The 88,410-nt window shown below is 30.3% G+C and carries 87 protein-coding genes and 4 pseudogenes; 61 read left to right on the top strand and 30 right to left on the bottom strand.

The window, feature by feature from the left end; all coding sequences use genetic code 11:
- Positions 1-73: pseudogene (locus tag AJ932_RS11015) on the top strand (autotransporter outer membrane beta-barrel domain-containing protein); the annotation flags it as partial.
- 231 nt (positions 74-304) lie between these two features.
- Here AJ932_RS11015 and AJ932_RS03265 read toward each other — a convergent pair.
- Together AJ932_RS03265 and AJ932_RS03260 are read right to left on the bottom strand one after the other, a co-directional pair.
- On the bottom strand, positions 305-1,270 hold the full coding sequence (locus AJ932_RS03265; RefSeq protein ID WP_044794329.1) for a DNA polymerase III subunit delta: 966 nt from the start codon (positions 1,268-1,270) through the stop codon (positions 305-307).
- The gene (locus AJ932_RS03260; protein ID WP_070233148.1) at positions 1,263-3,197 is read right to left on the bottom strand and encodes an RNB domain-containing ribonuclease; all 1,935 of its coding nucleotides are present in this window, start codon (positions 3,195-3,197) and stop codon (positions 1,263-1,265) included. Before AJ932_RS03260 ends, AJ932_RS03265 begins: the two co-directional genes overlap by 8 nt.
- A 118-nt stretch (positions 3,198-3,315) precedes the next feature.
- Here AJ932_RS03260 and ilvC point away from each other — a divergent pair, with 118 nt between their 5' ends.
- From ilvC to AJ932_RS03235, 5 genes are read left to right on the top strand one after another with little or no spacing between them, the layout of a single operon-like run.
- Entirely contained in the window at positions 3,316-4,338 is a 1,023-nt protein-coding gene (ilvC, locus tag AJ932_RS03255) for a ketol-acid reductoisomerase (RefSeq protein WP_070278468.1), read from the top strand.
- 3 nt (positions 4,339-4,341) lie between these two features.
- The gene (locus tag AJ932_RS03250; RefSeq protein WP_070278466.1) at positions 4,342-5,424 is read left to right on the top strand and encodes a divergent polysaccharide deacetylase family protein; all 1,083 of its coding nucleotides are present in this window, start codon (positions 4,342-4,344) and stop codon (positions 5,422-5,424) included.
- Complete coding sequence (locus tag AJ932_RS03245) at positions 5,414-6,187, top strand: DNA-processing protein DprA (RefSeq protein WP_070278464.1); 774 nt, start codon at positions 5,414-5,416, stop codon at positions 6,185-6,187. The genes AJ932_RS03250 and AJ932_RS03245 overlap by 11 nt, the downstream gene beginning before the upstream one ends.
- On the top strand, positions 6,184-6,567 hold the full coding sequence (ruvX, locus tag AJ932_RS03240; protein ID WP_002871352.1) for a Holliday junction resolvase RuvX: 384 nt from the start codon (positions 6,184-6,186) through the stop codon (positions 6,565-6,567). Before AJ932_RS03245 ends, ruvX begins: the two co-directional genes overlap by 4 nt.
- Before the next feature lie 28 nt (positions 6,568-6,595).
- Entirely contained in the window at positions 6,596-7,435 is an 840-nt protein-coding gene (locus AJ932_RS03235) for an RsmB/NOP family class I SAM-dependent RNA methyltransferase (RefSeq protein WP_079860623.1), read from the top strand.
- Between the two features lie 164 nt (positions 7,436-7,599).
- Here the strand turns inward: AJ932_RS03235 and msrA are convergent, their stop codons facing one another.
- Genes msrA through aspS form a run of 4 tightly spaced genes read right to left on the bottom strand, consistent with a single transcriptional unit; the run spans position 7,600 to position 10,992 of the window.
- Positions 7,600-8,097: a peptide-methionine (S)-S-oxide reductase MsrA gene (gene msrA / locus AJ932_RS03230; RefSeq protein ID WP_002855174.1), complete on the bottom strand. Its 498-nt coding sequence runs from the start codon at positions 8,095-8,097 to the stop codon at positions 7,600-7,602.
- Between the two features lie 40 nt (positions 8,098-8,137).
- Entirely contained in the window at positions 8,138-8,656 is a 519-nt protein-coding gene (ppa, locus tag AJ932_RS03225) for an inorganic diphosphatase (protein WP_002855031.1), read from the bottom strand.
- Positions 8,657-8,665: 9 nt separating this feature from the next.
- Entirely contained in the window at positions 8,666-9,244 is a 579-nt protein-coding gene (locus tag AJ932_RS03220; protein WP_002855137.1) for an adenylate kinase, read from the bottom strand.
- Entirely contained in the window at positions 9,241-10,992 is a 1,752-nt protein-coding gene (gene aspS, locus AJ932_RS03215) for an aspartate--tRNA ligase (protein WP_070278470.1), read from the bottom strand. Before aspS ends, AJ932_RS03220 begins: the two co-directional genes overlap by 4 nt.
- A gap of 90 nt (positions 10,993-11,082) precedes the next feature.
- Between aspS and AJ932_RS03210 the strand changes: the two genes are divergently transcribed.
- The 12 genes from AJ932_RS03210 to mrdA all read left to right on the top strand — a co-directional run bounded on the left by AJ932_RS03210 (position 11,083) and on the right by mrdA (position 21,857).
- On the top strand, positions 11,083-11,943 hold the full coding sequence (locus AJ932_RS03210) for an NAD(+) kinase (protein WP_002855276.1): 861 nt from the start codon (positions 11,083-11,085) through the stop codon (positions 11,941-11,943).
- Positions 11,943-13,466, top strand: a complete 1,524-nt coding sequence (locus AJ932_RS03205; protein WP_002856955.1) for an AAA family ATPase — start codon at positions 11,943-11,945, stop codon at positions 13,464-13,466. Before AJ932_RS03210 ends, AJ932_RS03205 begins: the two co-directional genes overlap by 1 nt.
- A 102-nt stretch (positions 13,467-13,568) precedes the next feature.
- Complete coding sequence (cbrR, locus tag AJ932_RS03200; RefSeq protein WP_070278460.1) at positions 13,569-14,813, top strand: bile resistance response regulator CbrR; 1,245 nt, start codon at positions 13,569-13,571, stop codon at positions 14,811-14,813.
- Complete coding sequence (locus tag AJ932_RS03195) at positions 14,804-15,619, top strand: TatD family hydrolase (protein ID WP_052801328.1); 816 nt, start codon at positions 14,804-14,806, stop codon at positions 15,617-15,619. The genes cbrR and AJ932_RS03195 overlap by 10 nt, the downstream gene beginning before the upstream one ends.
- Positions 15,619-16,737 carry a lytic transglycosylase domain-containing protein gene (locus AJ932_RS03190; RefSeq protein WP_002855040.1) on the top strand — a complete coding sequence of 373 codons (1,119 nt, stop codon included), beginning with the start codon at positions 15,619-15,621 and terminating at the stop codon, positions 16,735-16,737. The genes AJ932_RS03195 and AJ932_RS03190 overlap by 1 nt, the downstream gene beginning before the upstream one ends.
- The gene (locus AJ932_RS03185; protein WP_002852227.1) at positions 16,697-17,524 is read left to right on the top strand and encodes a septal ring lytic transglycosylase RlpA family protein; all 828 of its coding nucleotides are present in this window, start codon (positions 16,697-16,699) and stop codon (positions 17,522-17,524) included. The genes AJ932_RS03190 and AJ932_RS03185 overlap by 41 nt, the downstream gene beginning before the upstream one ends.
- A gap of 5 nt (positions 17,525-17,529) precedes the next feature.
- Positions 17,530-18,018, top strand: a complete 489-nt coding sequence (locus AJ932_RS03180) for an HAD-IIIA family hydrolase (protein WP_070278458.1) — start codon at positions 17,530-17,532, stop codon at positions 18,016-18,018.
- Positions 18,009-18,524, top strand: a complete 516-nt coding sequence (locus AJ932_RS03175) for a hypothetical protein (protein WP_070274942.1) — start codon at positions 18,009-18,011, stop codon at positions 18,522-18,524. Before AJ932_RS03180 ends, AJ932_RS03175 begins: the two co-directional genes overlap by 10 nt.
- Positions 18,506-18,967 carry an LptA/OstA family protein gene (locus AJ932_RS03170; protein WP_002852252.1) on the top strand — a complete coding sequence of 154 codons (462 nt, stop codon included), beginning with the start codon at positions 18,506-18,508 and terminating at the stop codon, positions 18,965-18,967. Before AJ932_RS03175 ends, AJ932_RS03170 begins: the two co-directional genes overlap by 19 nt.
- Positions 18,964-19,560, top strand: a complete 597-nt coding sequence (gene yihA, locus AJ932_RS03165; RefSeq protein ID WP_070278456.1) for a ribosome biogenesis GTP-binding protein YihA/YsxC — start codon at positions 18,964-18,966, stop codon at positions 19,558-19,560. Before AJ932_RS03170 ends, yihA begins: the two co-directional genes overlap by 4 nt.
- Complete coding sequence (locus AJ932_RS03160) at positions 19,557-20,051, top strand: membrane protein (RefSeq protein WP_002855248.1); 495 nt, start codon at positions 19,557-19,559, stop codon at positions 20,049-20,051. Before yihA ends, AJ932_RS03160 begins: the two co-directional genes overlap by 4 nt.
- Positions 20,052-21,857 (top strand): penicillin-binding protein 2, encoded by a 1,806-nt coding sequence (gene mrdA / locus AJ932_RS03155; RefSeq protein ID WP_002859991.1) that lies wholly within the window; start codon positions 20,052-20,054, stop codon positions 21,855-21,857.
- Positions 21,858-21,977: 120 nt separating this feature from the next.
- Here the strand turns inward: mrdA and AJ932_RS03150 are convergent, their stop codons facing one another.
- From AJ932_RS03150 to AJ932_RS03110, 9 genes and pseudogenes are all read right to left on the bottom strand, one after another.
- Positions 21,978-23,768 (bottom strand): aminopeptidase P family protein, encoded by a 1,791-nt coding sequence (locus AJ932_RS03150; RefSeq protein ID WP_032589467.1) that lies wholly within the window; start codon positions 23,766-23,768, stop codon positions 21,978-21,980.
- A gap of 15 nt (positions 23,769-23,783) precedes the next feature.
- Positions 23,784-25,292: pseudogene (locus tag AJ932_RS03145) on the bottom strand (peptide MFS transporter).
- A 126-nt stretch (positions 25,293-25,418) separates the two neighbouring features.
- Positions 25,419-25,967: a hypothetical protein gene (locus tag AJ932_RS03140; RefSeq protein ID WP_002855032.1), complete on the bottom strand. Its 549-nt coding sequence runs from the start codon at positions 25,965-25,967 to the stop codon at positions 25,419-25,421.
- Complete coding sequence (locus tag AJ932_RS03135) at positions 25,960-27,066, bottom strand: hypothetical protein (protein WP_074468912.1); 1,107 nt, start codon at positions 27,064-27,066, stop codon at positions 25,960-25,962. Before AJ932_RS03135 ends, AJ932_RS03140 begins: the two co-directional genes overlap by 8 nt.
- Positions 27,053-27,928, bottom strand: coding sequence for a GTPase Era (era, locus tag AJ932_RS03130; RefSeq protein WP_070278454.1), 876 nt, complete (start codon positions 27,926-27,928; stop codon positions 27,053-27,055). The genes AJ932_RS03135 and era overlap by 14 nt, the downstream gene beginning before the upstream one ends.
- A complete protein-coding gene (hslU, locus tag AJ932_RS03125; protein ID WP_002852226.1) occupies positions 27,925-29,244 on the bottom strand; it encodes an ATP-dependent protease ATPase subunit HslU in 1,320 nt (439 codons plus the stop codon). Before hslU ends, era begins: the two co-directional genes overlap by 4 nt.
- Positions 29,241-29,783, bottom strand: coding sequence for an ATP-dependent protease subunit HslV (gene hslV / locus AJ932_RS03120; RefSeq protein ID WP_002776411.1), 543 nt, complete (start codon positions 29,781-29,783; stop codon positions 29,241-29,243). The genes hslU and hslV overlap by 4 nt, the downstream gene beginning before the upstream one ends.
- Positions 29,783-30,226, bottom strand: a complete 444-nt coding sequence (gene rplI / locus AJ932_RS03115; protein ID WP_070210743.1) for a 50S ribosomal protein L9 — start codon at positions 30,224-30,226, stop codon at positions 29,783-29,785. The genes hslV and rplI overlap by 1 nt, the downstream gene beginning before the upstream one ends.
- A gap of 12 nt (positions 30,227-30,238) precedes the next feature.
- Positions 30,239-31,459 (bottom strand): argininosuccinate synthase, encoded by a 1,221-nt coding sequence (locus tag AJ932_RS03110; RefSeq protein WP_070278452.1) that lies wholly within the window; start codon positions 31,457-31,459, stop codon positions 30,239-30,241.
- A gap of 154 nt (positions 31,460-31,613) precedes the next feature.
- Here AJ932_RS03110 and AJ932_RS03105 point away from each other — a divergent pair, with 154 nt between their 5' ends.
- The 10 genes and pseudogenes from AJ932_RS03105 to AJ932_RS03065 all read left to right on the top strand — a co-directional run bounded on the left by AJ932_RS03105 (position 31,614) and on the right by AJ932_RS03065 (position 42,453).
- Positions 31,614-31,859 carry an RNA-binding S4 domain-containing protein gene (locus tag AJ932_RS03105; RefSeq protein ID WP_070210754.1) on the top strand — a complete coding sequence of 82 codons (246 nt, stop codon included), beginning with the start codon at positions 31,614-31,616 and terminating at the stop codon, positions 31,857-31,859.
- The gene (gene tsaE / locus AJ932_RS03100; protein ID WP_044778954.1) at positions 31,856-32,263 is read left to right on the top strand and encodes a tRNA (adenosine(37)-N6)-threonylcarbamoyltransferase complex ATPase subunit type 1 TsaE; all 408 of its coding nucleotides are present in this window, start codon (positions 31,856-31,858) and stop codon (positions 32,261-32,263) included. The genes AJ932_RS03105 and tsaE overlap by 4 nt, the downstream gene beginning before the upstream one ends.
- Positions 32,256-32,984, top strand: coding sequence for an LPS export ABC transporter ATP-binding protein (lptB, locus tag AJ932_RS03095; RefSeq protein WP_002855252.1), 729 nt, complete (start codon positions 32,256-32,258; stop codon positions 32,982-32,984). Before tsaE ends, lptB begins: the two co-directional genes overlap by 8 nt.
- Positions 32,984-34,234, top strand: a complete 1,251-nt coding sequence (locus tag AJ932_RS03090) for an RNA polymerase factor sigma-54 (RefSeq protein WP_044778953.1) — start codon at positions 32,984-32,986, stop codon at positions 34,232-34,234. Before lptB ends, AJ932_RS03090 begins: the two co-directional genes overlap by 1 nt.
- Before the next feature lie 165 nt (positions 34,235-34,399).
- Positions 34,400-35,824, top strand: coding sequence for an anaerobic C4-dicarboxylate transporter (locus tag AJ932_RS03085; RefSeq protein WP_004305519.1), 1,425 nt, complete (start codon positions 34,400-34,402; stop codon positions 35,822-35,824).
- Positions 35,825-35,965: 141 nt separating this feature from the next.
- Positions 35,966-36,153, top strand: a pseudogene (gene kdpF, locus AJ932_RS10045) (K(+)-transporting ATPase subunit F).
- Between the two features lie 9 nt (positions 36,154-36,162).
- Entirely contained in the window at positions 36,163-37,854 is a 1,692-nt protein-coding gene (gene kdpA, locus AJ932_RS03080; RefSeq protein ID WP_070210739.1) for a potassium-transporting ATPase subunit KdpA, read from the top strand.
- 9 nt (positions 37,855-37,863) lie between these two features.
- Positions 37,864-39,909, top strand: a complete 2,046-nt coding sequence (gene kdpB, locus AJ932_RS03075; RefSeq protein WP_070278450.1) for a potassium-transporting ATPase subunit KdpB — start codon at positions 37,864-37,866, stop codon at positions 39,907-39,909.
- Position 39,910: 1 nt separating this feature from the next.
- Positions 39,911-40,519 (top strand): potassium-transporting ATPase subunit KdpC, encoded by a 609-nt coding sequence (gene kdpC / locus AJ932_RS03070; RefSeq protein WP_070278448.1) that lies wholly within the window; start codon positions 39,911-39,913, stop codon positions 40,517-40,519.
- A 2-nt stretch (positions 40,520-40,521) separates the two neighbouring features.
- Positions 40,522-42,453, top strand: a complete 1,932-nt coding sequence (locus tag AJ932_RS03065) for a sensor histidine kinase (protein WP_070276194.1) — start codon at positions 40,522-40,524, stop codon at positions 42,451-42,453.
- On the opposite strand, the gene uvrB is transcribed toward AJ932_RS03065, so the two are convergent.
- Complete coding sequence (gene uvrB, locus AJ932_RS03060) at positions 42,448-44,421, bottom strand: excinuclease ABC subunit UvrB (protein WP_070278447.1); 1,974 nt, start codon at positions 44,419-44,421, stop codon at positions 42,448-42,450. The genes AJ932_RS03065 and uvrB overlap by 6 nt on opposite strands.
- Before the next feature lie 153 nt (positions 44,422-44,574).
- Between uvrB and AJ932_RS03055 the strand changes: the two genes are divergently transcribed.
- Genes AJ932_RS03055 through AJ932_RS03040 form a run of 4 tightly spaced genes read left to right on the top strand, consistent with a single transcriptional unit; the run spans position 44,575 to position 47,306 of the window.
- Entirely contained in the window at positions 44,575-44,805 is a 231-nt protein-coding gene (locus tag AJ932_RS03055; protein ID WP_002852327.1) for a hypothetical protein, read from the top strand.
- Positions 44,795-45,037: a hypothetical protein gene (locus tag AJ932_RS03050; protein WP_002854947.1), complete on the top strand. Its 243-nt coding sequence runs from the start codon at positions 44,795-44,797 to the stop codon at positions 45,035-45,037. The genes AJ932_RS03055 and AJ932_RS03050 overlap by 11 nt, the downstream gene beginning before the upstream one ends.
- Positions 45,034-45,471 carry a prepilin-type N-terminal cleavage/methylation domain-containing protein gene (locus tag AJ932_RS03045; protein WP_002852324.1) on the top strand — a complete coding sequence of 146 codons (438 nt, stop codon included), beginning with the start codon at positions 45,034-45,036 and terminating at the stop codon, positions 45,469-45,471. The genes AJ932_RS03050 and AJ932_RS03045 overlap by 4 nt, the downstream gene beginning before the upstream one ends.
- Positions 45,453-47,306 (top strand): primosomal protein N', encoded by a 1,854-nt coding sequence (locus tag AJ932_RS03040; RefSeq protein ID WP_074469951.1) that lies wholly within the window; start codon positions 45,453-45,455, stop codon positions 47,304-47,306. Before AJ932_RS03045 ends, AJ932_RS03040 begins: the two co-directional genes overlap by 19 nt.
- 9 nt (positions 47,307-47,315) lie before the next feature.
- Here the strand turns inward: AJ932_RS03040 and AJ932_RS03035 are convergent, their stop codons facing one another.
- Positions 47,316-48,710 carry a DUF2972 domain-containing protein gene (locus AJ932_RS03035; RefSeq protein ID WP_070233197.1) on the bottom strand — a complete coding sequence of 465 codons (1,395 nt, stop codon included), beginning with the start codon at positions 48,708-48,710 and terminating at the stop codon, positions 47,316-47,318.
- Positions 48,711-48,856: 146 nt separating this feature from the next.
- On the opposite strand from AJ932_RS03035, the gene ispG reads away from it, so the two are divergent.
- The gene (gene ispG, locus AJ932_RS03030) at positions 48,857-49,930 is read left to right on the top strand and encodes a flavodoxin-dependent (E)-4-hydroxy-3-methylbut-2-enyl-diphosphate synthase (protein ID WP_070276190.1); all 1,074 of its coding nucleotides are present in this window, start codon (positions 48,857-48,859) and stop codon (positions 49,928-49,930) included.
- A 29-nt stretch (positions 49,931-49,959) separates the two neighbouring features.
- Here the strand turns inward: ispG and flgH are convergent, their stop codons facing one another.
- Complete coding sequence (gene flgH, locus AJ932_RS03025) at positions 49,960-50,658, bottom strand: flagellar basal body L-ring protein FlgH (RefSeq protein ID WP_052801800.1); 699 nt, start codon at positions 50,656-50,658, stop codon at positions 49,960-49,962.
- 89 nt (positions 50,659-50,747) lie between these two features.
- Between flgH and pta the strand changes: the two genes are divergently transcribed.
- From pta to AJ932_RS03010, 3 genes are all read left to right on the top strand, one after another.
- Entirely contained in the window at positions 50,748-52,253 is a 1,506-nt protein-coding gene (pta, locus tag AJ932_RS03020; protein WP_074469949.1) for a phosphate acetyltransferase, read from the top strand.
- A 13-nt stretch (positions 52,254-52,266) separates the two neighbouring features.
- The gene (locus tag AJ932_RS03015; RefSeq protein ID WP_070276189.1) at positions 52,267-53,454 is read left to right on the top strand and encodes an acetate kinase; all 1,188 of its coding nucleotides are present in this window, start codon (positions 52,267-52,269) and stop codon (positions 53,452-53,454) included.
- Positions 53,455-53,524: 70 nt separating this feature from the next.
- Positions 53,525-54,016, top strand: coding sequence for a hypothetical protein (locus tag AJ932_RS03010; protein ID WP_002855147.1), 492 nt, complete (start codon positions 53,525-53,527; stop codon positions 54,014-54,016).
- Here AJ932_RS03010 and AJ932_RS03005 read toward each other — a convergent pair.
- On the bottom strand, positions 54,004-54,942 hold the full coding sequence (locus AJ932_RS03005) for a hypothetical protein (RefSeq protein WP_004305554.1): 939 nt from the start codon (positions 54,940-54,942) through the stop codon (positions 54,004-54,006). The two genes, AJ932_RS03010 and AJ932_RS03005, sit on opposite strands and share 13 nt — an antisense overlap.
- Complete coding sequence (gene rsmH, locus AJ932_RS03000) at positions 54,942-55,880, bottom strand: 16S rRNA (cytosine(1402)-N(4))-methyltransferase RsmH (protein WP_074469948.1); 939 nt, start codon at positions 55,878-55,880, stop codon at positions 54,942-54,944. The genes AJ932_RS03005 and rsmH overlap by 1 nt, the downstream gene beginning before the upstream one ends.
- A 158-nt stretch (positions 55,881-56,038) precedes the next feature.
- Between rsmH and AJ932_RS02995 the strand changes: the two genes are divergently transcribed.
- The 5 genes from AJ932_RS02995 to flgG all read left to right on the top strand — a co-directional run bounded on the left by AJ932_RS02995 (position 56,039) and on the right by flgG (position 61,830).
- A complete protein-coding gene (locus tag AJ932_RS02995) occupies positions 56,039-57,529 on the top strand; it encodes a peptidylprolyl isomerase (RefSeq protein ID WP_070233211.1) in 1,491 nt (496 codons plus the stop codon).
- Positions 57,526-58,914, top strand: a complete 1,389-nt coding sequence (ftsA, locus tag AJ932_RS02990) for a cell division protein FtsA (RefSeq protein ID WP_074469321.1) — start codon at positions 57,526-57,528, stop codon at positions 58,912-58,914. Before AJ932_RS02995 ends, ftsA begins: the two co-directional genes overlap by 4 nt.
- A gap of 15 nt (positions 58,915-58,929) precedes the next feature.
- Entirely contained in the window at positions 58,930-60,042 is a 1,113-nt protein-coding gene (gene ftsZ / locus AJ932_RS02985; RefSeq protein ID WP_002921956.1) for a cell division protein FtsZ, read from the top strand.
- A gap of 155 nt (positions 60,043-60,197) precedes the next feature.
- A complete protein-coding gene (locus tag AJ932_RS02980; RefSeq protein ID WP_002854829.1) occupies positions 60,198-61,010 on the top strand; it encodes a flagellar hook-basal body protein in 813 nt (270 codons plus the stop codon).
- A 28-nt stretch (positions 61,011-61,038) separates the two neighbouring features.
- Entirely contained in the window at positions 61,039-61,830 is a 792-nt protein-coding gene (gene flgG / locus AJ932_RS02975) for a flagellar basal-body rod protein FlgG (RefSeq protein WP_002852142.1), read from the top strand.
- A 66-nt stretch (positions 61,831-61,896) separates the two neighbouring features.
- On the opposite strand, the gene glnA is transcribed toward flgG, so the two are convergent.
- Positions 61,897-63,327: a type I glutamate--ammonia ligase gene (gene glnA / locus AJ932_RS02970; protein ID WP_002854995.1), complete on the bottom strand. Its 1,431-nt coding sequence runs from the start codon at positions 63,325-63,327 to the stop codon at positions 61,897-61,899.
- Positions 63,328-63,529: 202 nt separating this feature from the next.
- On the opposite strand from glnA, the gene AJ932_RS02965 reads away from it, so the two are divergent.
- The 18 genes from AJ932_RS02965 (at position 63,530) to AJ932_RS02880 (ending at position 76,493) form a co-directional block, all read left to right on the top strand.
- The gene (locus AJ932_RS02965) at positions 63,530-64,225 is read left to right on the top strand and encodes a chemotaxis protein (RefSeq protein WP_002861382.1); all 696 of its coding nucleotides are present in this window, start codon (positions 63,530-63,532) and stop codon (positions 64,223-64,225) included.
- Complete coding sequence (locus AJ932_RS02960; RefSeq protein WP_044778944.1) at positions 64,222-65,475, top strand: peptidase U32 family protein; 1,254 nt, start codon at positions 64,222-64,224, stop codon at positions 65,473-65,475. Before AJ932_RS02965 ends, AJ932_RS02960 begins: the two co-directional genes overlap by 4 nt.
- Positions 65,476-65,970, top strand: a complete 495-nt coding sequence (gene purE / locus AJ932_RS02955) for a 5-(carboxyamino)imidazole ribonucleotide mutase (RefSeq protein ID WP_002866547.1) — start codon at positions 65,476-65,478, stop codon at positions 65,968-65,970. It abuts the gene before it with no gap.
- Between the two features lie 9 nt (positions 65,971-65,979).
- A complete protein-coding gene (locus AJ932_RS02950) occupies positions 65,980-66,516 on the top strand; it encodes a DUF3972 domain-containing protein (protein ID WP_002861385.1) in 537 nt (178 codons plus the stop codon).
- Positions 66,517-66,527: 11 nt separating this feature from the next.
- The gene (gene glyQ / locus AJ932_RS02945) at positions 66,528-67,391 is read left to right on the top strand and encodes a glycine--tRNA ligase subunit alpha (protein ID WP_002861386.1); all 864 of its coding nucleotides are present in this window, start codon (positions 66,528-66,530) and stop codon (positions 67,389-67,391) included.
- Complete coding sequence (locus tag AJ932_RS02940) at positions 67,378-68,103, top strand: Nif3-like dinuclear metal center hexameric protein (protein WP_070278445.1); 726 nt, start codon at positions 67,378-67,380, stop codon at positions 68,101-68,103. Before glyQ ends, AJ932_RS02940 begins: the two co-directional genes overlap by 14 nt.
- Positions 68,104-68,112: 9 nt before the next feature.
- Complete coding sequence (locus AJ932_RS02935; protein ID WP_002861388.1) at positions 68,113-68,829, top strand: zinc ribbon domain-containing protein; 717 nt, start codon at positions 68,113-68,115, stop codon at positions 68,827-68,829.
- Positions 68,826-69,983 carry a lipid IV(A) 3-deoxy-D-manno-octulosonic acid transferase gene (gene waaA, locus AJ932_RS02930; protein ID WP_004305574.1) on the top strand — a complete coding sequence of 386 codons (1,158 nt, stop codon included), beginning with the start codon at positions 68,826-68,828 and terminating at the stop codon, positions 69,981-69,983. The genes AJ932_RS02935 and waaA overlap by 4 nt, the downstream gene beginning before the upstream one ends.
- On the top strand, positions 69,964-70,716 hold the full coding sequence (locus tag AJ932_RS02925; protein WP_070278443.1) for an RluA family pseudouridine synthase: 753 nt from the start codon (positions 69,964-69,966) through the stop codon (positions 70,714-70,716). The genes waaA and AJ932_RS02925 overlap by 20 nt, the downstream gene beginning before the upstream one ends.
- A 67-nt stretch (positions 70,717-70,783) precedes the next feature.
- Positions 70,784-72,121, top strand: coding sequence for a signal recognition particle protein (ffh, locus tag AJ932_RS02920; RefSeq protein WP_070278441.1), 1,338 nt, complete (start codon positions 70,784-70,786; stop codon positions 72,119-72,121).
- 64 nt (positions 72,122-72,185) lie between these two features.
- On the top strand, positions 72,186-72,413 hold the full coding sequence (rpsP, locus tag AJ932_RS02915; RefSeq protein WP_002883092.1) for a 30S ribosomal protein S16: 228 nt from the start codon (positions 72,186-72,188) through the stop codon (positions 72,411-72,413).
- A gap of 2 nt (positions 72,414-72,415) precedes the next feature.
- Positions 72,416-72,658, top strand: a complete 243-nt coding sequence (locus AJ932_RS02910; protein WP_002861392.1) for a KH domain-containing protein — start codon at positions 72,416-72,418, stop codon at positions 72,656-72,658.
- The gene (gene rimM / locus AJ932_RS02905; protein ID WP_004305577.1) at positions 72,651-73,190 is read left to right on the top strand and encodes a ribosome maturation factor RimM; all 540 of its coding nucleotides are present in this window, start codon (positions 72,651-72,653) and stop codon (positions 73,188-73,190) included. The genes AJ932_RS02910 and rimM overlap by 8 nt, the downstream gene beginning before the upstream one ends.
- Complete coding sequence (trmD, locus tag AJ932_RS02900) at positions 73,187-73,891, top strand: tRNA (guanosine(37)-N1)-methyltransferase TrmD (RefSeq protein ID WP_004305579.1); 705 nt, start codon at positions 73,187-73,189, stop codon at positions 73,889-73,891. The genes rimM and trmD overlap by 4 nt, the downstream gene beginning before the upstream one ends.
- Positions 73,892-73,900: 9 nt before the next feature.
- On the top strand, positions 73,901-74,257 hold the full coding sequence (rplS, locus tag AJ932_RS02895) for a 50S ribosomal protein L19 (protein WP_002861395.1): 357 nt from the start codon (positions 73,901-73,903) through the stop codon (positions 74,255-74,257).
- Positions 74,258-74,389: 132 nt separating this feature from the next.
- Complete coding sequence (gene uraH, locus AJ932_RS02890) at positions 74,390-74,803, top strand: hydroxyisourate hydrolase (protein WP_002852246.1); 414 nt, start codon at positions 74,390-74,392, stop codon at positions 74,801-74,803.
- Between the two features lie 23 nt (positions 74,804-74,826).
- The gene (locus AJ932_RS02885) at positions 74,827-76,167 is read left to right on the top strand and encodes a class II 3-deoxy-7-phosphoheptulonate synthase (RefSeq protein WP_002861396.1); all 1,341 of its coding nucleotides are present in this window, start codon (positions 74,827-74,829) and stop codon (positions 76,165-76,167) included.
- The gene (locus tag AJ932_RS02880) at positions 76,164-76,493 is read left to right on the top strand and encodes an ArsC/Spx/MgsR family protein (RefSeq protein WP_070278439.1); all 330 of its coding nucleotides are present in this window, start codon (positions 76,164-76,166) and stop codon (positions 76,491-76,493) included. Before AJ932_RS02885 ends, AJ932_RS02880 begins: the two co-directional genes overlap by 4 nt.
- Positions 76,494-76,505: 12 nt before the next feature.
- On the opposite strand, the gene AJ932_RS10040 is transcribed toward AJ932_RS02880, so the two are convergent.
- A complete protein-coding gene (locus tag AJ932_RS10040; RefSeq protein WP_257841545.1) occupies positions 76,506-76,748 on the bottom strand; it encodes a SelT/SelW/SelH family (seleno)protein in 243 nt (80 codons plus the stop codon).
- A gap of 195 nt (positions 76,749-76,943) precedes the next feature.
- Between AJ932_RS10040 and dnaE the strand changes: the two genes are divergently transcribed.
- Positions 76,944-80,546, top strand: a complete 3,603-nt coding sequence (gene dnaE, locus AJ932_RS02875) for a DNA polymerase III subunit alpha (RefSeq protein WP_044778937.1) — start codon at positions 76,944-76,946, stop codon at positions 80,544-80,546.
- A 12-nt stretch (positions 80,547-80,558) separates the two neighbouring features.
- Here the strand turns inward: dnaE and AJ932_RS02870 are convergent.
- The 5 genes and pseudogenes from AJ932_RS02870 to AJ932_RS02850 all read right to left on the bottom strand — a co-directional run bounded on the left by AJ932_RS02870 (position 80,559) and on the right by AJ932_RS02850 (position 84,497).
- Positions 80,559-81,190: pseudogene (locus tag AJ932_RS02870) on the bottom strand (YggS family pyridoxal phosphate-dependent enzyme).
- A 35-nt stretch (positions 81,191-81,225) separates the two neighbouring features.
- Positions 81,226-81,975, bottom strand: a complete 750-nt coding sequence (flaC, locus tag AJ932_RS02865; protein ID WP_004305585.1) for a flagellin C — start codon at positions 81,973-81,975, stop codon at positions 81,226-81,228.
- A gap of 39 nt (positions 81,976-82,014) precedes the next feature.
- Positions 82,015-82,485: a DUF4149 domain-containing protein gene (locus AJ932_RS02860; RefSeq protein WP_070277474.1), complete on the bottom strand. Its 471-nt coding sequence runs from the start codon at positions 82,483-82,485 to the stop codon at positions 82,015-82,017.
- A gap of 12 nt (positions 82,486-82,497) precedes the next feature.
- Positions 82,498-83,313: a HemK/PrmC family methyltransferase gene (locus AJ932_RS02855; RefSeq protein ID WP_070278437.1), complete on the bottom strand. Its 816-nt coding sequence runs from the start codon at positions 83,311-83,313 to the stop codon at positions 82,498-82,500.
- A complete protein-coding gene (locus tag AJ932_RS02850) occupies positions 83,310-84,497 on the bottom strand; it encodes a M48 family metallopeptidase (protein WP_070278435.1) in 1,188 nt (395 codons plus the stop codon). The genes AJ932_RS02855 and AJ932_RS02850 overlap by 4 nt, the downstream gene beginning before the upstream one ends.
- 124 nt (positions 84,498-84,621) lie before the next feature.
- On the opposite strand from AJ932_RS02850, the gene AJ932_RS02845 reads away from it, so the two are divergent.
- The gene (locus AJ932_RS02845) at positions 84,622-84,807 is read left to right on the top strand and encodes a molybdenum cofactor biosynthesis protein (protein ID WP_070278433.1); all 186 of its coding nucleotides are present in this window, start codon (positions 84,622-84,624) and stop codon (positions 84,805-84,807) included.
- Here the strand turns inward: AJ932_RS02845 and mog are convergent.
- The 3 genes from mog to AJ932_RS02830 all read right to left on the bottom strand — a co-directional run bounded on the left by mog (position 84,804) and on the right by AJ932_RS02830 (position 88,218).
- Positions 84,804-85,346 (bottom strand): molybdopterin adenylyltransferase, encoded by a 543-nt coding sequence (gene mog, locus AJ932_RS02840; protein ID WP_044778931.1) that lies wholly within the window; start codon positions 85,344-85,346, stop codon positions 84,804-84,806. The two genes, AJ932_RS02845 and mog, sit on opposite strands and share 4 nt — an antisense overlap.
- 20 nt (positions 85,347-85,366) lie before the next feature.
- Positions 85,367-86,350, bottom strand: a complete 984-nt coding sequence (corA, locus tag AJ932_RS02835) for a magnesium/cobalt transporter CorA (RefSeq protein ID WP_002861405.1) — start codon at positions 86,348-86,350, stop codon at positions 85,367-85,369.
- A gap of 113 nt (positions 86,351-86,463) precedes the next feature.
- Positions 86,464-88,218: a hypothetical protein gene (locus tag AJ932_RS02830; RefSeq protein WP_070278379.1), complete on the bottom strand. Its 1,755-nt coding sequence runs from the start codon at positions 88,216-88,218 to the stop codon at positions 86,464-86,466.
- Between the last annotated feature and the right edge of the window lie 192 nt (positions 88,219-88,410).

Raw genomic sequence — 88,410 nt, 5'->3', positions numbered from 1 at the left:
AAACTATAATGGAATGTTTGATAAAGATGGCAATACCCATACAGGATTTGCTCAGTTTAATTACCTTTGGTAATCTTATAAAAGATCATACCTTAGTTTAATTAGTTTACTCTCCTACTTGTTAAAAATTTCATCCTGATAATTTTAAAATTATTAGGATGGATGTTTTTAAGGTTGTTAAACTCTTTTTAGATTACAATCATTCTTTTAAAGTATTTTAAAAACTCAGCTAAGATTAACAATAAATCATTTTAAATTATTTTAAGACGATTAAAAAGAAGTGAAGAGGATTGAAGATTAAAAATTAACTTTTTAAAATCCTTGCAAGTTTAAGCAAATTCGAAATCAAAAATTCTTTTTTTACGAGTTTAGGATTGGTTTTAAGTTCGTATTCGCTTTTAAGTAAAAGAGTGAAAATTTCTTTATATTGTTCGATTTTTAAACTAAAGGCTTGAGAGCTTAAATTTTGTCCCACTTGAGGGGGTGGAGTGTAGCCTAAAAGCTCTTTAAAATCAATTTTGCCATTGACTTTAGCATAAAGTGCGATTTTAAATAAACGATAAAAAGAATTATATAAAGAGTTGATTAAAGCAATTTCATTAAAATTATCTAAAATTTTTTCAAGTTCGCTTTTAAAGTCTTGTTTTTTTAAAATTTTATCAAAAAAGCTTTCAAAACTTCCTGTATTTAAACTATAGCAGTATTGTTCTATGGTTTTTTCATCTACTCTTAAACCGCTAAATTTATTAAGTTCGCTTGCAGCAAGATACAAGTTTTCATCAAAACTTGTAAAAAGAGTAAATAAAGCATTTTGAGTGATTTCAACCCTTAGTTGTTTTGCTTTTATGCTTAAAAGCTCCACGCCTTCTTTAGCTCCGTTAGCTTTAAAAAATCTTACAAAATGAGGAGAGAAAATTTTTTCTATGTCACTTTGCTTTGAACTTTCATCATAAAATTCTAAAAGAAAGAAATTGTCCGCATTGTTTTTGCAAAGTTCGACTAAAATTTTAAGATCTTTTATTGGAATTTTTTTAGAGGTTTTAATTTCTAATAATTTTTTTTCGCTAAAAAGCGATCCTGCGCTTAAAAAATCACTTGCATGAGTGAAGTTGTATTCTTCAAAAAAAAGTTTTAAAGTTTCATCGGGTTTATATTTTTCTTTTATAAATTCAGCATAAAGTTCGCTTTGAAAATTATCTGCTCCATAAAGAAAGAAAAAATTAGGTATTGAATCTTTAGAAAGCAGGGTTTGAAGCTCTTTTCTATACATTTTCTTCCTTTATAAGTCTTTGGGTGATTTTAGCATAAATTTTTGCCATAACTATATCCGCTTCCATGATTTGCACTTCAACACTTTCTAGTAAATTTACACGCGTATCATAAAGGATTATATCCGCTCCTTTGATTTCATCATCTAGTTTGGCTATGCAAGCTCCATCATTTTGCACAACTAAAGCTTTAAATTTTTTGCCTATATTTTTAGCTGCCCATCTAGCAAATTTTCTATCCATAAAATCAAAAGCAACCTTATCCGCCTCTCTTTCAAGCGTACTAAGACTCTCGCAAGTGCTTTCTATGTTTAAAAGCAGATAATTAAAAAGTTTTTCATCGTTTTTTTGTTTGGCTTTTAAAAGTCTGTGTAAAATAAGATCAGAATACCTTCTTATAGGGCTTGTAAAATGTGAGTATTTATCAAAACCTAAGCCAAAATGTCCCGCATTTACGCTAGAGTATTCCGCTTTTTTTTGTGCTTTGATGATGAGTTTATCTACTTCTGCTCTTAAATTTAATTCATCGGCTAAAGCTTGTATGTCGCGTATGAGTTCAGGAAGATTGGGCTTAAAATTTACATCGATTCCAAGTTCGCGTAATTCATTTAAAAGTTTATCGATTTTTCTTGCATCAGCACTTAAGTGATTTCTAAAAATACCTATATCTATGAGTTTTGCTGCGGCTTTATTGGCTAAAAGCATACAATCTTCGATCAAATTATGCGAAGGCGTGTCTTTTTCAAAAACTGTGCTTTTTAGACTTAAATTTTCATCTAAATTCATTCTTAATTCTTCGGTGCGAAATTCAAAGGCATTTTTAAGACGCATTTTGCGTAAATTTTTTGTGATTTCAAAAAGCTCATAAAGCCATGAAAGTTCTTTTAAATCAGGTTTTTGTACCAAAATTTCATCAACTTCATCGTAATTAAAACGGCGTTTTGAGTTGATAATACCTTCAAAAAGTTCTTCTTTGATGACTTTATTTTCATGATTGAGCGTGATTTTAAAACAATACGCTAAGCGATCTAAATGAGGTTTTAAAGAACAGATATTTTCACTTAAAGGACGAGGTAACATAGGTATAGCAATGTGCGGAAAATAAATAGAAAATCCACGATTTCTTGCTTCTTTATCTATAGCACTATAAGCATAAACATATTCGCTAACATCAGCAATAGCTACATAAATTTCTCGTTTTTGAGTGTTAAAATAAATCGCATCATCAAAATCTTTTGCATGTATAGGATCTATAGTGCAAAAAGGCAAGGCTCTTAAATCCATGCGATTTTCATACATACTCGCATCAACGCTATCACCGTTTGCTAGAGCTTCTTTGATACAAGCGTCGCTAAATTCGTTATTTTTATTAAAAAGAGCTAAGGAGATTTTTTCATCTATACTTTCATCATCAATATGCCCTAAAACTTCTATGATATTGTTATTTTCATTTTCTATTTTTAAAATTGTCCCTAAAGGTAGTGCTTTTAAGGATTTTTGAGAAGCTTTTAAGGCAGTGCTTAATCCTGTTTTGATATTCATTCCAAGCACGGCTTGGCCATACCTTTTGGTGATCACTAAAGAGGTTTCATTGGCTCTTTTTAGAACTAAAATCACCTTTGCACTGGGGCGTTTTTTCTTTAAAGGTAGAAGTTTTACTGCAACTATATCTTTATAGTTTGCACCTTTTAGGTTTTTGTTTTCTATCAAAAGATCTTTTTTGAAACTTTCATCAAAGCATTGTAAAAAACCTGTACCTTTGCTTGAAATATCAAGCACCCCAAAGGCAAAACCATTGTTAAGATAGTATTTGTTTTTGTGTTCTTTGATGATGTGATTGGCTAAAAGCTCTCTTAAAATTTGTTTAAATTCATTGCTTGCTTCGTGAGAGCTAATACCATAACTAAGACTGTTTAAAAATTCTTTCACTTTTGATACTTTATGATTTTTTGTAAAATTCTTACATAAAGTTTATAAAAAAAATATGAAATTTATACTTTAATTGCTATAATAATACCTTTAATTTTTGAATTTTTAAGGAGTGAATATGGCTATTACAGTATATTATGATAAAGATTGTGATTTAAATTTAATCAAATCAAAAAAAGTAGCAATTATAGGCTTTGGCTCTCAAGGACACGCTCATGCGATGAATTTAAGAGATAATGGCGTAAATGTAATTATCGGACTTCGTGAAGGTAGTGTAAGTGCTGTTAAAGCAAAAAATGCTGGTTTTGAAGTAATGAGTGTAAGTGAAGCTTCTAAGGCAGCAGATGTGGTTATGATTTTAGCTCCTGATGAAATTCAAGCAGATATTTTTAATGTCGAAATAAAACCAAATTTAAGTGAAGGCAAGGCTATAGCTTTTGCGCACGGTTTTAATATCCACTATGGTCAAATTGTTGCTCCAAAAGGTATAGATGTTATCATGATAGCACCTAAAGCACCAGGACATACAGTAAGAAATGAATTTACTTTAGGAGGTGGAACCCCTTGCTTGATAGCCATCCATCAAGATGAAAGTAAAAATGCTAAAAATTTAGCCTTAAGTTATGCAAGTGCGATTGGGGGCGGACGCACAGGTATTATAGAAACAACCTTTAAAGCTGAAACAGAAACAGATCTTTTTGGTGAACAAGCCGTGCTTTGTGGTGGACTTAGTGCTTTGATTCAAGCAGGTTTTGAGACTTTAGTTGAAGCAGGTTATGAACCTGAAATGGCTTATTTTGAGTGTTTGCATGAAATGAAACTCATTGTGGATTTGATTTATCAAGGTGGTATTGCAGATATGCGTTATTCTATCTCAAATACTGCAGAATACGGCGATTACATCACAGGGCCAAAGATTATTACTGAAGAGACTAAAAAAGCGATGAAAGGTGTTTTAAAAGATATACAAAATGGTGTTTTTGCAAAAGATTTTATCTTAGAACGCCGTGCAGGTTTTGCTAGAATGCATGCAGAACGCAAAAATATGAATGATTCTTTGATAGAAAAAACAGGACGCAATTTGCGTGCTATGATGCCTTGGATCAGTGCTAAAAAATTAGTAGATAAAGATAAGAACTAAACATTGTCAAAGAAAAAATTAGTTCAAATTCAGCGTTATTTAATCATAGCTATACTTTTTTTACTTTGTATAGCTTTAGCTTTGGGAATTTTAGTAAAATATCAAAATTCCCAAGATGTTTCTTCTGTTAAGCCGGATTATTTTGTTGATAAACAAGAAGATTTAATTTCATTAAACAAAGATCATTATGAAATTGGTATTTTTCAAGAGAATGAGTTTGATAATAATAAATCTGTAAGTATTTTAGAGCAAAAAATTCAAGAAATTGATGATTTAAATACAAGTTTAAATGAGCAAAATTTAAGCAGCGTGGAGCAGAATTTAAGTTTAGAGCAAAATCAGAGTTTAGAACAAAATTTTATTCCAAAAGATACAAATTTAACCCAAGATCAAAATTTAACTTTTGATGAAGATATTCATTTAAATAAAATTTCTAAAAAACCAAAACTTGCTATTATTATCGACGATATGGCAAATGCAAGTCAGGTTAGAGGTTTAAAAGCTTTAAATTTAAAGTTAAATCCTTCTTTTTTTCCGCCAGATAAAAACCATAGCGAAACGCCAAAACTTGCTTTAAAATTTGATTTTTATATGGTGCATTTACCTTTAGCAGCGATTAATTACAATAAACCCGAGCTTGATACTTTAAATCCAAATGATAGCAAAGAAAGAATTTTTAAAAAAATCAAGCAAATTAAAAAAGATTTTAAGGATTTAAGATATATCAATAATCACACAGGAAGTTTATTTACAAGCAATGAAGAAGCTATGAGAAAGCTTTACGAGGCTTTAAAAAATCAAAATATATTTTTTGTAGATTCTAAAACTATAGGAAATTCTAAGGCAAATAAAATCGCTAAAGAACTCAGTATGCCTTATATACAAAGAGATGTGTTTTTAGATAATGAAGATGATGTTAATTATGTTAAAAAACAACTTCAAAGCGCAGTAAAACTTGCACAAAAAAAAGGTTTTGTTATAGCCATAGGACATCCTAGGAAAAATACTTTTAAAGCTTTAGAGCAAAGTAAGGATTTGTTAAAAGGCGTTGATCTTGTGTATTTGAGTGAAATTTATGGCAAGTGAAATTTTGCCTGATGAATTTTTAGAACTTTTTAAGGATTTAAAAAAGCCTCCTAAAAAATTACACTATAAAGGAAATTTATCTTTATTAAAACAAGATAAAATCGCTATTATAGGTTCAAGGCGTATGAGTGTTTATACAAAAAATTGTGTTTTTTCCTTAGCGAGTATGCTTAAAAATGCTCATCTTTGCGTGGTAAGTGGCGGTGCTTTGGGTGTGGATATCACCGCAAGTATGGCGGCTATGCCAAATACTATAGGTATTTTTGCCAATGGTTTGGAACAAATTTACCCAAGAACTAATGAAAAAATCATTAAACAAATTTATGAAAATGCTTTAGCTTTAAGTGAATACGAAGATGATTATTTGCCAAAAAATTATGACTTTTTACTAAGAAACCGTTTGGTTATTGCTTTAAGTAAGGCTGTTGTGGTTGCACAAGCAGATATAAAAAGTGGTTCTATGCAAAGTGCAAGGCTTGCTTTAGAGCTTAATAAGCCTTTATATGTTTTACCGCAAAGACTAGGAGAAAGCACAGGGACTAATTTGCTTTTAAAGGAAAATAAAGCAAAGTTAATCTGTGATTTTAAAGAATTTGTAAGTGAGTTTGCAAATATAGATATAAATCAAGATGAATTTTTAGAGTTTTGCAAAAAAGGTGTGAGTGTTGATGAGGCTTTAAAAATTTATGGACAAAAAGTTTATGAATACGAACTTGAGGGAAAAATTTCCATAGAAGGGCTTTTTATAAGGGTTTTAGTATGAGAGCTTTGGCTTTAGATGTAGGTTTAAAACGCATAGGTGTAGCACTTTGCGTAGATAAAAAGATCGCTTTGCCTTTAGATGCAGTTTTAAGAAAAAATCGCAATCAAGCCGCTAATGAAATTAAAAATTTACTTAAAATACATGAAATTTCTTTACTCATTGTAGGTATTCCTAAGGGTGGGTCAAGTGAAGAAGAAATGACAAGACGCATTAAGCATTTTGTTTCTTTGCTTGAATTTGATAAAGAAATTTGCTTTGTAGATGAAAGTGGAACAAGTAAAGAAGCTTTAGAATACGGTGTAGCCAATACACGCAAAAAAGATGGTAAATTAGACTCTTTATCTGCTTTTATCATGATAAAGGATTATTTTGCTCTCTAGAATAGAAAAACTTTATACCAAAGATGAAATGCAAAATATTTTATCTTCTTTTACTCAAGAAAAAAATGTTTGTGTATTTGCAAATACTTTAAAAATTAGCATTGAAGAATTAGAAAAAGAATTTTTAAAACAAAATTTAAAATTTAAAAAGATTAATGCTTATTGTTATTTGTTTGACGCTAAAGATAAAGCCATCTTAAGTTCTATGAAAGTTTTTAATGAGGGGTACTTTTATATACAAAATTATTCTTCTTATTTGTGTGCTTTAAATTTAGAGGTCAAAGCAGGGCAAAGTGTTCTTGATATGTGTGCAGCTCCGGGTGGCAAAAGTATCAATCTTGCAAATTTTATGCAAAATACAGGTTATTTAGCTTGCAATGAGATGAGTAGGGATAGATTTTTTATTTTGCAAAAAAATCTTAAAAATTACGGCGTGAATGCTAAAGTTTTTATGAAAGATGGTAAAAATATAGGCAATTTATGTCCTTTAAAATTTGATAAAATTTTACTTGATGCACCTTGTTCAACTTTTGCTAAAATAGGTTTTGATTTGGAAAAAAGTTATAAAGAAATCAAAAATATTGCAAAAACTCAAAAAAAACTTCTACATTCTGCTTTAAAGGCATTAAAAATAGGCGGAGAGCTTGTATATAGTACTTGCACCTTTACCAAGGAAGAAAATGAAGAAGTGATAGAGAATGCTTTAAAAAGCGAGTTTAAATTAGAGCTTTTAGATATTGATTTGGAAAATGTTGAGGCTAAAGCAGGGCAAAGTGAAGAATTTGCTGAAATTTCAAAATGTAGACGGATTTTACCAAGCTTAGACTATGATGGATTTTTTATAGCTAAGCTTAGGAAATTATGTTAATTAATAAAATTATTCACATTTAAATACAAATTCATAAAAAAACTTAAAAAACAATAAATAATTTTTTCTTTATTTTAAAGCTTAAAGTTCTATTTTTAAGTACTTTGAAAAGAAAATCACAGCGTGAAAAGGCTGTGAATAAAGTTGAAATTAAAAAGATGAAATTAGTCTGATTGTATTTTTTGCAGTTTTGGAGCTATTACAGCTTGACAATATCCTTGATTGGGATTATTTATAAAATAATGTTGATGATAGTTTTCAGCTTTGTAGTAAGTTTGCAATCTTGAAATTTTAGTAACTATTTTTTTGCTAAATATTTTTTGCTGTTCTTCGATGAAATTTTGAGCTAAAATTTTATCTTCTTCATTTTCGTAAAAGATTATTGAGCGATATTGTATACCAATATCTCCACCTTGTTTATCTATACTTGTTGGATCATGAATTTTAAAAAAGAGCGTTAAGATTTCAAGAAGAGAGATTTGTTTTTCATCGTAATTTATTTTGACAACTTCTATGTTACCATCACCATTACACACGCTTTCATAGCTAGGATTTGGATTTCCTCCGCTATATCCAACTTCAGTATCGATTACACCTTTTAGGCGTTCAAATACGGCTTCAACACACCAAAAACAACCACCACCTAAAACGATATTTTTCATTGCGAGTTTTCCTTGAGTTTAGCCCTTTGAAGGGCTAGGATTATTTGTAGTTTTTGATTGCTTTTTCTAAAATTTCAATTGCAGCTTTTTCATCTTTAAAATCTTGCACTTTAACCCATTTGTTTGGCTCTAAAATTTTATAAGTTTCAAAGAAATTTTTGATTTTATTTAAAGTTGCTTGTGGTAAATCCGTGTAAGTTTTTATATTGTCATATCTTGCATCTATTTTTGAATTTGGAACTGCAAGAAGTTTTTCATCCATTCCGCTTTCATCTTCCATGATTAAAACACCAATTAAGCGACAAGGAATCACGGCTCCAGCTTGGATAGGATATTCATTAAGCACTAAAATATCCACAGGATCACCATCATCAGCCAAAGTATTGGCAATAAAACCATAGTTTGCTGGGTAAAACATCGCACTAGCCATAACGCGATCTACCATGATAGCACCACTATCTTTATCGATTTCGTATTTGATGCTTGAGCCGTATGGAATTTCGATTACGGCATTGATTTTATTTGGAATATCTCCGATTTTGATTTTGCTTAAATCCATTTTTTCTCCTTATATACTTTGAATTTTTTTAATCAGTTCTTTCATGTCTGCAACGATAGGTTCGATAGTGCGTTCCCCATCGATAATAAAATGAAGTTTTTTCTTTTGATAAAAATCTAAAATTTCATTTAAAGGTTCTGTATAAACTTTCATTCTATTATAAAACACTTCTTCATTGTCATCTGCACCACGATTTCTGCCTAAAACTCTTTCTTTGGCAACTTCTTCGCTTACTCTTACTTCTATAACACCTTTAAGACAAATTTCATTTTGCTCACTTAAAACCTTGTCAAATTCCATCATTTGTTCTACGCTTCTTGGATAGCCATCGATGATAATAGTTTTAGTTGGAGCAGCTTTTAGTGCGCAAACTATAGTATTTACAACAACATCTAAAGGAACAAGATTGCCTTTGGATATAAAACTATCTATAGTTTTTCCAAGCTCACTCCCACTTGCTACTTCAGCTCTTAAAAGATCTCCTGTTGAATAGTGTGTGATATTTGTCGCATCTGCTTGTGCGATTAAACTAGCATCGGTAGTTTTTCCACTACCCGGTGCACCTATGATTAAAAACAATTCTTTCATTTTATATTCTCCCTTAATTTGATTCCCAATTCTCTCATTGCTTCATTGCTAGCAGGCGATGGTGCATCTGTCATTAAGCATTGCGCTCTTTGGGTTTTTGGAAAGGCTATAACCTCTCTTATACTGTTTGCTCCTGTAACTAGCATGATGAGTCTATCAAGTCCTATAGCGATACCTCCATGTGGTGGAGCACCAAAACTTAAAGCATCAAGCAAGAAACCAAATTTTTCTTTTTGTTGTTCTTCATCGATATTTAAAAGTTTAAATACTTTTTGTTGAATATCGTTTTTATGGATTCTTATACTACCTCCACCTAGCTCAACGCCATTTAACACTACATCATAAGCAATAGATGAAATTTCTTCTAAATCAGTCTCATCGATATTTTTTGGCATGGTAAAAGGATGGTGCATCGCAGAATAACTTCCATCATCATTTTGCTCAAACATAGGAAAATCAACAACCCATAAGAATTCTAAGGCATTTGGATCTATAAGATTTAACTCGTTGGCTAAGAAAATTCTAAATCTTCCCATATAATCAAGCACTGTTTTTTTAGCTCCTGCACCGAAAAATACCACATCTCCTACTTCAAGTTCACAGCGTTTGCTTAGCTCATTTAAATCTTCTTCGCTAAAGAATTTACAAAGTGGACCTTTAAGCCCATCTTCTTTAACTTGTATAAAAGCTAAGCCTTGAGCACCAAATTTACGCACAAATTCTTCAAATCTTTGCATTTGTCTTTTTGAAAAAATAGTATCGCCTTTTGGAACGCGTATGGCTTTGATGCGATTTTTCTTTGTATCTTTGGCAATATTTGCAAAAATTTCATTATTTGACTTAGCAAAAATATCAATCACATCAATAAATTTAAGATCAAATCTTAAATCTGGCTTATCAGAGCCATAATTTTCCATAGCGTCTTTGTATTGCATTTGTCTAAAAGGGGTTTGAATTTCTTTGCCGCAAGCTTTGAAAATATCTTTTAAAAAAGTTTCAGCTACATTGATTACATCTTTTTGTTCGCAAAAACTCATTTCAACATCAATTTGTGTGAATTCAGGTTGGCGATCAGCTCTTAAATCTTCATCTCTAAAACATTTTGCGATTTGAAAATAACGATCAAAACCGCTACACATTAAAAGTTGTTTGAAAAGCTGAGGGCTTTGTGGAAGAGCATAAAATTCACCCTGATGCACACGAGAAGGCACGAGATAATCTCTTGCACCTTCGGGAGTAGCTTTGGTAAGAATAGGGGTTTCAACTTCTAAAAATCCCATATTTGCCAAAGAATTTCTAGCTGCTATACAAGCTTTAGAACGCAAGGCAAAATTTTTATAAAGTTTAGGATTTCTTAAATCTAAAAAGCGATATTTTAAGCGTAATTCTTCATTTACACTTTCATCAGCGATAGCAAAAGGAGGTACGGCACTTTCATTTTCTATGGTAAGTTTAGAAACAACTACTTCGATTTCTCCTGTTTTTAATTTAGGATTTACAAGTCCTTCGCCACGCGGACGAATAGCACCTTCTGCAATAAGTACAAATTCATTTCTTGCATTGGAAGCGATTTCATGAGCTTCTTTGCTATCATTTGGATCGCAAACAAGTTGGATAATACCACTTCTATCTCTTAAATCTATAAAAATAACTCCACCATGATCGCGGTAGCTATTTACCCAACCGCAAAGTTTAACGCTTTGACCAACATGGGAAATTCCCAAGTCTGTATTATAATGACTTCGCAAATTTATTCCTTGAAAAAGATTTTTTAAGATAATGAGCAAAATTATAGTATTTTTATTCTTTTGCTTTGCTAAGATTTGATATAATTTTTTATGCAAAATAAAATAGATCATAAAAATATTAAAACAATCGGACTTGTTACACGACCCAATGTGAGTTTAGATAAGGAAATTTTAAAACTTCAATCGATTTTATCTATATATAAAGTTGAGCTTGTATTGTTTAAAGAAAGTTCTGAAATTTTAGATTTGCCAAAGTATGGATTGGATGATTTGTTTAAAATATCTGATTTTGTTATTTCTTTAGGTGGAGATGGAACTTTGATTTCTTTATGTCGTAAAGCTTGTGAATATGATAAAGCAGTTTTAGGAATTCATGCTGGACATTTAGGTTTTTTAACAGATTTTAAAGTTGATGAAGCTGAAAATTTTTTTCAAGCTTTTTTTCAAGGAGAATTTAGAATAGAAAAGCCTTATTTGTTAAGTGTTTTTTTAGAAGATAAGCAAGGAAAAATTTTAGAAAAATTAGCTTTTAACGATGTGGTCATCAGTAAAAACAATCAAGCTTCTATGGCTCATATAGAAGTTTTTAGAAAAGAAAAGAAATTTAATGAATATTTTGGAGATGGGCTTATTGTTGCAACTCCTGCGGGTTCAACAGCTTATAATTTAAGTGCAAATGGGCCCATAGTTTATACTTTAGCTCAAGCTTTTATCTTAACTCCTGTTTGTTCTCATTCTTTAACACAACGCCCTATTGTTTTGCCAAAAGGTTTTGAAATAGAGATTATGGCAAAGGATTGCATACTTTGTATTGATGGGCAAGAAAATTATAAAATGAATGATTTTAAAAGTATAAAAGTGGGTTTAAGTGATAAAAATGTGGCTTTAATTCACCCAAAAAATAGGGATTATTTTCAAATTTTAAAAGAAAAATTACACTGGGGAAATTGATGATAAATAGAATTTTTATGAAAGAAAATCTTGGTTTTAAAAAGGCTGAGCTTGAAATTTCTAAAGGGCTTACCGTTTTTACAGGCCTAAGTGGAGCTGGAAAATCAGTTTTGTTTAAAGGAATTTTATCCGCATTTTCTTTGAGTGAAAGTGAGGCTAAAATTGTCGAAATAGAACTAGATGATAAGTTAGATTTAGAAAGTTTTGGCATAGAAAGCGAAGAGGAGAATGTTTTTAAGCTTTTAAAAGAAAAAAACACAAAATATTTTATTAACAATCAAAGCATAGCGAAAAAAAGTTTGCAAAATTTAAGTAAAACTTTTATTAAGTATTTAAGCGCAAAGGAAAATAACGAATTTGGAAATGAAAAATTTTTAAATCTCTTAGATGCCTTAGAAATGCAAGAAAATACAAATTTTATTTCCTTTTTAGAAGATTTTAAAAAAGATTTTAATGCTTATAGTCAAATTTCTAATGAGCTTAATGCAATTTTAGAAGAAGAAAAAAAAGTAGAAGAATTAAAAGAATTAGCTAGAGTGCAAATTGAAAAAATTTCAAGCATTAATCCTAAAATAGGTGAGTATGAAGAGCTTTTAATACTTAAAAAAAAGCTTTCTAAAAAAGATAAATTAGAAGAAGCTTGGAGTAAGGCAGAGCGTATTTTTGAGCTTGAAAAAGTTGTTATTGAAGCTTTAAATTTAAGCGAAGTTGATGCAAGTTTTTTTAGTGAATGTTTAAATGAATTACGCGTGATTTGTGAAAATCAAAAAATGGAAGATTTGGATTTTGATGTGGAGACGCTTTTAGATCGCATTGAAAATTTATCCTATCTCATCAAGCGTTATGAAAGCATAGAAAATGCTTTAGAAGTTTTAAAGCAAAAGAAACATGAACTAGAACATTATGAAAATTTAAGTTTTGAAAAAAAAGAACTTGAAAAAAAATTTCAAGAATTAAAACAAAAATTAGAAGAAAAAGCACAAATTTTAACTCAAACAAGAAAGAAAAACCTTAAAAAATTAGAAAAATGTTTAAATAATTATCTTAAAGATCTTTATATGAAAGACGCAAGTTTGACACTTAAAGAAAATGAAAAAATTTCAATTTTAGGCAAAGATGAGATGATGCTAGATATTAATTTAGCTCATTTAAAAAATTTAAGTTCGGGTGAATTAAATCGCTTAAGACTTGCTTTTATAGCCACAGAATGTAAAATTTTAAATGCAGGCAAAGGGATATTATTTTTAGATGAAATCGATGCAAATTTAAGCGGAAAAGAGGCTATGAGTATAGCCAAGGTTTTAGAGGAGCTTTCTAAGTTTTATCAAATTTTTGCTATTTCTCATTTGCCTCAACTTTCCTCTAAGGCGCATAATCATTTTTTAGTTGAAAAAAATGGCGAAGAAAGCAAGGTAAAAAAGCTTGATCAAGAAGAAAGAATTAAAGAGCTTGCTAGGATGGTAAGTGGAGAGCTTGTTAGTGATGAAGCAATCGAATTTGCTAAGACCTTGTTTAAGGATTAAGCGGATTTTTTATTTTACTATGTTAGAATATATAACTATAAAATTTCCTTTCTTTGAAACAAATATATTAAAAATTTTAGATATAAAGGTATTTTACACACTATGAATAAGAAAATTTTAATTATTGATGACAATAAAATGCTCGGCAAACTTTTAGCTAAAAAAATTCAAATGACTTTAGATTATGAGGTAGATATTGCTTTTGGTTTTGCCGAAGCTAAGGAATTAATGAATAATGATTATTTTTTAGCTTTTGTGGATTTATGTTTGCCAGATGCCCCAAATGGTGAAGTTGTGGATTATGTTATAGAAAAGAAAATTCCTGCTATTGTTCTTACGGCTAGTGGTGATAAGGCTACTAAAGAAAAATTTATGGATAAAGATATATTAGATTATATTTTTAAAGAAAGTGAAACTTGCATTGATGAGATTATTAGTTCTATTGTAAAACTTAATCAATATGCAAAAACTAAAGTGATTTTAGCTATGAGCAAGCTACCTGAACGTAATGAAATTAAAAAAATACTTACTCAAAGACAATTTAATGTTTTAGCTGCAGCTCATGGTGAAGAAGCAATGAGTTATTTAAATGATAATAATGATGTTAAGCTTATTATAGCAGATGTCAATATGCCAGTAATTAGCGGTTTTGAGCTTTTGACTCAAGTAAGAGAACGTTTTAGTGATGATGAATTAGGTGTGATTCTTTTGGGGGATCATAATGATTCATTTGAAGCGAATTCTTTTAAAAATGGAGTTAATGAGTATTTGTTTAAGCCTTTAAGCAAAGAAAGTTTTAATTGTCGCTTAGATCGTTGTTTATCTTACATGGATGATAAAAAATTTTTAAGCACTTATAATGTTTTAGATCCTGTATCTAGGGTTAAAAATTATAATGCTTTAATCGATGGAATAGATGATTATTTTAACGAAATAGCAACAAAAGACGAGGAATTTGCTTTTGCTTTCTTAGATATAGATAATCTTCAAATGATTAACGATGAATACGGCCGTGAAGTTGGTGATGAAGTAATTAAAACCTGCGCCAATGAAATAGTTAATGAAACTAAAGGAAGAGATCTTGTAGGTAGATATAGTGCAGAAAAAATTTGTATTTTACTTAAAAATATATCCCAAGAAAGAGCGATTAAAATCTTTTCTCGTATACGAGTAAATATAAAAAAAGCTGGTGTTTTAGTTAATTTAGATGAAGTCTTTTTTACAGCTTCTATAGGCGTGGTTTTTGGAAAAAGTGGAGATAAGATTGATTCTTTGGTTGATAAAGCAAGTAAAATATTGTCTCAAGCAAAAGATAATGGCAAGGATAGAGTTGAAGTATGTTCTTAAATCTTGATTTTCAAGATGGTTTAAGGATTGTTGATACGCATTGCCATCTAGACAGTGAAGCATTTAAAGATGATTTAGATGAAACTTTAAATCGTGCTTTTAAAAATGGTATAGAGAAAATCATCATACCTGGTGCTGATATAAAAGATTTGCCCTATGCAGCTACAATTGCTCATAAATATAAAAATATTTTTTTTGCAGTAGGAGTGCATCCTTATGAAATTGATAATTATGATGAGAAAATTTTAAGGCAGTATTTATGCGATGAAAAATGTGTAGCTGTAGGTGAATGTGGGCTTGATTATTTCCGTTTTAAAAGTGATCTTGCTGAAGAAATTCAAAAAGAAAAAGAAAATCAAAAAAAGATTTTTATCGCACAGCTTGAACTTGCTATTGAATTTAAAAAACCTGTTATCATCCACTCAAGAGAAGCAAATCATGATACCTATGAGATTTTACATGGGTATTCTAAGGATCTTGTAGGAGGAGTTTTACACTGCTTTAATGCAAGCGAACATTTGCTAACTCTTTTTGAAGATGGATTTTATTTTGGTATTGGGGGAGTTTTAACTTTTAAAAATGCTAAGAAATTAGTTGAGATTTTGCCTAAAATTCCAAAAGATAGACTACTACTTGAAACTGATGCTCCATATCTTACTCCAGAGCCTTATCGCGGTAAAAGAAATGAACCTTTGTTAACTCAATTTGTAGCAAACAAAATGTGTGAAGTATTGAATTTATCAAGAAAAGAGCTTCTAGAAATTTGTTTTAACAATTCTGAAAAATTATTTTTTAAAGGTTATTAATGAAAAAAAATTTATTGTGTTTTTTAATATGTTTTAATTTTCTTTTTGCACAAATTAATACTCCTGAATTTTATGAAAGACAAATGAATGTTTTAAGAAATTTAGATATTAATCCAAGTTTTATTAGTGATTTGATTTTTGTGCAAACTCAACAAGATATAAAATCAAAACATGCTCAAACTTTAATAGATAGTATGCAAAATTTTTCAAAAGTTACTCCTATGATAAGAAAAATTTTAGCCCAGCAGGAAGTTCCTGATGAGATTTTGTATCTAGCTATGGTTGAATCAGGCTTGAAAACTCATAGTGTTTCTAATGCCAAGGCTGTAGGGGTTTGGCAATTTATGCAACCAACAGCTAGAAATTTGGGTTTAAGAATCGATGCTTATGTTGATGAAAGGCGTGATCCGGTCAAGTCAACTTATGCCGCTACAAATTATTTAAAAGAGTTAAAAGAAGAATTTGGCAAATGGTATTTAGCACTTTTAGCTTATAATTGCGGAAATGGCAAGCTAAGACAAGCTATCAAGCAAGCAGGAAGTGATGATTTAAGTGTTTTATTGAACCCTGATAAGAAATATCTTTCTTTAGAAACTAGAAATTTTATAAGAAAGATTTTAACGCTTGCTTTTTTAGCTAATGATAGGGATTTTTTACTAGATAAAGATGCGTCTTTAATGAATTATGCTTTAAGCAATGAATTTGCAAAAGTTGATGTGCCTTCTTCTGCATCTTTAAAAGAAATAGCTAAAAATTTAAATATGGATCTTGCAACTTTTAAGAAATATAATCCACAATTTAAACATAATTTTACGCCTCCTGGTAAAGGGTATTATATGTATATACCACTTAATAAAGTAGCATTTTTTGATAAAAATTTTAAAGCAGAAAAACTTGCGAAGGTTGATACAACTATACCTATGACAAGAACTTATACCGTTAAGTCTGGTGACTCTTTATATAAAATAGCAAAAAATTATAATATAAGTGTTGATGAAATTCGAGAATTCAATAAAATAGCAAAAAATCATCTTAGCATTAATCAAAAATTAATTATACCAATCAAGGAGAATAAAAATGCAAATAAAAACAATTACACTAAAGTTGTCAGCCGTTAGTCTAGGGGCTTTATTTTTTAGTGGTTGTTTAGGCACTAGTTTTTTTTCTAGCTTGGATAATGCTCAAGTGTATTATCCTTCAAATGATTTTAAAAGCAGTCCTAGTTCTTCAGGGACTAAAGGAACGATGAAGCCTTATACTATCAATGGTAAAACTTATTATCCCACTGTTGTAGCAGTAGGTGAAACTGCTGATGGTATTGCGAGTTGGTATGGGCCAGGCTTTCACGGCAAGAAAACCTCTAATGGTGAAACCTATAATCAAAATGCTTTAACCGCGGCTCATAAAACTTTACCTATGAATACTATCTTAAAAGTAACTAATCTAAATAACAATCGTCAAGTTACCGTTCGTGTAAATGATAGAGGTCCTTTTGTGAATAATCGTATTATAGATTTATCAAAAGGAGCTGCTAGTCAAATTGATATGATTGCTTCAGGAACAGCTCCAGTAAGGCTTGAGGTTATAGGGTTTGGATCAAGTAATTCGGGTAATAATATTGTACATTCTAATGTAAACTATGGAAATAGTGGAGAGATTGCAAATAATGGACAAATTTATGAAGGTGGAAATTTCATGGTTCAAATTGGAGCCTTTAAAAACCCAGCTGGAGCACAAACGATAGCAGCAAGATATAAAACTTATAGAACTTATAGCTCTACTATACGCACAAGCTCAGTGGATGGGTTAAATCGCGTTTTCTTAACAGGCTTTAGAAGTGAAGATGAAGCAAGGGATTTTGCTGCAAGTGGTGCATTTGCAGGTGCATTTGTTGTAAGAGAGTAGAAATTATGACAGAATTGATTTTTTTGGATGTAGATGGCTGTTTAACTGATGGGAAGATTATTTATACTTCTAATGGAGAATTTATTAAAGAATTTGATGTAAAAGATGGAGCGGCTATCGAGGCTTGGCTAAAGCTTGGTAAAAAAATTGCTATTATTACAGGTAGAAATTGTCCTTGTGTTGAAAAAAGAGTTAAAGATTTAAAAATAGAAATTTTATATCAAGGCATCAAGGATAAGTTAGCTTGTGCAAAAGAAATTTTACAAAAACTTAATTTAGATTTTTCTCAGTGTGCGGCTATTGGGGATTATTTTAACGATAAGGCTTTGCTTGAAAGTGTAGGACTTAGTTTTAAGCCAAAAGATGGTCATAAAGATTTAAATGTAGACATAGTGCTTAGCAAAAAAGGTGGTAAGGCTGCTGTAGCACAGATGATAGAAATTTTAGTAGAAAAAAATCATCTAGAAGAAGAATGGAATAAGCTTTGGCTATAAAAATTTTTGGAATTTTAATTGCTCTTTTTACAATTACTTTTACGATTTTAAGTTTGCAAGATCCGTATTCTTTGAATTTGCAAACTAATGCTTTAAATTTTAAAAATATTGAGGCTAAAAATTTGAAAGCTTATGAGAGTAATGCTAGTACAATTAAGGCATATTATAAGGCAAATTCTTGGGTGAGATATGCAGATAGAGATGAATTTAATGATTTTATTACTTTAAATTTAGATTTTAATCTTAGTGCGAATCGTTTAGAGTTTTTCAATAAAGATATGGGCAAGGTTTTGTTTAAAGGAAATGTTACTTATATAGGTTCTAATAATGTCAAAATTATTTCTCAAGAGGTAGAATACCAACCTAAGGATAAAATTTTACACACAAATACTAATTTTAAAGCTCTAATTAATGGAAGTATTATTAATGGAAATACTTTAAACTATGATACAAAAAACAAAATTTTAAATATCCAAGGAGTAAACGCGTGGTTGCAAGACAAATAATTTTATTGTTAGTTTGTGTAAGTGTAACTTGGGCAACTCAAATTGAAGTAAAAGCTTTAAATTTTTACTCAGATGAAAATAAGGGTGAAAGTATTCTTAGTGGAAATGTAGAAGTAATTAGGGGTGATGATATTTTAAATTCTGAAAAATTGATTATTTATACGGATAAAAATCGCAAACCTATTCGTTATGAAGCAATGCAAAACGCTAGGTTTAAGATTGTTTTAAAAGGTAAAACTTATAAAGGTAGTGGAGATAAATTTATTTATAATGTTATTAAAGATACTTACGAGATTAATGGTCATGCTTATATAAATGAGCTTGGAAGCAATCAAAAACTTTTTGGTGATAAAATAATAGTCGATAGAAAAGCTAATATTTATCGAGTAGAGAGCAAGGATCAAAAACCTGCTCGTTTTGTATTTGATCTTAAAGACAAATGATAATTGGTGCTAAATTTATCACTTCTTTAGTGAAATTTGATGAGAATTTGAGCTCAAATTTTAGCGAAGTAGCATTTTTGGGGCGTTCTAATGTCGGAAAAAGTTCTTTAATCAATTCTTTGTGTAAACAAAAAAATTTAGCCAAAAGTTCGGCAACTCCTGGAAAAACTCAGCTTATAAATTTTTTCGAAGTAACTTGCAAAAGAAATGAAGAAAAATTTAATATCAATTTTATCGATTTGCCAGGGTTTGGTTATGCAAAGGTTTCTAAAAATTTAAAAGAAATATGGAATCAAAACTTAGATGAATTTTTAAAATTAAGAACCTCGATAAAGTTATTTATACATTTAATCGATTCAAGACATACTCATTTAGAGATCGATGTAAATTTAAATGACTATTTGAAAAGATTTTTACGACCTGATCAAAAAATTTTAAAAGTTTTTACCAAATGCGATAAATTAAATCAAAGTGAAAAAGCTAAGTTAAAAAATGAATTTAATGACTCTATTTTAGTTTCAAATTTGAATAAATTTGGCCTTGATTCTTTAGAAGATATTATTATCAATCAAACTTTAGGTCTTGATAAATGAGAAGAAATTTAAGTGCTTATAAAGCAAAATTTAATGGAGCTTATGTCTTTTTAGGATTTTTTTTTCTAATCTATCAGATTCTTGGTTCGACTTTTATATATGCTCCGTTACTTTATGGGATTTTTTTCTGTTATATGTTTTGCTTACTAGAAGAGAGAGAAAGAACTTTTTCAAAGCTTGATTTTAGATGGTATTTTTCTTTATTTTTTTTATTTTTTACTGATATAACTTATAATTTTTTTATTTTTTCATCTTGGTTGGCATTTTTTATTTTTTATTATCTTTGTGCAGATTGGATTAAGACAAATTTAAAAATTGGTAAATTTATCCCTGTTGTTTTTGTGCTTTGTGCTTACGGCATTATTTTGTTTTTGGATATGATATTGTCTTATATTGGAGATGAAAAAATTAAAATTTTAGGATGGGCGTATATTGTTTCAGTTTTTATAGAATGTTGTTTAGCTTATGTGTTTTTTAAAGGTAAAATTTAAATGAGAATGCGTTTAGTTGTTGGATTTATACTATTGTTTTTTATATTTTTATTAAGTCGTGTGTATTATTTGAGTATAAAATCAAATGTATATTATGAAGAACTTGCCAAACAAAATGCCATAAAAACTGAATTTTTACCACCTGTTAGGGGTCAAATTACAGATAGAAATGGAACTTTATTGGCTATTAATGATTTGGGTTTTAGTATTTCTATTAAACCTTATTTAAGTATTAAAAAGTCAAATAAAGGAATTTTAGATAAAGAATTATCTGAACTTACAAATTTATTTCCCGATTTAAATGCTAGTAAATTAGCAGAAATTTATAAGAGAAATGATTCTTACTATAATCAAGATTTTATTAAAGTTGTAGATTTTATACCCTACGATGAGATTATTCCGCATTATTCAGAGTTAAATCTTAATAAAACAATAAAAATAGATCCTGTTGTAAAAAGAAAATATCCTTTTGGAAAATTGGCTTCGCATATTATTGGGTATGTAGGTAAGGCAAATTTGCAAGATGTTCAAGAAAATGAAATAGCAAAACTTTCTAACTATACGGGAAAAAGCGGTATAGAACGCTATTATAATGATATTTTACAAGGAGAAAAAGGAACTAGGGTTTATAAGGTTAATGCCTTAAATCAAGAAGTAGAACAGCTTTCTTACACTCCTGCTATGTCTAATGATATAGAACTTACGATAGATATAGAGCTTCAGTCTTATTTAACTTCATTGTTTGAAGGGAATGCTGGAGCTGCTATAATTATGAATGTAAATGATGGATCTATTTTAGCTGCAGGGAGTTTCCCTGAATATGATCTTAATCCTTTTGTAACAGGGATTTCTTTTAAGGATTGGGATGAGCTTTCAAATAGTCTTGATCATCCTTTTACAAATAAACTTATAAATGGATATTATCCTCCAGGTTCTGTTGTAAAAATGGGAGTAGGGCTTTCTTTTTTAAATTCTAAAAATATTAGCCCGTCGACTCAATATGTTTGCAATGGAAGCATTGAGCTTGGAGGCAGGTTTTTTAGATGTTGGAATCGATCGGGCCATGGACCTGTGGATTTAAAACATGCGATAAAATATAGTTGTGATGTTTATTTTTATAATGGCAGTTTGCAAGTTGGAATCGATCAAATAAGTGAAACTTTATCTCGCATTGGCTTTGGAGCGAAAACAGGGGTAGATTTACCTAGTGAATTTGTAGGAACTTTACCAAGCAAAGAATGGAAGATGCAAAGATATAGACAATCTTGGTTTCAAGGTGATACTTTAAATACAGCCATAGGTCAAGGTAATTTTCTTGCAACACCTATGCAAATTGCTAGATATACGGCTCAAATCGCAAAAGGTGGAGAGGTTATACCTCATTTTTTAAAAAGCATAGAAAATAATAATACAACTATAGAAAATCAAATGGATGAAAATAAAAAAGAAATTTTTACTTTATTTGAAAAGAGTCAATTGCCTTATATAAGAGATGCAATGTATGCCGTTGCCAATGAGCAAGGAGGAACCTCTTATCGTTATTTGCATAATCTTGATGTGAAAGTTGCAGCAAAAACAGGAACCGCTCAGGTTGTGGGATTTTCACAAACAGATAAAAATAGGGTCGATGAAAAACAATTTGAGTATTATACTAGATCTCATGCGTGGCTTACTTCTTATGCTCCTTATTCTAAGCCAAAATATGTAGTTACCGTTCTTTTGGAGCATGGTGGGAGAAATATTACTTCAGGGGCAACTGTAGCTAAAATTTATCAAAAAATGATTGAACTTGGATATTTTAAATAATTTTTAGTTGTAAATTGAGTTTTTCAAAAAAAACTTTTTTAGCAATTGGTTTAAAAACCTTGTATTAAATAAATTATAAGTTTAATACAAGGAAAATTTATCTATATTAACAAAAGTATCTTAAAAGATGGCTTTTGTTCTTTTTTCAAGCCAAACTAGAGCTTTTGGATAATCACCTAGCTTAGGAGAAAGTTTTTCAAATACTTCTTTGTGGTAATTGTTTAACCACTCTTTTTCTTTTTCATCTAACATTTTTGTATCAATACAAGATATTTCAAAAGGACAAAGAGTAACAGGTTTAAAGTATAAAAACTCTCCAAAATCTTTATTTTTAGGATTTTCTACTTTGGTATGAATAACTAAATTTTCAAGTCTTATACCCCATTTACCTACTTTATAAATACCTGGCTCTATGGAGGTTAGCATACCTTCTTTGACTTTTGTTTTTTCAAGCACAGGGGATAGATAAGATAAAACTTGTGGACCTTCATGGACATTTAAAAAATATCCCACGCCATGTCCTGTGCCGTGTATATAGTCAATTTGTTCTTTCCATAAAGGTGCGCGTGTAATTGCATCAAGTAAGGGCATAGCTATATCTTTTGGAAAAATTGCACTGGAAATGGCAATATGTGCTTTTAAAACCAAGGTATAGTCATGAATTTGTTCTGCATTAGCCTTTCCTATTGGTACAACGCGTGTAATATCTGTTGTGCCGTTTTTATATTGTCCACCAGAATCAATAAGTAAAAGCCCATCTTTTTTAAGATAAGCAAAACTCTCTTTTGTGGCTTTATAATGTGGATATGCTGCGTTTTCGTTAAAGCCTGCTATAGTGGCAAAACTATCACTTATGTAGTGCTTGCTTTGTGCTCTAAATTCGCTTGCTTTAGCATCTATGTCTAATTCGCTTATTAATTCTTTATTTTCTATCGCTTCTTCAAGCCATGCAAAAAATTTACATAAAGCCACTCCATCTTCTATCATAGCATCTTGTATATGCGCTATTTCTTTTGTATTTTTAACTGCTTTTAAGTGAGTGCTTGGATTAATTTCTTGAATGATTTTTACGCTTTTATCTAAAGAATTTATGAGTAAAGCGGTCATTTTTGAAGGTTCAATAAGCAAATTTGTATTTGCAAGTTTTTCAAGCTCCATGATGATTTCATCATAATTTTTAAGCCAAAGCCCATCTAAATTTAATTTTTTTTCAAGTTCTGAATTTACTTTTTTCTGATCAACAAAAAGCAAAGCTTTGTCTTCCAAGATTAGCAAATGACTTAAAAATACAGGATTATAATTTACATCATTCCCTCTTAAATTTGTAAGCCAAGCTATATCATCAAGGCTGGAGATTAAATGAGAAGTAGCATTTAAATTTTTCATTTTTTGACGCACTAATGCTAATTTTTCTTTTCTTGAGTAAGAGCAGTATTCTAATTCGTGTTCATAAATTTTTTCTTGTGGTAAAGTGGGACGATCTTTCCAAAGTGGACTTATCAAATCTATATGTTTTAAATTTGCCTTGCAATTAATCTTTAAATCTTTTTGCAAAGATAAAGGTAAAAGTGCAAAATCGATGCCTAAAATTTGATCTTCGCTTAAATTTTTTTCCAACCATTTGGTAAAAGTATTTTTAGCATCTTGCTTTTGTAAAAGTATGCCACTACCTTCTAATTCCTTTTGTGCTTGAAGCCAATATCTTCCATCTACCCACAAAAAGCCCTCTTCTTGTGTGATAAGAACTGTTCCAACAGAACCCTTAAAGCCACTGATAAAGACTCTGTTTTTGTAATATTCTGGTAAATATTCGCTCAAATGCGGATCCGCGCTTAAGATGAGATAGGCGTCAATATTATTTTCTTTCATTAATCTTCTAAGTTCTAATACTCTTTGTTTGTAAATACTCATATTTTCTCCTTAATATTAATTTTTTAGTATTTTATTGATAGGTTTTTTGAGTATAAGTAAAATTATAACAGCACCAAGTAATATCCACATACATTGGTAAAATAAATTTGGCAAATAAGCTATATTTTCTTCACTTGCTTTACCACCTATGAATCCAGCTAAAGCATTGCCTAATGCACTTGCTACAAACCAAAGTCCCATGACTTGATTTTTGATTAAATCAGGGGCAACCTTAGCCATTATAGAGAGTCCAACAGGAGACACGCATAATTCCCCAAGTGTTAAAAAGAATATACTTATGATAATCCAAGCCATGGATATTGGCAAACCATTGTTGTTTATTAGATTTTGTGAAGCAAAGGTCATCATCATAAAACCAATGCCGGCAAATAATATTCCTAAAGTAAATTTTCCAATGGAAGAAAAATATATATTTTTTTTCTCTAAAAATATCCAAATATAACTTGCTATAGGAGCAAGTATGATGATAAAAATTGGATTAAAAGATTGAAACCAGTTTGTTGGAATTTTCCAATCAAAAATATTTCTATTTGTAAAATCTTGCGCAAAAAGATTATAAGCGGTAGGTTTTTGTTCAAAAGTGCTCCAAAAAAAAGTGGCTACAAAGAATAAAACAATTAAAATTGTTAATTGCTGTTTTTCTCTTTTATTTAAGGTTTTAAAAACAAAAAGATATATGAAATAAATTACCAAACATAGTAAAATTACAATTAGAAGTTTTTTTGATAGTATTATGGGATTAATATCTGCAAGATTAATAAAAATTAGAAAAAATCCAATAATACTTAACAAGCTTATACTTAGTATAAGAGTCAAATTTTTACTTTTTTTAAATGGTTGTTCCCAGTTTTGCCTTAAAGTACAATTTTTATGAAATTCTTCAAGTTCAGGGATAGCTTTAAAATATAAAATAAGCAAAGAGATTAGCATACCTAAACCTCCTATGCCAAATCCTAAATGATAATTCTATTTTGCTTGAACAAAACCACATATAAGAGGAGCAATGAATGCTCCAATGTTAATTCCTATATAAAAAATCGTATAGCCAGTATCGCATCTTGTATCATTTTGTTTATATAACATTCCAACTGTTACAGAAGCACTAGTTTTAAAAAATCCAGTACCAATAACGATAAAAGTAAGTCCTAGGAAAAATATAGGTGTGCTTAGAATAGATAAGGCTATGCTAATATGTCCTAAAGCTATAATAAAAGAACCTAGAAATAAAGCCTTTTTTTGCCCTAAATAATTATCAGTAATCCAGCCTCCAGGAAGTGCTGCTAAATACAAGCATCCTGCAAAAATGCCATAAATTGCCGAGGCGTATTCAGTGCTTATTCCAAGTCCACCTTTGCTTATGGTTGTTGCCATGAAAAGCACAAGTAAAGATCGTATGCCATAAAAAGCAAATCTTTCCCAAAGTTCTACCATTGATAGAGAGAATAAAGGCTTGGGATGACCTAGGAAATTTGCATCGAGTTTTTGTATTTCTTGTTTAGTCACTTCTCAATACCTTTCTTTTTTATGCTTAAAATATTTTAACTAATAGTAATAGAAAAATAATTAAATTACAATATTTTTAAATATTTTTTTTATAATAATATTTAAAAATATAACATTTTAATATTATTATAAATTAACAAATTTAAACATTAAATCAAGCTTTAATTTTAAACCCTGTGTATTGTATAGTTTTATTTTATCAATTTTTAAAGCTATAGGAAGATTTTCTAAATTTTGTATAAAATTGAGCAAGTCTTTAAAGTTGCCATTTAAACTTAGAGAAACATAATTATAGTGGATAAAATTTTTGTTTTCTTGGGAAAATTTTATTTCATTAATGGTTAAATTTTTGGATAAATTATTGATTTTTTTATTGAAAAAATCTTTATCATAAGAAAATAAATGCAATTTTTCTTTATAGTATTTTAATTTTTCTTCCTCTGTTTTTATCTGTTTTGTTAGCTTTGTTTCTATTTCTTTAAGATGTGAATTTTCTATTTTTGCTTCATTTAATGCAAGGTAATTATGTTCTACTAATGTTTTTTGAAAAATATCTTCCAAAAAGTGATCGTGAATTTTAAAAGCTAAAAACAAAGCACAAAGACAGATAAAAGAAATAAAAAGAAATTTTTCCCTAGGATTTAAATTCTGCAAAAATACTTCTATTTTATTCATGTATGACTTCTAATATGATATTCAATGTTTCTTCATTTTTATCAAGAATTTTAAAAGCAGAATTTAGATTTTCTAATGCTCTTTTAAAGTGGTTTTCATCGATAAAAGAAAGAATGATTTTTGTTTGTTTAAATTCAAGATTTGTGATTTTAAGTTCATTGGAGTTAAGCCATGATATGATTTGATTTAGAATGATTGCTTTATTTTTGTCTAAATTGATTTCTTTTGTTATGGTGGATAAAATATGAAATTGTTGTTGTGTAGATGATATTTTATTAGAAAGAGTAAAGTTTAAATCTTGTATGTTTGTTAATAATTTTTGCTTATCTTGTTTTAGTTTAGAAATTTCTTCTTGTATGATAAAATTTTTATTTTGAATTTCCTTATTTTGTTTGTATTCTATAAAATCTTTAAATAATAAAATCATCATACTAAGACTAAAGCTAAAAATAAATATTAATATAATTTTAAAAGAAATAGATATTTTTATTTTATTATGCTTGATAAAATTACAATTTTGATCTAGATTTTTTATACTATATGAACTTAATTTCAATAAACTATTTTTATCAAGAATATCATTTAGATTTAAACATTTTATTTGAGATGAGAAGTAATGTTTGATTGTATCCAAATCCTGATAAAGTAGCAATTTGCTTTCATAGTGTTTTAAAAGTTCTATAAATCGATTTTGTTTAAAAAATAAATCCATATTACTTGGGTTGAAATTTTCGATTTTTTTAAGATTGATAAATTTTCCCTCTTGGTAAAAATATAAATATAAAGTTTGATCATATAAATTTAAAACACAATAATCACTTTCCTCAATAAATCTTTCATCAAACAAAGCTTGAAAAATTAAAGGCTCAGGAAAGCAAAAACGACTTTTTTTCAATTTGTAAACAGGCGCTAAAAAACAATGATAAATTTCATTATGTTTAAAAAAAGCTATTTGGTAGTCAAAGGGTTTGCTTAGCTTAAAATCTGCAGTTAAATTGTTAAAAAGTTCATCTTCTTTGGATATTCCTGTTCTTTGAGCATAAAGCAAATCTGTAGATTTTATAAAATTTATTTTATTTAATGAATTAATTTTCATCATTTAAAAGTTTTTTTAAAAATTCTTCATCTTTTTGCCAGTTTTTTTTCACTGTTACGAAAAGCTTTAAAAGTACTTTTTTTTGTGCAAGTTTTGAAATTTTAAAGCGTGCATCTTTGCCTATTCTTTTTAAAGTTGCCCCTTCTTTTCCTATAAGCATACCCTTGTGAGAGTTTGTATCTGTGATGATATTGGCTTCTAGGATTAAAAGATTAGGCGTGTCTTTGGTGCGATTGATAAGCACTTCGCTACTATAGGGAAGCTCATCGCTTAAATTTTTATAAATACTTTCAAGTATGAAATCTCTATAAAGTTCTTTTTCGCTACTCGCACTTAAAAATTCAGGATCATAAAAATATTCATGTTCGTCAAGATATTTTACTATCTCATCTAACAAGCCTTTTTTATAGCTTTTTTTCTTAGAAGAATAAGGAATGATAGCTTTAAAATGTTGGCTAAATTTTGCATATTCGCTAAGTTTTTTTAAAAGTGTAGCATTGTCGGTTAAATCTACTTTATTTAAAGCGATGATATGTGGTACTTGTGGGTTTAGACTAAGAAAATTTTCATAGTCTTTTGTACTATCAAAAACACTCGCCACAAATAAAATCACATCACAATCCCCTATAGATTTAATAGCACTTTGGACAAGCAGTTGATTAAGCGTAGCACCGCTTTCGTGAAGTCCTGGGGTATCGATGAAAATGATTTGATTTTTTTCATGCATCACTATGGCTTTGATTTTACGTCTTGTGGCGTTTTGTTTGTGAGAAACTAGGGCGATTTTTTCTTCTAATAAGGAATTGATTAAAGTACTTTTTCCTGCATTAGTACGCCCTATGATACTAACAAAGCCACTTTTCACAAAATATACCTTGCAAGATCTTTATTTTCTATGATATCTCCGAGTTTTTCTTCTACCATTTTTTTATCCACTACGAATTTTTTACCTGCATACTCATCAGCTTCAAAGCTTAAATCTTCAAGTAATTTTTCTATCACAGTATGCAAGCGTCTAGCACCTATATCTTGCATTTCTTCATTGGCTCTTGAAGCTATTTTTGCTATTTCTTTAATGGCTTCATCATCAAATTCAAGTTCTAAATTTTCAGTTTTTAAAAGCTGAGAGTATTGTTTTAAAAGTGAATTTTTAGGGCGTGTTAAAATTTCATAAAGAGCTTTGTCATCAAGACTATCTAATTCCACTCTTAAAGGAAAGCGTCCCTGAAGTTCAGGGATAAGATCACTTGGTTTGCTAAGATGAAAAGCCCCTGCAGCGATAAAAAGAATATGATCGGTTTTTAAAGTACCTATTTTTGTTTGTACATTTGATCCCTCGACTATAGGAAGTAAGTCTCTTTGCACCCCTTCTTTACTTGGATCTTGGCGGTTTGAATTCCCGCTTGAAACAGCGATTTTATCGATTTCATCAATAAAAATAATACCTTCATTTTCCGCTCTTTTTAAGGCTTCGCTTTTGATACTTTCTTGATCTAGGATTTTTTCTCCTGCTTCGTTTTTTAAAGCATTTTTAGCGTCTTTGATTTTCATTTCTTTTTTGACTTTTTTACTGCCAACGCCTATAACCTTAACTATATCTTGCATTGCACCCATTTCAGGAGGTAGGTTAGGATTGGTATCAAACATATTTTGTGAAATTTCTATCTCTATGGTGCTTTCATCAAGATCGCCATTTCTTAGTTTAGTTCTCATTTTTTCAAGACTGTTTTTATATTCTTCTTGTTTTTCATCGCTGATACCCTTTGGTAAAGGTGGTAAAAGTTTTTCTAAAATTTTATTTTCTATAAATTCATCGATTTTATCTTTGTTTTTTTCTCTTTGCTCATTTTTTACCAAATTTAAAGCTGCATTGGCAAGATCTCTTACCATGCTTTCCACATCACGACCTACAAAACCTACTTCAGTATATTTACTCGCTTCGATTTTGATGAAAGGAAAGCCCATCATTTTAGCTAAACGCCTAGCGATTTCTGTTTTTCCCACACCTGTAGAACCTATCATTAAGATATTTTTAGGCACGATATCATCTTGCAACTCAGGGCTAAGTTGCATTCTGCGGTAGCGATTTCTTAAAGCTATAGCTATGATTTTTTTAGCTTTTTTTTGTCCTATAACATAATCATCTAAAAATTTAACAATTTCTTTTGGAGTTAGATTCATTTCTCATCCTCGATTACATAAGTTTTGATATTGGTATTAGTATAAATGCAAATTTCACCTGCGATTTGAAGGCTTGATTTTACAAGTTCTTCTTCATCTAAATTGGCATGTTTTGCTAAGGCTCTAGCAGCTGAAAGTGCATAGTTTCCACCACTTCCTATAGCTGCGATTTGCCCATCTTCAGGTTCGACCACATCGCCTGTACCAGAAAGTAGAAAAATGTGATTTCTATCAAGTACAAGCATCATGGCTTCAAGTTTTCTTAGGTATTTGTCTTTTCTCCATTCTTTAGAAAAGTCAATCGCTGCTTTTAAAAGATCGCCTTTAGAACTTTGAAGGAGATTTTCAAACATATCAAAAAGATTAAAAGCATCAGCTGTTGATCCTGCAAAACCTGCTAAAACTTTTCCATTATTAAGTTTTCTAATCTTTACAGCATTGCCTTTTAGCACCGTATTTCCAAAGCTTACTTGTCCATCTCCGCCGATTACGGATTTATTTTTACCTTTGTAAGCTAAAATCGTTGTTGCGTGAAACATTATTCTGCCTTTATATTTATGTTAAATTTAGCATGGATTGCGTGTCCAAGTTTTACGCTTACTTCGTGGATTCCTAAGCTTTTTAAGGTGTCGCATTCTAAGCTTTTTTTATCGATTTCTATATGGCTTTGTTCTTTTAGGGCGTGAGCGATTTCATCTTTGGTTACGCCACCAAACAAACTTCCATTTGCACCTACGGGTTTTGAAATTTCAAGAGTGATTTTGCCAAGTTCTTCTTTGAGTTTTTCTAAATTTGCGATTTCAAAGCGTAAATTTTCAGCCTCTTTTTTCTTGTCGCTTTCGTATTTTCTTAAAACTTCATTAGTAGCTGCTTTAGCAAAGCCTTTAGCGATTAAGAAATTTTGTCCGTAGCCGTCTTTTACTTCTTTTACTTCTCCTGCTTTTCCAAGTGCTTTTACATCTTTGATTAATAATACTTTCATTTTATTCCTTTATTAAAATTTTCTTCCATTTTTTCCTGCAATGATAAAACGCAAAGCATTAAGCTTAATAAAGCCTGCTGCGTCTTTTTGATTATACACTTCATCTTCTTCAAAAGTACAATAAGCTGCGTTAAACAAGCTATCATTTGCACTTTCGCGTCCTATAACCATCACATTGCCTTTATAAAGCTCGAGTTTTACTCTACCATTGGCATGAATTTGAGACTCATCGATTAAGGCTTGAAGCATCATTCTTTCAGGCGAGAACCAATAGCCATTATAAATTAAACTTGCGTATTTTGGCATGAGTTCATCTTTTAAGTGTGCTGCTTCTTTATCAAGCGTGATGCTTTCAAGAGCTCTGTGTGCTTTTAAAAGTATAGTACCGCCTGGAGTTTCGTAACAACCACGACTTTTCATTCCTATATAGCGATTTTCTACTATATCAAGGCGTCCTATACCATGTTTGCAGCCTAGTTCGTTAAGTTTGGTTAAAAGTCCTGCAGGACTTAGTTTTTCTCCATTTATCGCTACTAAATCTCCTTTTTGGAAATCAAGTTCTATAATTTCACTTTCATTTGGAGCGTCTTTTGGGCTTTTACTCCATCTCCACATATCTTCTTGGGGTGCGTGTGCAGGATCTTCTAAAACAAGTCCTTCATAAGAAATATGAAGTAAATTTGCGTCCATAGAATAAGGAGATTTTCCTTTTTTCTTAGAAATATCAATACCGTGTTTTTGTGCATAAGCAAGGAGTTTTTCGCGACTGTTTAAATCCCACTCACGCCATGGAGCGATGATTTTTAAATCGGGATTAAAAGCAAGATAACTAAGTTCAAAACGCACTTGATCATTTCCTTTGCCTGTGGCACCATGACTTACCGCATCAGCACCTGTTTGCAGGGCAATTTGTGCTTGAGTTTTTGCTATAAGTGGTCTTGCTATACTTGTTCCTAAAAGATATTCTCCTTCATAAATCGCATTGGCTCTAAACATAGGAAATACATAATCTTTAACAAATTCATCTCTTAAATCTTTAATGAAAATATTTTCTTCTTTTATACCTAAAGAAAGGGCTTTTTTTCTTGCAGGTTCGAGTTCTTCGCCTTGACCAATATCTGCTGTAAAAGTTACAACTTCACAATTATACTCATCTTGAAGCCATTTTAAAATGATGCTCGTATCAAGCCCCCCAGAATACGCTAAAACTACTTTTTTTACTTCATTTTTCATAAGATATCCTTTGCTAAAATAGATTTGAAAATTGTAAAATTGTATCCAAATTTCATTAAAGAAAAGTTTTTACTTGCTATTTTCTTAAAAAATAAAGCAAAGGCGTAAGCAAATTTTGTTCCAAAAATTGATTTTTTTTGCTAAAATTGCTTTTATGAGAGTAGATAAATTTTTAAATGTAGTTAATATCACGAAAAGAAGAGCTATTTCTGAAGATATGTGTAAAAGTGGCATAGTGGGGATTAATGGCGTTATTGTTAAAGCGAGTAAAGAGATTAAGGTGGGTGATATTATCACTTTACATTTTATTGAATACACTCAAAAATATAAAGTCCTAGCTATACCTAGCACGAAAAGCATTCCTAAAAATGCACAAAATGAATATGTGGTAAAATTATGAAAGAATTTATTTTAGCAAAAGATGAGATCAAAACGATGCTTCAAATAATGCCTAAAGAAGGTGTTGTTTTGCTTCAAGGAGATTTGGCTAGCGGAAAAACAAGCTTGGTGCAAGCTTGGGTTAAATTTCTTGGTCTTGATGCAAGGGTAGATTCTCCAACTTTTTCCACTATGCAAAAATATGAAAATCATGATATTTGCATTTATCATTATGATATTTATCAAGAAGGTTTAGAAGGACTTTTAGCGAATGGTTTATTTGAAAATTTTTTTGAAAAAGGTTTACATTTGGTTGAATGGGGCGGTGAAAATTTGAAAAAAACTTTAATGAAATTTGGAATTTCTACTATCCAGATTAAAATTAGCATTAAAGATAATAAAAGAAAGTATGAAATTTATGAGTAAATTAGAAATTGTAAATTTAGAAAAAATTATTAAAAAAACTAAGATTATACATGGAATTTCTTTAGAGGTTAATAGCGGAGAAGTTGTAGGACTTTTAGGGCCAAATGGCGCAGGAAAAACAACAACTTTTTATATGATATGTGGACTTATTTCTCCAAGTAGTGGAAAAGTTCTTTTAGATGGTTTGGATGTAACAAAAGATCCTTTAAACAAAAGAGCTAGATCAGGGATAGGTTATCTACCTCAAGAAAGTAGTATTTTTAAGGATTTAAGTGTAGAAGATAACCTGCTTTTAGCGGCTCAGATTTTTTATAAAGATAAAAAAATTTTACATGATAAAGTTGAGCAAATGCTTGAACTTTTAAGTATAGAACCTATTCGTTTAAGGAAAGGTTTAAGTTTAAGTGGAGGTGAAAGAAGGCGTTGCGAGATCGCTAGAAGCTTGATGTGCGAACCTAAGTTTTTGCTTCTTGATGAGCCTTTTGCAGGTGTTGATCCTATAGCAGTGGCTGAAATTCAAACTTTAATTAAAGAGCTTAAAAGATTAGGGATTGGGGTTTTAATTACTGATCATAATGTGCGTGAGACTTTGGCTATTTGTGATAGAGCTTATGTTATAAGATCAGGTTCTTTACTTGCTAGTGGGAATGCTGATGAAATTGCAACCAATAAAGACGTGAAAAAGTATTATTTAGGAGCGGAGTTTAAACTCCTTGATTGATGTTAAAGCAAAAAATCACTCAAGCACCCAAGACTAAAATTTCTCAAACTTTACGCTCTTGGTTGCCGATTTTACAAGCAAACATAGAGGATTTAAAAGAAAATTTAGATAAATTTGCTGAGGATAATCCTTTCTTAAATGTTCAAGATTCGATACAAACTCATGATAAGGGTAAGAATTATTTTGATTCATTTTATAAACATAATGTAAATTCGGCTTTTGTGGATAGTAAAGGACTTGCCAAAAAAAGTGTTTATGAGCTTTTAAAAGAACAGATTCTTCCTCCTTTGTTTCCTACAAACAAATCTCAAGAACTTGCAAAAAAAATTATAGAATGCTTAAATGAGGAAGGATATTTTGAATACGATGAAGAATTTTTAAAAGAGTATTCCTTAGAAGAAATTGAGCGAGTAAGAACAAGATTTAAATTTTTAGATCCTGTAGGAGTGGGAGCTAAAGATTATAAAGAAGCATTTTTATTTGCTCTTGAAAATATGGAATTAGATGAAGATATTGATGAATTTTGTAGAATGTTGATTATGGATTTTGAAAATATACAAAACTATACCAAAGAGCCTTTATATAAAGAAGCATTAGCTGTACTTAAGCGTTTTAGCACTCCTCCTTTTTTGGAATATTTTGAAGATTCTCGTATAATTGTTCCTGATATTTTTGTTTATAAAGAAAATGGTGAAATTAAAGTAAAAATCAATGATGATTATTATCCTGAAATTTCAATCCAAACTGATGGTTTAGAGCATGATTTTTTAAGTCATTACATCAAAGAAGCAAAAAATTTAGTCGATGCTCTAGCGATGAGAAAAGCTACTCTTTATAAAATAGGGCTTATGATAGTAGAATATCAATATGATTTTTTCATGGGAAAAGAGATAAAACCTATGACTTTTAAGGATTTAGCACTTGATTTAGAACGTAATGCTTCGACTATATCAAGAGCTGTGGCAAATAAATATTTAAGTTGTGAAAGAGGACTTATTCCCTTGCGTGATTTTTTTGCTTTTGCTCTTGATGAAGAGGGAGAGACTTCAAATGTAGGTGTTAAAGAATTTGTGGCAAATTTAGTAAAGAATGAAGATCGCAATAAACCTTTAAGCGATAGTAAAATTTTAGAATTAATCAAAGAAGAATTTAAGGTCGATATCGGACGAAGAACTATTACAAAATATCGCAAACATCTTAATATAGCAAGCTCTACAGATAGAAAAAAAATATATGAACTTGAAGGATAAAATTCTATACAATCTGTCAAACCCATTACGCTTGTGTTTTATATTTAAATTTAATTTAAATAATTTAAAAAATTGTTATTTTTATTTTTATAAATATTATTCTTTAATTTAAAAATGTGATACAATAATAACTGTTTTTAAATATCAATTTTCAAAGGAGTTAAAATGGATTTTTTAACAAGCCTTACCGAGGGAGGGCAATTTGCAGTCCAAATCATTATCGTTTTAATTTGTCTTTTTTACGGTGCAAAAAAAGGCGGTATAGCGCTTGGTTTGCTTGGTGGTATAGGTATTTTAATGCTTGTATTTGCTTTTCATATAAAGCCTGGAAAACCAGCCATAGATGTTATGCTTACAATTTTAGCGGTGGTGGTTGCGAGTGCAACTTTGCAAGCGAGTGGTGGTTTAGATGTTATGCTTCAAATAGCAGAAAGAATTTTAAGACGCAATCCTAAGTTTTTAACAATACTAGCACCTTTTGTAACCTGCTTTTTGACTATACTTTGTGGAACAGGACATGTGGTTTATACTATTATGCCTATTATTTATGATATAGCGATTAAAAACGGTATTCGTCCTGAGCGTCCAATGGCAGCAGCTTCTATATCATCACAAATGGGTATTATTGCATCTCCTGTATCTGTGGCTGTTGTGAGTTTGACTGCTTTGCTTTTAAATGCTAATCATAAATTAGCAGGTTTTGATGGTTATATTAATCTTCTTCAAATTACCATACCTAGTACATTATTTGGTGTGTTGTGTATAGGAATTTTTTCTTGGTTTAGAGGAAAAGATTTGGATAAAGATGAAGTATTTCAAGAAAAACTTAAAGATCCTGAATTTAAAAAATATGTTTATGGGGATTCTAAAACACTTTTAGGTGTTAAACTTCCAAAAAGCAATTGGGTTGCAATGTGGATTTTCTTAGGAGCTATTGCTTTAGTGGCTTTATTGGGTGTATTTGATTTTTTGCGTCCAAACTGGGGACAAGTTGTAAAAAATGGCATTCCTCAAGTAGATGCTTTAGGTAACCCTAAAATGGATGTTTTATCCATGGTTTCAGTTATTCAGATGTTTATGCTTTTAGCAGGTTCTTTGATTATCATCTTTACTAAAACAGATGCAAAGAAAATCGGCTCTAATGAAATTTTTAAATCAGGTATGATAGCGCTTGTTGCGGTTTTTGGAATTTCTTGGATGGCTGATACTATGTTTGCAGTTCACACTCCTATGATGAAAGCAGCACTTGGAGATATAGTAAAAGAGCATCCTTGGACTTATGCTGTAATGCTTCTTTTAATTTCAAAATTTGTAAACTCTCAAGCAGCAGCTATTTCGGCTTTTGTTCCTTTGGCTTTAGGAATTGGTGTTGAACCTGGTGTAATTGTTGCCTTTGCGGCTGCTTGTTATGGGTATTATATTTTACCAACCTATCCAAGCGATTTAGCTACTATACAATTTGATAGATCAGGTACTACTCACATTGGTAAATTTGTTATCAATCATAGTTTTATTTTACCAGGTCTTATAGGTGTAATCACTTCTTGTATAGCAGGATATTTTATTGCTATGGCAGCGGGTTATCTTTAACAATTTTTAGCAGGATTTTTCCTGCTAAATTTTTCATTTGTCTTTTTATTTAATATAGATAAAAATTATAAATAAATCATAAAATTAGTATTAATCAAAATATAAGCTTAACAAGGATAGAATAAATCCTATTTTGAATCGATGAGAAAGGGCTATCCTATGGATGTTATCTTTGCTTTGCTTCTGTTTTTAGCTTTTGGTAGTTTATGGTTTTTTATCCGTTTTTGTGAAATTCAAACTAGGACACGCGGATGATATTTTTACTAGTTTTAAGCTTAATACTTGCTCTTTATTTATTTTATGCTCTATTATATCCTGAAAAATTTTAAAGGAAAAATATGCTAGAAATTTTAATAACACTGATTATAGCTTTTATATTAGCTTTAATTTTTGGAAATTATCTTTATAAAATTGCAAGCTGTAAAAAAACTATTTTTGATTTTATTTTTAATCCAATTGATAACTTAATTTATAAAATTTGTGCAATTGATAGAAAAAATATGACTTGGCAAAAATATTCTTTGCATTTAATTGCTTTTAATGCCTTAGTGGCTATTTTTTCTTTCGTAATTTTTTATTTACAAGATAAACTTTTTTTAAATCCCAATTCGATAAATTCTATGAAAGGGGATTTGAATTTAAATACTGTAATTAGTTTTATTACAAATACAAACCTTCAGCATTATAGTGGAGAGAGTGCTTTAAGTTTGCTTTCGCAAAATACAGGCATTTTACTTGCTATGTTTGTTTCAAGTGCAAGTGGATATTCTGCTTGTATGGCTTTTTGTCGTGCTTTATGTGGCATGCAAATGGGAAATTTTTATGAAGATTTTACGCGTATTATTACGCGTTTGATGTTGCCTTTAAGTTTTATTTTGGCTGTAATTTTTATCTCTGAAGGCGTAGTGCAAAACTATCACGCAAATTTTAGCGTGCTTACTTTAGAAAATAAATTTCAAAGTATTGCCACAGGTCCTGTTGCAGCTCTTGAGTCTATAAAACATTTAGGGACAAATGGGGGTGGTTTTTTTGGTGCTAATTCAAGTATGCCTTTTGAAAATCCTACTTCACTTACAAATTTTTTACAAATTTTATCCATGATGCTTATTCCTAGCGCCTGTGTTGTAGCTTTTGGATTGATGGTTTATCATAGAAAAGAAAGACAAGGTTTTGCTCTTATGGGAAAAGAAGGGGGAGTTATTTTTGGTGCAATGGGGATTATTTTTATCATTTCTTTGCTTTTAATTTATTTTAGCGAAAAAATGTCAAATCCAAATTTGGATTCTTTGGGTTTAAATGCAAATTTGGGAAATTTAGAAGGTAAAGAAATAAGATTTGGCACAGATGGTTCGAGTTTATTTAGTGCTGTAACTACTGCTTTTACTACAGGAAGCGTCAATAATATGCACGATAGTTTAAATCCTTTAAGCATCAGTGCTACTTTGTTAAATATGATGTTAAATGTAGCTTTTGGTGGCGAAGGAGTAGGGCTTATGAATATGATTATTTATGTGCTTTTAACCGTGTTTATTTGTGCATTAATGATAGGCAGAACTCCAGAATTCTTGGGTAAAAAAATAGAAAGCGCACAAATGAAGCTTATAGCTTTGGTAATTCTTATCCATCCTTTATTAATCCTTGTTTTAAGTGCATTAGCTGTTGTTTTTGCAAAAGATAGTATAAGCAATCCTAGCTTTCATGGCTTGGCTCAAATTTTGTATGAATTTAGTTCTTCGGCAGCAAATAATGGTTCAGGACTTGAAGGTTTAAAAGATGATAATTTATTTTGGAATTTAAGTACAGCTTTTGCTATGTTTTGTGGGCGTTATTTGGTTTTAATAGCTCAGCTTGCTATAGCTGGATCGCTTTTGGCTAAAAATACACAAGAAAATACTGCAAATTCTTTAAAAACGGATAATTTAACTTTTATGTTTGTGCTTGTTTGTATTATATATATTTTTGCTGCACTTACTTTTTTTCCGGTGCTTACTTTATCAAGCATTGCAGAATATTTATCTTTATGGCATTAAGGAGAGTCAATGTCTAAAAAACAAAATAAACTCATTACAAAAGAAATTTTAAATAATGCCATAAAAGGAGCATTTTTAAAATTTGATCCACGCTTTATGGTAAAAAATCCTGTTATGTTTATGGTGGAAGTTGGATTGATTCTTACTTTGATTTTAAGTATTTTTCCTACTTTGTTTAATGGAAATTCTGATGAAAGAATTTATAACATCTTAATCACTTTTATTTTATTTATAACCTTGCTTTTTGCAAATTTTGCAGAAAGTATTGCAGAAGGAAGGGGTAAAGCCCAAGCAGCTACTTTAAGACAAAGCAAAAAGGATTCTAAAGCTAGACGCATAAAAAGTGATGGCAGTGAAGAAATGCTTAATTCTAGCGAGTTAAAAATAGGTGATATAGTTTTAGTTAAAGCAGGTGAACTTATACCTAATGATGGAGAAATTATAGAAGGCGCTGCAAGTGTTGATGAATCAGCTATTACAGGTGAAAGTGCTCCTGTTATGCGTGAAGCGGGCGGTGATTTTTCTTCTGTTACAGGTGGGACTACGGTTTTAACTGATTTTTTAAAGATTAAAATTTTAGTTGGAGCTGGGGAAAGTTTTTTAGATAAAATGATCAATCTTGTAGAAGGTGCTGCGCGTCAAAAAACTCCAAATGAAATTGCTCTTAATACTCTTTTAATTGTTCTTAGTTTGAGTTTTTTGGTGGTGGTTGTAAGTTTATATCCTTTTATGCAATTTTTAGGCGTGAGTTTGCCTATTTCGTGGTTAGTAGCATTGCTTATATGTCTTATTCCTACAACTATAGGGGGGCTTTTATCAGCTATAGGAATAGCAGGTATGGACAGGGTAACGCGTTTTAATGTGATCGCACTTTCAGGCAAGGCTGTTGAAAGTTGTGGTGATGTTGATACTATGATTTTGGATAAAACAGGAACGATTACTTTTGGAAACCGTTTGGCAAATGAATTTTATGAAGTCCAAGGTATAAGTAAAGAAGAAATGATTAAAGCTTGTGTTTTATCCTCTTTAAAAGATGAAACTCCAGAAGGTAAAAGCATAGTTGCATTGGCTCAAAAAATGGATTATGAATTAGAAGGTAATGATATTAAAGAATTTATCGAATTTAGCGCTCAAAATAGAATGAGCGGTGTGGATTTGCAAGATAATACAAAAATTCGTAAAGGTGCTTTTGATGCTATAAGGGCTTATATAAGCGAAATGAATGGAAAAATTCCTAGTGATTTAGAAACTAAGGTAATGGAAATTTCAAATCTTGGTGGCACTCCTTTGGTAGTGTGTAAAAATGAAAAAATTTTAGGAGTAATTTATCTAAAGGATACAGTAAAACCAGGACTTAAAGAGCGCTTTGATGAGCTTAGAAAAATGGGCATAAAAACTTTAATGTGTACCGGAGATAATCCTTTAACAGCAGCTACTATAGCTAAAGAAGCAGGGCTTGATGGATTTATAGCAGAATGCAAGCCTGAAGATAAAATAGAAGCCATTAAAAAAGAACAAGCTCAAGGTAAGATAGTAGCCATGACAGGAGATGGAACCAATGATGCTCCAGCTCTTGCGCAAGCTGATGTAGGTATAGCTATGAACTCAGGAACTCAAGCAGCCAAAGAAGCAGCCAATATGATAGATCTTGATTCTAATCCTACTAAAATTTTAGAAGTAGTTGAAATAGGAAAAGGTTTGCTTATTACTAGAGGCAGTCTTACAACTTTTAGTATGGCAAATGATATTGCTAAGTATTTTGCTATTTTACCTGCTATGTTTAGTGTGGTTTTACCTCAAATGCAAATTTTAAATATTATGCATTTGGCTACCCCGCAAAGCGCTATTTTATCAGCACTTATTTTTAATGCTATTATTATACCTTTGCTCATACCTATTGCTATGCGTGGAGTTAAATTTAAGCCTATGAAAAGTGAGTATTTGCTTTTAAGAAATTTGAGTATTTATGGTTTAGGTGGTATGATAGCACCTTTTATAGGGATAAAAATAATTGATATTCCTACAGCTTGGATACTTAGAATTTTAGGAGTGTGATATGCTTAGAACTTTGCTTAGTTTTTTTGTGGTAATGCTAATATTGTGTACTCTTATTTATCCTTTTGCTTTAAATACAGTTGCAAAATTTATTTTTCCTTATCAATCAAGTGGAAGTTTAGTGGATAAAGAAGGTCGTCCGACTTTGGATATAAGCAAAGCGGTAGGTTCAAAGCTTTTGGGTCAAGATTTTAATAAGCCTTATTTTCTACATTCAAGAACATCTGTGTCAAATTACAATACAAGTGATACAAATGAAAGCAGTGTAAGTTCAGGTGGATTTAATTATGCTATGTCAAATCCTGCTTTGAAAGAGCGTGTGCAAAAAGATTTGCAAAAATTTTTAGATGAAAATCCGCAAATTACAAAAGAACAAATTCCTTTGGATTTGTTAAGCGCTTCAGGATCAGGTCTTGATCCTCATATCAGTCTTCAAGCAGCCCTAGTGCAAATTCCTAGGATAAGCCAATCTTCAAAAATCACCAAAGAAGAACTAGAAAAAATCATTCAAGAAAATACCGAGTCTAAATTTTTAGGGATTTTTGGGGAAGAAAAGGTTAATGTTTTAGCCGTTAATATAGCTATTGTTAAAGCCATGAAAAAAGAATAAACATGCAAAGACAAAGTCCTGAACAAATTCTTAAAAAACTTGAGGTTAAAGCCAAGGAAGAAGAAAAAAACAAACTTGCAAAATTAAAAATCTTCTTAGGTTATGCTGCAGGTTCTGGAAAAACTTATGCTATGTTAAGTGAAGCTAGAACTTTAAGGGATAATGGAGTTGATGTTGTTTTAGGCTATATAGAGCCTCACGATAGACCTGAAACAATGGCTTTAACACAAGGTTTTGAAAGTATAGCTAATCTTGAAATTCCTTATAAAAATATAGTATTAAAAGAGTTTGATTTAGACGCTACCCTTAAGAGAAAACCTGCTTTGGTTTTAGTAGATGAGCTTGCACACACTAATGCTAAAGGTTTGCGTAATGAAAAGCGTTTTCAAGATATAGAAGAACTTCTAAAAGCAGGTATTGATGTTTATACTACTTTAAATATACAACATTTAGAAAGTTTAAATGATTTAGTCGCTAATATCAGTAAGATAGAAGTTAAAGAGCGTATTCCTGATCGTATTTTTGATGATGCTGATCAGGTTGAACTTGTTGATATTGAACCCAATAAGCTTTTAAAAAGAATGCAAGATGGCAAAATTTATAAGGAAAAACAAGCTAAACTAGCACTTGAAAATTTCTTTCGCCAAGAAAGACTTATAGCTTTGCGTGAGATTGCCTTAAGAAGACTTGCTTCAAGAGTGAATTTAAGAGCAAGTGAACAAAGGCTTATTAATGATGATTTAGCTTATCATACTGGAGAGCATATTTTAGTTTGTATTAATGCTTCAAATGCAAAGGTTATTCGTGCAGCTGCAAGACTTGCTTTAGCTTTTCATGCTAAATTGAGTGCGCTTTATATAAAAAATCCCAATATTAAAGAAGAAAAAGCCTTAGAAGAAAATATAGAACTAGCTAAAAGTTTTAATGCTGAAATCATTAGCGTATATGATGATGATATAGCAAGACAAATTGCAGAGTATTCAAGCCTTAGCAATGTTTCTAAAATTGTTTTAGGTAAAAATAAAGATAAAAAAAAGTTTAAAGAAGAGATTTTTGAAGCTGTTGCTAAAAAAGCACCCAATATTGATTTATATCTTGTCAATGAAAATCAAATTTCTACTCCTAAAATACGAAGTAAAAAAGGTTTTGATTTTTTAGGTTTTTTAAAAATCACAGGAGTTTTGCTTTTGGCAACTTTTATAGCTTTTGTGTTTCATAAATTTAATACTCAGCCAAGTAATATAGTTATGATTTTTATTTTAGCAGTTTTTGCTTCTTCTTTTATTTCTGATAATAAAATTTTCGCCTTTTATTCTTCTTTGGTAAGTGTTTTGATTTATAATTTTTTCTTTTTAGAGCCTATTTTTAGTCTTAAAGTTCATGATAGTGGAAATATTATTACTTTTACAACTATGTTTATAGTTGGATTTTTAACAGCTGTTTTTACTAGAAGATTAAAATTGCAATCTAAAGAACTCACTAAAAGAGCTTATAGAACAGCTATTTTGCTTGAAAATAGTGAAAAGTTAGCAAGAGTGAAAAGCAAACAAGAACTTTGGGAACAACTTGGAAATCAAGCTTTAAAATTATTAAATTTACCTATTATTATTTATCCTATAAATAAAAACAATATTTTATCGAAACCTTTGTTGTTTTTTAACGATGATAAGCAAATGTTAAAAAATTGTTTTAGTGCTGATGAGATTGCTATTGCTCAATGGGTTGCAACAAATAAAGAAAGAGCAGGTGTTTGTACAAATACCCTGCCTAATGCTAATGCTATGTATTTACCTATAGAAGATGGAGAAAAAACTAAAGGGGTCATAGGTATAGTTTTAAAAGAAAAACGTCCCTTACAAGACTTTCAGTATGAAATTTTAAGTGCTTTACTTAATGAGGCAGGAGTTAGAACAAGGGATATATTTTTATTATAAATCCCTTAATTTATTAATCTCATCTCTAATTGCAGCAGCTTTTTCAAACTCAAGTGCTTTTGCTGCTTCAAGCATTTGCTTTCTTAATTCCTTGACAAGTTTTGCTCTTTCGCTAGCTGGCATTTTTTCTAGTTTTTTACCTTTGCGATAAATTTCGCCTAAATCCTCTTCATTTTTCAAACTTTCTTCAATATGGCGTTTGACTGAAGTTGGGGTAATATTGTATTTTTTATTATAAGCCATTTGAAGTTTGCGGCGTTCATTGGTGGTATCCATAGCTTCTTGCATGGATTTTGTAATCTTTTTACAAAAAAGCAAAACCTTACCATTGACATTTCTAGCTGCTCTTCCCATGGTTTGGATTAAACTTGTTGTACTTCTTAAAAAGCCTTCCTTATCTGCATCCATAATGGCAATGAGTGAAACTTCAGGCAAATCAAGTCCTTCTCTAAGTAAGTTAATGCCAATTAGCATATCAAAAGCACCGCTTCTTAAACCTCTTATGATTTCATTGCGTTCTATAGCATCGATATCTGAGTGCATGTATTTGACTTTTATACCAAGTTCTAAATAATACCTTGTAAGTTCTTCAGCGAGTTTTTTAGTCAGCACGGTTACTAAAACCCGTTCGTTTCTTTGTATGACTTTTTTAGCCTCATCAAATAAAATTTCAACCTGATTATCACTATCTTTTAATTCTATTAAAGGATCAAGCAGTCCTGTAGGACGCATGATTTGATGAAAGATATTTTCTTTACTCAGTTCAAGTTCTAAAGGTGCAGGTGTGGCTGAAACAAAAAGAAATTGACAATTTTTATGGATAAATTCATCAAACATTAAAGGACGGTTATCCAAGGCTGAAGGCAAACGAAAACCATAATCAACCAAGGTTTGTTTTCTGCTTCTATCTCCTGCAAACATACCCCTAAATTGTGGTAAAGATACATGGCTTTCATCGACTATAACAAGAAATTTTCTATCTTTAATCGCAAAATAATCAAAAAGCGTATAAGGAGTATCACCTTCTTTAAGTCCTGTTAAATGCCTTGCATAATTTTCAACACCTTTACACATTCCTGTGCTTGTAAGCATTTCAAGATCAAATTCAACCCTTTGTTTAAGGCGTTGATATTCTACGAGTTTATTTTCATGTTCAAAATAAGCAAGGCGTTCGTTAAGTTCTGCTTTGATATCTTTTATCGCTTGTTTTAGTCTTATTTCGCCCACGCTAAACTGGCTTGTAGGATAGAGTATGAAGCGTTTTAAATCTTTGCCTTTTTTATTTTCTAAAACATTGTAATGATACATAGTATCAAGCTCATCGCCAAAAAATTCAAGCCTTACTACTTCATCTTCATAATAAGCTGGATAAATGTCTATAATATCTCCTTGAACTCTAAAATCTGCACGATCAAAAAAATTATCATTTCTTTTATAACCCATATCTACAAGTTTTTTTAAAAGTTCTTTTTGTGAAATTTGCATACCTAGTTCAAAGATTAAAACCATGCCTATGTATTCATTTGGATTACCAAGTCCATAATTTGCCGAAACACTAGCTATGCAAACTACATCTTCATAACTTAAAAGAGAAGCAGTAGCACTCAGTCTTAAACGTTCTAAGTCTTCGTTAGTAGAGCTGTCTTTTTCTATGAAAACATCAGTGCGTGGGATATAGGCTTCAGGTTGATAATAATCATAATAAGATATAAAATATTCCACATGATTTTTAGAAAAAAAGCCTTTAAATTCGCTATAAAGTTGAGCGCAAAGGCTTTTGTTGTGACTCATGATAAGAGTGGGTATATTAAGTTCTTTAATGACATTTGCCATGGTAAAGGTTTTTCCACTTCCTGTAACGCCTAGTAAGGTTTGATATTTGTTGCCTTTTTTTATACTTTTTACTATGCCTTTTATGGCTTCTTGTTGATCGGGACTGGGTTTAAATTCGCTGGTAAGTTCTAACATTTTTCTACTTTATTTTTATTTTTGAAAAAATTTTAAAAGAAAATGCTTTAATTAAAAATTAATTGACAATAAAAACCTAAATTTAAATTTTTTTCTGCTACAATATCAAATAATATTTTCCATAAATTACAAATTTCTTAAGAAGGCAAAAATATGTTTGATGAAAAAATAATCAATACTATGACAGATAAAGTAAATGAATTAATTGAAAAGTATAACGAAGTTTGCGAAGCCAATGAGGCTTTAAGAAATGAGCTTGTAAGCGTTAAAGCACAAAATGAAGCAAAAAGTAATCAAATCATGCGTTTAGAAGAAGAACTTAAATCTCGCAATATAGAAAGCGAAGATATTTATAAGAAAATAGAGGCTGTTCTTGGCAGATAATCTAAAACAAGTCATTGTTAATGTCAATGCAAAAGATTTCATTGTTAAGTGCAGTGAAGAATTTGCAAATTTTTTAGAAGATGATATCGCTTTGATTTCTGGCGGTACAAAAAAAATAGAACTTAAACGCTTTGTAGATGCGTTTGTTAAAAAAAGTTATGAAAATTATATTTTAGAAAGAGAACTTAAGAAACTAATAAAAGCAATCAATGAAGAACTCCCGACAAAATGAATAAAGCTTTTACTCTGCTTGAGCTTGTTTTTGTGATTTTGATTTTGGGAATTTTATCAAGCTTATCTTTATCTTTTATCAATACTACAAAAGATGAGGTTAAAATTTTAAAATTAAAAATGGACTATGAAATGCTAAGCTCGGCTCTTGCTTTAATGCGTAGTCAAATGAGACTTAAAAATTTAAATTTTCCAGAAATTTTAGATAATGCGCAAAACAATCAAGCCAAAGAAAAACTCTTTTATTGTTTAAATGATTGTGATTATTCTTTGCTTGATACGCCTATTTATTCTGATTTTAAATCTTGGATAAAAATAGGTAAAAATCACTATAGATTTGCATTAAACGCCAAAGAGATGGTTGAATTTATTTATGATTCTAAAGAAGGTTTGTTAAAGTGTATAGGAAGTTCTAGATGCAAAGATTTGATATAAGATATTATGAACTTGCAATTTGTGGTTTGTATTTGGATAATTTAACTTTTCATAGTTTTGATGAAATCAAACCTTTAACACAAGTATTAGTGGATTTAAAAACTAAAAAAAACCTTAAAGCTATCGTGCTTAAAGAATGTCAAAAACCTGATTTTAAAACCGTAGAAATTAAAGAAATTACAGGGTATTTTCTAACTCCTTTGCAATTTGAATTAGCAAATTTTATTGTTTATTATTATGCTTCAAAACTTGGTTTTGTTTTGGGATTTTTTGAAACTAGTCCTAAGTATGAATGTCAAAAAATGTTTTTTAAAGATACCCCTAAGCTAAGCAATCAACAACAAAATGCCTTAAGTTTTCTTCAAAAAGAAAATAATTCCTTGCTTTTTGCTGATACGGGTAGTGGCAAGACTGAAATTTATATTTCTTTGATAAAAGAGTGTTTGGAACAGGGTAAGCAAGCTTTGCTTTTGATGCCAGAAATCGCACTTACTCCACAAATGAAAAAGCGTTTGGAAGTGTATTTTAAGGATAATTTTTTCCTGTGGCATTCTAAAATTTCAAAGAAAAAAAAGCAAGAATATTTAGAGCGTTTTTGCAAGGGAGAAGTGCTTTTAGTAGCGGGTGCAAGATCGGCTTTGTTTTTGCCTTTTAGAAATTTAGGACTTATTGTAGTAGATGAAGAACATGATAATTCTTACAAGGCTTCTAGTCAGCCTTTTATCAATGCAAGAGATTTAGCACTTTTTTTGGGTCAAAAAAATAATATTAAAGTGGTTTTAGGTTCTGCAACCCCATCTTTGACGAGTTTTTACAAACAAAAAAGTTTTAGACTAAAAGGAACTTTTTTTGAGAGCAAAAAACATTTTTTATATGATGAAAATGAGCTTGGTATAACACCTATGCTTTTAAGCGAATTAGAAAAAAGTTTAAAACATCAAAAACAAGCTATAGTGTTTTTACCTACAAGGGCTAATTTTAGGCAAATCATTTGCAAGGATTGCGGAGAAACGATAAAATGTCCTTTTTGTTCTATTGCTATGAGTATGCATAAAAAGAAAAATGTTTTAAAATGTCATTATTGTAATTATACTTCTTTAATAGAGCAAAATTGTCCAAGTTGTAAAGGAGAAATGTTAGAAGCTAGAAAAATGGGGACTGCTGAACTTTTAGAGCTTTTGCAAAATGCTTTGCCTTTAGCAAAAATAGCAAAATTTGATAGCGATGAAATCACAAGCGTTAAAAAGCTTAATACTATTTTAAAAGACTTTAATGAAAATAAGATCGATATACTTATTGGCACCTCTATGCTTGCTAAAGGGCATGATTATCATAGTGTGGATTTGAGTGTGATTTTAGGACTTGATGAGTATTTGTTGCGTCCTAGTTTTAGAGCGAGTGAAGAAACTTTAGCTTTAGCTATGCAAGTTGCAGGTAGGGCAGGGCGTAAAGGTGAAGCAAGAGTGCTTTTACAAACAAAAAATAGAGCTTTTTTTGAAAAGTATATAGAGGATTATGATGCTTTTTTAAAAGATGAGTTAGAAAATAGAAAAGATCTTTACCCTCCATTTAAACGCCTTTTAAGAGTTCTTATAGAAGATAAAGATCAACAATCCTCACAAAAGCTCTGCGAAAAACTTGCCTATCAATTTAAAAATATCAAACAAGTAGAATTGGTAGGCTATGGAATTTGTGGAGTTGAAATGCTGCATGGAAAATATCGTTTTTATTTATTGCTTAGAAGTGAAAATTATAAAGCTTTAGTGGCAATTGAAAATTATATTTTGCAATTTAAAAATGTAAGTGCGGATATTGATCCTATTGATTTTGTGTAAGTAAGATAATTATTTATCTTTGTATATCTTTTCAAATTCTTTATAATATTTCCAAGAGTCAATAATATGAGGATGTGTTTGTTTTAAATGATTTAGTTCATTTTCAAAAATATTAAAAAAAGTATAAATAAGTGATTTATTTTTTATAAAATAATCTATTACATCTTTTTCTTTCATCATTTTTGATTCTGTTTCATCTATGGTTATTTTAATTTGATATAAAAAATCATACAAATAATGTTTAATTGTTGAAAATAAAAGATTGTTTTGTTCTAATTGTTTAAAATCATTTTTATCAATATATACACCCATATCATTACATAGGTCGTTTTTTATAATTTCTTGTATTATGTCTATTTTTTCATGATTGATATGTTTTCTGTCTAAAATTATGGGAATGCTAGAAGTTTTATCAATATTGAAATTTTTATTATTTTTAGGAGTATTAATATAAAAGGTGTTATTAATATCTTTAGAATTTGCATAGAGTGTGATAGGAAAAAGATAGCGAATATAACCTCTAAATTCTTTAATTTTAAATAAATCTAATTTATCTTTATGGGGGGGGGTAAAATTAAAATTTATAGCAAGCAAATTCATAGTATCAAAGGCCTTTGATTGACGGATTTCTTCCATATCAAGATAGTATACATTGTCTTTGTTAAAATATTTTAATAAATAAGAGATGATAAAAACTCCTTGTTGTAGTTCGTTTATATCGATTTTAATTTTATGATTTTGATGAGTAAGATAGTCAATATAATAACGCCAATCATAAGTTAGATTAAATTCAGAGGGATAGTTTCTTAAAACTTTACTCCAATCTCTTCCCCAGTTGTGCTTTAAAATTCCTATTGGATCGCGAACTCCGCAAATAATTTTAGAGTTAAAATCCAATAAAGATAGATATTTATCAAAATAAGGTAGATTAATTTCTGATATATTAATAGCATATTGAGTAATCGTATTGTCATTTAGACACATGTAATTAAGACAATATCTTTCTTTGGCATCAGGTGGTAAAACCCAGGAGGCAAAACAAGTTACATCGCAACATTGATTAAGGTATCTTAAAAATGCTGCTGCTCCAACGCCATGTGGAGAAATATAGATAAATTTATAGTGTTTAGGTAGGGGTAAATTTAAATCCCAGGCTAATTCTGCACAATGTCGACTAGCATCTATTTCTATGAAATTAGGATTGATTAAAGGTGGATAAGGATGTTTTGTTGATAAATATCTATTCTTAAATTCGCTAGAATTGAGCCAAGTGCAAATTGTTTCAATATTTTTCAAAACAAAGGTAAAAAATTTTTCATTATTTGAATTTTTTAAAGCTTGTAAAAGAATTTGAGCTAGGGTTGGAGTTAGGTTATTTTTTATATAGAGTAAAAGATTTTGCATATAATCTCTTTTAATTGTATTTAATTTATATATAATTCATAAATATTTAAATATCATGAAATTTAAATATATTATCAAAAATAAACTTTAATTAAAGCAATAAAAAGTTAAAATTTGATATTAAAATTTTTTTAAAGAGTGAAGTTATGGAGTATAAAAGATTCAAAACCAGACAAATCAAAGTAGGAGATGTTTTAATAGGCGGTGATGCACCCATTTCAGTTCAATCTATGCTTTTTACTAAGACAAGAGATATAGAAGGTTCTTTAGAGCAAATCAATCGTCTTTATTTTGCAGGAGCAAATATAGTGCGTTTGGCGTGCTTGGATATGGCCGATGCAAGGGCTTTAAAAGAGATTAAAGCTAAAAGTCCTTTGCCTTTAATTGTAGATATTCATTTTAATCATAATTTGGCTGTATATTGTGCTGAATTTATCGATGGAGTGCGTATAAATCCTGGCAATATAGGTTCTAAAGAAAATATCAAAGAAGTGGTAAAAGCATGTAAAGAACAGGGTATCCCTATACGCATCGGTGTAAATCACGGCTCCATAGAAAAACAATTTAGCAATAAATTTGGCTATGGTGTCGATGCTATGCTAGAAAGTGCGATGTATAATATCAAGCTTTTAGAGGATTTAGACTTTTTTGATATTAAAATTTCCATGAAGACTTCAGATGCTCAAAAAACTATAGAAGCTTATGAGAGATTAAGACCGCTTTGTGATTATCCTTTTCACTTAGGGGTAACTGAAGCAGGAACTAAATTTCATAGCACTGTAAAAAGTTCTATAGCTTTAGGAAATTTACTTCTTAAAGGTATAGGCGATACTATGCGTGTTTCTATGACGGGTGAGCTTGAAGAGGAAATTCGTGTAGCAAGAGCGATTTTGCAAGATAGTGGAGTGCAAAAAAGCGGAGTAAATATCATCTCATGTCCAACTTGCGGTAGGATTCAAAGTGATTTGTTAAGCGCGATTAAAATCGTAGAAGAAAAAACCAAGCATATAAAAGAACCTTTAAATATCAGTGTTATGGGTTGTGTAGTAAATGCTTTAGGTGAAGCTAAGGGCGCTGATGTGGCTATAGCCTTTGGGAAAAATCAAGGACTTGTTATAAGACATGGTGAAGTTGTAGCTAAATTAAAAGAAAGTGAACTTGTAGATAGATTTTTAGCTGAAGTTGAAGATGAGGTTAAAAGTAGGACTGTAAAAGAATAAAAGCTAAGAAGCAAGGTTTAACCTTGCTTTTAGAATGGCCATATCGCTTCTATAACTTTGCTACCCCAAGGTTTTCTTGTGCTTCTATCCACTTCACCTTCTGTTTTATAAAGAATTTTAGCATCTGCTATATATTTACTATCTATAGTATTGTCTTGACCGATGTCATAAGGACGAATAACACCGCTTAATTGTATGATTTGTTTCTCTCCGTTGATTAAAAGCTCTCTTGAGCCTTCGATAAAATAATTACCATTTGATAAAATTTTAATTACACGCGTTGAAATTGTAGTCTTGAAACTTTCATTTCTGCTTTGTGAGCCTGTTCCTGTGTAGTTGTTTGAACTATTGGTTTGAAAGCCTATATTAGAATAAGCATTGACTTTATTAAGAGCATTAGCTACCACTCCTGAACTTCCTGTTAAAGCACCTCCGCCTAAATTTGAGGTATTAGTTCTACTTGTTGCTTTATTAGCTTGTGTGCTTTGAGTGGTACTTTCTTGTATAACAACTGTAACTAAATCATTTACATTCATAGCTTTTTTATCTGAAAATAAAGGATTATCCCCTTTGCCAAAAAGCGATCCTGGTGCACTTTCTACATTATTACTTTGTTTTGGTGCAAGTTCTTCTACATAAGCAGGTGGTTTCATTGAAATTTGCGGATCAACCGTTGCAGAACAACCAAAAAATGCAAACGGTAACACATAAAATAAAACTTTTTTCATTTTCGTCCTTTAAAATATGAATTTTTATTTTTCTTTGTTAAAATTAGAAAAAGCAAAGAGTGTTCCACATTTATAAATTCAAGGAGAAAATGATGGCAAATCTTTATTTGATGAGATCTAGAAGTGATGAGTTAAATACTATTATTAGTACAAATTTGCTTAAAAATTATAGCAAAATTTACAAAAATATCGCAATTTATTGCCCTGTAATATACATACATCGCGTCCCTGTTTTGCAAGGTTGGTTGGAAGAATTTAATATCAATCAAACTGTAAAAAGCGCTTATGGTTTTACCTTTAGAGAGGCAATGGAGGAATTTAGCAAAGATCCTCATAATTTTTTTAATGTTATTTTAGAAGAATACGAAGAGTTAAAACGCAAATACGATTTTGTGCTTGTAAATAGCTTTTGCGAATTTGGAATACTTGATGGATTTGATCTTAGTATAAAATTGGCTAAAAATCTTAATACCCCTATCGCTGCTATTATTAACGATGAAGATAAACTTATAGCTCAAAAATATTTCGATCATGCCCTAGATGGTCGTAATTATGTTTTGATTAATGAAAAATTTAATTTTGAAGAAGTGCAAAAGCTTGAAGAGTATGATTTTATAACTCCGCATCGTTTTAAATATGAATTGATTAAACAAAGCGTAAAAAATAAAAAAACTGTTGTTTTGCCAGAAAGTAATGATGAGAGAATTTTAAAAGCTGCTGAAATTTTATTAAAAAGTAAAGTTGTTGATCTTATTTTATTGGGTGATGAGGAAAAAATCAAACAAGATGCTGCTAGATTAAGTCTTGATTTAAGTACTATACAAATTATGAATCCGCTCAATTCAGAATATAATCAAGAATTTACTTCCATTCTTTATGAGGCAAGAAAATCTAAAGGAATGAGTTTAGAAGAGGCTAAGATGCTAGTTCAGGATAAAACTTATTTTGGAACTTTGCTTATACATACTGGAAAAGCTGATGCTATGGTTAGTGGAGCATCAACTACTACGGCTGAAACAATTCGCCCTGCATTGCAGCTTATTAAAACCAAAGAAGGTATTAGTTCTGTTTCGGGAATTTTCTTTATGGGGCTTGAAGATCAAGTTTTAGCTTTTGCGGATTGTGCTGTAAATCCAAGTCCAACTGCTGAACAGCTTGCAACTAGTGCTTATGTAAGTGCTATGACTGCTAAATCTTTTGGACTTGAACCAAGAATAGCTTTGCTTTCTTATTCTAGTGGTGATAGCGGTAAAGGGGAAAGTGTAGATCTTGTAAAAGAAGCATTAAAAATTGCTAAAGAAAAATACCCTGAGTTAAATATAGATGGTCCTATGCAGTTTGATTGCGCTTATGATCTAAAGACTGCGGCAAAGAAAATGCCAAATTCTAAGATAGCAGGCCATGCAAATGTATATATTTTTCCTGATCTTAATGCAGCAAATATTTGTTACAAAGCAGTTCAAAGAACCGCTAATGCTTTAGCAATCGGTCCTATTTTACAAGGTCTTAAAAAACCTGTTAATGATTTAAGTCGTGGATGTTTGGTAGATGATATTGTAGATACTGTTATTTTAAGTGCTATACAAGCTCAATAGAAAGGAATAATAAATGAAAATTTTAGTTTTAAATTCAGGTTCTTCATCGATTAAATTTAAATTTTTTGATAATAAAATCGTTAAAGCCAGTGGCTTAGTAGAGAAAATCGGAGAGCAAAATTCAAAAGTTATATTAAAAAATGTTTTAAATAATGAAAGTTTTGAAAGAGAATTAACAATAAATAATCACGAAGAAGGACTTAGTATAGTTAATGAGCTTTTTAAAGAATCAGGAATTTTAGCGGATTTAAATGCTCTTGATGGCTGTGGTCATCGTATAGTTCATGGGGGAAGAAATTTAAGTGAGCATTGTTTAGTAGATGACTATGTTCTTAAAGAGATAGATAGGGTTAGTATTTTTGCTCCTTTGCATAATCCTGCCCATTTAGCAGGTATAAAAACAATGATTAAAGCTGCACCTAGTGTTGCTAATGCAGCTATTTTTGATACAGCTTTTCATCGCACTATGCCTGATTTTGCTTATATGTATGCTTTGCCTTATGATTTTTATGATAAGCATAATATTAGAAGATATGGTTTTCATGGGACTTCCCATGCTTATGTTAGTTCTAGAGCGGCAAAATTTCTTCAAAAAGATCAAGATGAATTAAATGTTATCTCTGCTCATCTTGGAAATGGTGCAAGTGTATGTGCTATAGAAAAAGGTAAGAGTGTGGATACTTCTATGGGATTTACTCCGCTTGAAGGACTTATTATGGGAACGCGTTGCGGGGATATAGATCCTGCTATTTTACCTTTTATAAGTCATGTCAAAGGTTTAACTATAGAAGAAATAGACACACTGATGAATAAAAAAAGTGGAGTATATGGAATTTGCGGTTATAATGATTTTAGAGATATGGAACGAGAGATAAAGCAAGGTGATGATAAAGCACGTTTGGCTCTTGATATGTTTTGCTATCGTCTTGTAAAATACATAGGAGCCTACTTTGCTGTGTTGCCAAAAACCGATGCTATTATTTTTACAGGTGGCATAGGAGAAAATGATAGTTTGGTTCGACAAAAAGTATGTGAGAGATTAGCTCATCTTGGTATCGAGTTAGATTTTGAACTTAACAAACAAAGGATTTCGGGCGAAAGAATGATAAATCATGCAAATTCTAAAGTTAAAGTGCTTGTTATTCCTACAGATGAAGAATTAGAAATCGCTAGAATTACAGAAGAATTAATAAGCAATTGAAAGAGGTTTATATTTAGTAAAAATTAATTTTCTTTAGATAAAATTTTAATTAAAAAATAAAGCATGGATTATGAAAAAATTTAAAGAATTTAGCCTTCGTTTTTTATTTAAAGTATCAGAACAACCTGTTTTAGTGAAGGATTTATTAGAGGCAAATGCACTTTTTAATGACGGTATGCTTGTAGATCCTTCTAAGCTAAATTTTAATTTCAAAATTCTAAATTCTTATATTTATTTTGGTGTTTTTTGTGCTGTGGTTTTGTTACCATTGCTTTTAATTACTCATTATTTTTTAACAAAACTTGACTTTCATATAAGCATAGTGAGTGCTGTTATGGTTACTGCTTGTGTATTTATAGGATATGATATTTTTAAAGTTTATACTCGCAAAATAATCTCAAAAAAAATAATACAAAAAGCCTGGGCTTTGCATTTCCCTTATTTTGCTTATGAAAAATACTCTATAATGGCAGGTGAAATTTATAAGGAAGCCTTAAAAGAGGAAATTCCAAAAGCAAATTTAGAGCAGTATGTTTTAGATAAGATTATTCATTCTAAATAGTCTAAAATTTGATTTTGGAATCGCATATTTTCAAGCCTTCTTTTTAAATCTTTATTTTCTTCGTTTAAAACGCTTTCTTCTGTTCTTAATGTAGCAATTTCTCTACTAAGATAATAAATTTGATTTCTAATATAAATTTGTGGAGCAAATAAAAATAACGCAAAACTAACAAGTAAAGCCGCAAAAAGAAGATGATTGAAATTTAGGTTTCTATCTTCTTTGGTGGCATTAGAGTAGCCTTCTAATAAAACATTTTTTGCCTTTTGAGCATCTTCATCATTTTGTTGTTTTTCTTGGGCTTGATTGGATGGTTTTGGAAGTTCTTGTTTATTTTCTTGTGGTGTTATCTTTTTTTGTAAATTTTCCAAACTTTGTTTAATATCGGGTTGTTTTTTAATATCAGGTCGTTTTTCTATAGTTTGGGAATTTTGTATTTTAGGCTCAGTTTTTTGAATTTTTTCTATAGATTTTATAGATTCTTTTTTTTCTTTTTTATCTTGGATAGGATTTTGATCATTTTTTGTTTGAATTTTTGGTTTGGTTTGAATATTTTTTATCTCGTTTATTTTTTTTCTTCCAAACGAAAAAATCTTTTTAGTTTTTTTATTTTCTTCTTTTTTCCTTTCTTTCATTTTGGAAAAAAATTTTTTAGCAAGAGATTGCTTTTCTTCTAATTTAACATTGATCAGATCTTCTTTTAAATATATATTTGATTTTTTAGTATGTTTTGACTCATACTCTTCATCGAGTTCTTCTAAGAATTTATTAGGAGTCTTTTTTTTAAAACGACGTCTTAAAATATCATCGCTAGAAATTTCATCTCTTAAATCATCATCAAGCGGTTTGCCTTGATTTATAGCGCGAGAAAATTTCAGCATTTTTTGGCGTATGTTTTGGCGTTCTTTTATAAAATCATCTTCTAGCATTATTTATTGTCCAAATTATTAAAATAAAAAGCCCGCATTTTAGCACAACTAGAGCGAGAATTTTTTAAAAGTTCTTCCTTGCTTGCACTTATAGCTTTTTTGGTTATTATTTGCCCTAGGCTATGGTTATTTCCACATTCGCAACGCATTATTTTTTCATCACAAATGCAGTTTTTTGACCATTTTTTGAAAAAATTTTTTACTATTCTATCTTCCAAAGAATGAAAACTAATGATTGCTAAAATGCAATTTTTTGGTTTTAAATTTTCTAAATGCCCAAGAAAATCTTTAAGCACTTTAAGTTCTTGATTTACTTCTATTCTAATGGCTTGAAATGCTAAAGTGGCTTTGGAAATTTTTCTATGATTTTGTTTGCCTTTTCCTATGATTTGATAAAGTTCCTTGGCGCTTTTGATTGGATTTTTACTTCTTTCTAGGCAAATTTTTTCAGCAATAAAATGTGCATCGTGCAATTCTCCATAATCTTTAAAAATGGAAGTTAATTGCTCTTTTGTATAAGCATTAATAATCTCATAAGCCGATATTTTGGAGTTTTGATTCATTCTCATATCCAAAAAGTCAGAATTTACACTAAAACCTCTTTCGTTATTATCGAGTTGAAATGAAGAAACTCCAATGTCTGCTAAAATGCCTCTTAATTCTTCTTTATGTGAAATTTTTTCTAAAACTTCACTAAAATTACTTTGTATAAAAGTTATCCTATTGTGAAAATCTTTAAGACGTTTTTTAGAAAATTCTAAAGCTTGTTGATCTTGATCACAAGCAATGAATTTAAGATCAGGATGATTTTTAAGCAAAGCTTCACTATGTCCGCCAAATCCTAAAGTGCAGTCTAAAAAATAACCTGTTTTAAGATTTTTAAAAATCTCTTGAACTTCATTAAGCAAAACTGGGATATGAGGAATTTCCAAAATCAATCCTAATAAATTTTTATAAGCTATAATTATAACTAAATTTCATTGTAAAAATCATAAAATTTAAAGAACAAATATTTTTTGGTAAAAATTTTATAATTAAACTCCACTTAAACACTTCTACGATACAATATCTAGTTTAAATTTAATCAAGGAATGATATGCTTACTTGGATGCAACATCACAAAAAATATCTTGTTGTTACTATATGGGTTAGTACTATAGCTTTTGTTGGCGCTGGCTTTTTAGGTTGGGGTGCTTATGATTTTAATCTCAATAGAAGTTCGAGTGTTGCAACCGTAGGAAATGAAAAGATAGGTTTTAGCGAATTTGATACTAGATATAGACAAATTTTAAGTTATTATAATCAAATTAGCAATGGTGCTTTAACTCCAGAAAATGCTGAGCAACTAGGCATTAAAAATATAGCTTTAAGCTCTCTTGTTGAAGATAAGCTTTTGTTAAATTTTGCTAAAGATTTGGGTATTGGCGTAAACGAGAATGAAATTTTACAAAAACTTGCAAATACTAGAGAATTTCAAGATCCTACAGGGGATTTTAACAAAACGATTTATTATAAACTTTTAAATGCCAATAATTTAACTCCAAAAGATTATGAAACACAACTTGCAAATGAAGTAATTACCGATAAACTTAATCAAATTTTTAATATTCCTAGCAAAGATGAGGAATTAAAAATGTTAGCTTCTAGTTATTTCATGCAAGATGCTTTAAGTATTGCAAAAATTGATTATGACAAAAAAAATATTAAGATTAATGAAGAGGATTTAAAAAAGCTTTGGAATAAACATAAAGAAGATTATAAAACTAAAAAAATATATGAAATTTCAACTTATTTTTTGCCAGTTAACAATGAGAAAATTGACGACAAAGAATTAGAAAAATTTTATAATCAAGATGAAAATAAACTAAAATATAAAGATTTTGCAGGTAAAGTAATGGATTTTCAGTCTGCTAAAAATGAAGTTGCTAAAGATTACGCCTTAATGCAACTAAAGAATGTGGCTAATGCTAAATTTTTAGATTTAAAAAATGGGAAAGATAATTTTCAAAAAGATCAAAATATTAGTGAATCTGATGTTTATTATCCAATTGATCTTTTGAATAAAGCTAAAAATGGAGATGTTTTACGACCAGCACCTTATAATAACGGATATATCATAGTTAAACTAAATAAAGTAGATCCTATAAGAAATAAAACTTTTGAAGAAGCTAGAGAAGAAGTTTTACCTATGTATTTAAGCGAACAAGCTAGAAAAAATTTAGAAGAAAAAGCCAAAAATAGTTTAATAAATTTTAAAGGCGATGATATAGGCTTTGTAAGTCGAGATAGTTCTCGCGAGAGTGTAAAGCCTAGTGATAAGATATTAAATGATTCTGAATTTGCTTATTTTTTAATGAATGTATTTAATACTGATCAAAATAGTTCTTATGTGATCATTAATGACAATAAAGCAATATTATATAAAATAAATAAACAAAAATTAGATATGAACTCCGATAAATTTGAACAATACAAAACTATGCTTGAACAAAATTTGCGAAATTTAAAAGCAAATGAGCTTAAGCAAGAACTTGTTGATGAACTTAAAAAGATATATCCGATAAAAATTTATTATAAAGGGAATTGATTTTGAATATATTAGGAATTGACTTAGGCTCAACCCAGACTTGTGCCATTATTGCTCAAAAAGATGAAGATGGATTAAAAATTATTGGTTTTTCCAAGTCGAAAACCAACGGGGTTAAAAAAGGTGCCATTACCAATATAGAGCTTGCTTCTAAATCTATTGAAGAAGCTGTTAGAAGTGCTGAGATGATGAGCGGAGTTCATTATGATAAGGTTGTGGTGTCTATATCAGGTGCTTATACTAAAAGCGTTGATAGCATAGGTGTTGTTAATATTCCAAATCATGAAATAGGCATTAAAGAAATTCATCGTGCTGTAAGTACAGCTAAGCATACTGCCAATCTACCAAGTGGTTATGAAATTATCCATGTTTTGCCTTATAATTTTAAGGTTAATGATCTTGAACATGTTGATGATCCTTTGGGAATGAGTGGCAATCGTTTAGAAGTTTCAACCCATATAGTGATTTCACAAGAATCTCATATTAAAAATCTTAAGAAAGCAGTTGAATTAGCTGATTTAAGAGTGGATAATATAGTTCTTTCAGGATATGCTTCAGCTATAGCTTGTTTAGATGATAGCGAAAAGGAATTAGGTGCTGTTTTGATTGATATGGGTGGAGCGATTTGTGATATGGTTGTTCATACTGGAAATTCAATTAGATATAATGATTGTTTGCAAATTGGCTCGATTAATATCACCCAAGATTTATCAATGGCATTGCATACACCTTTAAAAGAAGCAGAAAAAATCAAGCTTAATTATGCAGCTCTTTCACAACAGCCTAATACCCTTATACAAATTCCTTCAATGGGTGATGAAAGAAAGGTTAATGAAGTTTCTTTGGATATTATTTCAAACGTAATTTATGCAAGAGCGGAAGAAACTTTGATGATTTTGGCAAAAATCTTAAGTGATAATCGTTATGCCAATGCTATAGGCGGTGGAGTTGTTTTAACAGGTGGAATGACTAAGTTAGCAGGTATTGATGAGCTAGCTCCTGCAACATTTGATAATCGCTCAGTTAGACTGGCTACTGCAAGAAAAGATTTGATTACTGGTTTTAGTGAAATTTTTAATGATCCTGAAAATACTTGTGCTATAGGACTTTGTTTATATGGAGCGGGGTATTTTACGCCTTATGAACTTGATTCTAATGAAAAATTAAGATATAAAGGGGAAATTGAAAATTTTAATCGTCAAATTAAACAAGATATTGTTTTACAAAAAGATGCAGAAAGTGAAATAAAATCTGATTTTTTTGATGAAAATTTGCAAGAAAATGATACAATTGCAATACAAGAACAATTAGATTTTAAAGAGCCAAAAGAAAAAAAACCTAGCGTTTTTTCAAATATCTGGCATAAAATTATGAATCAATTTTAACAAGGAGAAATTTTTATGAGTGAATTTTTAGTAGAAGAAATGCAACATAATAAAGGTGCAAAAATTAAGGTTATAGGCTGCGGTGGCGGTGGCGGTAATATGATCAACCATATGGTTAAAATGGGATTAAATGATCTTGATTTAATTGCAGCAAATACTGATGCACAAGCTATTTCAATTTCATTAGCAAAAACTAAAATTCAACTTGGCGAGAAAAAAACTAAAGGTTTAGGCGCTGGTATGCTTCCTGAAGTAGGTGCAGAAAGCGCTAGAGAAAGTTTTGAGGAAATAAAAGCAAGTCTTAGTCAAAGTGATATTGTATTTATTGCTTCAGGTTTTGGTGGAGGTACTGGAACGGGTGCCACTCCAGTTATTGCACAAGCAGCTAAAGAGATTGGAGCTTTAACTGTTTCTGTTGTAACTATGCCTTTTGCATTTGAAGGAAAACAAAGAAAAAAACTTGCTGAAAGCGGTCTCCTTGAGCTTAAAAAAGAAAGTGATTCTATTCTTGTAATTCAAAATGAAAAATTATTGAGCATTATTGATAAAAAAGCAGGCATTAAAGATGCTTTTAGATTGGTTGATGATATTTTAGCTCGTGCTGTAAAAGGTATGGTGTCTATCTTGCTTGATAATGGAGATATTAATGTTGACTTTGCGGATGTAAGAACCATCATGAGTCACCGCGGACTCGCACTTATGGGTGTTGGTAGTGCTAGTGGTGAAAATGCTATAGAAGAGGCTCTTTCAAACGCTATAGAATCTCCTTTGCTTGATGGAATGGATATTAAGGGTGCCAAGGGAGTTATCTTGCATTTTAAAACAAGTTCTAATTGCTCTTTGTTTGAAATTTCGGCAGCAGCAAATAGTATACAAGAAATTGTTGATGAAAATGCTAAGATTATTTTTGGTTCTACCACAGATGATAGCATGGAAGATAGAGTTGAAGTAACTATTATTGCAACAGGATTTGAAGATAAAGATACAGTAGCTAAAAAATCTACCGAAGAAGCTCAAGCTTCTAGGAAAAATCCTTATTTAAGTCTTAAAAAGGTAAGCGGTGGTTATGATGAAGAGATAATGGCGCAAATTGAAACACCAACTTTCTTGCGTCGTCAAATGGATTAAAATTGATTTTTAAAGCAAGATTGAGTCAAATCTTGCTTTTTGTAATTTAAAACTCTCTTCTAATAATCTTTCAAATATTTATTTTTCTTTGTTTTTAAAAGTTGGAACACTCTTTGCTTTTATAGCTATAAAATCTTAATTTTATAGGTGAAAATATGCAAAATGGATATTATCAAGCAACTGGCGGAATGGTAACTCAGTTTAATAAACTTGATGTGATTACTAATAATCTTGCCAATATTAATACAAGTGGATACAAAAGAGATGATGTGGTTATTGCAGATTTTAAAAGGATTTTTAAAGAAACTCAGGATGAGTTGCCTATAGAAAATCACACAAGAGATGCATCTCGTTTTGTAAATACTACAATAGATGGAATCCCACAAGTTTCTCAAGAATATACGGATTTTAGCCTAGGTTCTTTAAAAGCCACAAACAATCCTTTGGATTTGGCAATGACTAGAGAAGATGCTTTTTATTTGGTTCAAACCAAAGATGGAGAAGTAAGATTAACTAAAGATGGAAATTTTCAACTTGATGATGAGGGTTATTTGGTAAATAAGCAAGGATACAAGGTATTAAGTAGTGATTATTTTAATAATCCTCAGAATGCTGGCATACGCATTCCTAATGGTGCTGTTCAAATTAGCGTTGATAAAAACGGAAGCATTGAGGTTGATGGAGCTCAAAATGCAAGATTATTTGTAGCACAAGTAGATGATATAAGAGCTTTGCAAAAAGATGGGGATAATGTCTATAAAATAGATGATCTAACCCGCATTAGAGATTTGGAAAACTCCAATGCTATTCGCCAAGGTTTTTCTCAGGGATCAAATGTTAATCCAGTTACTGAAATGGTAGGACTGATTGAAGCAAACAGAATGGTAGAAATGTATCAAAAAGTTATGACAGCTCATATGGATGACTTAAATCAAGAAGCTATCAATAAGCTTGCAGCTGTTAAATAATTTAAAATAAAATAAAAAAGGATTAAAAATGATGAGATCACTTCATACTGCTGCTACGGGAATGGTAGCGCAGCAAACACAAATTGATGTTACTTCAAATAACATCGCTAATGTTAATACAGCAGGTTTTAAGAAAAGTCGCGCAGAATTTGCTGATCTTATGTATCAAGTTATGAAGTATGCAGGAACTTCAACTTCAGCTACTACTCTTTCTCCTTCGGGTATAGAAGTGGGTGTGGGTGTGCGTCCAACAGCGGTAACTAAAGTTTTTACTGAAGGAAATTTAAAATCAACAAGTACTGATGGTCTTGATATGGCTATTGCAGGTAATGGGTTTTTTCAAATACAACTTCCTGATGGCACTATAGGATATACTAGAAATGGGCAATTTACAAAAGATAATGAAGGCAATATTGTAAATTCAGATGGTTATAGACTTTTACCTGAAATGACAATACCTGAAGGCGCAACAGCAATTAATGTTGCTACAGATGGAACCGTTTCTGTAATGCTACCAGGGGAGCAACAAGAAACTCAAATTGGCCAAGTGGAGCTAGTTCAGTTTATAAATCCAGCGGGTCTTCATTCTATGGGTGATAATCTTTATCTTGAAACAGGAGCAAGTGGTGCACCTGTTGCGGGTATAGCAGGACAAGATGGACTTGGAACAATAAGACATGGATTTATAGAACTTAGTAATGTTCAGCTTGTTGAAGAAATGACAGATCTTATCACAGGACAAAGGGCTTATGAAGCGGGTTCTAAGGCAATTACAACAAGTGATGATATGCTAGGAATTGTAAATCAGCTTAAGCGATAGTTGATATAAAATAAATAATTTTTAATTCTTTTTTTAGTTTAATGGCGTGTAAACGCCATTAAATTTTTAGCAAGAGTAGCAAGTTTTAAATTCATAAGCAGTTGGACGAGCTTCTACTGGCCAAACTTGTGTTTCAAATTTTAAATGCTGATAGTCATCGATAAAAATATCGCTCATTACAGGTTTTAAATAAGAATTATGTCGGATTAAAGCTTCTAAACTTCCTCTTAGAGTATGTGGTAATTGCTCTATCCCTTTTTCACGTATTTCATCCAGAGTAAGATCAAATAAATTTTCATCCATAGGACCTACAGGAATGGTTTTATTTTTGATTCCATCAAGACCTGCCATTAAAAGACTAACAAAAGCTAAATAAGGATTAGCAGTGCTATCAGGGAAGCGAATTTCTATACGAGCTGAATTTTTACCTATGCCATAAGGAACGCGACAACTTGCTGATCTGTTTTGACAAGAATAAGTTAAAATACAAGGAGCTTCAAAGCCAGGAACTATTCTTTTGTAAGAGTTGGAACTTGGATTTGTAAAAGCTGCGACACTTCTAGCATTTTTTAAAATTCCACCTATATAATTTATAGCAGTTTGACTAAGTCCACTGTATCCATCTTTATCGTAAAATAAATTTACCCCATCTTTCCATAAGCTCATATGAACATGCATACCATTGCCATTATCTCCGTATAAAGGTTTTGGCATAAAAGTGGCAGTTTTGCCATTTAAATGAGCTACCATTTTTACAACATATTTATAAATTTGAACATTGTCAGCTGCTTCTACAAGCGTGCCAAAATTTACTCCTATTTCAGCTTGTCCTTGTGCAACTTCATGATGATGAACAAAAGTTTTAAGACCTACTTTTTCAAGGGTTTGAACCATTTCAGAACGAATATCTACTAAAGAATCAATTGGCTGAACTGGAAAATATCCACCTTTGTTTCTTGGCCTGTGTCCAGTATTGTAGCTATCGGTAAATTCTCTATCATCATTCCACTCTCCTTCTTCGGTATCAACTTCATACTTAGAACAATGAGTAGTATCAACTATTTTTACACTATCAAAAACAAAGAATTCATTTTCTGGTCCAAAGTAAGCAGTATCAGCTATGCCACTATTTTTAAGGTGTTCCATTGCTTTTTTTGCTATGCTTCTTGGACATTTTTCATACATTTGTCCTTTGTAAATATCATACACATCACAAAATACTATGATAGTAGGATCAGCTGTAAAAGGATCTAAAAAAGCACTTTGAGCATCAGGTTTTAAAATCATATCTGATTTTTCTATAGGTTGCCATCCGTGGATTGAGCTTCCATCAAATGGAATGCCAGTTTGAAATGTTTCTTCATTGATTGCATGAAGATTATAGGTAATATGATGCCAAGTTCCTATCATATCTGTAAAACGAAAATCAACAAAAAGCACTTCATTTTGTTTGCAAAATTTGAAAAAATCATCTATATTATTAACAAATTTTCCCATATTTTTACTCCTTTATGTAATTAAATTTATAAAATTATATCATAAAATTTTTAATTAAGATTTAATTAATATATTTTTTTTAATAAATTTAAAAATTTAATTTAAAAAGATTAAAAAATAAAAATTTATATTTTTGTTTTAGATAAAATTGATTATAATTTTGAGCAATTATTGAAAATCTAGATTTAAAAAAGGGAAAAAAATGACTCAAGAAGAGCTTGATGCTTTGATGAATGGTGATGTTGATCTTGATTCAGAGACAGAAGCAGAGATAAAAACCGAAGAATCGAATACCGAAGAAGATGCTTTGATGTTAGAAGATGTCAAAATAGCTGATTACAAACCTAATCCTAGTGTAGTATGGCCACCACCCCCACCAAATCAGGAGCATAAAGTTGTACATCAGTTAGATGATGTTACAAAAGATAGCGAGCTTAAAGCAACGGAAATGATGGATAAGCTTGAAAGTATTAATAATTTCTTTGCGGATTCTGAAAGTTTACTCAAAGAAATAAATAAAGCAATAGAAAAAAATATTGATATTTTTTCCAAACTTAATGAAAAATTTCCTAATGTGGAAAGTTTCAGTGAAGCTTTAGAATTAAACAATCAAGCTAAAAAAAGTTCTAAGGAGATTGTCGGAAATCTTCAAAGCGGACAAGATGAAGTGATGATGGCAATGGATGCAATGCAGTATCAAGATATACATCGTCAAAAAATCGAACGTGTTATTAATGTAATGCGTGCTTTAAGCCGCTATATGAGTTCTTTATTTGAAGGTAAAATTGATGATAAAAAACGTGTAAGTTCTGCAGTGCATATTGAAGGTGATAGTACTGCTGATGTTGTAAGTAATGATGATATAGAAGCTTTAATTGCAAGTTTAGGGCAAAAATGATCATTCCTGAAATAGTAGCTCCTGCAGGAAATTTCACAAAATTAAAAATTGCTTTAGCTTATGGCGCAGATGCGGTTTATGCGGGTGTGAATAATTTTTCTTTAAGATCGCGCACTGCAAGAGAATTTAATTATGAAAGTTTTGAAGAAGCTATCAAATATACTCATGAGCGTGGTAAGAAAATTTATGTTACTTTAAATGGTTTTCATTTAAGCTCTCAAATTGAAGGCTTAAAAAGACATATATTAAAATTACGTGAGATGAAACCCGATGCTTTTATTGTAGCTTCTGTTGGAACTATGCGTCTTGTTAAAGAGCTTGCACCTGAAATTTCTTTACATGTTTCTACTCAGGCGAATATTTTAAATTATTTAGATGCTCAAGTTTATAAGGATATGGGCGCTAAAAGGGTTGTAATTGCGAGAGAATTAGGGCTTAAAGATGCTAAAGCTTTAAAAGAAAATTGCGATATTGAACTTGAAGCCTTTGTGCATGGTTCTATGTGTTTTGCTTATTCTGGGCGTTGTTTAATAAGCTCTGTGCAAAGTGGAAGAATGAGTAATCGTGGATCTTGTGCAAATGATTGCAGATTTAATTATGAGCTTTATGCTAAAAATCCAGAAAATGGTACTTTATTTCGTTTAGAAGAAGATGAAAATGGTACTCATGTTTTTAATTCCAAAGATTTAAATCTTTGTTCTTATATAGAAAAAATCATGCAAGAAAATTGTATCAGTGCTTTTAAGATAGAAGGACGCACCAAAAGCGAATATTATGTTGCGCTTACAACAAGAACTTATAAAATGGCTATACAGGATGTTTTAGAGGGTAAGTTTGAGTCAAACAAGTATGAAAAAGAGATTGCTACGCTTAAGAATCGTGGTTTTACAGATGGCTATCTTGTTTCGCGTCCTTTAGAAAAAACCGACACACAAAATCATAATACAAGCATAGAAGAAGGCTCTCATCAAGTGCATGCTATAAGCGAAGATGGAAGCTTTTTTAAATGCAAAGGAAAAATCGTTTTAAACACGCCTTATGAAATTTTAGCTCCTTTAGGCGATGTGATTCAAACTTGTGACAATGAACTAGGTAAAATTTATCAAAAAGAGGATAAATATTTTATAGAGTTTAAAAAACTCATTGCTAAAAACAATAAAGAATTTAGTGAAATTCATAGCGGTAATGAACATGAAATTCAATTACCAAGTAAAATCAGTGTATTAAGTTTTTTAAGAAAGGAAATATAGATGAATTTTGTTTCTATTTTAATGGGAAGCAAGAGTGATTATGAGACTATGAAAGAGGCTGCTAAAACTTTAGAAAGTTTTGGGGTAAAGTATGAACTTATTATCTCATCAGCTCATCGTAGCCCAAAAAGAACAAAAGAGTATATTGCAAATGCTGAAGAAAAAGGTGCGAAAGTTTTTATAGCAGCAGCTGGAATGGCAGCGCATTTGGCTGGAGCTGTTGCAGCTTATACCACAAAACCTGTTTTAGGAGTGCCTATGCCAGGAAGTAATCTTGCAAGTATGGATTCTTTGTTTTCTACGGTGCAAATGCCTAGTGGAATTCCTGTAGGAACTTTAGCTATTGGTAAGGCTGGAGCAATCAATGCTGCTTATTTGGCTATGCAAATTTTAGCTATTTATGATGTTGATTTAGCACAAAAACTTAAAGAAGATCGTCTTGAAAAAGAAAAAAAACTTGTATCTGATTCAAAAGAAGTAGAAGTTTTATTATAAGGGATAAAAATGCAAACCTATCTTGAACTTGAAGAATTTTGTAAACTTGTGCATTTAAATGAAGATGTGGTTAAAGGTATGATGGCTAATGGGGCTTTAAATTTTAAAGAAGAAGAGGGTAAAATTTACATCGAAGCTCATCAAGGTACTTTTAGTGTGGTGCCTAGTGCTGCAAAATCTCAACCTGCAATGGTAAATTCAATGACTTTAGCAGGGGAAAGTTTTGTTGAAAAAACAATAGGAACTATTTTAAATTTACATGAAAAAGTTTTAGATGCTAAAGATGAAACACTTGAAGCATTAAAAAATGAGAATAAATTTTTAAAAGATGCTCTTTATTCTATGCAAGAACTTTATGATGAAGATAGAAAAACTATAGAAACCTTAAACAATGAGTTAAAACATGCGCGTGAAGAGATAGAATTTCTCAAGCGTAAATATAAATTAATGTGGAGTAAAACTGCAGAAATTTTTGGAGCTAAGACAGAGCCTGATTTGGAAATGAATAAAAATTTAGAAAAACCTATTGAAAATATGGAACAATAAAGAGAGATGCAATGACTTTTTCGCAAATGATACTTAATTTACAAAATTATTGGCAAGAGCAAGGTTGTGCGATTATGCAACCTTATGATATGCCAGCAGGTGCAGGAACCTTTCATCCGGCAACTTTTTTAAGAAGCTTAGGAAAAAAACCCTGGGCAGCTGCTTATGTGGCTCCAAGTAGAAGGCCTACTGATGGACGTTATGGTGAAAATCCTAATCGCTTAGGTGCTTATTATCAATTTCAAGTTTTGATTAAACCTAGTCCTGATAATATCCAAGAATTATATCTTAAAAGTCTTGAAAATTTGGGTTTTGATTTAAAAAGTCATGATATTCGTTTTGTTGAAGATAATTGGGAGAGTCCAAGTTTGGGTGCTTGGGGTTTAGGCTGGGAAGTATGGCTTGATGGTATGGAAGTTACTCAATTTACTTATTTTCAGCAAGTTGGCGGTATAGCAGTAGATTTAGTAAGTGCTGAAATTACCTATGGTCTTGAAAGAATAGCCATGTATCTTCAAAATGTTGATAATGTTTATGATATAGTTTGGAGTGAATTTAATGGAGAAAAAATTAAATACGCAGATGTGCATAAGCAAAGTGAATATGAATTTAGTAAATACAATTTTGAAGTAAGTGATGTTAAAATCTTGAATGAGCAGTTTGAAAATTCTTACAAAGAATGTAAAAATATTTTAGAACAAGGACTAGCTTTACCTGCTTATGATTATTGTATGCTTGCTGCACATACTTTTAATCTTTTAGATGCAAGAGGAGCAATTTCTGTAGCACAAAGACAAGATTATATGTTAAAAATTCGTGAGCTTTCAAAAAATTGTGCTGAAATTTATAAGAAAAATTTAAATGAAACTGAGTGAAATTTATAATTTTTTAGATCAATTAAGTCCTTTTAATACTCAAGAATCATGGGATAATAGTGGAATTTTGCTTGGAGATAAGGATAGCGAAATTTCAACTATTTATTTAAGTTTAGATATTGATGAAAATATCATTAAACAAGCGAGTGAAAATTCTTTAATTATCACACACCATCCTTTAATATTTAAAGGTTTAAAAGATTTATATGACAAAACTTATCCTAGGGCTTTTGTTAAAGAAATGATTTGTAAAAATATTTCTTTAATCAGTATGCATACAAATTATGATTTAAGTCATTTAAATACTTATTTTACGAAAGAAATTTTAGGTTTTAAAATTTCTTTTAAAGACGAATTTTTGATTTATGTAGAAAATTTTATGTCTTTTGAAGCTTTGTGTGACCGGGTGAAAAAAAAGTTAAATTTACAAATTTTACGTGTAAGCGATTGTGGTAAAAAAGACATTAAGCGTATTGCTATATGTACTGGAAGTGGTGGAGATTTAATTTCTAAAGTAGATGCGGATTGTTTTTTAAGTGGAGATTTTAAATATCATCAAGCTTTAGAGGCGCTTAGTAATCAAATCAGTCTTATTGATTTGGGTCATTTTGAAAGTGAGAGATATTTTTCTCAATGTTTAGCAAAAGACTTGAAAAATTTGCCGCTACAAGTTATAATAACAGTTTCAAAAAATCCATTTCAATATTTTTAAGGAAAATAAATGAATAAATATCTTGAACAATTAGTGCTTTTATCAAAAATAGATCAAGAGATTGATAGTTATGAACCAAAAATAGACAGTATTAATAAGACTTTAAAAGATGCTGAGTTAAAAATAGGAAAAATCAACACAGATTTAGAAAAAATTGATGAAGAAATCAAAGATATAGAAAATCAAAAAGTACAAAACAATGCTCATATTTCCGAGTTTTCAGCAAAAATTAAAGATCTTTCTAAAAAAAGTGGTGCGGTAAAAACAGAAAAAGAAGCTAATGCTTTAAAAATTGAAGAAGATATCGCAAAAGAGCAATTAGACGCTGCAAATGACGAGATTGTAAGACTAGATAAAATTTTAGAGAATAAAGAAACTTATAAAAAAGAACTCGAAGAAGAAAAAATCAAACAAGAGCAAAATATTAACGAGATTAGAGTAAGTATTAAATCTGAAATGGAAGTTCTTGAAAAAGATAGAATGAGTGTTTATGATAAAAAAACTAAACTTGTGAGTGAGATGAATCAAAAAGTTTTAAGTTTTTATGAGAAAATTCGCAAATGGGCGAAGAATACTGCTGTAGTTCCTGTTAAAAAACAAGCATGCTATGGATGTTTTATGAAAATTTACGATAAGACTTATCTGTCCGTTGTAAAAGGTGAAGAGATTGTAACTTGTCCTCATTGCGGAAGAATTCTTTATAAAGAGCAAGAAGAACAAAATTGATCTTTTTTTATTATTTTTTAACTTGGACGGCATTTTTATTTTGTGCCGTCTTTATTCTTTTGCTTTCTTTTTTAAAATCCAAATACAAAATTAGTTTAAAATCTCGATTTTTTCTTTATAAAAATTTACATCAAGAAAAAGCTGATGTACATTTTCATGCTTGTTCTTACGGGGAGGTAAGAAGTATTAAAGCTTTGGTTTTGAAATTTGATTCAAGAATAACTACTATTACTCAAACAGGTTTTGAATGTGCAAAAGAATTTTGTAAAAAGGTAAATTATCTTGCTTTTGAAAATTTTTTGCCTTTTTGGTTTAATCCTTGTAAGGTTTTGGTAATTTTTGAAGCAGAATATTGGCTTATGCTTGTTTTTATGGCACGTATTTATAAGGCTAAGATTATTTTGCTTAATGCGAGAATATCTGATAAATCTTATCATTCTTATCAAAAATTTTCTTTTTTTTATAAAAAAATTTTTTCTTATATTGATGAAGTTTTTGCTCAAAGTGAATTAGATAAAGTAAGACTTGAAAGTTTGGGAGCTAAAAATGTTAAAATTTTTAAAAATATTAAGGCAAATTTAGAAATTAAAAATAATAAAATTTATACCAAACCTAAGGAAAAACTTATCATTTTTGCTAGTACTCATAAAGATGAAGAAGAGCTTTTACTTGATCATTTTAAACTAGAAGAAAATGAAAAACTCATTATCGCCCCACGACACCCTGAGCGTTTTAAAGAAGTTGAAAATTTACTTTTAAACAAAGGTTTAGAATTTGAAAAATTTAGTTCTTTAAAAGATGAAAATAAGAAATTTTCTAAAAAAATTTTACTTTTAGATACTTTAGGGGAGCTTGTAAATTTTTATGCAATTTCTGATGTTGTTGTGCTTGGAGGTTCTTTCATAGAAGGTATAGGAGGACATAATCCTATAGAAGTGGCATATTTTGACAATGTATTAATCAGCGGGAAATTTATTCACAATCAAAAGGCTTTGTTTGAAGAAGTAGAAAATGTATATTTTTGTGAAAATTTAAAAGATTTAAATGATAAAATCCATTATTTAAATTTAAAAGCTAAAATTTCCAAAAAAGAAAATTTAGATCTTATCATGCAAACTATACAAAAGGGAATTGATGCAAGAAAAAGCTTATAAACTCTTAGCTTTGCAAGAAAAAATTTCAAATCGTGAAGCTAAAGATTTGATTGATAAGGGTTGTGTTTTTTCACATGGAAAAAAAGTTGTGGTTGCTAGAGCTTTGATGAACGATAAGGCAAGATTTAATGTGATAAAAACCAAAAATCCTCAAATTATTTTTGAAGATGATAAGATTATTGCTATTAATAAACCTTACGCTTATGTGAGTGAAGACTTGGAGAAAAAATTTAATGCCAAGCTTTTAAATCGTTTAGACAAAGAAACAAGCGGTGTGATTTTGCTTTGCAAAGATGAAGATTTTAGAAAGCTTTGTATAGAAGAATTTAAAAAACACAGAGTTTATAAAAGTTATATTGCGGTTTTAGATGGGGTTTTGGCTGAAGAGGTTGAAGTGAATGAGCCTATTTTTACCATAAAAGCAAAATGTGGAGCATTAAGTAAAGTTTCAAAAGATGGTTTAAGTGCCTTAAGTATCATTACTCCTATTATGTTGCAGTCAAAAAAAACCTTAGCAAAAATAGTCATTCAAACAGGTAGAACTCATCAAATCAGAGTGCATACTAAATTTATAAAACATGGCGTTGTAGGTGATGAAAAATATGCTAAAATTTCAAGCGATAGAATGTATTTACATAGTTATGAAATTAAAATTTTTGATTATTATTTTAAGGCTGAGCTAGATAATAGTTTTGCAAAAGTTGGCTTTGAGATAAAAAATTTAGATTTTTAAAGCCATTTAAGAAAAAATTTTGTATAATGCAAGGTTTAATTTAAAAATTTTATAGAAAGGTGATAAAGTGTTTGAGTTAGTTAGCGAATCTTTTAAATCAGCGATTAATAAATTACGTTTTGTTGATGATGAAAAAGCACTTAAGAACGCTTTAGAAACCTTAAAAAAAACTCTTTTAAAAGCAGATGTTCACCATAAGGTAACTAAAGAGCTTTTGACTTCGATAGAAGAAGATGTAAAGCAAAACGGAATAGGTCAAAAACAATTTTTAAATGCCATTAAAGTAAATTTAGAAAATATTTTAAGTGTCAATGGCAAAAATCAAGGTTTTGTTTTTGCTTCTAAACCCCCGACAGTAGTTCTAATGGCAGGTTTGCAAGGGGGCGGTAAGACTACAAGCACTATCAAACTTGCAAATTATTTAAAATTACGCAATAAAAAAGTTTTAGTTGCAGCTTGTGATTTACAGCGTTTAGCGGCAGTGGAGCAGCTAAGACAACTTTGTGAAGCTAATGAAATTGAACTTTTCTTCATAGAAAATGAAAAAGATCCTATTAGGGTTGCTAAAGAGGCTTTAAAAAAGGCTGAAAGTTCTATAGTGGATGTTTTGCTTGTGGATACTGCTGGGCGTTTGGCTATAGATGAGACTTTGATGAATGAATTAAAAGCAGTTAAGGATGTTTTAAATCCTGATGAGATTTTCTATGTTGCTGATGCAATGAGTGGTCAAGATGGGGTTAAGACTGCGGCTAGTTTTAATGAAGTTTTAGGTATCAGCGGGGTAATTTTATCAAAATTTGATGCAGATACTAAAGGTGGAGTAGCCTTAGGTATAGCAAAACAAATCGGTATTCCTTTAAGATTTATTGGTGTAGGTGAAAAAGTAGCAGATTTAGAAGTTTTTATACCAGATCGCATAGTAAGTCGTATCATGGGCAAGGGTGATTTGGCTACTTTAGCTGAAAAAACTGCTGCAGTGATTGATGAAAAAGAAGCTAAAAAACTCAATCAAAAAATCAAAAAAGGTGAATTTAATTTTAATGATTTTCTTAACCAAATGGAAAGTATTAAAAAATTAGGAAGCATGAAGTCTTTAATCGGTATGATACCAGGGCTTGGCGGAATGGCAAATGCGGTAAAAGATATAGATTTGGATAATTCTAAAGAGATTATACATATTAAGGCAATGATTTCTTCAATGACTCCAAAAGAAAGAGAAAATCCTGATTTGTTAAATAATGCTAGAAAACGTCGTATAGCAGAGGGAGCAGGTCTTTCTCAGGTAGAAGTCAATCGTTTTTTAAAACAATTTAGTAATGCAGCAAAACTTGCAAAAAGATTTTCAGGCAAAAAAGGAATGGAGAATTTGACACAAATGATGAGCCAAGCTAGAAGACAATTTTAAATTTTATTTATAAATACTTTTTATAGTATCTATAAATAAAATTTTTAATTTTTAAGGAGTATAAATGACAGTTATTAGACTTACAAGAATGGGTAGAACTAAAAGACCATTTTATCGTATTGTGGTTACAGACAGTAGAAAACGTCGCGATGGTGGTTGGATAGAAAGTATTGGATATTATAATCCTATGGTAGAACCTGAGGTAATTAAAGTTGATGCAGAGCGTTTAGCTTATTGGAAAAGTGTTGGTGCAAAACTTAGCGATAAAGTTACTTCTATCACTAGCAAATAATCATGGTAGAGAATTTTCTTAGGGAATACGCAAAATTAATTGCAGATTATCCTGAACAGATTAACACTCAAAAAATTGAATTAAGTGAAAATTTTTTTGAGATTGTTCTTTTTGCACATAAGGTTGATACAGGTAAGCTTATAGGTAAAAATGGAAAAATGATCAATGCTATAAAAACCGTAATCTCTGCTTATAAGAGCAAGGATGCAAGTTCTTATAGGGTAACGGTAAAAGCACTTGAGTGAAAAAGATTTTGTTCAAGTTGCAAAACTTGGTAAAACTGTGGGTCTTAAGGGTTATGTAAAATTGCATAACCTGAGCGACTTTTCTTCTCAATTTAAAAAAGATGCTACCTTTTTTATAAAAAATACCAAAGAAATATTAAAGATTAAGCATTATAATGCAAGCAATTCTACTGTTTTATTTGAGAATTATGAAGATATAGAAAAAGCTAAAGAATTAACCAATCTTATTCTTTTTCAGAGTATCGAGAAAAGCAGACAAACTTGTAAATTAAAAAAAGATGAGTTTTTTTATTTTGATATTTTAGAGTGTGAAGTTTTTGAAGAAGATAAAAGATTAGGTAAAGTTGTTGATATCTTGGAAATTGGAGCTTCTTATTTATTTGAAATTCAAAGTGATGAAAAATGGGTGAATAAAAAATATTCTAAAATATTTTTTATTCCGTATCTAGATAAATTTGTTAAAAATATAGATATAGAAAAACGACAGATTTTTTGCACGCAAGATGCTTTTTTAATTTTAGAAAATTCATGAAATTTAGTTTCGTTTCTTTATTCCCTAATCTTATGAAATTTTACTTTCAGGATTCTATACTTGCAAGAGCAAAAGAAAAAAAACTTTTCAAACTTAATTTTTATAACCCAAGAGATTTTTCTAAAAATTCTTATCATAAAGTCGATGATTATAAAATAGGTGGTGGAGCTGGACTTTTGATGCAAGTTGAACCTATGTATGAGGTGTTAAAAAGTATTCAAGAAAAAAAAGAAAATCCCTATTTTATTTTTTTAAATCCAAGTGGTAAAACTTTTAATCAAAAAGACGCCAAACGCTTAAGTAAAAAAGAACACATAGTTTTTGTATGTGGGCGCTATGAAGGTATAGATGAAAGAGTGCTTGAAATTTTTGCGAATGAAGTTTTTAGCATAGGGGATTTTATTTTAACAGGAGGAGAATTACCTGCGCTTGTAATGTGTGATGCGATTTTAAGAAATGTTAACGGGGTTTTAGGGAATATGGAAAGTTTGGAAGAAGAAAGCTTTGAAAATAATTTACTCGAAGCACCTGCTTTTTCAAAACCTTTTATTTTTGAGAAAAAAAATCAAAAATTTTATACTCCTTCAGAGTTTTTAAAGGGTAATCACGCTAGAATTGCAAGTTTAAAAACTACTTTGGCGTCTTGCAAAACGAAATTTTTTCGTCCAGATTTATTTTTAGAGCATGAACGCAAAAAATAAGGGATTTTTATGAAAAATAAATATATAGAACAATTTGAAGCAAAACAAATTGAAGGTAAAAATGTTCCAGATTTTCGTGCTGGTGATACTTTAAAGCTTGCAATTCGTATCAAAGAAGGAGATAAAACAAGAATCCAAAATTTTGAGGGTATTTGTATTGCTAGAAGAGGTAATGGCGTAAGCGAAACTTTTATCGTACGTAAAATGGGTGCTAATAATGTTGGCGTTGAGAGAATTTTCCCTATTTATAGTGAGAGTTTGGAAAGTATTATTGTTTTGCGTCGTGGTCGTGTACGCCGTGCAAGATTATTCTACTTAAGAGATAGACGCGGTAAAGCAGCACGTATTAAAGAGCTTAAAAAATAATTTATAATTATTTTTTATTATAAGTCTAACAATTAAATAATTATAATTAATTTATAATTTTTATTATTTGATTTTAATTATTAATAATGCTCTTATATAATATTCCTTGTAAATATTATATAAGGAGAGAAAATGTTTTCTATTAAAAAAACTTTATTAATATTAGCAAGCGTGCCAATGTTTTTGAGTGCTACTGAATATCAATTAAGCACTCATGTCTTGGATATTACTTCTGGACAACCCGCTCCTAAAGTAAAAGTTGAGCTTTATAAGTTGGAAGCAAATCAACAGTGGAAAAAAGTAAGTGAAGAATTTACCGAAGAAAATGGTAGAATAGGGGATTTATTACCATATGAAAAAGCTGAAAATAGGGCTTTTGGAATTTATAAGCTTAAATTTTTTACAAAAGACTATTACACATCACACAAAATAAATACTTTTTATCCTTTTGTAGAGGTAAGTTTTGAGCTTTCTAAAGATCAAAAACATTATCATGTTCCAATAACCCTTTCTCCTTTTGGTTATTCAACTTATAGAGGAAGCTGATCAATAAAACGAAAGAAAAAACCATGTGGACTAAGAATTCTTGGAAAAACTATCCCATAAAACAGCAACCTATCTATCCAGATCAAGAGGAAATGAATAGAGTTTTAGCAAGACTTGAGAAACTTCCTCCTTTGGTTTTTGCTGGAGAAGTGAGAAATCTTCAAAAGTCTTTAGCAAGAGTTTGTAAAAAAGAAGCTTTTTTACTTCAAGGTGGAGATTGTGCTGAAAGCTTTGAAAATTTTGGCGCTGTAAATATCCGTGACATGTTTAAGATTTTACTTCAAATGGCTATAGTGCTTACATTTGCCGGTGGATGTCCTGTTGTAAAAATTGGTCGTATTGCAGGGCAGTTTGCCAAGCCAAGAAGTAGTGATTTTGAAGAGTTAAATGGTATAAGTCTTCCTAGTTATCGTGGTGATATTATTAATGGTTTTGAATTTAGCGAACAAGCGCGCATTCCTGATCCTCATAGAATGCTTGAAGCTTATTATCAAAGTGCAACAACGCTAAATTTGTTGCGCGGATTTGCTAAGGGTGGTTTAGCAGATTTGCATGAAGTGCATCGTTGGAATTTGAGGTTTTTAAAAAAGAGTGAACTCCATAAGCAATATACTGATATCAGTGAAAAAATTTCACAAGCTTTGGCTTTTATGGAAGCTTGTGGGATTAATACAAGTAATACTCCGAGTCTAAGAGAAGTTAGTGTTTATACTTCACATGAAGCTTTGCTTTTGCCTTATGAAGAAGCTTTAACTAGAGTGGATAGTTTAAGTGGAGAAATTTACGATTGTTCAGCTCACATGCTTTGGATAGGTGAAAGAACAAGGGCGCTTGATGAAGCTCATGTACATTTTTTAAGAGGAGTAAAAAATCCTTTAGGGGTTAAAATAGGACCTAGTGCAAGTGCTGATGATATCATAGCTTTAGCAAATGTTTTAAATCCAAATAATGAAGAAGGAAGATTAAATATTATTATCCGCATGGGTGCAGATAAAATTATCAATAATTTGCCAAAAATTTTCTCCAAACTTAAAAGTGAAGGTTTAAATTTAGTATACAGCATAGATCCTATGCATGGAAATACAGTAAAAGCAGGTAATTTTAAAACACGTGAGTTTGATAAAATCATGCAAGAAGTGGGATCTTTTTTTGAGATTGCAATAAGCGAAGGGATTTATCCAGGTGGAGTGCATCTTGAAATGACCGGAAAAGATGTAACAGAATGCACAGGTGGTGCAAGCAATGTTACTGCTCAAAGCTTAGAAGATCGTTATGAGACTCAATGCGATCCAAGGCTTAATGCGGATCAAGCATTAGAGCTTGCTTTTTTAATTGCAGATTTAGTAAAAAAGGCTAGAAAATGAAACTTTATGGTATTAAAAATTGTAATTCTGTAAAGAAAGCTATGGATGCTTTAACACAAAAAGGTGTTGTATTTGATTTTATGGATATTAAAAAGATTAATCAAGATATTTTATACACATGGTTAAAACAAAAATCTTTTGAAGATCTTATCAATACTACTGGATTAACTTCTAAAAAACTTGGTTTAAACAAAGAAAAAGTTAAAAGTTTAAATGAAAAAGAACTTGAGAAAATTGTATTAGAAAATCCAAGCTGTATTAAGCGTCCTATTATCGAGTATGAGCAAAACATATATATTGGCAAGGAATATGAGAAAATATTATGATAGAGTGTTTGATTACACTCTATTTTTTATTAATTGATTAATTTCATTTTGATATGGAAATCTTTCACTTTCGCAATTAATAAGTTGTGTTTTAGAGAAGATAACTTTTCCGTCTACTTCAACGATAAAATCACCTCTGTCGCCAATTTCAAATTCTACTTCAACATCTTTGAAATCGCTTTGTAGTTCTTCTGCAACCCTTGCAGCTTGTGGGCGATAATTTCAAAGATTGCAATAAGCAATTTTTACTTTCATCATTTCATCCTTTGAAAAGTTTATTTTATTTAAGATTAAAATCTTAAATTTTTATTATAGTTTATTTTGGCTGAATTTTTGCCTTTTTTGTAAAATTTAAGTTGAAATTTAGGGTCAATTTCTTTCAAATTCAGCGAGAAAAATTTATAATTTTTATCAAAATTAAAATAAGCCTTAAAAAACTAAAGGAAGAAAATGAGTCAATTTACACACTTGCATTTACATACAGAATATTCTTTGCTTGATGGAGCTAATAAGCTTAAAGAATTAGCTTTGACTTTAAAAGAGCAGGGTGCTACAAGTGTTGCTATGACAGATCATGGAAATATGTTTGGGGCAATTGATTTTTATCAAACAATGAAAGCACAAGGTTTAAAACCTATCATTGGTATGGAAGCGTATTTACATAATCACGATGAATTAGATGATAAAAGTTCTCGTCAGCGTTTTCACCTTTGTTTGTATGCAAAAAATGAGATCGGATATCGAAATTTAATGTATTTAAGTTCTCAAAGTTATATTAAAGGTTTGTATTATTATCCGCGTATCAATAAAAAGCTTTTAGAAAAATATAGCGAAGGTCTTATTTGTTCTTCTGCTTGCTTGCAAGGTGAAGTAAATTGGCACTTAAATACTTATAGTGAAAGAAATGTGCGTTTTGGTGCAAAAGGCTATGAAGCAGCAAAAGAAGCAGCATTATGGTATAAAAAAGTTTTTAAAGATGATTTTTATTTTGAAATCATGCGTCATGGTATAGGTGATCAAAGAATGATAGATGATGATATTATCAGACTTTCTAAAGAATTAAATATAAAAATCATTGCTACAAATGATACGCATTATACTTTTAAAGAAAGAGCGGCTGCCCATGAGGTTTTTATGTGTATAGCTATGGGAAAAAAACTTAATGACCCTGATAGAATGCGTCATAGTGTGCATGAATTTTATGTTAAAAGCCCTGAGCAAATGAGTGAGCTTTTTGCAGATATTCCAGAAGCTATAGAAAATACACAAGAAATCGCGCAAAAATGTAATTTAGAGCTTAATCTTGGCAATCCCACTCCACCGAATTTCAAATTTACAAGAGAATATGCTAAAGATCATAATATTACCTTGCCTGAAGAAACAAAAGAATTTAGCTTTGATAATGATGACATAGTTTTTGAAGAGCTTTGTAAAAAGGGACTTGAAGAGAGATTAAAATTTATCGATGAAAGCAAGCATAAAGAATACAAACAAAGACTTGAGGTAGAAATTAATATCATTAAAAATATGAAATTTTCAGGTTATATGCTTATTGTTCATGATTTTATTAAAGTGGCTAAAGATAAAGGCATTCCAGTAGGTCCTGGAAGAGGATCAGCTGCAGGAAGTTTGGTTTCTTATTGTTTGAGGATTACGGATTTAGATCCTATTCCTTATAGTTTACTTTTTGAGCGTTTTTTAAATCCTGAGCGTGTGAGCATGCCTGATATTGATGTGGATTTTTGTCAAGACAGACGTGCTGAAGTGATTGATTATGTGATTGATAAATATGGAGCAGATAAGGTTGCACAGGTTATTACCTTTGGTAAGCTTTTAGCTAAAGGGGTGATTCGTGATGTGGCTAGAGTTTGTGATATGAGTATTCAAGATGCTGATGAGCTTGCTAAACTTGTGCCTGAAGAGCTTAAAATCACTCTTGATGCTGCTTATGAAAAAGAACCTAAAATCAAAGAATTTATTGATCGTCATCCTAAAGGTCCTGAAGTTTGGGAATATGCAAGAGCTTTAGAAGGATTAAATCGCAATGCGGGTATGCACGCAGCGGGTGTTGTAATTTCTAATGAAAGTTTATGGAAGAAAACTCCGCTTTTTAGACAAAGTAAAAATGATGAAAGACATTTAGTAACGCAGTATTCTAAAGATCATTTAGAAGATGTAGATTTGATAAAATTTGACTTTTTAGGTCTAAAAACTTTAACAGTAATCAATAATGCAATCAAGCTTATTAAAAAGCGTTATAATAAAGACATTATTTGGGAAACCATAGATGTAAATGATAGCAAAGTTTATAAAACCATACAAAGTGGAAATACTTTAGGGATTTTTCAAATCGAATCAGACGGTATGCAAAGCTTAAATGCACGCTTAAAACCAGAGCGTTTTGAAGATATCATTGCGGTTCTTGCGCTTTATCGTCCAGGCCCTATGGAATCAGGAATGCTTGATGATTTTATCGATAGAAAGCATGGTTTAAAAAGTATAGAATATCCTTTTGACAGTTTAGAAAAGGTTTTAGAGCCTACTTATGGGGTTATTGTTTATCAAGAACAGGTTATGCAAATTGTTCAAATTATAGGTGGCTTTTCTTTAGGAGGTGCTGATGTAGTGCGTCGTGCTATGGGTAAAAAAGATCCTGAGAAGATGAAAAAGCTTAAGACTGATTTTGCAGATGGAGCAGAAAAACAAGGATATGATAGAGCAAAAGCTGAGGATTTATGGGAGCTTATCGTAAAATTTGCAGGATATGGTTTTAATAAATCTCACTCTGCGGCTTATGCGTTGATTACTTTTCAAACAGCTTATTTAAAAACTTATTATCCTAGTGAATTTATGGCAGCGCTTTTAACAAGCGAAGAAAACAATGTGGATAAAATTGCTGTTTATATTGATGAGATGAAAAAAATGAATATTAAACTTTTACCTCCATCGATTAACAAAGCGATCCGTGAATTTAGTGCTTTAGAGCAAGATGGCAAGGATGCTATTATATACGGACTTGGGGCTATAAAAAGTGTGGGTATTCCTGCAGTTGAAAATTTACTTGAAGCAAGACAAGATGGAGAATTTAAGGATATTAATGATTTCTTAGGTAAGATAGATCCTACCAAAATAAACCGTAGAACATTAGAAAGTCTTATTAAGGCAGGGGCTTTTGATGAGTTTGGTTTTACTAGAAAAGCTTTGTTTGATAATATGGAAAATCTTAGCGAAGCATCGCGTAAAATGGCTGAAGTAAGAAAAAATGCTGCAAGTTCTCTTTTTGGTGAAGAGGAATTAACTTCAGGTGTTCAAGTAAATTTTACTCCCAAAAATGAAGAATTTGAAGTGATGGAAAAATTAGGATATGAAAAAGAAATTTTAGGAATTTATGTTTCAGGCCATCCTTTAGATCGATTTTATGAACAAATTAATGCTATAGATTATGTTAAAAGTTTAGATTTTGAAAGTTTAAAAAACAATGGAGAAATTTTAAGTATAGGTAAAATTGAAGATTTCAAATCCATGATGAGTAAAAATAATAAGCGTTATGGTAGAATTGAAATTTTGGATTATTATTCTTCGTTTGATGCTACTGTATTTGAAAGCAATGTAGAAGAAATAGAAAACATCATCAAAGATGAAAATTTAAAAAATAATGCCTATGGTTTTGTATTGGGATTTAAAGCTGAGGGAGGGGAGAAGCCTAGCTTTTTTTTAAAAGCAATTAAAGATTTACAAAGTCTTGAAGATGGCGAGATTAAAGCTATAAAAAAATTTGGAGCAAAAAAAGATTTCAAAAATAAAGAAGAAAATCATTTTACCGCAGAACCTAAGGAATTTGAAAAAAATATCATAGAGCTAGATTTGACAAGGTTAAATAGAGAATTAATCTATGAAATTCATGAAATTGCTAGAAATGCACATAATCCTAATGAAAAAAACAATAAAAAACTTGTTTTAAAAGTTATTAGCGCGGGATCTTGCTTGCTTTATCATACAGATTTTATTATCTCTGATAGTATAGTAGAGGAAATTTCTAATAAATATGCTTAAGTAAGATTGTTCTTACTTAAGATTTTTAAATAAAATGCTTCCAAGTCTTACTAAGTTGGATCCGCATTTTATAGCAATTTCAAAATCATTACTCATCCCCATAGAGCAAATTTTAGCCCCATGTTTTTGAAGAATTTCATAAATTTTAAATGTAGTTTCAAAGCTTTTTATAATACTTTCTTTATCTTGGCTGTGTGATCCTATGCTCATTACGCCACAAAGATTTAGATTAGAGCATTCTTCTTGTATTTGTAAATATTCTTCTACAGCTTGATTTGGATCTAGACCGCTTTTGCTATTTTCATTTGCACTATTGATTTCTAATAAAGTATTTAATTTATAATCAAGTCTTTTGTCCATAGCTTTAGCTATTTTAATACCATTACAAGAGTGCCATAATATAGGTTTTTGTTTGATTAAGAGATTGATTTTGTTGCTTTGTAGAGTTCCTATAAAATGCCACTTTATGTCTAATTTTTTTTCATCAAGATTTTCTTTTTTTGTGCTAGAGCTTGGACTTGATTTTCTCCAAATTCTACTATACCTTGATCAAAAAGCTTTTCAATTATACTTGCATCGACATACTTGCTTGCGGCTACAAGACGAACGTTTTTGGTTTTTTCTAAAATTTGCTCTAAAGTCATTTTGATAAAGAAATAAGCCCTATTTAGGGCTTATATTATTGTAATAAATTAGCAATTTTGCTTTGAAGCTGCATGTTGGATTGCGCAGCAACAAAAGCAGCAGCATTTTCTTTTAGATAATTGGCATTAAAATCATTAACATTTTTTGCTATGTCATTATTTAGTAAATTATTTTCAGCTGCTTTTGAGTTGATGCTATTTTGAACACTTGCATTAATATTTGATGTGATGGCATTGATACCTGAGCCTATTTCACTTCTTAAACTTCCAAGTTGATCCATAAAATTTGTAATACTATCTTGATTATCTATGCTTAATCCACCTGTTGCTAATGGATTTAAATTTGTAGTTTCAGTTCCGCTACCTACTACAAAATTCATAGTTTGAAAGACATTTTTTCCATTATAAGTTGCATTATTAAAAGAATCATTGATGGATTCTTGTATGCGTGTTGCTTCTGTTCTTAGCATTCCTTTTTGAGAATCATTAAGTGCAGCATTGTTCATTTTTACTGAAAGTTCATTAAGTCTATCTGCACTTTGAGAGATATTAGTAAGGCTAGCATCTGCAATTTGTAAAACCCCTATAGCATCATAAGCATTTGCGATACCTTGATCTATAGTGCTTGATTGAGATCTTAAAGAGTCAGCAATAGCTAAATTGGCACTATCAACTCCACTTATTGCGCGAACAGCTGCAATATTTTCTAAAGCTTTATCGCTAGCTTTTTGTGCATTGTTTAAATAGTAATTTTGTTGCATCATAGTTGCATCAGAGATCATCATGGCCTACTCCTTCTCTTTTTGGATTTATTTAATATTCTATCATTTTTTTGCTATTTTAAAGCTTAAGAAATACAAAAAAACTTGCATTATCAAGATGATTTTAATCACCACTTCACTTGCATTATGGATACTGATAAATTCTTGAGTTTTTGTAGCGTTTTCACCTAAGTTTTGGAGTTCAATTATGGTATTAGTAAAATAAAAAACAAATATTAAGCTTAAAATCAAAATAAGCAAACTCAGCATAAATTTTGAAAATTTTATTTGAAATTTTATTTCATTTTTTATAAGAGAATAAATTTCATATAAAAAATTAACCACTGAAACAAAAATCAGTAAATATCCCATTTTAATAAAAATTTGCGTCATCATTAAGCCACTTTGAAAATGGCTCAACACTCCTTCCCCTATAAGATTCTGAGGAAAAAAAATTGTTGGTGCAACAACTATTCCTAGTATGAGTTCAACCCCTATGATGGAGGCAAGTAAAAATAAATTAACAGCTTTCAAAAGTTTCTCCTTTTATTTTTTATCATAACGCATATTTGTAAATTTAGCTATAAAAGCACGATTATAACCTTGTTCATCTTTGAAAAAATCAACAATGAAATTATTTTGATATAAGATTTTTTCCAAAATTTCTTTTTGATCATAGCCAAATTCACAAGCTAAAAATTTAACTTTTTTATCGAGGGAAAAATGTATGATTTCTTCTAGAATTTCATATCCTTTTTCTCCGCCAAATAAAGCTTCTTTGGGTTCTTTTTGTACCCAAATATCTATAGGATATGAATTTTTAATATAAGGTGGATTTGAAAAAATAAAATCATAATTTTCTTTAATTTGCTTAAAATTACAAAGTTTAAAGTCAATCAAGTGATCGACTTTGTGTAATTTGGCATTCTCTAAAGCTAATTCTAAGGCTTTAGGATTGATATCACAGGCTGTGATTTTTAACCCAAGTTCTTTGGCTAAAACAATGCTTAAAATTCCGCTTCCAAATCCTATTTCTAAAATCTTATTAAAAGTATTTTTTTTGCATAAATTTAAAATTTGAAAAAGTAAAATTTCACTATCGTAACGAGGGATTAGAACGCCTTTTTTTATCTTAAATTCTAAGCCCCAAAAATCCACTTTTTCAAATATATATTCAAAAGGTTCTCCAGATTTAAAACGTCTTATAAGCTCAAAATAAGGTTTGTGATCTATTTTTATATCTTGGTTTAAAAATAACCAAGCTTTATCTTTTTTTAGATATTCACAGAGTATAAATACTGCTTCATTTTCATAACCTTTTAAGCTAGATTTAGCTTCTATAAGAGCATTTTTTATAGTCAAGAAAGAGCCTTGATTCTATCGCTAATACTTGGATGACTGAGATAAAAAAATGTATATATTTTACTTGTTTTGATAAAAGCTTTATTTTCTCTTGCTAGAGCTATCAACGCATTTTTCATATCTTCTTTGCTTGTAACTTTAGCTCCGTGTTGATCAGCTGCAAATTCATTTTTTCTACTTAAGGCATTAAGTATAGGAGAGATTAAAAAGCTAAAAATATTTGCAAAGATAAATAAAAGAGCAAATACACCGCCATTTACTCCTTCTAGATGACTTTCTAAGTAAACAAATTCAGGTAAATTTGCAAAAACAAAAAAAAGTAAAAACATAGTTATAGCACCGTTAAATAAAGCTTTGATAACATCCTTATGAACAAAATGTCCAAGCTCGTGTCCTAAAACAGCTAAAAGTTCTCTTTCATTTAAAGCTTTTAATAATGTATCAAAAAGAACCACTCTTTTGCTTTTAAAAAGTCCACCAAAATAAGCATTTAAACGTTTATCTCTTTTGCTTGCATCAATAACATAAACCCCATTTGCATTAAACCCACATTGTTTCATTAAAGAGCTGATTTTTTTCAGCAAATTTTCATCGTTTAGTTTTTCCATTTTATTAAAAATAGGTGCTATCAAGGTAGGGTAAATAAGATTTATAATCACTATAATACAAAAGGCAAAAATAAAGGCCACAATCCACCAAAAAGTTCCAAAAAAATCATAGCAAAAAAGCAAAGCATAAAGGATTAAAAATCCAAATATTAAAGTTAAAATAAAACTTTTTACAGTGTCTTTGATAAAAAGTTTTACAGTCATATTTGAAAAACCATGGGCTTTATCTTTGATAAAACTTTCATAAATACTTAAAGGTAGATTTAAAATACTTGTGATTATTAAAAAAGATAATAAAAATAAAGTATTTTCAAAACGAGTGTTATTTGAGATAAGTAATTCTTTAAGATATAAAAATCCAAAACCTATCCATGCAATATTGATGATTAAATTATAAAAATTGGAAAATAGTTTAAATTTTTCATTTTCGATGGCAATGTCTGCTGCATTTTGATAGTCTTTTTCGCTTAAAATTTGAGCTTGTTTGTCTTTTTCTCTTTCTAAGAAACGAATTTGAGTATAGGAAATCCAAGATAAAAGTGCTGTGTAAAGACATAAAATTGCAATTAAAGTCATTATTTTCCTTGATTAGTTTTTGCGAATTTTAGCTTAAAATAATGAAATAAAGTTAATAGCTTAAAATCTAAAATAATATTCTTTTCAACTAAGTTGATGTATATTTATAAAAAAGGATTAAAGAATGTTTTTTAAGAAAAAGATTTCACAAAAGCAAAAAGAAAAGCCTAAAATTCCAATCAATAATGTGATTTTAGATGACAGACTTTGTAAGTTTAAAAATAAAGTGCAAAAGATAAGCAAAGATGAAGCTTCGGCAAGTCTGCTTGCTAGACAATTAAGCAGACTTATCAGAGCTAGTAAATTTTAATTTTGACATTTTTTCTTAGGGCGAAAAACCTTAATAACTTCATCATTTGCTTCTATATAAGCACCTTCTATTAAATCAATACAATAAGGTATAGCTGGAAAAACAGGCTCTAGACATTCTTTTATAGCTTTAGGATTTCCTGGTAAATTAATGATAAAAGATTTATTGCGAATTCCTGCGCTCTGTCTTGAAAGTATAGCTGTTGGGACATATTTTAAACTTTCTAAGCGCATAAGCTCTCCAAAACCTGGCATCATTTTATCACACACGGCTTCCGTGGCTTCTGGGGTTACATCACGAAGTGCTGGACCTGTACCTCCGCTTGTAACAATCAAATCGCATTTTTTTTCATCTACTAGATAAAGTAATTTTTTAATGATTAAATCATAATCATCAGGGATTAATTCTTTATGATAAATAATATCATTTTTTATATATGAATTTAACACTCTTTCAATTTCAGCAGTAGCTTTATCTTCGTATATACCACTACTTGCTCTATCGCTTAGGGTTAAAATTCCTATGTTTATCGTATCCATTGTTCCTCCTTAATAAATTTTTATAACCATCCTTTTTTCTTGAAAACAACCAAAGGTAAAATGATAGAAATTACCATCACGCCAAGCACTATGGGATAAGCATAGTGAAGTTCAAGTTCTGGCATGAATTTAAAATTCATACCATAAACAGTTCCTATTAAAGTAGGAGGCATCATGGCAACAGTTGCAACGGTAAAAATTTTAATGATTTTGTTTTGTTCTATGTTGATTTGGCTAGCTAAAATGGTTTGAATATTGTCTAAGATATTAAGTTGCGAAACACTAAATTCAACCAAAGAATTTAAGTCTTTTAAAACTATAGTGAGATTTTGTTTTATATCTTTATCGATTTTATCGCTTTTTAGTAAAGAAGTCATAGCACGACGTTTATCAAATAAAGAATCTCTTACACGCATATTAAGCTCTTGTAAGCTTGAAATATCCTTTAGCATTTCATCATAACTATATTCATCTTTTTTTTCTAAAACACTTGTTCTTAAGCGTCTTGCTTCTTTATCTATCCATTCTAGTAAATCCGCATCTTTTTCAACGCGCACTTCAAACATTTTATCAATAATATCAAAACCATCTTCAAAATTCTTCGGACTAGCTAAAATCCTTGCTTGAATTTCTTCAAAAGTGCTAAATTCGTTATATCTTATAGTAAATAAGATATTTTTAGCTGTAGCAAAAGTAACAATTTCTGTGCGAAGCTTGATTAAATTCCTATCTTCTTCATCGCTTTTAAGATCTCTTACTAAAAAATGAGCATTGATGGTTATTGTCGCATTGTCTTCCCAATATTTTGCGCTAAGTTCTATTTCTTCTCTTTCTTCTTTTGTAGGAAACTCAAGATTAAATTCACTTGATATAAAAGCAATTTCCGCTGCACTTGGATGAAGTAAATCAATCCATAAAATATTTTGTGGTAGTTCTTGACTATCGAGATTAAAGTTGATTCTTTGAACTAAAGCATTTTGAGTTTTGATATAAACATAGAGCATAGTTATTCCTTATTTTTAACTTTAAAATTATACCTTGATTAGTTTAAAAATCAATTTTTTAATTTTTGCAAATCAAAAACCAAATTTTCCACCTAAAGCTCTTAAACTAAGCTTTAGTTTAAAATATCTTTAATCAGTTTTTGCAAATTCCTTTTTGTTTCTTCTTGTTCTTTTATGATAAAACATTTTGCTTTTGGCCAAAAATAACTTTTAGGATTTTCAAATTTTCCCCAACGCCAATCAAACCTAGGATGTAAAAGAACTATAGTAGGAATATCCATAGCTAAACTTAAATGCGCTATAGCACTATCAATACTAAGCATACAGTCAATATCATATAAATAATTTAGAGTATCATTCCAATTTTTTATAAGCTTGCTTCTATCTTCTATTACCTTAGGTAATTCTTCTTTTAATTGCATTTGAAAAGAAATGATTTCATAATCTAAGTCTTTTAATACATCAAATAAAAATTCAAATTTTACATTTCTTAATAAATCAGAATTTTCAGCATTAGGAGTAGCATAAAAAATACCAAGTTTTTTTCTTTGATTATGCGGTTTTTTCTGTGGCAATATAGGTGTTTTTAATCGTAAAATCTCATCAAGCTTAATATCAATAAAAAAAGGCAAAGAACAAATAGGAATAGCATAATCAAAATTTGTAGGTAGATTTTTTAAAACCTTTACATTTTTAAAAATATCATTATTTTGATTTAAAAATTTGATTTGATTTTTAAACATTTCATACATGGCACTTTGAGGAGCAAATAAAACCTTTGAAGCGATTTTGCAAAGTTTTTCTAAGCATCTTGCATACATTATAGTATCGCCAAAGCCTTGCTCGCAAAATACTAAAACTTCTTTATTTTTAAAAGCATCAACGCCAAATTTATTAAAAGCTTTTAGGCTTTCATTATAATGATAAGTAGAAAAAGTTTCATTATGAGCATAAAATAATCTGCTTTCATAATATTTCTTACCCTCTTCAAAATTATCATCCACTCCCATACGCATCAAAAGATAAGCCAAATCAAATTGATAGGTTGCATGAGAATCCAAACTAAGACATTTTTTATAAGCATGATAAGCTTCTTGATAGTTTGAGTTAAATTCTAAGACCTTAGCATAGTTTTGCCAAAACTGTGCATGGTGTTGATTGGCTTCTTGTAGTGATTGAAAAAGTTCTAAAGAATCAGATATTCTAAAAAGCTTAAAAAGTAAGTATGCTTTTTGGGGTAAAATTTGATGAGTTAAAAAATCTTCTATTTTAGAAATGGTAAGATTTTCTTTGGTTTTACTATGAAGCCTATCTTCGAGTTTGACTAAATTAAGATTGGTTTGTTCAGCAATGATTCCTTTTTGTAGTTTATCAATCAAATCTTGCATAAAATGACACAAGTGCTCATGTGCATTTAATGCCTTCGTAAAATCATGTTTAAAATAAATTTCTGCATAATTTTTCCATAGATTAAGATTATACATATCTTTAGAAAGTAATTCTTTGAAAATTTGTTCAGATTCTTCTAGTTTATTGCTCAGTTTATAAATAAAAGCCAATTCTAACTTAAGTTCATCCTCTAAATCATCTTTGCGAATTAAAAGTGTTTGTAATAAATTCAAGGCTTCATCAAATCTTAAATTTTCAATATAGCTTTTAGCAAGCATAAGACCATTAAAACTTGTAGGATTTAAAGAAAAAAGCTCTTGAGCATAATATAAAGCTTTTTGAAAAAGAGAAAGTTTATAAGAAGAAAGCGTAGCAAATTCTAAAGCAAATTTTGGACTTTCTTTTAAAAATTGCTCACTCAAGTTTAAACATTTTTCATAATTAGCATTAAAATAATAATAATGAATTTTATCAAACATATTTTTCCTTGATAGTTACATTAAAATCTAATATTATCTTATAAGTTGCATAAAAAGATAATTATATTTTTATAAAATTAAATAATAAAACAAAAATAAAAAAATAAATACAATAAAAACATCCATCCCAATAATTTTAAAATTATCAGGATGAAATTTTTAACAAGTAGGAGAGTAAACTAATTAAACTAA

Origin of the sequence: Campylobacter sp. BCW_6873, assembly GCF_001762365.1 — a bacterium.
Lineage (GTDB): Bacteria > Campylobacterota > Campylobacteria > Campylobacterales > Campylobacteraceae > Campylobacter_D > Campylobacter_D jejuni.
This window is presented reverse-complemented; position numbering and strand designations above follow the sequence as displayed.

What these genes read in the sequence shown, in the direction of transcription:
- AJ932_RS03265 (WP_044794329.1), bottom strand. Translation starts at nt 1,270, where the DNA reads ATGTATAGAAAAGAGCTTCAAACCCTGCTTTCTAAAGATTCAATACCT.
- ilvC (WP_070278468.1), top strand. Translation starts at nt 3,316, where the DNA reads ATGGCTATTACAGTATATTATGATAAAGATTGTGATTTAAATTTAATC.
- AJ932_RS03245 (WP_070278464.1), top strand. Translation starts at nt 5,414, where the DNA reads ATGGCAAGTGAAATTTTGCCTGATGAATTTTTAGAACTTTTTAAGGAT.
- ruvX (WP_002871352.1), top strand. Translation starts at nt 6,184, where the DNA reads ATGAGAGCTTTGGCTTTAGATGTAGGTTTAAAACGCATAGGTGTAGCA.
- AJ932_RS03235 (WP_079860623.1), top strand. Translation starts at nt 6,596, where the DNA reads ATGCAAAATATTTTATCTTCTTTTACTCAAGAAAAAAATGTTTGTGTA.
- msrA (WP_002855174.1), bottom strand. Translation starts at nt 8,097, where the DNA reads ATGAAAAATATCGTTTTAGGTGGTGGTTGTTTTTGGTGTGTTGAAGCC.
- ppa (WP_002855031.1), bottom strand. Translation starts at nt 8,656, where the DNA reads ATGGATTTAAGCAAAATCAAAATCGGAGATATTCCAAATAAAATCAAT.
- AJ932_RS03220 (WP_002855137.1), bottom strand. Translation starts at nt 9,244, where the DNA reads ATGAAAGAATTGTTTTTAATCATAGGTGCACCGGGTAGTGGAAAAACT.
- AJ932_RS03210 (WP_002855276.1), top strand. Translation starts at nt 11,083, where the DNA reads ATGCAAAATAAAATAGATCATAAAAATATTAAAACAATCGGACTTGTT.
- AJ932_RS03205 (WP_002856955.1), top strand. Translation starts at nt 11,943, where the DNA reads ATGATAAATAGAATTTTTATGAAAGAAAATCTTGGTTTTAAAAAGGCT.
- cbrR (WP_070278460.1), top strand. Translation starts at nt 13,569, where the DNA reads ATGAATAAGAAAATTTTAATTATTGATGACAATAAAATGCTCGGCAAA.
- AJ932_RS03195 (WP_052801328.1), top strand. Translation starts at nt 14,804, where the DNA reads ATGTTCTTAAATCTTGATTTTCAAGATGGTTTAAGGATTGTTGATACG.
- AJ932_RS03190 (WP_002855040.1), top strand. Translation starts at nt 15,619, where the DNA reads ATGAAAAAAAATTTATTGTGTTTTTTAATATGTTTTAATTTTCTTTTT.
- AJ932_RS03185 (WP_002852227.1), top strand. Translation starts at nt 16,697, where the DNA reads ATGCAAATAAAAACAATTACACTAAAGTTGTCAGCCGTTAGTCTAGGG.
- AJ932_RS03180 (WP_070278458.1), top strand. Translation starts at nt 17,530, where the DNA reads ATGACAGAATTGATTTTTTTGGATGTAGATGGCTGTTTAACTGATGGG.
- yihA (WP_070278456.1), top strand. Translation starts at nt 18,964, where the DNA reads ATGATAATTGGTGCTAAATTTATCACTTCTTTAGTGAAATTTGATGAG.
- AJ932_RS03160 (WP_002855248.1), top strand. Translation starts at nt 19,557, where the DNA reads ATGAGAAGAAATTTAAGTGCTTATAAAGCAAAATTTAATGGAGCTTAT.
- mrdA (WP_002859991.1), top strand. Translation starts at nt 20,052, where the DNA reads ATGAGAATGCGTTTAGTTGTTGGATTTATACTATTGTTTTTTATATTT.
- AJ932_RS03150 (WP_032589467.1), bottom strand. Translation starts at nt 23,768, where the DNA reads ATGAGTATTTACAAACAAAGAGTATTAGAACTTAGAAGATTAATGAAA.
- AJ932_RS03140 (WP_002855032.1), bottom strand. Translation starts at nt 25,967, where the DNA reads ATGAATAAAATAGAAGTATTTTTGCAGAATTTAAATCCTAGGGAAAAA.
- AJ932_RS03135 (WP_074468912.1), bottom strand. Translation starts at nt 27,066, where the DNA reads ATGATGAAAATTAATTCATTAAATAAAATAAATTTTATAAAATCTACA.
- hslU (WP_002852226.1), bottom strand. Translation starts at nt 29,244, where the DNA reads ATGAATCTAACTCCAAAAGAAATTGTTAAATTTTTAGATGATTATGTT.
- hslV (WP_002776411.1), bottom strand. Translation starts at nt 29,783, where the DNA reads ATGTTTCACGCAACAACGATTTTAGCTTACAAAGGTAAAAATAAATCC.
- rplI (WP_070210743.1), bottom strand. Translation starts at nt 30,226, where the DNA reads ATGAAAGTATTATTAATCAAAGATGTAAAAGCACTTGGAAAAGCAGGA.
- AJ932_RS03110 (WP_070278452.1), bottom strand. Translation starts at nt 31,459, where the DNA reads ATGAAAAATGAAGTAAAAAAAGTAGTTTTAGCGTATTCTGGGGGGCTT.
- AJ932_RS03105 (WP_070210754.1), top strand. Translation starts at nt 31,614, where the DNA reads ATGAGAGTAGATAAATTTTTAAATGTAGTTAATATCACGAAAAGAAGA.
- tsaE (WP_044778954.1), top strand. Translation starts at nt 31,856, where the DNA reads ATGAAAGAATTTATTTTAGCAAAAGATGAGATCAAAACGATGCTTCAA.
- lptB (WP_002855252.1), top strand. Translation starts at nt 32,256, where the DNA reads ATGAGTAAATTAGAAATTGTAAATTTAGAAAAAATTATTAAAAAAACT.
- AJ932_RS03090 (WP_044778953.1), top strand. Translation starts at nt 32,984, where the DNA reads ATGTTAAAGCAAAAAATCACTCAAGCACCCAAGACTAAAATTTCTCAA.
- AJ932_RS03085 (WP_004305519.1), top strand. Translation starts at nt 34,400, where the DNA reads ATGGATTTTTTAACAAGCCTTACCGAGGGAGGGCAATTTGCAGTCCAA.
- kdpA (WP_070210739.1), top strand. Translation starts at nt 36,163, where the DNA reads ATGCTAGAAATTTTAATAACACTGATTATAGCTTTTATATTAGCTTTA.
- kdpB (WP_070278450.1), top strand. Translation starts at nt 37,864, where the DNA reads ATGTCTAAAAAACAAAATAAACTCATTACAAAAGAAATTTTAAATAAT.
- kdpC (WP_070278448.1), top strand. Translation starts at nt 39,911, where the DNA reads ATGCTTAGAACTTTGCTTAGTTTTTTTGTGGTAATGCTAATATTGTGT.
- AJ932_RS03065 (WP_070276194.1), top strand. Translation starts at nt 40,522, where the DNA reads ATGCAAAGACAAAGTCCTGAACAAATTCTTAAAAAACTTGAGGTTAAA.
- uvrB (WP_070278447.1), bottom strand. Translation starts at nt 44,421, where the DNA reads ATGTTAGAACTTACCAGCGAATTTAAACCCAGTCCCGATCAACAAGAA.
- AJ932_RS03055 (WP_002852327.1), top strand. Translation starts at nt 44,575, where the DNA reads ATGTTTGATGAAAAAATAATCAATACTATGACAGATAAAGTAAATGAA.
- AJ932_RS03045 (WP_002852324.1), top strand. Translation starts at nt 45,034, where the DNA reads ATGAATAAAGCTTTTACTCTGCTTGAGCTTGTTTTTGTGATTTTGATT.
- AJ932_RS03040 (WP_074469951.1), top strand. Translation starts at nt 45,453, where the DNA reads ATGCAAAGATTTGATATAAGATATTATGAACTTGCAATTTGTGGTTTG.
- AJ932_RS03035 (WP_070233197.1), bottom strand. Translation starts at nt 48,710, where the DNA reads ATGCAAAATCTTTTACTCTATATAAAAAATAACCTAACTCCAACCCTA.
- ispG (WP_070276190.1), top strand. Translation starts at nt 48,857, where the DNA reads ATGGAGTATAAAAGATTCAAAACCAGACAAATCAAAGTAGGAGATGTT.
- flgH (WP_052801800.1), bottom strand. Translation starts at nt 50,658, where the DNA reads ATGAAAAAAGTTTTATTTTATGTGTTACCGTTTGCATTTTTTGGTTGT.
- pta (WP_074469949.1), top strand. Translation starts at nt 50,748, where the DNA reads ATGATGGCAAATCTTTATTTGATGAGATCTAGAAGTGATGAGTTAAAT.
- AJ932_RS03015 (WP_070276189.1), top strand. Translation starts at nt 52,267, where the DNA reads ATGAAAATTTTAGTTTTAAATTCAGGTTCTTCATCGATTAAATTTAAA.
- AJ932_RS03010 (WP_002855147.1), top strand. Translation starts at nt 53,525, where the DNA reads ATGAAAAAATTTAAAGAATTTAGCCTTCGTTTTTTATTTAAAGTATCA.
- AJ932_RS03005 (WP_004305554.1), bottom strand. Translation starts at nt 54,942, where the DNA reads ATGCTAGAAGATGATTTTATAAAAGAACGCCAAAACATACGCCAAAAA.
- AJ932_RS02995 (WP_070233211.1), top strand. Translation starts at nt 56,039, where the DNA reads ATGCTTACTTGGATGCAACATCACAAAAAATATCTTGTTGTTACTATA.
- ftsZ (WP_002921956.1), top strand. Translation starts at nt 58,930, where the DNA reads ATGAGTGAATTTTTAGTAGAAGAAATGCAACATAATAAAGGTGCAAAA.
- AJ932_RS02980 (WP_002854829.1), top strand. Translation starts at nt 60,198, where the DNA reads ATGCAAAATGGATATTATCAAGCAACTGGCGGAATGGTAACTCAGTTT.
- flgG (WP_002852142.1), top strand. Translation starts at nt 61,039, where the DNA reads ATGATGAGATCACTTCATACTGCTGCTACGGGAATGGTAGCGCAGCAA.
- glnA (WP_002854995.1), bottom strand. Translation starts at nt 63,327, where the DNA reads ATGGGAAAATTTGTTAATAATATAGATGATTTTTTCAAATTTTGCAAA.
- AJ932_RS02965 (WP_002861382.1), top strand. Translation starts at nt 63,530, where the DNA reads ATGACTCAAGAAGAGCTTGATGCTTTGATGAATGGTGATGTTGATCTT.
- AJ932_RS02960 (WP_044778944.1), top strand. Translation starts at nt 64,222, where the DNA reads ATGATCATTCCTGAAATAGTAGCTCCTGCAGGAAATTTCACAAAATTA.
- purE (WP_002866547.1), top strand. Translation starts at nt 65,476, where the DNA reads ATGAATTTTGTTTCTATTTTAATGGGAAGCAAGAGTGATTATGAGACT.
- AJ932_RS02950 (WP_002861385.1), top strand. Translation starts at nt 65,980, where the DNA reads ATGCAAACCTATCTTGAACTTGAAGAATTTTGTAAACTTGTGCATTTA.
- glyQ (WP_002861386.1), top strand. Translation starts at nt 66,528, where the DNA reads ATGACTTTTTCGCAAATGATACTTAATTTACAAAATTATTGGCAAGAG.
- AJ932_RS02940 (WP_070278445.1), top strand. Translation starts at nt 67,378, where the DNA reads ATGAAACTGAGTGAAATTTATAATTTTTTAGATCAATTAAGTCCTTTT.
- AJ932_RS02935 (WP_002861388.1), top strand. Translation starts at nt 68,113, where the DNA reads ATGAATAAATATCTTGAACAATTAGTGCTTTTATCAAAAATAGATCAA.
- AJ932_RS02925 (WP_070278443.1), top strand. Translation starts at nt 69,964, where the DNA reads ATGCAAGAAAAAGCTTATAAACTCTTAGCTTTGCAAGAAAAAATTTCA.
- rpsP (WP_002883092.1), top strand. Translation starts at nt 72,186, where the DNA reads ATGACAGTTATTAGACTTACAAGAATGGGTAGAACTAAAAGACCATTT.
- AJ932_RS02910 (WP_002861392.1), top strand. Translation starts at nt 72,416, where the DNA reads ATGGTAGAGAATTTTCTTAGGGAATACGCAAAATTAATTGCAGATTAT.
- trmD (WP_004305579.1), top strand. Translation starts at nt 73,187, where the DNA reads ATGAAATTTAGTTTCGTTTCTTTATTCCCTAATCTTATGAAATTTTAC.
- rplS (WP_002861395.1), top strand. Translation starts at nt 73,901, where the DNA reads ATGAAAAATAAATATATAGAACAATTTGAAGCAAAACAAATTGAAGGT.
- uraH (WP_002852246.1), top strand. Translation starts at nt 74,390, where the DNA reads ATGTTTTCTATTAAAAAAACTTTATTAATATTAGCAAGCGTGCCAATG.
- AJ932_RS02885 (WP_002861396.1), top strand. Translation starts at nt 74,827, where the DNA reads ATGTGGACTAAGAATTCTTGGAAAAACTATCCCATAAAACAGCAACCT.
- AJ932_RS02880 (WP_070278439.1), top strand. Translation starts at nt 76,164, where the DNA reads ATGAAACTTTATGGTATTAAAAATTGTAATTCTGTAAAGAAAGCTATG.
- dnaE (WP_044778937.1), top strand. Translation starts at nt 76,944, where the DNA reads ATGAGTCAATTTACACACTTGCATTTACATACAGAATATTCTTTGCTT.
- flaC (WP_004305585.1), bottom strand. Translation starts at nt 81,975, where the DNA reads ATGATGATCTCTGATGCAACTATGATGCAACAAAATTACTATTTAAAC.
- AJ932_RS02850 (WP_070278435.1), bottom strand. Translation starts at nt 84,497, where the DNA reads ATGACTTTAATTGCAATTTTATGTCTTTACACAGCACTTTTATCTTGG.
- AJ932_RS02845 (WP_070278433.1), top strand. Translation starts at nt 84,622, where the DNA reads ATGTTTTTTAAGAAAAAGATTTCACAAAAGCAAAAAGAAAAGCCTAAA.
- mog (WP_044778931.1), bottom strand. Translation starts at nt 85,346, where the DNA reads ATGGATACGATAAACATAGGAATTTTAACCCTAAGCGATAGAGCAAGT.
- corA (WP_002861405.1), bottom strand. Translation starts at nt 86,350, where the DNA reads ATGCTCTATGTTTATATCAAAACTCAAAATGCTTTAGTTCAAAGAATC.
- AJ932_RS02830 (WP_070278379.1), bottom strand. Translation starts at nt 88,218, where the DNA reads ATGTTTGATAAAATTCATTATTATTATTTTAATGCTAATTATGAAAAA.